Origin of the sequence: Metabacillus litoralis (genome assembly GCF_003667825.1) — a bacterium.
Lineage (GTDB): Bacteria > Bacillota > Bacilli > Bacillales > Bacillaceae > Metabacillus > Metabacillus litoralis_B.
The window spans coordinates 3,926,716-4,042,058 of sequence record NZ_CP033043.1 but is presented as its reverse complement, the minus strand read 5'-3'; the positions used below and the strand labels follow the sequence as shown (position 1 = coordinate 4,042,058).

100 protein-coding genes (2 of these 100 only partly in view) are annotated in these 115,343 nt (G+C 38.0%); 77 read left to right on the top strand and 23 right to left on the bottom strand.

What is annotated here, in order from left to right; translation table 11 throughout:
• Nucleotides 1–110: the 5' end (the start) of a DUF5068 domain-containing protein gene (locus tag D9842_RS19720; RefSeq protein WP_257535927.1), read on the bottom strand. Its footprint begins 1,156 nt before the window's first position; only the first 110 of its 1,266 coding nucleotides appear in the window; it begins with the start codon at nucleotides 108–110; the stop codon falls past the left edge of the window.
• 334 nt (nucleotides 111–444) lie between these two features.
• Here D9842_RS19720 and D9842_RS19715 point away from each other — a divergent pair, with 334 nt between their 5' ends.
• A complete protein-coding gene (locus tag D9842_RS19715; RefSeq protein ID WP_121664000.1) occupies nucleotides 445–1,476 on the top strand; it encodes a HEAT repeat domain-containing protein in 1,032 nt (343 codons plus the stop codon).
• A 62-nt stretch (nucleotides 1,477–1,538) separates the two neighbouring features.
• Here the strand turns inward: D9842_RS19715 and ade are convergent, their stop codons facing one another.
• From ade to D9842_RS19700, 3 genes are all read right to left on the bottom strand, one after another.
• The gene (ade, locus tag D9842_RS19710) at nucleotides 1,539–3,278 is read right to left on the bottom strand and encodes an adenine deaminase (RefSeq protein WP_121663999.1); all 1,740 of its coding nucleotides are present in this window, start codon (nucleotides 3,276–3,278) and stop codon (nucleotides 1,539–1,541) included.
• Nucleotides 3,279–3,449: 171 nt separating this feature from the next.
• Nucleotides 3,450–4,385: a DMT family transporter gene (locus D9842_RS19705; RefSeq protein WP_257535926.1), complete on the bottom strand. Its 936-nt coding sequence runs from the start codon at nucleotides 4,383–4,385 to the stop codon at nucleotides 3,450–3,452.
• Between the two features lie 197 nt (nucleotides 4,386–4,582).
• Nucleotides 4,583–6,571: a metallophosphoesterase family protein gene (locus D9842_RS19700; RefSeq protein ID WP_121663998.1), complete on the bottom strand. Its 1,989-nt coding sequence runs from the start codon at nucleotides 6,569–6,571 to the stop codon at nucleotides 4,583–4,585.
• Nucleotides 6,572–7,116: 545 nt separating this feature from the next.
• Here D9842_RS19700 and D9842_RS19695 point away from each other — a divergent pair.
• From D9842_RS19695 to D9842_RS19680, 4 genes are all read left to right on the top strand, one after another.
• Nucleotides 7,117–7,872 (top strand): threonine/serine exporter family protein, encoded by a 756-nt coding sequence (locus D9842_RS19695; RefSeq protein ID WP_121663997.1) that lies wholly within the window; start codon nucleotides 7,117–7,119, stop codon nucleotides 7,870–7,872.
• A gap of 44 nt (nucleotides 7,873–7,916) precedes the next feature.
• A complete protein-coding gene (locus tag D9842_RS19690; protein WP_121663996.1) occupies nucleotides 7,917–8,369 on the top strand; it encodes a threonine/serine exporter family protein in 453 nt (150 codons plus the stop codon).
• A gap of 82 nt (nucleotides 8,370–8,451) precedes the next feature.
• The gene (gene purU / locus D9842_RS19685; protein WP_121663995.1) at nucleotides 8,452–9,351 is read left to right on the top strand and encodes a formyltetrahydrofolate deformylase; all 900 of its coding nucleotides are present in this window, start codon (nucleotides 8,452–8,454) and stop codon (nucleotides 9,349–9,351) included.
• A 106-nt stretch (nucleotides 9,352–9,457) separates the two neighbouring features.
• Nucleotides 9,458–10,276 carry a uroporphyrinogen-III synthase gene (locus D9842_RS19680; protein ID WP_121663994.1) on the top strand — a complete coding sequence of 273 codons (819 nt, stop codon included), beginning with the start codon at nucleotides 9,458–9,460 and terminating at the stop codon, nucleotides 10,274–10,276.
• Between the two features lie 39 nt (nucleotides 10,277–10,315).
• Here D9842_RS19680 and D9842_RS19675 read toward each other — a convergent pair whose 3' ends face one another.
• Nucleotides 10,316–10,774 carry a DinB family protein gene (locus tag D9842_RS19675; RefSeq protein WP_121663993.1) on the bottom strand — a complete coding sequence of 153 codons (459 nt, stop codon included), beginning with the start codon at nucleotides 10,772–10,774 and terminating at the stop codon, nucleotides 10,316–10,318.
• A gap of 180 nt (nucleotides 10,775–10,954) precedes the next feature.
• Between D9842_RS19675 and D9842_RS19670 the strand changes: the two genes are divergently transcribed.
• Nucleotides 10,955–11,938 carry an aldo/keto reductase gene (locus tag D9842_RS19670; protein ID WP_121663992.1) on the top strand — a complete coding sequence of 328 codons (984 nt, stop codon included), beginning with the start codon at nucleotides 10,955–10,957 and terminating at the stop codon, nucleotides 11,936–11,938.
• Nucleotides 11,939–12,136: 198 nt separating this feature from the next.
• On the opposite strand, the gene D9842_RS19665 is transcribed toward D9842_RS19670, so the two are convergent.
• Nucleotides 12,137–13,345 carry an MFS transporter gene (locus D9842_RS19665; RefSeq protein ID WP_121663991.1) on the bottom strand — a complete coding sequence of 403 codons (1,209 nt, stop codon included), beginning with the start codon at nucleotides 13,343–13,345 and terminating at the stop codon, nucleotides 12,137–12,139.
• Nucleotides 13,346–13,365: 20 nt separating this feature from the next.
• On the bottom strand, nucleotides 13,366–13,728 hold the full coding sequence (locus D9842_RS19660) for a MarR family winged helix-turn-helix transcriptional regulator (protein ID WP_121665143.1): 363 nt from the start codon (nucleotides 13,726–13,728) through the stop codon (nucleotides 13,366–13,368).
• Nucleotides 13,729–14,091: 363 nt separating this feature from the next.
• On the opposite strand from D9842_RS19660, the gene D9842_RS19655 reads away from it, so the two are divergent.
• Nucleotides 14,092–15,339, top strand: coding sequence for an NADP-dependent malic enzyme (locus D9842_RS19655; RefSeq protein ID WP_121663990.1), 1,248 nt, complete (start codon nucleotides 14,092–14,094; stop codon nucleotides 15,337–15,339).
• Nucleotides 15,340–15,415: 76 nt separating this feature from the next.
• Here D9842_RS19655 and D9842_RS19650 read toward each other — a convergent pair whose 3' ends face one another.
• Nucleotides 15,416–16,621: a NarK family nitrate/nitrite MFS transporter gene (locus D9842_RS19650; RefSeq protein WP_121663989.1), complete on the bottom strand. Its 1,206-nt coding sequence runs from the start codon at nucleotides 16,619–16,621 to the stop codon at nucleotides 15,416–15,418.
• A gap of 288 nt (nucleotides 16,622–16,909) precedes the next feature.
• Here D9842_RS19650 and nirB (D9842_RS19645) point away from each other — a divergent pair, with 288 nt between their 5' ends.
• The 7 genes from nirB (D9842_RS19645) to cobA all read left to right on the top strand — a co-directional run bounded on the left by nirB (D9842_RS19645) (nucleotide 16,910) and on the right by cobA (nucleotide 28,044).
• Nucleotides 16,910–19,255: a nitrite reductase large subunit NirB gene (nirB, locus tag D9842_RS19645; protein WP_121663988.1), complete on the top strand. Its 2,346-nt coding sequence runs from the start codon at nucleotides 16,910–16,912 to the stop codon at nucleotides 19,253–19,255.
• Between the two features lie 39 nt (nucleotides 19,256–19,294).
• A complete protein-coding gene (nasC, locus tag D9842_RS19640) occupies nucleotides 19,295–21,430 on the top strand; it encodes an assimilatory nitrate reductase catalytic subunit NasC (protein WP_121663987.1) in 2,136 nt (711 codons plus the stop codon).
• 309 nt (nucleotides 21,431–21,739) lie between these two features.
• Nucleotides 21,740–22,525, top strand: coding sequence for a PAS domain S-box protein (locus D9842_RS19635; protein WP_121663986.1), 786 nt, complete (start codon nucleotides 21,740–21,742; stop codon nucleotides 22,523–22,525).
• Between the two features lie 153 nt (nucleotides 22,526–22,678).
• Nucleotides 22,679–23,152: a hypothetical protein gene (locus D9842_RS19630; RefSeq protein ID WP_257535921.1), complete on the top strand. Its 474-nt coding sequence runs from the start codon at nucleotides 22,679–22,681 to the stop codon at nucleotides 23,150–23,152.
• A gap of 552 nt (nucleotides 23,153–23,704) precedes the next feature.
• The gene (nirB, locus tag D9842_RS19625) at nucleotides 23,705–26,113 is read left to right on the top strand and encodes a nitrite reductase large subunit NirB (protein ID WP_121663985.1); all 2,409 of its coding nucleotides are present in this window, start codon (nucleotides 23,705–23,707) and stop codon (nucleotides 26,111–26,113) included.
• A 39-nt stretch (nucleotides 26,114–26,152) separates the two neighbouring features.
• Entirely contained in the window at nucleotides 26,153–26,476 is a 324-nt protein-coding gene (gene nirD / locus D9842_RS19620) for a nitrite reductase small subunit NirD (RefSeq protein WP_121663984.1), read from the top strand.
• A 137-nt stretch (nucleotides 26,477–26,613) separates the two neighbouring features.
• Nucleotides 26,614–28,044, top strand: coding sequence for a uroporphyrinogen-III C-methyltransferase (gene cobA / locus D9842_RS19615; protein WP_257535920.1), 1,431 nt, complete (start codon nucleotides 26,614–26,616; stop codon nucleotides 28,042–28,044).
• 52 nt (nucleotides 28,045–28,096) lie between these two features.
• Here the strand turns inward: cobA and D9842_RS26060 are convergent, their stop codons facing one another.
• Nucleotides 28,097–28,246: a hypothetical protein gene (locus tag D9842_RS26060; RefSeq protein WP_162987516.1), complete on the bottom strand. Its 150-nt coding sequence runs from the start codon at nucleotides 28,244–28,246 to the stop codon at nucleotides 28,097–28,099.
• A 194-nt stretch (nucleotides 28,247–28,440) separates the two neighbouring features.
• On the opposite strand from D9842_RS26060, the gene D9842_RS19610 reads away from it, so the two are divergent.
• A complete protein-coding gene (locus D9842_RS19610; RefSeq protein ID WP_121663983.1) occupies nucleotides 28,441–29,568 on the top strand; it encodes a Delta(10) desaturase DesB in 1,128 nt (375 codons plus the stop codon).
• Between the two features lie 499 nt (nucleotides 29,569–30,067).
• Here D9842_RS19610 and D9842_RS19605 read toward each other — a convergent pair whose 3' ends face one another.
• Entirely contained in the window at nucleotides 30,068–31,606 is a 1,539-nt protein-coding gene (locus D9842_RS19605; RefSeq protein ID WP_162987515.1) for an FAD-dependent oxidoreductase, read from the bottom strand.
• A gap of 281 nt (nucleotides 31,607–31,887) precedes the next feature.
• Between D9842_RS19605 and D9842_RS19600 the strand changes: the two genes are divergently transcribed.
• The 6 genes from D9842_RS19600 to D9842_RS19575 all read left to right on the top strand — a co-directional run bounded on the left by D9842_RS19600 (nucleotide 31,888) and on the right by D9842_RS19575 (nucleotide 36,366).
• A complete protein-coding gene (locus tag D9842_RS19600; protein WP_121663982.1) occupies nucleotides 31,888–32,238 on the top strand; it encodes a lmo0954 family membrane protein in 351 nt (116 codons plus the stop codon).
• 95 nt (nucleotides 32,239–32,333) lie between these two features.
• Entirely contained in the window at nucleotides 32,334–32,981 is a 648-nt protein-coding gene (locus D9842_RS19595) for a PspA/IM30 family protein (protein WP_121663981.1), read from the top strand.
• Nucleotides 32,982–33,090: 109 nt separating this feature from the next.
• Nucleotides 33,091–33,840, top strand: coding sequence for a cell wall-active antibiotics response protein LiaF (gene liaF, locus D9842_RS19590; RefSeq protein ID WP_121663980.1), 750 nt, complete (start codon nucleotides 33,091–33,093; stop codon nucleotides 33,838–33,840).
• Nucleotides 33,837–34,880, top strand: a complete 1,044-nt coding sequence (locus D9842_RS19585; protein WP_121663979.1) for a sensor histidine kinase — start codon at nucleotides 33,837–33,839, stop codon at nucleotides 34,878–34,880. Before liaF ends, D9842_RS19585 begins: the two co-directional genes overlap by 4 nt.
• Nucleotides 34,873–35,505: a response regulator transcription factor gene (locus D9842_RS19580; RefSeq protein ID WP_121663978.1), complete on the top strand. Its 633-nt coding sequence runs from the start codon at nucleotides 34,873–34,875 to the stop codon at nucleotides 35,503–35,505. The genes D9842_RS19585 and D9842_RS19580 overlap by 8 nt, the downstream gene beginning before the upstream one ends.
• 30 nt (nucleotides 35,506–35,535) lie before the next feature.
• Nucleotides 35,536–36,366, top strand: a complete 831-nt coding sequence (locus tag D9842_RS19575) for an STAS domain-containing protein (protein ID WP_121663977.1) — start codon at nucleotides 35,536–35,538, stop codon at nucleotides 36,364–36,366.
• A 63-nt stretch (nucleotides 36,367–36,429) separates the two neighbouring features.
• Here D9842_RS19575 and D9842_RS19570 read toward each other — a convergent pair whose 3' ends face one another.
• Nucleotides 36,430–36,693 (bottom strand): GlsB/YeaQ/YmgE family stress response membrane protein, encoded by a 264-nt coding sequence (locus D9842_RS19570; protein ID WP_121663976.1) that lies wholly within the window; start codon nucleotides 36,691–36,693, stop codon nucleotides 36,430–36,432.
• Between the two features lie 509 nt (nucleotides 36,694–37,202).
• Nucleotides 37,203–38,753, bottom strand: a complete 1,551-nt coding sequence (locus D9842_RS19565; RefSeq protein WP_121663975.1) for an ABC-F family ATP-binding cassette domain-containing protein — start codon at nucleotides 38,751–38,753, stop codon at nucleotides 37,203–37,205.
• 180 nt (nucleotides 38,754–38,933) lie between these two features.
• Here D9842_RS19565 and D9842_RS19560 point away from each other — a divergent pair, with 180 nt between their 5' ends.
• The 8 genes from D9842_RS19560 to qoxD all read left to right on the top strand — a co-directional run bounded on the left by D9842_RS19560 (nucleotide 38,934) and on the right by qoxD (nucleotide 47,411).
• Complete coding sequence (locus D9842_RS19560) at nucleotides 38,934–41,111, top strand: DNA topoisomerase III (RefSeq protein WP_121663974.1); 2,178 nt, start codon at nucleotides 38,934–38,936, stop codon at nucleotides 41,109–41,111.
• A gap of 5 nt (nucleotides 41,112–41,116) precedes the next feature.
• Nucleotides 41,117–41,512, top strand: a complete 396-nt coding sequence (locus D9842_RS19555; RefSeq protein WP_121663973.1) for a VOC family protein — start codon at nucleotides 41,117–41,119, stop codon at nucleotides 41,510–41,512.
• A 25-nt stretch (nucleotides 41,513–41,537) separates the two neighbouring features.
• A complete protein-coding gene (locus D9842_RS19550) occupies nucleotides 41,538–41,996 on the top strand; it encodes an SRPBCC family protein (RefSeq protein ID WP_098795177.1) in 459 nt (152 codons plus the stop codon).
• Nucleotides 41,997–42,327: 331 nt separating this feature from the next.
• Entirely contained in the window at nucleotides 42,328–43,302 is a 975-nt protein-coding gene (locus D9842_RS19545; RefSeq protein ID WP_121663972.1) for a nuclease-related domain-containing protein, read from the top strand.
• A gap of 296 nt (nucleotides 43,303–43,598) precedes the next feature.
• On the top strand, nucleotides 43,599–44,522 hold the full coding sequence (gene qoxA / locus D9842_RS19540) for a cytochrome aa3 quinol oxidase subunit II (RefSeq protein ID WP_121663971.1): 924 nt from the start codon (nucleotides 43,599–43,601) through the stop codon (nucleotides 44,520–44,522).
• A gap of 58 nt (nucleotides 44,523–44,580) precedes the next feature.
• Nucleotides 44,581–46,524 (top strand): cytochrome aa3 quinol oxidase subunit I, encoded by a 1,944-nt coding sequence (gene qoxB, locus D9842_RS19535; RefSeq protein ID WP_121663970.1) that lies wholly within the window; start codon nucleotides 44,581–44,583, stop codon nucleotides 46,522–46,524.
• 2 nt (nucleotides 46,525–46,526) lie between these two features.
• Entirely contained in the window at nucleotides 46,527–47,123 is a 597-nt protein-coding gene (gene qoxC / locus D9842_RS19530) for a cytochrome aa3 quinol oxidase subunit III (RefSeq protein ID WP_121663969.1), read from the top strand.
• A gap of 3 nt (nucleotides 47,124–47,126) precedes the next feature.
• Nucleotides 47,127–47,411 (top strand): cytochrome aa3 quinol oxidase subunit IV, encoded by a 285-nt coding sequence (gene qoxD / locus D9842_RS19525; RefSeq protein ID WP_121663968.1) that lies wholly within the window; start codon nucleotides 47,127–47,129, stop codon nucleotides 47,409–47,411.
• Between the two features lie 46 nt (nucleotides 47,412–47,457).
• Here qoxD and D9842_RS19520 read toward each other — a convergent pair whose 3' ends face one another.
• Entirely contained in the window at nucleotides 47,458–47,739 is a 282-nt protein-coding gene (locus D9842_RS19520) for a spore morphogenesis/germination protein YwcE (protein ID WP_121663967.1), read from the bottom strand.
• 307 nt (nucleotides 47,740–48,046) lie between these two features.
• Here D9842_RS19520 and D9842_RS19515 point away from each other — a divergent pair, with 307 nt between their 5' ends.
• The 9 genes from D9842_RS19515 to D9842_RS19475 all read left to right on the top strand — a co-directional run bounded on the left by D9842_RS19515 (nucleotide 48,047) and on the right by D9842_RS19475 (nucleotide 58,113).
• A complete protein-coding gene (locus D9842_RS19515) occupies nucleotides 48,047–49,255 on the top strand; it encodes an MFS transporter (protein WP_121663966.1) in 1,209 nt (402 codons plus the stop codon).
• Nucleotides 49,256–49,370: 115 nt separating this feature from the next.
• On the top strand, nucleotides 49,371–50,120 hold the full coding sequence (gene nfsA / locus D9842_RS19510) for an oxygen-insensitive NADPH nitroreductase (protein WP_121665139.1): 750 nt from the start codon (nucleotides 49,371–49,373) through the stop codon (nucleotides 50,118–50,120).
• A 1,098-nt stretch (nucleotides 50,121–51,218) separates the two neighbouring features.
• On the top strand, nucleotides 51,219–52,091 hold the full coding sequence (locus D9842_RS19505) for an ABC transporter permease subunit (protein ID WP_121663965.1): 873 nt from the start codon (nucleotides 51,219–51,221) through the stop codon (nucleotides 52,089–52,091).
• Nucleotides 52,088–53,098, top strand: coding sequence for an ABC transporter permease (locus D9842_RS19500; RefSeq protein ID WP_121663964.1), 1,011 nt, complete (start codon nucleotides 52,088–52,090; stop codon nucleotides 53,096–53,098). Before D9842_RS19505 ends, D9842_RS19500 begins: the two co-directional genes overlap by 4 nt.
• Before the next feature lie 74 nt (nucleotides 53,099–53,172).
• Nucleotides 53,173–54,135, top strand: coding sequence for an ABC transporter permease (locus D9842_RS19495; RefSeq protein WP_121663963.1), 963 nt, complete (start codon nucleotides 53,173–53,175; stop codon nucleotides 54,133–54,135).
• Between the two features lie 69 nt (nucleotides 54,136–54,204).
• The gene (locus tag D9842_RS19490; RefSeq protein ID WP_162987514.1) at nucleotides 54,205–55,500 is read left to right on the top strand and encodes a DUF5050 domain-containing protein; all 1,296 of its coding nucleotides are present in this window, start codon (nucleotides 54,205–54,207) and stop codon (nucleotides 55,498–55,500) included.
• Nucleotides 55,501–55,605: 105 nt separating this feature from the next.
• Nucleotides 55,606–56,511, top strand: coding sequence for an SDR family oxidoreductase (locus D9842_RS19485; protein ID WP_121663961.1), 906 nt, complete (start codon nucleotides 55,606–55,608; stop codon nucleotides 56,509–56,511).
• 364 nt (nucleotides 56,512–56,875) lie between these two features.
• Entirely contained in the window at nucleotides 56,876–57,790 is a 915-nt protein-coding gene (locus D9842_RS19480) for an NAD(P)/FAD-dependent oxidoreductase (RefSeq protein ID WP_121663960.1), read from the top strand.
• Nucleotides 57,791–57,858: 68 nt separating this feature from the next.
• On the top strand, nucleotides 57,859–58,113 hold the full coding sequence (locus tag D9842_RS19475) for a hypothetical protein (RefSeq protein WP_121663959.1): 255 nt from the start codon (nucleotides 57,859–57,861) through the stop codon (nucleotides 58,111–58,113).
• 288 nt (nucleotides 58,114–58,401) lie between these two features.
• Here D9842_RS19475 and D9842_RS19465 read toward each other — a convergent pair whose 3' ends face one another.
• The gene (locus tag D9842_RS19465; RefSeq protein ID WP_121663957.1) at nucleotides 58,402–59,247 is read right to left on the bottom strand and encodes an AraC family transcriptional regulator; all 846 of its coding nucleotides are present in this window, start codon (nucleotides 59,245–59,247) and stop codon (nucleotides 58,402–58,404) included.
• 229 nt (nucleotides 59,248–59,476) lie between these two features.
• On the opposite strand from D9842_RS19465, the gene D9842_RS19460 reads away from it, so the two are divergent.
• The 3 genes from D9842_RS19460 to galT are packed head-to-tail and all read left to right on the top strand — an operon-like array spanning nucleotide 59,477 to nucleotide 63,232.
• The gene (locus D9842_RS19460) at nucleotides 59,477–60,646 is read left to right on the top strand and encodes a galactokinase (protein WP_121663956.1); all 1,170 of its coding nucleotides are present in this window, start codon (nucleotides 59,477–59,479) and stop codon (nucleotides 60,644–60,646) included.
• 21 nt (nucleotides 60,647–60,667) lie between these two features.
• Complete coding sequence (gene galE / locus D9842_RS19455) at nucleotides 60,668–61,657, top strand: UDP-glucose 4-epimerase GalE (protein WP_121663955.1); 990 nt, start codon at nucleotides 60,668–60,670, stop codon at nucleotides 61,655–61,657.
• A gap of 42 nt (nucleotides 61,658–61,699) precedes the next feature.
• Nucleotides 61,700–63,232, top strand: coding sequence for a UDP-glucose--hexose-1-phosphate uridylyltransferase (gene galT / locus D9842_RS19450; RefSeq protein ID WP_121663954.1), 1,533 nt, complete (start codon nucleotides 61,700–61,702; stop codon nucleotides 63,230–63,232).
• A 166-nt stretch (nucleotides 63,233–63,398) separates the two neighbouring features.
• On the opposite strand, the gene D9842_RS19445 is transcribed toward galT, so the two are convergent.
• Nucleotides 63,399–63,713, bottom strand: coding sequence for a YflT domain-containing protein (locus D9842_RS19445; RefSeq protein ID WP_285849131.1), 315 nt, complete (start codon nucleotides 63,711–63,713; stop codon nucleotides 63,399–63,401).
• A gap of 204 nt (nucleotides 63,714–63,917) precedes the next feature.
• On the opposite strand from D9842_RS19445, the gene D9842_RS19440 reads away from it, so the two are divergent.
• The 6 genes from D9842_RS19440 (at nucleotide 63,918) to D9842_RS19415 (ending at nucleotide 66,992) form a co-directional block, all read left to right on the top strand.
• A complete protein-coding gene (locus D9842_RS19440; RefSeq protein ID WP_121663953.1) occupies nucleotides 63,918–64,751 on the top strand; it encodes a glycosyltransferase family 2 protein in 834 nt (277 codons plus the stop codon).
• The gene (locus tag D9842_RS19435) at nucleotides 64,732–65,400 is read left to right on the top strand and encodes a uracil-DNA glycosylase (protein WP_121663952.1); all 669 of its coding nucleotides are present in this window, start codon (nucleotides 64,732–64,734) and stop codon (nucleotides 65,398–65,400) included. The genes D9842_RS19440 and D9842_RS19435 overlap by 20 nt, the downstream gene beginning before the upstream one ends.
• A gap of 109 nt (nucleotides 65,401–65,509) precedes the next feature.
• A complete protein-coding gene (locus D9842_RS19430) occupies nucleotides 65,510–65,689 on the top strand; it encodes a uracil-DNA glycosylase (protein ID WP_121663951.1) in 180 nt (59 codons plus the stop codon).
• Between the two features lie 15 nt (nucleotides 65,690–65,704).
• Nucleotides 65,705–66,007, top strand: coding sequence for a YwdI family protein (locus tag D9842_RS19425; RefSeq protein WP_121663950.1), 303 nt, complete (start codon nucleotides 65,705–65,707; stop codon nucleotides 66,005–66,007).
• A 117-nt stretch (nucleotides 66,008–66,124) separates the two neighbouring features.
• On the top strand, nucleotides 66,125–66,424 hold the full coding sequence (locus D9842_RS19420) for a hypothetical protein (RefSeq protein WP_121663949.1): 300 nt from the start codon (nucleotides 66,125–66,127) through the stop codon (nucleotides 66,422–66,424).
• Between the two features lie 196 nt (nucleotides 66,425–66,620).
• A complete protein-coding gene (locus tag D9842_RS19415; RefSeq protein WP_121663948.1) occupies nucleotides 66,621–66,992 on the top strand; it encodes a DUF423 domain-containing protein in 372 nt (123 codons plus the stop codon).
• 42 nt (nucleotides 66,993–67,034) lie between these two features.
• On the opposite strand, the gene gerQ is transcribed toward D9842_RS19415, so the two are convergent.
• Complete coding sequence (gerQ, locus tag D9842_RS19410; RefSeq protein ID WP_121663947.1) at nucleotides 67,035–67,511, bottom strand: spore coat protein GerQ; 477 nt, start codon at nucleotides 67,509–67,511, stop codon at nucleotides 67,035–67,037.
• Between the two features lie 133 nt (nucleotides 67,512–67,644).
• Between gerQ and D9842_RS19405 the strand changes: the two genes are divergently transcribed.
• Nucleotides 67,645–68,115, top strand: a complete 471-nt coding sequence (locus D9842_RS19405; RefSeq protein WP_257535912.1) for a GNAT family N-acetyltransferase — start codon at nucleotides 67,645–67,647, stop codon at nucleotides 68,113–68,115.
• A 437-nt stretch (nucleotides 68,116–68,552) separates the two neighbouring features.
• Here the strand turns inward: D9842_RS19405 and hemQ are convergent, their stop codons facing one another.
• Nucleotides 68,553–69,302 (bottom strand): hydrogen peroxide-dependent heme synthase, encoded by a 750-nt coding sequence (hemQ, locus tag D9842_RS19400; protein ID WP_121663945.1) that lies wholly within the window; start codon nucleotides 69,300–69,302, stop codon nucleotides 68,553–68,555.
• Between the two features lie 276 nt (nucleotides 69,303–69,578).
• On the opposite strand from hemQ, the gene pta reads away from it, so the two are divergent.
• The 8 genes from pta (at nucleotide 69,579) to D9842_RS19360 (ending at nucleotide 79,642) form a co-directional block, all read left to right on the top strand.
• Nucleotides 69,579–70,547 carry a phosphate acetyltransferase gene (gene pta, locus D9842_RS19395; RefSeq protein WP_121663944.1) on the top strand — a complete coding sequence of 323 codons (969 nt, stop codon included), beginning with the start codon at nucleotides 69,579–69,581 and terminating at the stop codon, nucleotides 70,545–70,547.
• Nucleotides 70,548–71,472: 925 nt separating this feature from the next.
• Entirely contained in the window at nucleotides 71,473–72,930 is a 1,458-nt protein-coding gene (locus D9842_RS19390; RefSeq protein ID WP_373995129.1) for an aldehyde dehydrogenase family protein, read from the top strand.
• Nucleotides 72,931–72,947: 17 nt separating this feature from the next.
• Complete coding sequence (locus D9842_RS19385) at nucleotides 72,948–74,321, top strand: purine-cytosine permease family protein (protein ID WP_121663943.1); 1,374 nt, start codon at nucleotides 72,948–72,950, stop codon at nucleotides 74,319–74,321.
• An 8-nt stretch (nucleotides 74,322–74,329) separates the two neighbouring features.
• Nucleotides 74,330–75,121 carry a carbon-nitrogen hydrolase family protein gene (locus D9842_RS19380; protein WP_121663942.1) on the top strand — a complete coding sequence of 264 codons (792 nt, stop codon included), beginning with the start codon at nucleotides 74,330–74,332 and terminating at the stop codon, nucleotides 75,119–75,121.
• Between the two features lie 3 nt (nucleotides 75,122–75,124).
• A complete protein-coding gene (locus tag D9842_RS19375; protein ID WP_121663941.1) occupies nucleotides 75,125–75,778 on the top strand; it encodes a cyclase family protein in 654 nt (217 codons plus the stop codon).
• 476 nt (nucleotides 75,779–76,254) lie between these two features.
• Complete coding sequence (locus D9842_RS19370; protein WP_121663940.1) at nucleotides 76,255–77,634, top strand: sigma-54 interaction domain-containing protein; 1,380 nt, start codon at nucleotides 76,255–76,257, stop codon at nucleotides 77,632–77,634.
• Between the two features lie 91 nt (nucleotides 77,635–77,725).
• The gene (gene speB / locus D9842_RS19365) at nucleotides 77,726–78,715 is read left to right on the top strand and encodes an agmatinase (RefSeq protein WP_121663939.1); all 990 of its coding nucleotides are present in this window, start codon (nucleotides 77,726–77,728) and stop codon (nucleotides 78,713–78,715) included.
• An 81-nt stretch (nucleotides 78,716–78,796) separates the two neighbouring features.
• Nucleotides 78,797–79,642: an octanoyl-[GcvH]:protein N-octanoyltransferase gene (locus D9842_RS19360; RefSeq protein WP_121663938.1), complete on the top strand. Its 846-nt coding sequence runs from the start codon at nucleotides 78,797–78,799 to the stop codon at nucleotides 79,640–79,642.
• 5 nt (nucleotides 79,643–79,647) lie between these two features.
• Here the strand turns inward: D9842_RS19360 and D9842_RS19355 are convergent, their stop codons facing one another.
• The gene (locus D9842_RS19355) at nucleotides 79,648–80,466 is read right to left on the bottom strand and encodes an EcsC family protein (RefSeq protein ID WP_121663937.1); all 819 of its coding nucleotides are present in this window, start codon (nucleotides 80,464–80,466) and stop codon (nucleotides 79,648–79,650) included.
• Nucleotides 80,467–80,583: 117 nt separating this feature from the next.
• Entirely contained in the window at nucleotides 80,584–81,366 is a 783-nt protein-coding gene (locus D9842_RS19350; protein ID WP_121663936.1) for an RsfA family transcriptional regulator, read from the bottom strand.
• Nucleotides 81,367–81,725: 359 nt separating this feature from the next.
• Between D9842_RS19350 and D9842_RS19345 the strand changes: the two genes are divergently transcribed.
• The 5 genes from D9842_RS19345 to D9842_RS19325 all read left to right on the top strand — a co-directional run bounded on the left by D9842_RS19345 (nucleotide 81,726) and on the right by D9842_RS19325 (nucleotide 85,438).
• The gene (locus D9842_RS19345; protein ID WP_121663935.1) at nucleotides 81,726–81,950 is read left to right on the top strand and encodes a YuzB family protein; all 225 of its coding nucleotides are present in this window, start codon (nucleotides 81,726–81,728) and stop codon (nucleotides 81,948–81,950) included.
• Between the two features lie 196 nt (nucleotides 81,951–82,146).
• Nucleotides 82,147–83,445, top strand: a complete 1,299-nt coding sequence (locus D9842_RS19340; RefSeq protein WP_121663934.1) for an HD domain-containing protein — start codon at nucleotides 82,147–82,149, stop codon at nucleotides 83,443–83,445.
• A gap of 87 nt (nucleotides 83,446–83,532) precedes the next feature.
• Entirely contained in the window at nucleotides 83,533–84,054 is a 522-nt protein-coding gene (locus tag D9842_RS19335) for a YwgA family protein (RefSeq protein ID WP_121665137.1), read from the top strand.
• 172 nt (nucleotides 84,055–84,226) lie between these two features.
• Entirely contained in the window at nucleotides 84,227–84,901 is a 675-nt protein-coding gene (locus D9842_RS19330; protein ID WP_121663933.1) for a site-2 protease family protein, read from the top strand.
• Nucleotides 84,902–84,922: 21 nt separating this feature from the next.
• Nucleotides 84,923–85,438, top strand: coding sequence for a YwhD family protein (locus D9842_RS19325; RefSeq protein ID WP_121663932.1), 516 nt, complete (start codon nucleotides 84,923–84,925; stop codon nucleotides 85,436–85,438).
• Nucleotides 85,439–85,625: 187 nt separating this feature from the next.
• Here the strand turns inward: D9842_RS19325 and D9842_RS19320 are convergent, their stop codons facing one another.
• Nucleotides 85,626–87,698, bottom strand: a complete 2,073-nt coding sequence (locus D9842_RS19320) for a transglycosylase domain-containing protein (protein WP_121663931.1) — start codon at nucleotides 87,696–87,698, stop codon at nucleotides 85,626–85,628.
• A 272-nt stretch (nucleotides 87,699–87,970) separates the two neighbouring features.
• Between D9842_RS19320 and speE the strand changes: the two genes are divergently transcribed.
• The 5 genes from speE (at nucleotide 87,971) to argS (ending at nucleotide 94,084) form a co-directional block, all read left to right on the top strand.
• Complete coding sequence (speE, locus tag D9842_RS19315) at nucleotides 87,971–88,801, top strand: spermidine synthase (protein WP_121663930.1); 831 nt, start codon at nucleotides 87,971–87,973, stop codon at nucleotides 88,799–88,801.
• A 55-nt stretch (nucleotides 88,802–88,856) separates the two neighbouring features.
• Nucleotides 88,857–89,738 carry an agmatinase gene (gene speB / locus D9842_RS19310; RefSeq protein ID WP_121663929.1) on the top strand — a complete coding sequence of 294 codons (882 nt, stop codon included), beginning with the start codon at nucleotides 88,857–88,859 and terminating at the stop codon, nucleotides 89,736–89,738.
• 358 nt (nucleotides 89,739–90,096) lie between these two features.
• Complete coding sequence (locus tag D9842_RS19305; RefSeq protein ID WP_121663928.1) at nucleotides 90,097–90,870, top strand: CAP domain-containing protein; 774 nt, start codon at nucleotides 90,097–90,099, stop codon at nucleotides 90,868–90,870.
• A gap of 1,115 nt (nucleotides 90,871–91,985) precedes the next feature.
• Nucleotides 91,986–92,411, top strand: coding sequence for a YwiB family protein (locus D9842_RS19295; protein WP_121663926.1), 426 nt, complete (start codon nucleotides 91,986–91,988; stop codon nucleotides 92,409–92,411).
• Nucleotides 92,412–92,413: 2 nt separating this feature from the next.
• A complete protein-coding gene (gene argS, locus D9842_RS19290; protein ID WP_121663925.1) occupies nucleotides 92,414–94,084 on the top strand; it encodes an arginine--tRNA ligase in 1,671 nt (556 codons plus the stop codon).
• A 433-nt stretch (nucleotides 94,085–94,517) separates the two neighbouring features.
• On the opposite strand, the gene D9842_RS19285 is transcribed toward argS, so the two are convergent.
• From D9842_RS19285 to cls, 3 genes are all read right to left on the bottom strand, one after another.
• Nucleotides 94,518–96,176: a family 14 glycosylhydrolase gene (locus D9842_RS19285; protein ID WP_121663924.1), complete on the bottom strand. Its 1,659-nt coding sequence runs from the start codon at nucleotides 96,174–96,176 to the stop codon at nucleotides 94,518–94,520.
• A gap of 174 nt (nucleotides 96,177–96,350) precedes the next feature.
• Nucleotides 96,351–97,307 (bottom strand): UV DNA damage repair endonuclease UvsE, encoded by a 957-nt coding sequence (gene uvsE, locus D9842_RS19280; protein ID WP_121663923.1) that lies wholly within the window; start codon nucleotides 97,305–97,307, stop codon nucleotides 96,351–96,353.
• 79 nt (nucleotides 97,308–97,386) lie between these two features.
• Nucleotides 97,387–98,610 carry a cardiolipin synthase gene (gene cls / locus D9842_RS19275; protein WP_121663922.1) on the bottom strand — a complete coding sequence of 408 codons (1,224 nt, stop codon included), beginning with the start codon at nucleotides 98,608–98,610 and terminating at the stop codon, nucleotides 97,387–97,389.
• A gap of 436 nt (nucleotides 98,611–99,046) precedes the next feature.
• Here cls and D9842_RS19270 point away from each other — a divergent pair, with 436 nt between their 5' ends.
• The 11 genes from D9842_RS19270 to D9842_RS19220 all read left to right on the top strand — a co-directional run.
• Nucleotides 99,047–101,155: a (Fe-S)-binding protein gene (locus D9842_RS19270; protein ID WP_121663921.1), complete on the top strand. Its 2,109-nt coding sequence runs from the start codon at nucleotides 99,047–99,049 to the stop codon at nucleotides 101,153–101,155.
• Nucleotides 101,156–101,297: 142 nt separating this feature from the next.
• Nucleotides 101,298–102,476: an acetyl-CoA C-acetyltransferase gene (locus D9842_RS19265; protein ID WP_121663920.1), complete on the top strand. Its 1,179-nt coding sequence runs from the start codon at nucleotides 101,298–101,300 to the stop codon at nucleotides 102,474–102,476.
• Between the two features lie 145 nt (nucleotides 102,477–102,621).
• Nucleotides 102,622–103,473, top strand: coding sequence for a 3-hydroxybutyryl-CoA dehydrogenase (locus D9842_RS19260; protein WP_121663919.1), 852 nt, complete (start codon nucleotides 102,622–102,624; stop codon nucleotides 103,471–103,473).
• 55 nt (nucleotides 103,474–103,528) lie between these two features.
• A complete protein-coding gene (locus D9842_RS19255; protein WP_121663918.1) occupies nucleotides 103,529–104,671 on the top strand; it encodes an acyl-CoA dehydrogenase in 1,143 nt (380 codons plus the stop codon).
• A 22-nt stretch (nucleotides 104,672–104,693) separates the two neighbouring features.
• Nucleotides 104,694–105,833, top strand: coding sequence for an acyl-CoA dehydrogenase (locus tag D9842_RS19250; protein ID WP_121663917.1), 1,140 nt, complete (start codon nucleotides 104,694–104,696; stop codon nucleotides 105,831–105,833).
• Nucleotides 105,834–105,867: 34 nt separating this feature from the next.
• Entirely contained in the window at nucleotides 105,868–106,488 is a 621-nt protein-coding gene (locus D9842_RS19245) for a TetR/AcrR family transcriptional regulator (protein WP_121663916.1), read from the top strand.
• Nucleotides 106,489–106,520: 32 nt separating this feature from the next.
• Entirely contained in the window at nucleotides 106,521–109,781 is a 3,261-nt protein-coding gene (gene icmF, locus D9842_RS19240) for a fused isobutyryl-CoA mutase/GTPase IcmF (protein WP_121663915.1), read from the top strand.
• 557 nt (nucleotides 109,782–110,338) lie between these two features.
• Complete coding sequence (gene rpoE, locus D9842_RS19235) at nucleotides 110,339–110,908, top strand: DNA-directed RNA polymerase subunit delta (protein WP_121663914.1); 570 nt, start codon at nucleotides 110,339–110,341, stop codon at nucleotides 110,906–110,908.
• Between the two features lie 297 nt (nucleotides 110,909–111,205).
• Entirely contained in the window at nucleotides 111,206–112,813 is a 1,608-nt protein-coding gene (locus D9842_RS19230) for a CTP synthase (RefSeq protein WP_121663913.1), read from the top strand.
• Between the two features lie 256 nt (nucleotides 112,814–113,069).
• Nucleotides 113,070–114,371 carry an ABC transporter substrate-binding protein gene (locus tag D9842_RS19225; protein WP_121663912.1) on the top strand — a complete coding sequence of 434 codons (1,302 nt, stop codon included), beginning with the start codon at nucleotides 113,070–113,072 and terminating at the stop codon, nucleotides 114,369–114,371.
• Nucleotides 114,372–114,451: 80 nt separating this feature from the next.
• On the top strand, nucleotides 114,452–115,343 hold the 5' portion of the coding sequence (locus D9842_RS19220; protein ID WP_098795412.1) for a carbohydrate ABC transporter permease. Its footprint extends 53 nt past the window's final position; 892 of the gene's 945 nt are visible here — the first part of the coding sequence; the start codon lies at nucleotides 114,452–114,454; the stop codon falls past the right edge of the window.

Here is a 115,343-nt window from a genome sequence, read left to right as displayed (position 1 = left end):
GCAGGAGCTTCTTCTTGCTTTGTTCCGGAAGCTTCTTCATCGTTTCCGCATGCAGCTAGAAGAAGTGTGCTGAAAAACAATGTAGAAAATAAAAATTTAGATTTTTTCACAATTTCACAACCTTTATCAATTTTTTCCCACAGTTATCTATTATAATAGAATTCTTATAAAAAACCCTTTTATTTACAGAATTTATTAAAAATGGTAGTTAAGGTCTGATGGAGGAATTTGCTATAAGGATAAAGTCATGTTTAATATGTGATGTATGCCCTTTCAACTATCTTTGTTAAAATGTGATCATTTGTTCCTGGTACTTTTGCTATGAGTTCCAGAATGTGTTTATTTATTTCTAGCTGTCTATAATACAATAACAGGTGGGCATTGGTTTTTTTCATTTAACATGTTACAACATAAATAAGAGAATTTGCAGGAAGGACAACTTATATGAATTTTGAACAAACAATTGAACCGTTTATTACAACAGATGACCTTATCCTTCAGGATTTTGTTGCTCATACTCTTCATGATTATCCTACGAACAAATCCCAGAAATGGACAAAGAGATTACTTCTTGAAGCTATAAATAAGCCTAAAAAGGCAAAGTCTATATTATCGTTTCTTAAGGTCGATCCTAATGATGAAGATCTGGTTCATCTTTTAATTGAGGCAAGGATAGATACTACTGATCAAATCCGTTATACCTATGAACGATTATTAATAGAGTTTCATCCTCGTATAATCTTAAAGCATCGAGAAAGATTAACAGATCTTTTTCAACAAGAAGATTGGCGCGTTTATGAAGTGCTGGAGAATGGAACAGAAGAGGATGTATGGGAGGAATATTTTAACGCTTTAACTACTTTGAATGCTGAACAAGACTTGAATTATTTCCTGTATCAAAGATTAAAGAAAATTGCTTATTCCCTTTTTGAAAAGAAATACATAACAGAAGAACAGGTTTTAAGTGTTTTCGCCCAAAATCTTCAGGAGGATTGGTTTGATTATAATGGCTACATTGCTGTTTATTTACTGGGATTAATGAAAATGGATCAGCATGCCGATCTTCTTGCATCTCTATTAACTAGAGACGACGATATGTTAATAGAGGAAACAGCAGAAGCGCTTATCTCGTTTCAAACAGATAAGGTTGTAGAAGCTACTAAGCCATATTTATTACATGAAGATGCCTTAATTTTTGCAGCATCTGTTATTGAAAACATAAAAACAGAAGCTGCAGTAGAAACGTTACGTGATGCTTATCATCAACTAGAAGAAATGGATGTACAAGGAGTCATCTTTGAGGCGCTTGTTCATCAGCTATCAGATAAAGCACAGCGAGAAATTGAAGATTATGTTAGCAAAGCGGAAACAACGATACTAATCGATGAGGATCAACTTGCGTACAGTTATTTTAAAATTGTTGGAATCCAGCATCCTCGGCTTGAGGAGTGGAAAAGTAAGATTGAGGGAAGGTAAAAAGAAAAAAGGGATCGGAATTGCACCGATCCCTTATATTGTATCTCCCTTTTACGGCATTCTTACCTGAGATTTACTACATCCACATGCTTAAAATCCTTCACTTGAAACAACCCCAAGTCTGTTAATTTTAATTCGGGGATTACAGGCAGAGCTAAAAACGACAGAGTTAAAAATGGGTTGAAGTTTCCTGTAAAGCCAATATGCAGTAGAGCCTCATCAATTTCCTTTAGCATCTTATTTACATCTTTAAAAGATGAGGCTGTCATTAAGCCTGAAATTTCTAACGGTAAGGAAGCAATCACCATATTTTCATTCATTACAACCAGGCCACCGCCCATTGCTTTTAATTCATAAATGGCTTTAAGAAGATCTTGATCATTTGTACCTAAAGCAATGATATTATGAGAATCATGTGCAACAGTCGAAGCAATTGCTCCACTTTTAAGGCCAAATCCTTTGACGATTCCTAATCCGATATTTCCAGTTGCTGCATGTCTTTCAACAACGGTCATCTTAAGATGATCCCTGCTAACAGATGGTTGAAAATAACCATTTTGTGAATGAATTTCTTCAACAATATGCTTTGTAATGATTTTATTTGGAATGATCTCAATAATGTTAGCTGTAGTTCCCTGTAAACATGGGATTTGCAGATCATCGATTTCAATATCTTGAATATGAATGGTGTTTGATAAAGTATCCGGGATGGATGGAGTTGTTTCACTAAATTCTGAACAAACAAAACGTCCATTTTCAGCCATAAGCTTCCCTTTTAAGAATACTTTTTCAATCTTTACATCTTCCAAACTATCTAAAAATACAAGATCAGCATCATAGCCTGGAGCAATAGCGCCTTTTGATGTTAAGCCAAAGCATTCTGCTGCGTTGATGGTGGCCATTTGGTAGGCAAGAATTGGGTTTAGTCCCCCTTTAATGGAAAGAAAAATATTGTAATCAATGCTTCCTTCAGCAATTAAATCATCTAAATGTTTATCATCGGTTACAAAGAGACAGCGACGTGAATTCCTTTCGGTAATAACAGGCAATAAAGCTGAAACATCTCTTGCAGCTGATCCTTCTCTAAGCATAACGTACATGCCTCTTTTCAAACGGTCATGTGCTTCCTCAGGTGTGACACACTCATGATCCGTTTTAATTCCCGCAGATGCATAAACATTTATGGCATCTCCAGATAGACCAGCAGCATGGCCGTCTATTTTTTTACCGAGTTTATTGGCTGTTATGAGCTTTTTCATCATCCCCTTCTCTTGATGAAAAACAGAAGGAAAATCCATCACCTCAGCAAGCCCTAAAACACGTTCTTCTTTGTAAAATATCTCTAAATCATCGGCAGTAAGTACGGCACCTGCATTTTCAAACGGGGTAGCTGGAACACAGGAAGGAAGCATAAAATAGGTGTTTAAAGGGATATCCTTTGCTGAATCAATCATAAATTGAATGCCCTTTGAACCACTAACATTGGCTATTTCATGGGGATCAGCAATAACTGTTGTGACACCGTGTGGAATGACGACTTGAGAAAATTGTTGAGGAGTTACCATTGCGGACTCAATGTGAACATGACCATCAATAAAACCTGGTGAAATATATTTTCCCTTGGCATCGATGGTTTGGATTCCTTCATAATGACCAATTCCAACGATAACACCATCTGTAATTGCAATGTCTTCTTCGATGATCTCACCATTAAATACATCTATTATTTTCCCGTTTTTTATAACAACATCAGCTTTTACTTTCTTTGCAGAAGCAGCTAGTTTATGAGTGAAGTATTCCATAGGTGTGATCTCTCCTTTCGTTTATTAAAATAGTTTAGAAAAAAACCGCAAGAAAAAAGCATAACCTTTTCTTTGCGGCGGTAATCTGATACTAGTATTTCTTATTATCAGTGTATGATAAGTTAAAACAAATTTTAAAACATCTAACATTTAATGTCAATAATCTTAACATTAGCAATCGATCACTCTATTTCTCTTTCGTTTTTGATTTCGAAGAATGCCTTCAAAACCACCTGACCCAAGCACAACACCAAAAATGATGAAAATAAAACCGATCATTTGCTGAAGTGTAATAACTTCTCCTAAAAATATGGTTGCACCAACTAATGCAAAAAATGGATTAAGATTAATGAAAACAGCTGACTCAGCTGGCCCAACTTTTCCAACCGCATAATTGTAGATCATATGTCCAACAGATGTTGCTAAAAATGCTGAAGCGAAGAAGAAAATCCATATAGAAAGTGATCCGTTAGTCATGCTCTCGAGACCAGCAGGCTCAACAATAAGACTGATGATAAAGAGTAAAAGTGAGCCAATGAAAAGCATATAACCTGTCATCAGGCGGGGATCTAATGTTGAAGATACCTTCTTAATCATAATAAAACTAACGGCCTGAACAAAAATAGATAGAAATACATGAACATCACCAAGAGAAATACCTTCCAAACTTTCTCCATTTTGAAACACAATGAATGAAATGCCAATAAATCCAAGAATAATTCCACAAAAGCGAAGGATCGTGATTTTGTTTCGTAAAAATAAAAAGGCTAGAATCGTCGTTAAGATTGGTCCAGTTCCTAATATTAGTCCCCCATTAGAAGCTGAGGTCTCTTTTAAACCAATTGACAGAAAGTAATGATGTCCAACAACATTAAATAAGGAACAGATGATAATGTACTGCCATTCCTTTTTGGTAGGTTTTCTTACAAGCTTTAAAGAAAATAAAATGATAAACACGCCAACAGCTGCTGTAAAAATACGAAAAGCTGTCATTGTCACAGGCATAAAGCTTGTAACAAGAAGCTTTGTTGCAATAACATTGAATCCCCAAAAAACCATTACAACAAATAGCGATATATAAATTTGATATTGATGCTTATTAACCAAGCAGTACCCTTCTTTCTTATATGTAGATAATTTCTACAAATCTATTGCTCTAAGCAGCAACATAAACATTATATTTAAAAAAGAAAGAAGTAACTACTAAATTCATCTAACATATTAAGACTTTTTCAAAAAGGGCCAAAAAAACACCCTCCATTAAAGGAGGATGCTATTCGACAAACTTCGGGTGGTGCCTGTCACTACAACAAGTAACTCCGCACTCCCTTGTTGTCACGCAAGAACACCCCGAGATTATTCTTTGTTTCAATCATTGAACCACTTTCTAAGGAGTAGTAAGTAATTTTTTCTTTCCATAATAATGATTCCGATGTTTCGGAGGTATCCTTAAGCTTCTTCACAGTTCCGTTTATCATACCGTACCGTTTTAAGACAGGTTCTTGTCTTCGAATATCGTTCAACCAAATGATGAGCTTCAATAAGCTTCCACCAAGCATTTCAAAACTCTCATTCTTCATTGGACTGCTCGTAAATTGGTAAATAGTAAGATCTTCACCCTTCAGCTCAAGATCAGCTTTTGCTCGAAAAGCATAATGAACGTCTCCTGATAAAATAGCACACTCACCTGGCTTCCACTTTAACAATTGTTCCAGAAAAGAATAAAAGCCATTAAGGTTATATTTCCAAGCTTCAAAATCTAGTTTGTATTGAACAGGTATACCCAATGACCGAAACGGATAGATGTTTTTCTTTAAAAATGACTCTATACTATCAACCCCATAAAGCGGAGTTGCTGAAGTAATTTGTAACGAGTCCCCTTGTTGCCATGAGCTTTCCTTAATTAGCGTATCTAGGAGTTCCCATCCCCTTGAGCCAATTAATTTAGAAGGTTTAGAAAAATTTATATGGTTACTTTGGGTAGACTCGTTTTCCCGTAGAGTTCGAGTATCGAGACAAAGTGTTTTCGGGTTTGTCGGGGCAATAAAATGCCACCCTTCAAAGTCAAGAATTGTGTTTATCCAGCGATTATAAGAAGGCGTATTGACCGAATTTAATTTTAAGTATTGCTCGATATCGTGAATAAAGGAGGAATCAAAGCTATTCGGGTTGTTTCCCCAACCTTGAAAGGCCCAATAAGCCGTTAAACCACTAGCAATCGTATGCTTTCCAAGCGGAGCCTCATAGACTTGTTCTTTCCAACTATCCGTAATATTCCAATCATCTGTTATATCATGATCATCAAATATCATATATGTTGGAACATTTGCTAACACTCTTCTAACCTTTGAAAGCCCTGATTGGAAATAATGAACATCCTCAATATGTTCAAGAAAATGATGTTGAAGATCATCTTTTTCTTTAGGGTAAAAAGAATTCCTTTTATATAAATCTTCAAATGCATTTGCATTTACGCCATGTGACTCTATCAAGACATTCCAAAGCGCAGGGCTCCAGTTTAATAAGTACATTGCTGCATATTCTCCAAAGGTAAGCAAATGGTTTTCAGCATGAGATGATGTGAATTTACAGAGATCCTCTGCGATCGATTGTCGACCGTTAATTTTAGTTAAAAGGTGTTGATAGGGTGCTTTATTTAATTTTGGTTCGACCTCAATTAAATTTTCGTCATCACCAATTAATTCCTGCTTAATTTTTTGAATATACGGTACGAGTGGACCGGCTATATCATCAGCATAGATTTGATCGCCAAGCATGAAAAGTGAACTAGGTCTTAATGTAAAATCTTGATCATGTTCTTTTATTAAATCATCTGCATTGGCTAAAGTGTCTTCCCCTTTACCGTGGGGCTTTCTGCAGGAACCATACAGAATGGTTGAATGTTTGTTAGTGTTAATAAAAAATGCAGGATAGTCAAACCCTTCATATACAAGTGATTCTGGATGATCTGAAGATAAGAGCTGCAGACTGCCTAAATCATATTCCTCTAATCCTTTTTTAAAGAATAAGTTATATCCTAAAAATTGATTAACAGGAAACTCACCTCGTGTTGGCATTAATTTTATGAGATGAATATATAGGTGTTTCCCTAAACGAACGGTCTTTGTTTTAGTTCTTATGGACAAAGGTTGATTTTTTGAACCTTGTGTTTGCTTCTCATACAATCCAGCATTTATTGAATAATCCTTGCTCGTAGCAAGCCAAATAAACACCTGTGAACGTTCCACTCTACGAAGGATAGGACCGGACAGAATAACAGGAAGCTTCATCATTTCCAGTCACCCCTAACTAGGTATTTTTATTACTTTATTCAAGGAAGAGTGCATTTGTGAGGCAGGTGGCGTTGGACAAGCTTCGGGGAGTGGCAGTGGTCAACCTAAACACCAGTGAAACGGTCTTCATAGGAGAGATGAAGACCAAAATGGTGAGAAAAAGCGAGTGAAACGGTCTTCATAGGAGAGATGAAGACCAAAACGATCAGTAAAGGCAAGTGAAACGGTCTTCATAGGAGAGATGAAGACCAAAATGGTGAGAAAAAGCGAGAGAAACGGTCTTCATAGGAGAGATGAAGACCAAAACGGTGAGTAAGAGCGAGTAAAACGATCTTCATAGGAGCAATGAAGACCAGAACGATCAGTAAAGGCAAGTGAAACGGTCTTCATATCGCTAGCTCCCCCTGAATTCCTCGACAAACTTCGGGAAGTGACAGGCACGCCCACCCCACACCAGGCACCACCCCACAATCACCATCCCTTGCCTATTTCCGCCAACTTCTTTAAACTCAAACTAGGTATCTTAAGGATGGGGTGAAGGAAAGGTGAGTGTTGACCAAAACCAAACCTTTGATATTATTGATGTTTGTTTGTTAGCTGGGAAAATTATGCTTCGTAGTGGGGCTGAGACGTATAGGGTAGAAGATACAATGATGAGAATAGCGGCAGCTTATGGGATAAAGGAGACTCATAGCTATGTCACGCCAACAGGAATCATTTTTTCTGTAAGCAGTAAAACCCCAACACAGCTTGTAAGAATAGTTGATCGTTCTACAGATTTGCAAAAGGTTGCAAAAGTAAATGGTGTTTCGAGACAAATAAGCAACGGGGAATTATCGGTTGAAGAGGCATATGCTCATTTAAAGGAAATTGAACTAGATGCTCACGCCTACCCGATTTGGGTACAAATTGGGGCAGCTTCGATCGCAAGTGGTTGCTTTTTAATTATGTTTCAAGGTGGCTGGACGGATTTTCTTCCAGCAGTTATTGCGGGCGGAATCGGATTTTCAAGCTTAATCTATCTTCATCGATTAGTCGAAATAAAGTTCTTTGCTGAATTTTTAGCATCACTTATCATCGGTCTACTATCTGTTTTATTTGTCACGCTTAATATTGGTGCTGAGCTGGATAAAATTATTATCGGTTCTGTTATGCCGTTAGTACCTGGTTTGCTCATTACAAACGCAGTGAGAGACCTTATGGCAGGTCATTTAGTATCCGGAATATCAAAGGGAGCAGAAGCCTTTTTAACCGCATTTGCCATCGGAGCAGGTGTTGCGGTTGTTTTCTCGTTTTATTAACATTTCTGGATAGCAATACAGCTTTCTTATAAGGAGGGCTTCATTTGATTGAACAGCTTATAACAAGCTTTATCGCATCTGCAGCATTCGGAATCATCTTTAATGCACCTGTTCAGGCATTATTTCGATGTGGTTTCGCTGGAATGGTTGGCTGGATGATTTATATCGGGTTGTTTGAGTATTCTAATGACAGTGTTTTTGCTTCTTTAATTGCCTCTTTTGTTATTGCAATTATTAGTCAATACTATGCAAAGAAGCATAAAACGCCTGTGATTATATTTAACGTGTCCGGAATTATTCCGTTAGTGCCGGGAGGACTAGCGTATGATGCGATGAGGCAAGTGGTGGAAAATGACTATAATGCTGCGATACCACTTGCAGCAAAGGCCTTTATGATTTCTGGTGCAATTGCAATAGGATTGGTTTTATCAGAGGTGATGAATCAGATCATTCGAAAGGCAAAGCAGAAGCGAAATCATGAATTTACGAAGTCATAAAATAAAAAAGTGTTTTTAAAACCTTAATAATTTTGACTGACTAATGTATAATGTTTTAATCACTTATAGAGAGGTATATATAATGAATGCATTTATAAAAAATCAAATTGAACATTTTCAGGAAAAAAATCAAAATCGTGGACGTTTATTAGTTAGCTGTCCGGACCAACCTGGTATTGTCTCAGCAATATCAACATTTTTATTTGAGCATAATGCTAATATTATTGAATCAAGTCAGTACTCTACAAATCCTGAGGGCGGTACTTTTTTCATTCGAATTGAATTTGAATGTCCAAACTTAAAAGATAAAGCACAAAAGATGGAGGTCCAGTTTAATCAAATTGCAGAGAAATTTTCAATGGACTGGAACTTCACGCATGTATATAATTTGAAAAAAGTGGCGATTTTCGTCTCAAAAGAATTGCACTGCTTACTTGAGCTTCTATGGGAATGGCAAAGCGGCGACTTAATGGCAGATATCTCGCTTGTCGTTAGTAATCATGAAGAAGCAAGGGAAGTCGTTGAATCACTAAATATTCCCTTCTATCATATTCCTGCCAACAAGGATATTCGTGAGCAAGTAGAAGATCAACAACTTCAGCTTCTAAAAGAGCATGATATTGATTTAATTATTTTGGCGCGTTATATGCAAATTTTAACGCCGAAGTTTGTATCTGCAAATCCAAACAAAATTATCAATATCCACCATTCCTTCTTACCAGCCTTCGTTGGTGCAAGACCATATGAAAGAGCATATGGACGTGGAGTGAAATTAATTGGAGCAACGTCCCATTATGTAACAAATGATCTTGATGAAGGTCCAATTATTGAGCAAGACATTAGCCGTGTGGATCATCGTGATAATGTTGATAGCTTGAAAAAAATTGGTCGTAATGTTGAACGAAGTGTGTTAGCAAGAGCAGTAAAATGGCATCTTGAAGACCGTATTCTTGTTCACGAAAATAAAACAATCGTCTTCTAATATAAGTGGCTCGAGGGAAAGGATATTCCTTGAGTCACTTTTTTGTTGTGCATTCAACAGCTGATGATACAATAATAGCAACTTATCTTTTTAGCGGAGGTATACGATGAAACGATTAACTGGCAAAACGATTGCTCTTGCAGGTCAGCGTAAATCAGAAGAACTTAGTAAGCTAGTAGAAAACCTTGGTGGCGTTGCACTAATTCGACCAGCACAGGGAACAGTTTTTTTAGATGATACAAATGTTGAAAAAGAAATAAAGGCCTTAATAGAAGGGAATTTTAACTGGTTGATTTTCACTACGGGAATTGGAACAGACAAGCTCTATCAAACTGCAGTGAACATGGGGTTAGGTGACCAATTTATTGAGGCATTAAATAGTGCGAAAATTGCGGCAAGAGGCTATAAAACGGTGAATGTTCTTAAAAAGCTTGGAATACAACCAGATGTCAGGGATGATGATGGAAGTACAGCTGGTTTAGTGAGAGAGTTGAGAGCACATTCATTTTCAGGGTTAAGTGTTGCTCTTCAGCTACATGGTGATCCGGCACCGTTATTAATTGACTTTTTAAAGGAGCAGGGTGCAGAATATCGTGAAATTTTACCTTATCAGCATATCCCGCCAAAGCCAGAGGTCATGGAGCAGCTTGTAAGTGAAATACTTGAAGGAAAAATAGATGCTGTTAACTTTACAAGTACTCCTCAAGCAAGATTTTTAATGGCTCATGCCAAGGAAAAAGGTGTAGAAAAGGAAGTTTTACATGCATTTTCTACGAATGTGATAGCAGTATCTGTTGGGAAAGTAACCGCTCAAGCATTGCGTGAGGTTGGCATTACAAGAATGGTTGTTCCTGAGGAAGAAAGAATGGGAAGTGCAATCATTGCACTTGTAAACTATTATAAGCAAGAAGAAGAGAATAAGTAAGAAAGAGCGAATCGTTTGATTCGCTCTTTTTGCGCCCTCTTATGAGCGATTAATAAAGAATGGTAGCTCCTCTACCCCTACTAATCGAGCATATGTAAATAATTGACCTTTGTGGTGAATTTCATGGTCTTTTCCACTTTCAAGCAAAGCGATTCCAGGCATATTCATCCCAGCAAATTCAATGATTTGATCAAGTTGATCATCTGTAAGAGACTCTAAAAGAGACTTTGTTTCCTCAGTTTCCTTCTGGACAGTCTCTTTTAATTCATTCACCGTTTTAACCTCTGGCTGTGCAGCCGGTGGTGTAAAAGCACCGTTCTTTACAGTTTGAGCAAACATGCCCATTGCACTTGTTATATGTAAAACAAGTTCAGAAAGTGCCATAGCCCCTTCCCATGGTTTGTAAGAAATATGTTGATCTTCTAATTTTTCCACGATTTCAAGCAGGACTTTTCGGTGACTCATCCAGCCGCTGATTAATGCACTTTTTTGTGTCATTTGACTCGCTCCTCTTAATGTTAAAATCGTTCATCCGTTGTTTATTATAAAGTATTTTAGGCGAAATGAGGAGTAATTGGATTGCAAGCCATATTTCTTTTGTTAGCGCTTTATCTATACTATAATAAAAATTGTGAAAAATTTTAACTAAACGATAACTTACATAGGATGGTGGAAAGAATGAAATATCGTCAGCTAGGGGATACAGACCTTAAAATTAGTGAATTAAGCTTTGGGACATGGGCTATTGGTGGATCGTGGGGTAAATCAGATGACCAGGAAGCATTAGGAGGTCTAGAGCGTGCAATGGATGCCGGCGTTAACTTCTTTGATACAGCTGATGTATACGGTGATGGACATAGTGAGGAATTACTTGCTAAAGCTACAAAAGGAAAAGAAGATAAAATTCATATTGCGACAAAGTTCTGCCGTGCAGGTGATATTTTTGATCCTGAAACCTATTCTGAAAAAGCTGTTACTGAATATTGTGAGGCAAGCTTAAAGCGTCTTCAACGTGACACAATTGATCTTTATCAAATTCATTGTGCCCCTTTTGAAATCTTAAAAAGTGGACAGGTTTTTGAAGTATTAGATAAGCTTCAACAACAAGGAAAAATCCGTCACTATGGTGTGAGTGTAGAAACAGTGGAGGAAGGATTATTTTGTTTAGATCAAGCAAATGTGAAGGCGCTACAAGTTATTTTTAATATCTTCCGTCAAAAAGCTATCCCTGAATTGCTTCCACAAGCAAAGGAAAAAGGTGTAGGCTTATTAGCTCGTGTACCTTTAGCAAGTGGATTATTAACGGGTAAATTCACAAATCAAGCTAAATTTGAGGAAGACGATCACCGCAATTTCAATAAAGACGGCGAACACTTCAATGTCGGTGAAACCTTTGCCGGTGTAGAGTTCTCAAAAGGTGTTGAGCTAAGTCAACAGCTGGAATGGATTTCAGAAGGCCGTGGCAATATGGCAAGAGCAGCACTTCGCTGGATTCTTGATCATGAAGAAATCACAACTGTTATCCCTGGCTTTAAAACGGTAAAGCAAGTGGAAGATAATTTACAAGCAACAGAAGTGCCTTCATTTAGTGCGGCGGAGCTGAAGAAGCTTTCTGAGTTTTATCAAGATCGCATTCATCCGAATGTTCGTGGGGTTTATTAAAAAGTGAGAAGCTGGAGCCTATGTGTGCTCCAGCTTTTTTGTGGAGATGATGCTCGTATGCAAGAATATCGAAATAGTTGCAAGATAACATTACGAAGTTACAAGAATATTAGCCGAACATGCAAAATAACAAAATAAGTCGCAAAAAAATTAGGCTAACCTGCAAGAACCTCACAATTTAAACAGCTGAAACAATTATTATAAGCTTGATTCCTTCCACTCCAGAGCAGGTGAAGTGGCTTTCTTTCTACTTTGCACGAACTTATACATGATAATAACAAGTATTAAAAACAAGCCGGCAAAAAGATACAATGTTTCATAGCCTAATTGAGCAACCACGATTCCTAAAACGAATGAACCGGTCGCAATTCCGGTATCAAAAAGTGTGAAAAATGTTGCTGTTGCATGGCTGCTGCGATGATGATCTGTTGCTTGAATAGCCAGTGTTTGGAGGCAAGGCACAACAGTTCCGTAACCTAAGCCAATAAATGCTCCGGCAAAAAGCAGCATAAAGGCGCTGTGCGCAATACTTAAAAACAATAAACCGATCATAAATAAAGCCAAAGCAGGGTATATCACAACATTTGGCCCCTTTGAATCATACAAACGACCACTGAATGGTCTTGCAATAATCATAGCTACGGCAAATACAAGGAAAAAGTAACTTGCTGCTTCTATTAAATTTAATTCTTTGGCATACATTGATATAAATGAAAGAACACTAGAATACGTAAATGCAACTAAGCTTCCTACAAGTGCAATTGGAAGGGCCTTTTGATCAATTAAATCGCTGAATTGCAGGCGTTTCTTTTCAACTTGATCTGTTTTCTTAACCTCCGCCATTTTACTAAATGCCGTAAATAACACACCGATTGTAATTAATGAAGCTAGAACAAGAAATAGAATTGAAAAAGATACATATTGTAAAAGAGTAAGTGAAATGAACGGACCACACACAACGGCAAGGTTCATTGACATGGCAAAATATCCAAGTCCTTCACCACGTCTTTTCAGGGGTACAATGTCTGCAGCAATTGCACCCGTTGCTGTAGAGGCAATACTAAACCAAATCCCGTGAAGAAATCGTAAAACTAATAAAAGGGCATAATTCTCAACCCATAGATACATAAAAGAAAAAATGGTAAAAAGAATCATGCTGATCATCAATGTTTTTTTCTTCCCGAAATCCTGAATCAGCTTTCCTGAAAAAGGTCGCACAATAATCGCAGATAACATAAATATTGTAATAATTAAACCTGCATCAACGCTTGAGCGGCCGAGTTCATCAACCACATAGATTGGTAAAGATGTTAGCAGACCATAAAAAGCAACAAATATGAAAAAATTACTTAAAAAGATACTAATAAAGCCTTGTGTCCAAATTGGCTGTTTTTCTTGAGAGTTCATTAGGCTTATTCCTCCTTGCTTTATTCTGTTTTTCCGAGTTTTGTTAATAAGGTAAATAACTGATCTTGCTCCTGATCTGTAAGCTGTAAGGTCATTTCTTTTTCAAATCTTTTTACATCTTCTTCGACAGTAGGCAATGTTTCCAGTGCTTTTTCCGTAAGAGAAACAAGTCGTTCACGTTTGTCATTTCCAGAAGTTCGATTTATCCAGCCACCTTCTTCGAGCTTAACAAGTGTTCTTGTTACAGTAGGTGCTTCAACGTTTAAATATCGCCATATATCACTTTGGGTCATAGGACCGTTTGTTTTAAGGCAGTACAGAATGGACCATTGTGAGCTGTATAGATCATGCTTTTGTAAATATTCATTAACTTCCTTTGTCATATGTCTAGTTTTTTGATACAACAAATGAAAAAGTTTATTTGTATTATCCAATTCTTTTCACCTCAAATTATTTACCTAAGTAAGTATTGTCGTATCTGAGAGATATTTACCTAGGTAAATATCCGCTTATACTAAGATAACAGAAAAACAAATTTTGTAAAGTGGCATGATTTCAAGTATGCGTTTACAACTATCTACTTTTTTTAATTACATAATTACACCAATAGTTTCATAATCTATCAATCTTCTTTCAAGCCAACTAAAATATGGCCATAGAAGGATTTAAACTCAAAGATTTTCTGTATAAAATGCAAACGCTTCCTATATTTAAAAATTTACAAGGTGAAAAAAGGAGAGCATATAATGTCAACTTTACGTGAAGAAGCAATAAAGATGCATAAGGATAATAAAGGTAAGCTAGGTGTGCACTCCAAGGTTCCAGTTCGAAATGCTAAAGATCTAAGCTTAGCTTATTCTCCAGGTGTTGCAGAGCCGTGCTTGGACATTCATGAAGACGAAAGTAAGGCATATGAGTATACAATGAAGGGTAATTTAGTTGCGGTTGTTTCTAATGGTACGGCTGTACTAGGCCTTGGTAATATTGGACCAAAAGCAGCAATGCCTGTTATGGAAGGAAAAGCACTATTATTTAAATCATTTGCTGATGTGGATGCATTTCCTATTTGTTTGGATACAACTGATTCAGATAAAATCGTTGAAACTGTAAAGCTGCTTGAACCAACCTTTGGTGGAGTGAATTTAGAGGATATTGCAGCTCCACATTGCTTTGAGATTGAAGAAAGATTAAAGAAAGCGTGCGATATTCCAATCTTCCATGATGATCAACATGGCACGGCGATTGTGACTGCTGCTGGATTGATTAATGCTTTAAAGCTAGCGGGCAAAAAAATTGAAAACATCTCAGTGGTTGTAAATGGTGCAGGAGCTGCAGGTGTTGCGATTGTAAAGCTGCTTCTTCATATGGGTGTGAAGGATGTTGTTTTATGTGATACAAAAGGAATTATTTATGAAGGTCGCCAGATAGGAATGAATCCATTTAAAGAAGAATTGGCAGCCATCACAAATAAAGATCAAAAGCAAGGTAACTTAGAGGATGCTCTTAAAGGAGCAGACGTATTTGTTGGTGTATCTGTTGCAGGAGCTGTTACGAAGGAAATGGTTGCTTCGATGAACCAAGATCCAATCATTTTTGCAATGGCGAACCCTGTACCGGAGATTATGCCGAATGAAGCGAAAGAAGCAGGTGCACTTGTTGTGGGAACAGGACGTTCTGATTTTCCTAACCAAGTGAACAATGTTCTTGCATTCCCTGGCATTTTCCGTGGTGCACTAGATGTTCAAGCAAAAGAAATTAATGAAGAAATGAAGCTCGCAGCTGTGTATGCAATTGCTGAGTTAATATCAGAACGAGATTTAACGAGCGATTACGTAATACCGGATCCATTTGACCGAAGAGTAGTTGCATACGTTGCATCAGCTGTTGCAAAGGCAGCAATGGATACAAATGTTGCCCGTAAACAAATGAATACAGATGAATTAAAAAATCGCTTATTAACCCTAGTGGAAGAAAAACAAGCTGTGTTATCATAAAAAAATGTAGGCTGTTAAGAAATCATCTTAACAGCCTTTATTACGCTATAGTCAGCCCAAAATAGGAAGCTTCATTTTATATCTTTACAGCACTACTTTTCACATTCCACGTCTTCTTCCAAGAATAACTCGCAAATAATAAAACGGAAAATGCAACTAAGGCAATAATCGAGAAGGTAATAAACCCTGAAGCGTAAGAGCCTGTTAATTCCTTCAATGTCCCTAAAATATTAGGTAAAAAGAAGCCTCCAATTCCTCCGGCAGCTCCAACAATACCTGTGATCATGCCAATTTCTTTTTGAAAGCGTTGTGGAACTAGTTGAAATACAGCGCCATTTCCCATTCCTAAGCACATCATTCCTACAAAAAGTAAGGCAGTGATGGCAAATAAAGGGGGTAATTGACTAACACCAAGCATACAAACAGCAACACCGATGAAAAGGAAGGATAACACCTTTACTCCACCGATTTTATCTGAAATAAGTCCACCAACAGGACGGAAAAAGCTACCTGCGGCAACACATAAAGTAACGAAATCCCCAGCTTGAACGGACGTTAATTTGTATTCATCAACGAAAAACATACTGAGAAAGCTAGATAATCCTACAAACCCACCGAATGTGACGCTGTACAAAATGCAGAAAAACCATGTGTCTTTATGAGCAAATACTTTAAAGTAATTAGCTAAAGGCTGAGGAGCTGGTTGTGAAGGAGCATCCTTCGCTAAAATCATAAAAATGATGAATGTAATGAAAAGCGGAATGAGTGCAAACCCCATCGTCACATGCCAACCGAACTGTTCTGCCAAACGAGGACCAAATAAAGTAGCAAATAATGTACCACTGTTACCTGCTCCTGCAATTCCCATTGCCAACCCTTGCAAATGTGGAGGGTACCATCTACTTGCCATTGGTAAGGCAACGGCAAAGCTGGCCCCTGCTACCCCCAACAATATCCCAATCATAAATAGTTCTGGCATTGTATTTCCGGCAAGTAAACCCCAAAGCAATGGAATAGCTGTAATTGACATTCCTAAAGTAGCAGTCTTCTTCGGACCAAACCGATCTGTTAAAATTCCTAAAACAATTCGAAAAAATGAACCTGCAAGAATTGGAATTGCAACAATCAATCCTTTTTGTGATGGAGAAAGCCCAAAATCCTGTGTAATAAACACCCCAAGTGCGCCAAGCATAACCCAAATCATAAAGCTAACATCAAAATACAGAAACGAGGAAAAAAGTGTTTTCGGGTGACCACTAGTTTTTAAATCCGATAGTTTCATGTTAAATCTCCTTCCAAATGTCCTAGATTTGTTTTTTGTACTTATTCAAATTTTCTGACTTATTTCATGGTGCTATTATATTTGGCAAAAAAGAAGTAGGAAAGATACTTGTAAATAAATATGACATGGAAATATTTATTTAAGATATTTCTTTATTACTCCAAAAATCCATATAGTAGAAACTCAGAATTTGTGTGAGGAAATCTAACGTAAATAGTTAGAATTTAACTAATATATGAAATAATGTTTTTATGTTAAAAGTCAGAGAATATTTGCTGGAGGGTGAACATGAAGCAGAAATTAGTGGTAATCGGTAACGGAATGGCAGGTGTTCGCTGTGTTGAAGAAATTTTAAAGCATAATCCAGAGCTATATACCATCTCCATCATTGGCAGTGAACCCCACCATAATTATAATCGGATTTTATTATCTTCTGTTCTACAAGGAGAAGCAAGGTTTCAAGATATCACGATTAATGATGCTATATGGTATGAGGAGAATGATATTACCCTGTTTTCCGGAGAAACAGCAACAGAAATTGATACGGAAAAGAAGATGGTTATAACGGATAAAAATCATGCCATTTCTTATGACAAACTAATTCTAGCCACTGGATCATCACCTTTTGTACTTCCGATACCAGGGGTTGAAAAAGAGGGAGTTGTGACATTTCGTACGATTGAGGACTGTAAAAATATTTTAGAGGCTGCAAAACACTATAAAAATGCAGTCGTAATTGGTGGAGGAGTATTAGGGCTAGAGGCCGCAAGAGGCTTGGTAAATCTAGGGCTAAATGTAAAGGTTATTCACAATACAGAGTACCTCATGCAGCGTCAGCTTGATTCGGTCTCGTCAAAAATGCTTCAGCATCAGTTAGAGCAACAAGGAATTGAATTTATTTTAGGAAAAGTCACCGAACAGATAATAGGAGATAAACGAGTGAACGAATTAACATTTACCGACGGTACTTCTGTAGAAGCTGATTTAGTTGTGATGTCTGTAGGTGTTATCCCTAATTCTGTTTTAGCGAAGAAAAGTGGAATCACAACAAACCGGGGAATTATTGTGAATGATTTTATGGAAACAAGTGTTAGTGATATTTACGCAGTTGGTGAATGTGTTGAGCATAACGGGATTGTCTATGGTTTAGTAAAACCGCTTTATGAACAGGGGCAAGTTTTAGCAAAACATCTTTGTCAGTTAAACCCTCAAGGATATGAAGGATCTGTTTTATCAACTAGCTTAAAGGTGCCCGGGGTGGATCTTTTTTCTGTTGGGGATTTTACGGAGGATTCCTCAACTAAATCGTTAACTATGTTAAATGAAATACATTCTGTTTATAAAAAAATTGTTCTTCGCGGTGATATTATCGTTGGAGCTGTATTATATGGAGAAACAAAAAATCAGTCAAAGCTCCTCGATCTGATTGTAAAAAGAAGGCATGTAAGTGATGAAGAGAAGAGGCAGCTCCTTCAAGCAGCTGATAAAGATTCTTCTAGCATCAAAGCAATGAAACAAAGTGAAATCATCTGCAACTGCAATGGTGTGACAAAAGGGTCAATTATTGAAGCTGTTCAGCAGAATGAATTAACAACCGTTCAGGAAGTAAAGCAATGTACAAAAGCATCCAGTTCATGTGGTGGCTGTAAACTACTCTTGTCAGATTTGTTAGATTACATTCAAAGTGACGAATGTGATGAATTGTTTGAAAGAAAGTCATTATGTACTTGTACAACACTTACAGAAGATGAAGTAGTTTTACAAATTCAACAAAAAAATCTTTCTTCATTACAAGATGTTTTTACCCAGTTAAACTGGCTTTCTTTAGAAGGATGTGCGGGCTGTGTACCAGCAATTCAATATTATTTAGCCATGATTTACCCAGACTATGCAGAAAAAAATCAATTCTTCTATATGAATGATGATAACTTAAAAGCACAGCACATGAGTGATGGAACTTATTCCATTATCCCACAAACATATGGAGGAAAAGTATCAGCGAAGCTATTACGAAACATTGCAGCTGTTATGGAGAAATATCAACTAACAGACGTTGGTCTAACAACTGAACAACGATTCCAATTAAAAGGAATTAAGCAAGAAGATATCGGAGCTGTATGTACAGACATAGGAATACGTTTACGTCCGGTGAACATTCATACAATCCATCATGTGAACACCTACTACAGTGAAAAAAAATGTCAGTGTCATACAGGAGTATCATTACAACTCTCCATTCAACTAGAAAAGGAAATGGAATTGATCTTAACACCACATGAGATTAAGTTAAGTGTGTCTCCATGTAAGCATCATGACTTGGAAATGAGGACAAATGATATTCACTTAGTTGGGGTTGAAAGAGGCTTTGAAATGTATGTTGGAGGAAGCTGCTTTCCACAACTACAGCAAGGTGAGTTATTTAGCATCGCAAGTGATCATGATGAAGCTAAAAGATTAACCTGTGGGTTTGTCCAATATTATCGGGAAACAGCCAACTATTTAGAAAACATAAGCGAATGGATCAATCGTGTTGGAATCATTCATATAAGAGAAGTGTTATTTGAAGAAACTCTTTGTAATCAGTTAGTAGAGAGACTTGAAGCTGAAATGATGATAAATGTAGAAAAAATTTAACTAGTTTTAAAGATTAATTGAAAAAAGGATGGATGTGCCTTGACCGATTTATTATTAAAGTATTTCAGGACAAAGCAACAAGAGGTCCAAACGGAAAAAGTATATGATACTCAATGTCCATTTTGCAGTATGCAATGTAAAATGCAATTGATTGAGCAGTCGATCGTATCAAGAAAAACGTATAAAACAATAGGGAAAGATAACCCAACCTCACAAGGAAGATTATGTATTAAAGGAATGAATGCCCATCAGCATCCGTTCCATCAGGATCGAATATTGCATCCATTACTGAAAGTGGATGGAGAATTTGTTCGAATTACATGGGACGAAGCCCTTCAACATATTAAAAAGCAGTTTGAGGAAATCCAAGCAGTGGATGGACATGAGGCTTTGTCGATTTATGGGAGTGCATCGATCACAAATGAAGAAGCCTATCTGCTAGGGAAATTTGCAAGGGTAGCACTAAAAACGCCATATATTGATTACAATGGCCGTCTTTGTATGTCAGCAGCAGCTACTGCAGCCAATCAAACATTTGGGTTAGATCGAGGTCTTACCAACTCATTACAAGAGGTACCGTTTACTCGAGTGATAATCTTGGCAGGAACAAATATTGCTGAATGCCAGCCAACGATCATGCCTTATTTTGAAAAAGCAAAAGAAAATGGTGCTTATATTATTGCGATTGACCCAAGAGAAACACCAACAACACAACTTGCTGATTTGCATCTTATGGTCAAACCGGGAATGGATGCGGCACTAGCTAACGGATTATTAAAGGTTATTATTGATGAAGGCTTGGTGGATGAAGAATTTGTTAAAGAACGAGTAACAGGTTTTGAGGAAGTGCGAAGCTACGTGAATACATTATCTCTAGGCGAAATTGCTGAGATGACAGGAGTTCCGGTCGATCAGATGAAGACAGCGGCAATAAAATTTGCTGAAGAAGAATCTGGGATGCTTTTTACAGCTAGAGGAGTAGAACAGCAAATTGATGGAACAGCGGCTGTCCGTAATATATTGAATTTTTTACTTGCAACAGGCAAAATCGGAAAGCCCTACTCTGGATATGGAGCGATTACGGGGCAGGGAAATGGACAGGGGGCGCGTGAGCATGGACAAAAAGCAGATCAGCTTCCTGGATATCGATTAATTGAAAATGAGGAGCACAGGGAACATGTAGCCAAAGTATGGGGGATCGATAAGGATGAACTTCCTGGCAAGGGAGTATCAGCATATGAAATGTTTCAGAAAATCAATCATGGTGATATCACGGGTATGCTACTCGTCTGTTCTAATCCTGTTGTTTCTAATCCAAATGCCAATTTTGTGAAAGCAGCATTAAAGAAGTTAAAGTTTTTGGTAGCTGTTGATATATTTATATCAGAAACTGCTCAGCTTGCGGATTTAATTCTCCCTGCCTCATCCTATCTAGAAGATGAGGGCACGATGACAAATCTTGAAGGACGTGTAACGTTAAGGGAAGCAAGTCGTCCATGTCCAGGTGAAGCAAAGAATGATTGGCAAATTATCTGCGAGATTGCAAAGGTGCTAGGAAAAGAGAAATATTTTCCGTTCCAAAATGCAGAGGATATCTTTAATGAATTAAGAGAAGCAAGCCGCGGAGGAGCAGCAGACTATTACGGGATTACGTATGATAGAATCCGCAAAGAACAAGGCATCCTCTGGCCATGTCCGGATTTAGATCACCGAGGAACCAGCAGACTATTTGAAGAATCCTTTGCTCATGAGGATGGCAAAGCAAGGATGGTTCCTGTGTCTAATATTTCAGAATTACCAAAAGAAAAGCCTAGTGAGGAATTCCCTCTTTATTTAACAACCGGCCGTATCATGTCACACTATTTAACAGGAGTACAAACGAGAAAAAGTGCTGCACTCGCAGCAAGAAACTTTGAATCTTACTTAGAAATCCATCCTGAAACAGCGAAAAAATACAACATTGAGCAAAACACCCTTGTTTCCGTCTCATCTAGAAGGGGGACGATTAAAGTTAGAAGTAAAATCTCTGATACCATCCGACCAGACACCGTATTTGTTCCTTTTCATTGGGCGGAAGATCAAAACGTCAACATGCTAGTCGGCGAAGACCTAGACCCATCCTGTAAAATGCCCGGATTTAAAGTAAGTGCTGTGAATATTGCGCCAGTTAATTAATTGCCAAGGAAATCGACATACAGTCGATTTCTTTTTTTGATTACACCATATTCAATCTTATTAGAGTAAAAAGTTCATTATAAAAGATGTGACATTCCATAGATGCTCTACTTGGCCAAGTTATTCCTCATGAAAAACCTACTTAAACACTTTAGGTGGAAAAAGTGAATATAACCATTTACGAAAATAAATTAATAAAGATAATTACCGATTAAAGAAAATAATTACTTTATTCATGATAAAGTAGGGGCTAGGGGGTTTTTTAAAAGGACTTCCGTATAGTGTAATGAAAAGGAGTGTTACGTACATATGAACGAGGACATCTCAAAAATTAATTATCAAGAAGTTATAGACTATTCACATGATCCCATTATCATCCATTGCAACCATAAAATTATTTATATTAATCAGGCTGCTGCCACTTTTTTTAAATGTAGTCCGGAAGAAGTGATAGGGGCAGATCCATTAGATATCTTTCAGGAATCTTCTAAACAAGCAATTACAAAAAGAATCAGCTCTGCTTATGATAAGCCCGCAGAAGTAATTGAAGAGTTTGTCTATAAAATGGATGGGACAAAGGTTGAAGTCGAATTGTATTGTCACCCTTTAAAAATTGGAGATACAAAAGCTATTCAAAGCGTAATAAAAGATATTACCGAAAAAAGGGAAGTTGAGAAAAGAAATATAGAAACAGTAAGAGAAATAAATGAGTTAGCAACTACCCTTGTTCCTCTATTCAGAGGTGTTGTAGTCCTCCCTTTAGTTGGATCAATTGATGAAGGTAGAGCAACCTATTTAATTAATCATGTCCCAATTAAAGTAAAAGAGAGCAATGTAGAATGTATCATTATTGATTTTTCAGGAATCTATAAGTTAGATCATCTAGTAGCTGATATACTCTTTAAAATCACCAATGTGATGTCCATGTTAGGGGTGAAATGTATCATTTCAGGCATGCGTCCTGAGTTGGCTGTAATTGCTCTTGAATTAGATATCAATATAGCAGGAATCAGCTCATTTTCGACTGTTCAGGAAGCCATATGTTCTCTTGTTAAACCTTTCTATCCTTTTGAAAAATGGTTGTATAAACAGTAAACTTATCTCGATCTATAGCCCTAGTCATTTCATGGAAAGTTACTGTAGAATAACGAATCCTTTTAAATATACCCTTTTCTTAAACACTCATATAATTTCCAGAACCGGGAAGGATATGTCTATCAATTAATGAAAAGGATGTAAAAAACTAAAGTGAAAAAACTAAATTTGTTAATGATCCTTATGACCATTTTGCCTTGGCTGAGTGTCCCCCTACTTCGCGGCTTAACTTTTAAAAGATTTCTACCTGCCGCCTTATTCATGAGCCTTTATCTAGTTGCAGAAGGTCGATTCGCTGAAAAGAAAAAATGGTGGTGGTTTCCTTTCAATGTTCGACCTAATGTAATTGCGGAATTGCCATTAATTTTTGGTCCGTTTTTAGTAGGTTCACTCTGGATATTAAAATATACTTATGGAAAATTTAATCTTTATCTACTCATTAACCTTTTAGTTGATTCAGTTTTTACCTACTTCGGAATAGAGTGGTTTAAGAAAATAGGTTATGTATCTTTAGTGAGACTTACAAAATTTCAATTATCACTTGTATTTTTAATAAAAACCTTTTTGTTATACGGTTTTCAAGTGGTTTATGAAAGGTACTTTCTGCAAAAAGCATCTTCTAACTAATAGTTAGACTTAAAAATATTAGACGAGTTCCCCTTATATATGGAATTACAAATAATATTCAAAAGCTACTTTTACAATTAAATGAATAAGGATATCCATGCTTTAACAGATAACCAAGCCGGTGCTATCCAAGAATTTTCTGCAACCATTCAGGAGATAGCTAGAAACTCACAAGAACTGGCTTTACTTGCAGAGTTTACCTTAAAGTCGGATAATGCTTAAACTTTTTGAAGATAACCAGTATGTATATTGGTTATCTTTTTCTATTTAAAGGATATATTTCACAAATTAACACACTTTTTTAGGGGATTAGGCCACCGTTGGTTAGGTTTTAATCAGTTGAAAGAGATGTGTTTTTTTATTTTTAAAAGTTTCCTTGCTCTAGAATTTTGCAAATCAATGATTAATGATAGGTGACCGAATTTAAAGGGTTCAATAAATACTTTTCAAACTAATTCCAACAAAATCATGTTAGAAAACCTAACATGTATGTTAAATGTATCATTTAGCCGTGATATAGTTGAGGAAACTTTCCAAGGGGAGGAAAATCGAGTGAATAAAAAGAAGCTTGTACTAATAGGAAATGGAATGGCCGGAGTAAGAGCAATTGAGGAAATTCTAAAAATATCCCAAGATTCATTTGACATCACGATTTTTGGAACAGAACCGCACCCAAACTATAATAGAATTTTATTATCAAAGGTTTTACAAGGAGATACAGAAGTAAAAGATATCACGCTTAATGACTGGGCATGGTACGAAGAAAACAACATCACACTCTATACCGGTGAAACAGTAACGAAAATTGACTCAGAAATGAAAGTCATCTACTCAGATAAGAAACGAGTTGTCCCATACGACGAACTTATTATAGCAACAGGATCTGTTCCGTTCATCCTACCTCTTCCTGGTGCGGACAAAGAAGGTGTGACCGCCTTCCGTGATATTAAAGATACAGACATCATGCTTGATGCATCTGAAAAATACAAAAAAGCAGCCGTTATCGGTGGAGGATTATTAGGTTTAGAAGCGGCTCGTGGTTTATTAAATCTTGGAATGGATGTAACTGTCATTCATATTGCTCCAACATTAATGGAACGCCAACTAGATCATACAGCCGGTAAGATGCTTCAGCAAGAGTTAGAAAAGCAGGGAATGAACTTTTTACTAGAAGCATCAACTGCTGAAATCTACGGAGATGAACGTGTAGAAGGCTTAAGGTTTAAAGATGGAAGTGAACTTGAGGCAGATTTAGTTGTTATGGCTGTTGGAATTAAACCAAATATTGCCCTTGGTGGTGAAAGTGGGCTTGAAACAAATAGAGGAATCGTTGTAAATGACTTTTTACAAACCAATCTTCCGAATGTATATGCCGTTGGTGAATGTGCTGAACATAATGGCATTCCATATGGACTTGTTGCCCCTTTATATGAACAAGGAAAAGTGTTGGCAAAACATATTTGTGGTGAACAAACAGATGGATATAAAGGATCTGTCCTATCAACACAGCTAAAGGTTTCCGGAGTGGAAGTGTTCTCGGCTGGCGACTTTATGGAAGGTGATGATAAAAAGTCCTTAAAAGTCTTTGATGAACAAGATGGAATCTACAAAAAAATTGTGCTAAGAGGGAATAAAATCGTTGGTGCTGTCTTATTTGGAGATAGTAAAGAAGGCAGTCGACTGTTCTCGATGATAAAAAAAGGTGCAGATATTTCCGATACAGAAAAAATCAGTATTTTACAACCAATTGGTGAAGAAGCTGGAGAAAGCCTTGTTGCTTCCATGCCGGATGATGAAATCATTTGTGGATGTAATGGAGTTTCAAAGGGTGCAATTGTTCAGGCCATCCAAGAAAAGGGTTGTACAACTGTTGATGCGATTAAAGGCTGTACGAGTGCATCTCGTTCATGTGGAGGATGTAAACCATTGGTCGCGGATGTTTTACAATATACACTTGGCTCTGACTTTGATGCAGCTGCCCAAAAAGAAGCAATCTGTGGCTGTACAACATTATCAAGAGATGAAGTTGTAGAAGAAATTAAAGCAAAAGGCTTAACACATATTAAAGAGGTAATGAATGTCCTTGAATGGAAATCTGAGGGCTGTTCAAAATGTCGCCCGGCGCTTAATTACTATTTAGCAATGGTTAACCCAACCGGCTATGCGGATGAAAGAGAATCACGCTTTGTTAATGAACGCATGCATGCAAATATTCAAAAAGACGGCACTTACTCTGTTGTTCCTAGAATGTACGGCGGTGTGACAAATGCAAGTGAATTGCGTCGGATTGCCGATGTTGTTGAAAAATATGAGATTCCATTAGTAAAAGTAACAGGTGGTCAACGTATTGACTTATTTGGGGTTAAAAAGGATGATCTACCGAAAGTATGGCAAGATCTTGATATGAACTCTGGTTATGCTTACGGAAAATCACTACGTACCGTAAAAACATGTGTTGGAGAAACATTCTGCCGCTTTGGAACACAAGACTCAATGGGCTTAGGCATTCGTTTAGAAAAGAAGTTTGAAGGTTTGCAAACACCTCATAAAGTAAAAATGGCTGTATCTGCTTGCCCAAGAAGCTGTGCAGAATCAGGCTTTAAAGATATCGGCTTTATCGGAATTGATGGAGGCTGGGAAATTTATGTTGGTGGTAACGGTGGTACCCACGTACGTGGTGGAGATTTACTTTACAAAGTGAAAACAGATGATGAAGCAATGGAAATTACAGGTGCTTATCTACAATATTACCGCGAAACAGCAAACTATTTAGAACGTACCTCTGCTTGGATCGAACGCGTTGGCTTAGACCATGTCCAATCTGTTTTAGATGATAAAAAGAAACGTGCTGAGTTAAATGCTCGCATGGATGAAACATTATCTGTTTATAAAGATCCTTGGAAAGAAATTATTGAAGACCAGAAAACAAAGAAAGAGTTATTTGAAACAGTATCTTTATAGGGTGAAAATACAGAATATTTTGTCAGGGAGGACTTGGACATGAAGGAACTAACCAAAACGAAGGTGTATGTAGGAGCATTTCTAGAGTTACCAGAGCGAGTTGGTAAAACGGTCAAATTGGAGGAAGATAAAGAGGTTGCTGTTTTTAAGTTATCAAATGGGAAAATAAAGGCTATAGAAAATAAATGCCCACATAAAGGCGGCGTGTTAAGTGAAGGAATTGTCAGCGGTGAACACGTATTTTGTCCAATGCATGACTGGAAAATTTGCCTTGAAGATGGTGTTGTACAGGAACCAGATTTTGGTTGTGTGAAAACTTATGAAACAATCATTGATGACGGAGAGGTTTTTCTGTTAGTTTAATAAAGACGCTCTAGCTTATTGTGAAAATCTAAAGTATAGTAGTTGGATAAATTAACAATGGAGTTTCGAGAAACAAGTAAGGTTAGGTTGGATAGAGCCCTTACTTTAAAATCATAAAAAAGGTAGGGGGAGTAACGATGGGAATGAGCATTGGAAAGGTGTATCTAGTCGGAGCGGGTCCTGGAGATCAGGAATTAATCACTGTAAAAGGAATGGAAGCGATCAAGAAGGCAGATGTTATTCTTTATGATCGACTTGTAAACCCAAGGCTGCTTGAATACGCACCACCTACCTGTGAGCTAATCTATTGTGGGAAACTGCCTACTCGTCATTTTATGAGACAGCATGAAATCAATGCAACTTTAGCAGAGAAAGCATTAGCTGGCTTTACCGTTGTTAGATTAAAAGGCGGAGACCCAAGTGTTTTTGGTAGAGTAGGTGAGGAGGCCGAGGTTTTGGCAGAGCAAAATGTGCCATATGAAATCGTCCCCGGCATCACATCTGGTATTGCTGCTCCTCTATATGCTGGTATACCAGTAACACATCGAGATTATGCAGGATCATTCGCTGTCGTTACTGCCCATGATAAATCAAAAGAAGGTAAACCAAATATTGACTGGGAAGGCTTAGCAAGAGGCGTTCAAACAATTGCCTTTTATATGGGCATTTCAAACCTGGAGCATATTTGTGAAAATCTTGTGCTTCACGGTAAATCACCTGATACCCCAGTGATCATTATTAGGTGGGGAACATGGAGCAGACAGCAAAGTGTAGTAGGCACTCTTTCTACTATTGTTGAAAAAGTGCGAGAAGAAAAAATTCAAAACCCAGCCATTACATTAGTTGGCGATATTGTGGAAACAAGAGACAAAGTAAAATGGTTTGAAAATCAGCCTTTATTTGGTCAACAAATTTTATATGTTCGAGGAAGTGTCGAAGAAGAAAGCAATGCTCAGAACTTAAGAAATCAGGGTGCAGATGTGATTGAATGTCCTAAATGGACGGTAACAGAGAACGAAGTAGATAGTGAATTATTGGGGAGACTATCCTCATATAAGTCGATTTTATTTTTATCTTCCCAAGCAGTTACTGCCTTTTTCAATCAGTTGAAAAGGCATCGAGTTGATATTCGCCAGATTCGTGCAGAGCTTTGCTGTCAAAATGAAACAGCTTTAAACCAGTTAGAATTATTGGGATTATACCCTAGCTTGGAGATGCCTGGTCAAGAAAATCTTCTTATTGTTGGCCCTGAAATAACAGCTATGAGAAAGCTAAATTTAGATTCTACCTATAAAGAATATGACTATCTAAGTATTTATCAATCCTATATTGATCAAAGATACGATTCAATTATAAAACGATCTATTGAAGATGCTGAACTTACATCGATTGTTTTTACTTCGGGAGATGCTGTGGAAACATGGATAAATGGAAAATTTCATGAAAACATGTTCTCTCAAGAAAATGAACAATCACTAGAAATAATTTGTGAAAATGATGAAGCATTAGACGCAGTTTTAAAGCACGGACTTCCTGCAAAATTAAATATGGAGTTATCTCTAATCTAATATAAGGCTGAATGCATAAAGGAGAACGTTATGCATTCAGCCTTGTTAGTTTTTAATATTCAATTTCTTCGTAATCCTTAGGTTGAGGAAGGGGTTGTTCAGGAAGGTTAATATTATATTCTGAAAAAGCTTCTGATTTTCTTTTGTATACTTTTCCCTTGTATGAATGTTCATTGTTTTTTTCATTGTTTCTTTGATCCATGCTAATCATCTCCTTCATCATCTTGTTATGTTTATCTTAACCATTATGAAGATTAACATGTTAAATGGAGATTTTTTTTATTTGTTAAAAATATACACATTTACAAAGATAAAATTTCCAAATTTCACTCCTAAATCATCAAAAATTGTACAAACTATTTAGTAGATATTAGTGATTTAGGAAGGAGTAGGAAAATGGATAAGCTACATTCTTTTGCATGGTATGCAGCACGTATTGCACCAAAATTACCGAAAAAGGCCTTTAAGCCTGTGCCTGGACGCCTTTGGGGAGGACTAGCATATTTATTAATTGTGATAGCTGGCTTTCTTACAATTGGCTTATTCCAATTACATCCGTTTCTCTATTTGGGAATTGCTTTTGTGCTTGGAGCAAGCTTTGCGGCAATGGGTTTTCTTGGACATGAAATTCTCCATGGAACTGTAGTAAGAAAGCCTTGGCTTCGTGACTTACTGGGGGCGATTGCCTTTTGGCCGCTAAGCACTGGACCAAAACTGTGGAGAAAGTGGCATAACCTAACACACCATGTTCATACTCAACATGAAGAACATGATCCTGATTCTTGGCCAACATTAGAGCGTTTATCGAAAACTAAATTTTTACGTTGGATTTATCGTCTGCCACATGGTGTGCGAGCCTTTGCTAGCTTTGCATCTTTAACAGTTATGTTTTCCCTTCATTCTGCAAAAATGTTCGTTGCCTACATAAAGGAATTCAAACCAAAGCAAAAGCGCTCCGTATGGATGCAGCTTATATTGCCATGGATTTTCTGGTTTTCATTACTTTTTATTATGGGGCCAGTTAAGTGGTTTTTTGCGTTTTTGTTACCGTTGCTAATTGCAAATGCCATTGTAATGGGCTATATCTCAACAAATCACCGTTTAAATCCAATAACAGAAGTAAATGATCCATTAGCAAATAGCTTAACTGTAACTGTCCCTAAATGGGTGGATGTTCTGCATTTTAACTTTTCTTACCATACAGAGCATCATCTTTTTCCCGGCATGAGCTCAAAATATTATCCATTAGTAAAAGAACATATCAAAAGCATGTGGCCTGACCGCTATCATGAAATGCCTTTTGGAAAAGCTTTAGTAGCTCTGTGGAAAACGCCACGAGTTTACTTTGAAGGCAATCAACTAATCGATCCCAAACAAGGCCATGTTTATGCAACACTAGGACATGGACTAGACATCTCAAACATTACCTATCGTAAGCTTAGTCCTAAGGATTCTGTTGTGAGGAGTATGAAGAAAAAGAAAGTGGAATTGGGTAAAGTGATGAAGGGGAATAAGCGGGTTTGACTGAGGAAGTTGTTTATGGCTGTACATGAGGGACAAATATGAACGGTTCTCCGGAGAAATGTCGTTCATAAGGTGGATGAACGACAAAAGTGAGTGGTTTTTTCGGAGGAAAGTCGTTCATAAGGTGAATGAACGACAAAAGTGAGTGGTTTTTTCGGAGGAAAGTCGTTCATAAGGTGAATGAACGACAAAAGTGAGTGGTTTTTTCGGAGGAAAGTCGTTCATAAGGTGAATGAACGACAAAAGTGATCAGTTCCCTCGAAGAAATGTCGTTCATCACTATACATGTTTAATTTTCTAACTCAAATCATTAAATCCAACTTAATGAAAGTTAGTCAATTTGCAAAATCCCGAATATGTTTGCAACCTATTCAAATTAATTTTGCATCTCTAGCCACCAAACTTGCAACTATCACCTATTTCTTGCAAGTACAAAGCATAAAGAAAAGGGCTGCCGACAGCAGCCCTTTTCTTTGTTTTCCTAATCCCTAAATCCCTACTACATATCTACCTTCTTCAACGGCTTCTTCGCCGGTCCTTCAACAACATCACCAGTAACCGAAAATCTTGATCCATGACAAGGGCAATCCCAAGTGCGGTCGCCGCTGTTCCATTCTACTTCACAGCCCATATGCGTACAGGTTGTATCAACAAGATTCACGTTTCCTTCATTATCTTTATAGCAGCCAGCTCGTTTGCCATTCACAACAACAACAGAGCCTTCATCGTTTCTGATATCTTGAATGCTTTTATCGGCAATATCAATTTTTCCTTCAATTAAATGACCTGCAACATCAAGGTTTTGCTTAAGAAACTTTTTAATACTAGGATCAGCGTAAAAACGAGACGGACTATATAGATCTTGATAAGGATTTTCTTTTTCTAAAACAAGATCCGCAAGAATCTTTGATGCGGCAATTCCGTTTGTCATTCCCCATTTTCGGTAGCCAGTTGCTACTAAGATATTTGGTTTGCTGGATGTTATTGATCCAACATAAGGAACTTTATCTAGAGTGTAAAGATCTTGGGCAGACCAGCGATATTTAATCTCTTCAATTCCGAGCACTTCCTCGCTGAATTCCTCGAGTGCTTTATAGTGCTTGTAGGTGGACATGCCTTGCCCCGTTTTATGACCATCCCCACTAACTAATATAAGTTTTTCACCATTCATCGGTGTGTAGCGCAACGATCTTGTTGGAGAATCGGCGCTGTAGTACATTCCACCAGGGAAATCCATTTTCGCGCGAACGCCAAGAATGTAAGAACGCTCTGCATGCAGGCGAGAAAAGTAAAATCCTTTTCCATCAAAAAATGGGAAGTGTGAGCAGGCGATCGCATATTTGCAGGCAACACGGCGACCTTCTCTTGTAATAATTGTTGGCTTGGGTGTTGTTTCGTCGATATCGATGGCAGTTGTTTGCTCGTAGATTTCTCCACCTGATTTCACAATTTCATCAACAAGTACGTTTAAAAATTTCAAAGGATGATATTGTCCCTGAGATTTCATGACAATAGAGCCTTTTATATCAATTGGAAAAGGAATGCTATTAACATACTCACTATGTATACCAAGTCTTTGATAGGCTTCAAGCTCTTTGTTTATTTTCTTTTCATAATGGTCACTTATTGCATAGATATAGGCATCTTCTTCAGTTAAATCACAATCAATCTTAAGTTCATTTGTTGTTTGACGTACAAATTCTAGGGCATCGATGTTGGCTTGGTAATACAGCTTAGCATTTTCTTCGCCCATGTGCTGAATTAATTCGTCATAAATAAGGCCGTGCTGAGCTGTTACTTTCGCCGTAGTATGACCGGTTGTTTCATTTAGAATTTCACTTGCTTCTAATATAGCTACCTTCAATCCTTGCTTTGATAATAGGTAAGCAGTTGTAATCCCGGTAATCCCGCCTCCAACGATTGCTACATCAACTTCTGTATCAATTTTTAAGGGGGGAAACGATTTTAATTGAGTTGATTCTCTCCAAAATGGCTCAGGTTCATAAGGCATCTTTCCTTGTGGAAATTCTTCTGTCATTCAAATACCTCCTATAGGCTAAACATCATTCTTATTAATTTTTTCCAATTATGGTGAAAACATGTATTGCTTATGAAAAATCGACAGTCTTATCGACACTAAGCCTCTAGCCGTAGATGAAAATAAAGCTGAGGCTCGTTTTGAGAACTCTAGAATGTAGGTAAGATAAAGACATAGAAACGAACACAAGTTAAACACAACATAACGAGCCAAACAACTTGTGTTGGTTGGTATAGAGAAAAGTTAACAAGCTTTTCTACTAAAAAAGGAGGAAACAAAAGATGAAAAAGTTTGGGCTTTTACTTTTAGGTGGGGTGGCTGTGGCAATACTGCTATCAAATTTAGCACCGATGATTGCTTTAGGATTAAGTCTTCTCATTCTGTACTACTCGTACAAAGGATTTATCAAGACTGAATCTAAATTTAACAAAGTCGTGTTAGCCATTGTTGGTGTGATCGCCCTATTTGCTTCAGCATCAAATCTTCCAGCAATTTTAGGATTTGTTGCTGCATATGTGATTTACGTTGTTTATAAAAATTGGAACAAATCGTCTAAAAAGACTATAAAAGAAGATTCAGATCCATTTACAAACTTTGAAAAAGAATGGAACGATTTAAAAGGTAACTATTGATAAACGTTTATCCCACCTTGACTGAGGAGTGCTAGAGTAAACTCCTCACAAGGTTTAATAAAAAATGGAAAACACATTAAAAGGAGAGATTTATAATGGCAAATATTTTTACAAGATTAGCGGATACAATTTCAGCAGATTTACACGAGGCCTTAGATCAAAAGGAACAAAAAAATCCAATTTCAGTTTTAAACCACTACTTAAGACAATGTGAGCAAGAAACAGAAAAAGTTCGTAAGTTAGTAGAACGTCAGTATTTGTTAAAAGAAGAGTTTAACCGTGAGTACAATGAAGCAACACATCTAGCAGAAAAGCGTAAGCACCAAGCTGAAATTGCATCAAAGGCGGGAGAAGCTGAGCTTTATGAATTTGCTTTAAAGGAGTATGCTCATTATGAAGAAAGAAGAGAGCGTTTAGATGCATCTCGTAAGCAAACCGCACAGCAGCTTGAAGAGCTTGAGCAAAAGTATGAAGAAATGAAACATAAATTAAAAGATATGCAGATCAAACGTATGGAGTTAATGGGAAGAGAAAATGTTGCCCGTGCTCACCACCGTATAAGCAAAGTATCTGATTCTGGTAGTTTTTCAACAAAAGCATTCACAAGATTTGAAGAAATGGAGAGCTATCTAGATCGTCTCGAGCAGCAAGTAACAAAGGCTTATCACCGCAACACAATTGATGCTCGTATTGCACAGTTAGAAAAACAATTAAAAACTGAACAAACAAATACAATCTCGTAAACCTTCATGGTATTCTAAAAAGGCGTAGGTCAAACTTGCGCCTTCTTTCATATGAAACACGGCTGAAAGTAAAAGTTTGTTACTATATTAATAGGGGGGAGGAAACCGCGTGTTAAGAAATATGAATTCTGATTATGTAAATTGGATTATTCTAATAGGAATTCTCCTCCTTCTTTTAGAAATATTATTTTTTAATGGTGGTTTAATCGTTACATTTTTGTTATCGATTGGATGCATTTTTTTAGGTCGTAGATGGCGACCGCGATTTATAGGCAAGAGCCTCTATTGGATTGGATGGATTTGGCTTGTTGTTACCGTTCTGAACATGATGACATTTCGTTATTTTATCTGTGTGCTGCTCATTTATGCTGTTGTTCAATTTTTCCAAGCACAGAAGGAGCCTAACCGAATAAAACCAAGTGTGAAGGAGCCTGCGGGCGAATCAGAAGAAAATGAACCGGCAGAAGGGGTAGTGATTGTTCAGAAAAAAATCTTTGAAAATAAGTTCTTTACCAATCAAAAATCACCGGATACTGCATATGAATGGAATGATATCAATATTCAGGTGGGTGTTGGGAACACAGTCATTGATTTAAGTGATACGGTCTTGCCAAATGAGGAAGCGGTTATTTCGATACGCAGTTTACTAGGAAATGTTCAAATTCTTGTTCCGTATGAAGTAGAGGTTCATATTAACCATTCTGTTATGATTGGTGATGTGGACGTTTTTCAAGACTTTAAGCAAAAGGTTGTGAATGAAACACTTGTATATGAAACACCGCAGTACAGACAAGGTGAACAAAAGGTAAAATTAATCACTTCAGCTATTTCAGGAAAGCTTGAGGTGAAAAGAATATGAATATCATTCAGCGGCAAGTTTTGTTAGGAGCCTTTTTTTCGCTCATTCTATTCATTCTTCTTTCCCTCATGTTTTTTATGGCCTTTCCACTTCATAATTGGAGTGAACTATGGACACAAAAAATTATGGATTTACCTTTTATTTATATTGTGCCAAGCATAAGCATATTAGCAGGTGTACTTTATGGTTTCTTTTCAGGTCTTTATTGGAAAAAACAACTAGGAACGATTGAACAAACGATCCAAGAGCTTGAAAAGGGTCGAACGATTTCTGCTGAACAGCCTTGTTTACCAGAAGTGCAAGATATTCAAAAAATGGTTGAAAAGATTCAGAAGCAAATTCAGGAACAAACAAAGCTTTCGCAAAAATTGGCTACAGAAAAAGCGGAAGACCAAGAAAAGAGAATACAAGAATTGGTTTCACAAGAAAGAAACCGATTAGCCCGTGAGCTTCATGATTCTGTTAGTCAGCAGCTATTTGCAGCATCCATGATGATGTCTGCTATTACTGAGAGTAGAGAAGAATGGGAGGATGATGAATCGAAGCAGTTAAGGCTTATTGAAGCAACCATCCATCAATCACAGCTCGAAATGAGAGCGCTCCTATTACATTTACGCCCTGCGGCATTAAAAGGTAAATCCCTTCAAGAAGGAATTCAAGAGCTTTTAGTAGAACTAATGCAAAAGGTGACAATGAACATAAAATGGAAAGTAGAGCCGATCCCATTAGACAAAGGTGTAGAGGACCATTTATTTCGTATTCTTCAAGAGTCTGTTTCCAATACACTTCGCCATGCAAAGGCAACAAGTTTGGACGTGTTGCTTATAGAACGCGATTCTTTTGTCATTATGCGTGTGACAGATGATGGCATTGGGTTTGAGCTTGAAGAAGGTAAAACAGGTTCATACGGTTTACAAAACATGCATGAACGAGCTGTTGAAATAGGTGGTTCAATGAAAATTGTCAGTTTAAAAAACAAAGGGACACGGTTAGAGGTAAAAGTTCCTGTCCTAGCAGGAGAGAGTGAGAACAATGATTAAAGTGGTATTTGTTGATGATCATGAAATGGTACGAATCGGTGTTTCATCCTATTTATCTGCCCAGCCGGACATTGAGGTAATCGGTGAAGCGGATAACGGCAAAAAAGGTGTAGAGCTATGTCTTAATCTTCGTCCAGATGTGATTTTAATGGATCTGGTTATGAAGGAGATGGACGGAATTGAGGCAACAAAGCAAATTGTCGATGCCTGGCCTGAGGCGAAAATTATCATTGTGACAAGCTTTCTCGATGATGAAAAGGTATATCCAGCTCTTGAAGCAGGGGCAACAAGCTATTTATTAAAAACATCTAAAGCAAGTGAAATCGCCAATGCAGTTCGTGCCACGTTTCATGGACAATCGATTTTAGAGCCTGAGGTTACAGGTAAAATGATGATGAAGATGAGACAACGAGAAACAACATACCTCCATGATCAACTCACTTCAAGGGAAATGGAAATTTTATTATTAATGGCACAAGGAAAAACCAATCAAGAAATTGCGGATGAATTGTTTATTGCGTTAAAAACCGCCAAAACCCATGTTAGCAACATCCTAAGTAAGCTGGATGTTCAGGATCGAACACAGGCTGTTATTTATGCCTTTAAGCATTCACTTGTCAAATAAATCAGACAACAGATTAGGGAGAGACTACAGATGCATAGAAATGAAGAACTATATCACTACCTAGTTAAGAACTCATGGCAGATGTCAGAAGACTGGTATAATCTAGTTGATGATAATGATCCAAACTCAGTCTATTCAACGGAAGATCCAGCTATTATTCAATCATTAAAAGAGCAAAATCAGGACTATTTTATCCATTTACATAGGCTTTTCATTGAAGAGGAAGGGAAATTTGTAAGTGAGTTTAGAGCATGGTCAGAGGAATTAGCACAAGATCAAAAGCATTTAGAAACACCCGTTCATTATGTTGTGAGGGAATTTTTAAGAACTCAAGATGTTTATCTTAAATATATCAAAAGCTTTTATAAAGAGAATCTTGATACAGTTTCTGTTGATCAATTATTTTCATGGTTAGATGTTGTTAAAAAAGTCATCAATCTTTCCGTTTATATTTACATTGATGCAGCCCATAAGAATACAATGAAACAAATTGCTGCACAAAAGGAAATGATCAATGAGCTTAGTTCACCAGTCATTCTTCTGCAAAATAAAACAGCGCTTCTTCCTCTTATTGGTGATATTGATACAGCTAGAGCAAAACTAATTTTAGAAAACACATTAACACAATGTGCAAATCTTGAAGTAGAACATTTATGTATTGACCTGTCCGGTGTTGCCATCATTGATACAATGGTTGCTCATGAAATTTTTCACTTAATTAAGGCGTTAAAGCTTTTAGGTGTTCGATCAACGTTATCAGGAATTCGCCCAGAAATTGCTCAAACAGCCATACAGCTCGGCCTTGATTTTGAAGAAATCAATACAACCGCCTCTTTAGCAAATGCATTAGGACAAATGTAATTATTTATTTAAAAGCCCTATTTCTTTTGAAATAGGGCTTTTAAACTTACTTACTGCCATTTATTATGAAGCTGTTCGTCCGCTTCGCATTTTTCTCATTACAAAGCTTACAACAAACACAAGGATAATCGAACCAATTAAAGCTGGGATAATATAGAATCCACCCATTTCTGGGCCCCATTGACCAAATAGAAGAGAGCCTAACCAAGCTCCAATAAATCCTGCAATAATGTTGCCAATTACACCTCCTGGCATATCACGTCCTGCAATTAAGCCTGCTAACCAGCCAATAATTCCGCCTACAATTAAAGCCCAAATAAAACCCATTATTCTCTCCTCCTTTAATTTGGTATCCCCCGTCTTGGAAGTTATATTCCCCCTTGTCCAATTAAATAAACACATTAATTTTTTCCATTATAAATATCTAAGTAGTTTGGTTTTGAGTACAGTGGAGATATAGGAGTTTATAGGCGGAGAAATTCCGGTTAAGGTATATAATATGTGCTTAAAAAGCCGATATAAGCGGATATATTCCGGTTAACTTGTCTATATATAACTAAATCTAAAGAATAAGTTCATATAAGCGGAAAAATTCCCCTAATATTATGGGGAATGTTAGTATTTTCTAATTTAAACGGAGTTTTCCCGTTTATCTTTCTATCCTATGAGTGCAAAACAATGTAAAAAATGCTTGGAGACACAATTAATGTTCCAAGCATTTTTTCTAATCAAGTATTCTATTAGTATAAGGTGTAAATGACTGTTCGAATAGTACGGTGATTTCTAATTTTGTACTTCTAAAACCGAACACGTTAAGAAATACCCAATCACTTTCCTTAGCTCTGCTCTGCCCACTCTTCAATGTCCCAAGTCTTGGTTACCCAATCTTCATAAAAATCAGGTTCGTGACAAACAAGAACAACAGTCCCTTTATATGCTTTAATCGCACGCTTTAACTCTTCCTTCGCAACAACATCAAGATGATTTGTAGGCTCGTCAAAAAGTAACCAGTTGCTTTCGTTCATCTGTAATTTACATAAACGAACCTTTGCTTGCTCTCCACCACTAAGCTGGGTTAATGGACGTGAAATATGTTCATTTTTCAAGCCGGCGCGAGCAAGTAAAGCTCTAACTTGGTGTTGATCAAGATGTGGGAAGGCGTTCCACACATCATCAATCGGTGTGATGTTATCTGCTTTCACTTCCTGCTCAAAATAAGAAGGAAATAAGAAGTCACCGCGGTTAACCGAACCACCCAGTGGCTCAATTTTACCTAAAATCGTTTTTAATAATGTCGATTTACCAATACCGTTACAACCAACAATCGCAATTTTTTCGCCACGTTCGATGGTCATTGATAATTTAGGTAATAGCGGCTCATTATAGCCAATTTCAAGATCCTTCGCTTCGAAAACAAAACGGCTGCTTCCTCTTGATTCTTTAAACTCAAACGTTGGTTTAACTGCAGTTTCAGGACGGTCAATACGTTCGATTCGATCAAGCTGCTTTTGACGGCTTTTTGCTCGTCCTGTTGTTGAGTAACGTGCTTTATTCTTTGCAATAAAGTCTTCTTGCTTTTTAATAAATTCCTTTTGCTTTTCATACGCTTGTAAATGCTGATTTTTATTAATCTCAGCAAGCTCCAGGAATTTTTCATATGTTGCTGTATAACGAGTCAACTTTGAGAATTCTAAATGGAAAATGACATTTGATACACCATTCATAAACTCAGTATCATGCGAGATTAAGAGAAATGCATGTGGATAATCTCTTAGATAGCTACTTAACCACTTAATATGCTCCACATCAAGATAGTTAGTTGGCTCATCTAGTAAAAGAACATCAGGCTGCTCAAGTAATAGCTTTGCTAGCAATACTTTCGTACGCTGTCCACCACTTAAAGCTGAAACATCACGATCAAGACCAATCGCATCAAGGCCTAAACCACGTGCTGTTTCTTCTACTTTCATATCCAATGTGTAAAAACCACCTGCATCAAGACGATCCTGAATTTTAGCCATTGTATCTAGCAATTCCTCAAGCTCTTCAGGTGTAGCTGTTGCCATTTTTTCTGTAACAGCATTTAATTCTTTTTCCTGTTCAAATAAAGGTAAAAACGCATCGTTCAAAATATCGCGAATCGTTTTTCCCTTTGTTAACACAGTATGCTGATCAAGGTAGCCATAACGAACTCCTGGTGTCCATTCCACACGCCCATCGTCATGAATAAGCTGCCCTGTAATTATATTCATCATCGTAGATTTCCCTACGCCATTTGCTCCAACAAGACCAACGCGCTCACCAGCTAATAAGCGTAGTGATACGTCCTTAAATAATGTACGGTCACCAAAACTGTGACTGAGATTATCAATAGCTAATAGACTCATCTTCTTTAACCTCCAAGCTTAAAACAGTATCTTGCATCATTCTACTACTGTTTGGTCTAATATGCTACTGGTAAATGGGGACAGGTTCCTCGTCCCACTTGAGTGGGACGAGGAACCTGTCCCTTTGTCCCGAATTCATCTATAATAGAAGCAGAATGTAAGTTGTGAAAGGATGTTTCTATGAGTAAAACAGTCGTTTTAGCTGAAAAGCCTTCTGTTGGAAGAGATTTAGCTAGAGTGTTAAATTGTCATAAAAAAGGTAATGGTTTTCTTGAGGGAGATCAATATATCGTAACGTGGGCATTAGGCCATCTTGTTACATTAGCTGATCCAGAAAGCTATGGTGATCAATATAAATCATGGCGCTTGGAAGATTTACCAATGCTTCCAGCTCCATTAAAGCTAGTTGTAATTAAAAAAACAGGCAAACAATTTCAATCGGTAAAAACACAATTATTACGTAAAGATGTTCGGGACATTGTCATTGCCACTGATGCTGGTCGTGAGGGAGAACTCGTTGCCCGCTGGATTTTAGAAAAAGCGCGCGTAAATAAGCCGATTAAAAGGCTTTGGATTTCATCTGTAACTGATAAAGCAATAAAAGAAGGCTTCCGTAAGCTAAAGAATGGGAAAGAGTATGAAAACTTATATGCTTCTGCAGTTGCTAGAGCAGAGGCTGATTGGATTGTTGGCTTAAACGCAACACGTGCTTTAACAACAAAATACAATGCCCAGCTATCTTCAGGCCGTGTTCAAACACCAACATTAGCAATGATTGCCGGGCGCGAGGAAGAAATTCGCAGCTTCAAGCCTAAAAAATATTATGGAATCAAGGCTGTTGCAGAAAATAGCTTAAGATTTGCTTGGCAGGACGAAAAAACAAAAGATACAAAAACGTTTAATGAAGCAGCAATTGATGGAAAGCTCGCTCAATTAAAAGGAAAAGACGCGAAGGTAGTAAACGTCAAAACAACACCGAAAAAATCATATTCACCAGCTCTTTACGACTTAACTGAGCTTCAACGTGATGCAAATAAACGCTTTGGCTACTCAGCAAAAGAGACTCTTTCAATTATGCAAAAGCTTTATGAGCAACATAAAGTGCTAACGTATCCACGAACAGATTCTCGCTATATAACTAGTGATATCGTTCCAACTTTAAAGGATCGACTAGAAGCTTGCAGAGTGAAGCCATATGCTTCTATCATCGCAAAAATTTTAAATAAACCCATCAAAGCGAATAAATCTTTTGTTGATGATCAAAAGGTATCAGACCACCATGCGATTATCCCAACAGAAGAATCAGTACCACTAAGTGCTTTATCCGATAAAGAACGCAAAATCTATGATTTAGTTATTCAACGATTTTTAGCCGTTTTACTTCCTGCTTATCAATATGAACAAACAGTTGTAACAGCGAAAATAGGTGAAGAGCTTTTTACTGCAAAAGGTAAACGTGTTGTGTCTGCAGGCTGGAAGGAAGTTTATACAGATTTTGTCGATGAAGACAGTGAAGATGACCAAACATTACCGGCTCTATCTGAAGGGGCGACACTAAAGGTTCAGTCAGTATCAAAAACTACTGGCGAAACAAAGCCACCTGCTCGATTTAATGAGGCGACACTTCTTTCGGCTATGGAAAACCCTACGAAGTATATGGCAGGAGAAAGTAAGGATCTTATTCAAACAATCGGTGAAACAGGTGGACTTGGTACTGTTGCAACGAGAGCAGATATTATCGAAAAACTGTACAGCAGCTTTTTAATAGAGAAAAAAGGCAAGGATCTTTTTATTACGTCAAAAGGAAAGCAACTGCTAAACCTTGTTCCTGAAGATCTGAAATCACCTGTGTTAACAGCTGAATGGGAACAAAAGCTGACTAAAATCTCGAAAGGAAGCTTACCGAAACAGGCCTTCTTAGATGAGATGAAGAAATACGCAAAAGAGGTTGTAGCTGAAATTAAAAACAGTAAACAAACCTTTAAGCATGATAATCTAACAGGCAGCAAATGTCCGGACTGCGGCAAGCTCATGTTAGAAGTAAACGGCAAAAAAGGCAAAATGCTTGTTTGTCAGGACCGCGAATGTGGCCACAGAAAAGGCATATCAAAAGTAACGAACGCACGCTGTCCAAACTGTCACAAAAAGCTTGAGCTACGCGGACAGGGAGAAGGACAAATGTTCACTTGCAAATGCGGCCATCGCGAAAAAATGTCCACATTCCAAGAAAGACGGAAAAAGAACCAAAACAGCAAGGTATCAAAACGCGAAGTGGCAAGCTATATGAAAAAGCAAGATGATAACTTTTCAAATAATGCATTGGCAGATGCATTAGCAAAGCTTAATTTAAAGGAGTAGCCAGAATGAGCCGTAAAATTGGACATATCACAATCCTTGTTTCAGATTATGATGAAGCAATTGATTATTATGTAAATAAGCTCGGGTTTGTTTTGCTTACTGACAACTCATTTGGAGAAGGCATGCGCTGGGTAACAGTTGCTCCTTCTCGTGAATGCGGAACGCCAATTGTATTTGTAGAAGCCGATAATGATGAGAAAAAGGCACGCGTAGGTTCACAAGCTGCTGAACATGTATTTCTGGTTATTGAAACAAATGACTGCTTGCGTGAATATCATATAATGAAAGAAAAAGGGGTGCGCTTTTTAGGTGAACCCCAAGAAATGCCATGGGGAACAGAGGTTGTGTTTGAAGATCTCTATGGAAACCGTTTTGACCTGCTGCAGGTGAAAAGTTACTAAGATTTTAAGATAAGGAAGATCGAACGTGCCAATCATAAAGACAGATATGTTTATTTATGCCCCTCGTGACATTTGCTTTGATGTTGCGCGAGATATTGATATTCATACCCAATCCACAAGTCAAACAAATGAACGTGCGATTGGTGGTGTAACAAGTGGCTTAATCGAGTTAAACGAAACGGTCACATGGGAAGCCGTCCACTTTGGAATCAAACAAAACCTAACTGTTCGGATTACGGAATTTGATTTCCCAAACCGATTCGTCGACGAAATGGAAAAAGGAGCCTTCAAACGCTTCTACCACGTCCATGAATTCATCGAAAAACCAAACGGCACACTCATGCTCGACACATTCGACTACACCTCTCCATTTGGATTCATAGGAAAAATCGCGGACCGACTGTTTTTGGAGCAGTATATGAGGGAGTTCTTGATTACTAGGAATCGGTATATAAAAAAAGTTGCTGAAGAGAGAGTGGGGTAGTGGTGGTGCCTGGTGCTGGGTGCCTGTCACTCCCCGAAGTTTGTCGGAATTTGTAATAGAAATACCAGGTAGATGGGCCGCTGTATGCGGCCTTTTTCTATTTAGGAAGAGTCCTGTTGGGGGGCGGAAATTGCTGACTTATGTCGAATGATAGATTTTTTGCCAAAGTTGATAGATTATCCTATAAAGTTGATAGATTTTTACTCGAAGTTGAAAAATTAGGTATGCAGGATGATAGATTTCACAATTTTAAATAAAAATAATAGTAAATTAGAGGATTATTTCACTATGTAGCGAAGGTATAAGCATATTTTTATAAGGAGTTGGAGCTATGATAGTAAAAAAGAGAGAAATACCTCTTATTATTCTTAAATTACAGGCATTATTAGAAAGAATAAGACCAGGCCATATCAAAGTCCCTGAAATAAAGAATGATCTTTCCAAGAGACTAGCTGGATACAAAGGTGAAAAAGCAGTAGATTATCAATTATCATTTCTGCCTGAAGATAACTTTTACATTTTAAATGATATTCGTTTAAAAGAGTCAGGCCGCTATTTCCAAATGGATTCATTATTATTGAACAGATACTACTTGATTAAATTAGAAATTAAAAATATCGCAGGCACAATTTATTTTGATTCTAACTTTCATCAGCTAATAAGGGAGTTGGGCGGAAAGGAAACGGCATTTCAAGACCCTATTGTTCAATCCCTTCAACATGAGAAGCAATTGAAGAGGTGGTTGAAGAAAAATATGTTTTCAAATATTCCAATTCACTCCCTAGTGGTAATTAGTAACTCTAACACCCTCATTCGTACTTCTCCACACGATAACAAAATGTTGAGCAACATGGTCGTAAACGCCAATTATCTCCCAACAAAACTGCAGCAAATCCATAATAAATATAAAAAAGAAATAATAAGTGAAAAAGAAATAAAAAAGATAATAAGACAGTTGAAAAAAGGTCATCAAGAACTCAATCAGCCTATACTCAAGAAATTTAATATAAGAAAAGGTGATATTCTTAACGGTGTAATTTGTCCATCTTGCTCATTCCTGTCAATGGAGAGATTATATGGAACTTGGTTGTGTCCAACATGCCAAAATAAAGATAAGAATGCACACCTTAAAGCCATTAAGGATTATAAACTTTTATATGGTTCAGAAATAACCAATCAACATATGAGAGACTTTCTATGCATTAATTCCAGTGCTTTAGCCACAAGGTTACTAAAGTCCCTTGATGTGTCATCTACTGGATCAACCAGAGACAGAATCTATAACCTGGATATTAAAAACAAATAAATTCCCATCCTCCACCACTACAAGCACACCCTCCCATGTAAGTGGAATTTTTTCCATAAAAGTGAACAATTTATGATCAATATATTACGAAAAAGTGACTAATAGTTGAACGATATATGACACATGATTTTACCAATAAACTTATTTGCGAACGTCTGATATGATGTGATTAACGATCTTGTGTGATCTTTCACACTGATCTTGTGCATGTTTTCACAAAGTGTTGTCGGGGTATCTAACTCTGATGATGTAGGTATAGAATGAAGCTTATGTGAAGGAAAGAAAGGAGTACTTATATGAAATTAAAATGGACGTTGTTCACAGTTATGGTTTCCATTGCCGCATTGTTATCAGGATGTGAGCCGTTACTGGTTTTGGATCCTAAAGGACCACAGGCAGAAAGACTAGCAAGTGACATCTTATTATCTATGGGAATTATGTTATTTATCGTTCTTGTTGTTCTTGGACTATTAGCTTATATGTTAGTGAAATATCGTGCTTCTAACATGCCTGATGATTATGAGCCACCACACATTCATGGAAATGTATGGGTTGAAACGATTTGTGTAGGTGTACCAATTATTATTGTTGCTTACCTTTCTTTTGTGTCAGTGCAAAGTAACTATATTGTTGAAGCACAGCCTGAAGGATATGAAGATAAAGAGCCTTTAGTTGTTTATGCGTCATCTTCTAACTGGAAATGGCATTTTAGTTATCCAGAAGAAAATATTGAAACGGTGAACTATTTATATGTACCAACAGATCGTCCACTTGAGTTTAAGCTTTATTCACATGGACCAATTACAAGTTTCTGGATTCCACAGCTTGGTGGACAAAAGTATGCGATGAATGATCACATTACAACACTTCATCTTGCAGCAGATCACGCTGGTGAATTTTTAGGAAGAAACTCAAACTTTAGTGGTGAAGGATTTGCTGATAATACGTTTAACGTAACAGCTATGTCTCAAACTGAATTTGATGAGTGGGTAGATGAAGTAAAAGAAACGGCTGAACCACTTACTGAAACAGAATTTGAAGAGTTATTAGAGCCGGGTCATCTTGGTCAATTAACTTATACGGGTACTCATTTAGAGTTTGCTCCACCAAATCACGGTCATCACAGTGAAGAAGGTTCAGAGTCTGAACATGAAGGACATGAAGCAGAAACAACTGAAACTGACTCACACGAAGACCATTCAGAACACAGTAATCATTAACTTTTAAAAGATATCGGATCTTTAAAATAAATTTACTTCCGAAAGGAGTCACAAACGTATGGATTTCTTTGATCGTTTTGCCGTACCTCATCCAAGCTTTGCAATCTATGCTTCGATGGTAGCCATTGGTTTAACCACGATCGCTATCATTGCTGGATTAACGTACTTTAAAAAATGGGGTTATTTATGGCGTGAATGGATAACAACAGTTGACCATAAACGTATCGGTATTATGTATTTAATTTCCGCGTTAGTTATGTTATTCCGTGGTGGTGTCGACGGAATTATGCTTCGTGCACAGCTAGCGGTTCCTGATAATACGTTACTCGATTCACAGCATTATAATGAGATTTTTACAACACACGGGGTTGTTATGATTCTATTCATGGCGATGCCATTTATCATGTTCTTCATGAACTTGGTTGTTCCACTGCAAATTGGAGCACGTGATGTTGCGTTCCCACGTCTTAATGCTTTAAGCTTCTGGTTATTCTTTATGGGAGCTATGTTATTTAATATTTCATTCGTTGTTGGTGGATCACCTGACGCAGGGTGGACTTCATATTTCCCTCTAGCAAGTGAAGAGTTTAGTAAATCTGTAGGTACGAACTATTATATGATCGCGATACAGATTGCCGGGATAGGAACCCTGATGACGGGTATTAACTTTATCACGACGATTATGAAAATGAGAGCACCTGGTATGACATTAATGAAAATGCCAATGTTCACATGGTCAGCTCTTATTGCGAACTTAATCATTGTTTTCGCATTCCCTGTGTTAACTGTAGCACTTGCAATGGGAACAATGGATCGTCTATTTGGAACACATTTCTTTACTCTTGATAACGGTGGTATGGATATGCTTTGGGCCAACCTGTTCTGGGTTTGGGGACATCCTGAAGTTTATATCTTGATTTTACCGGCATTCGGACTTTACAGTGAGATTATCTCTACATTCTCAGGACGTAACCTATATGGCTATAAATCAATGGTTTGGTCTATGGTATTAATTTCACTTTTATCTTTCTTAGTATGGGCGCATCACTTCTTCACAATGGGTCAAGGTGCCTTTACAAACAGCATTTTCTCTATTACAACGATGATCATTGCTGTGCCAACTGGTGTTAAAATCTTTAACTGGTTGCTTACGCTTAGAAAAGGTAAAATTCGTATGACAACGCCAATGCTTTATTCAATGCTTTTCATTCCACTATTCACATTAGGTGGAGTAACTGGGGTTATGCTTGCGATGTCTGCAGCTGACTATCAGTATCATAATACAATGTTCTTGGTTGCTCACTTCCACAATGTTATTATTCCAGGTGTAGTTTTTGCTATGCTTGCTGGATTAACTTACTATTGGCCAAAAATGTTTGGTTTTATGTTGAACGAAAGACTTGGGAAATGGACAGCTTGGTTGCTTTCAATCGGATTTGTTCTAGCATTTATCCCAATGTATATTACAGGTTTAGATGGCCAAGTACGTCGTAGCTTCACGTATTCAGAATCTACTGGATTTGGACCACTTAACATGGTTTCATTTGTTGGTGCTGGGATTATGGCAATTGGATTTGTGTTAATCGTTTATAACATTTACTACAGCATTCGTTATGCATCAAGAGATATTAGTGCCGATCCATGGGATGCACGTACACTAGAGTGGGCTACACACACTCCAGTTCCAGAATACAACTTCGCAATTGTTCCAGAAGTTAAATCTAGCGAACCATTCTGGGATGCGAAAAAACATGATCACAAGCTATTTAAAGGTGAAATTGAAAAAATTCATATGCCTAATAACAGTGGAATGCCATTCCTAATGAGCTGTGTGTTCTTTGTATGGGGCTTCTCACTAATCTTTAGCCTATGGATTCCAGCAATTATCACTACAATCGGAATCTTTATCTTTATGACACTACGTTCTTTCGAAGAAGATCATGGTCGTTATATTCCTGTTAAAGAAATTGAAGAAACTGAATCAGAATTGCGAGGTGCTTAATGATGAAAATTGATAACTCGCTACCACTTGAATATGCTACAGAAGAAAATCGTTTAAAGATCTTTGGATTTTGGATTTTCCTAGGTGCGGAAATCATGCTTTTCGCAACACTTTTCGCTACCTATTTCACACTATATAATCGTACAGGATCAGGTCCTGATGGAGCCGAAATCTTCGTTATTACACCTGTTATCCTTGAAACATTCTTACTTTTAACAAGTAGTTTCACAATTGGTTTAGGTATTCATGCGATGCGTCTTGGTAGACAAAAAGCAATGATAAATTTCTTTGCTATTACACTGCTTCTTGGATTAGGATTCCTAGGTATTGAGATCTATGAATTTATCCACTATGCACATGAAGGAGCGGGCATTGGGGCAAGTGCCTTTACGTCGATTTTATTAACGACTCTAGGTACTCACGGAGCCCACGTAACTGTAGGTTTATTCTGGGGATTATTTATCATCATGCAAGTGAAAAAGCGTGGGTTAACTCCAGAAACAGCTAACAAGTCATTTATTTTCAGTTTATACTGGCACTTCCTAGATGTTGTTTGGATCTTTATCTTCAGCTTCATCTATTTGAAAGGAATGATGTAAACAATGAGTGAATTATTCCCGATGAAACAAGTGATGGGTTTTGTCTTTTCACTAGTCCTTACTTTAGTAGCACTGGGTGTTTACTTCTTCGATATGTCATTTACGGTAGGAATGACAGTCCTGTTAGTAACAGCATTTATACAGGCTGGACTTCAGTTAGTGGTATTTATGCACGCAGGTGAAACTGAGGACAAAGCAGCGATCTATGCAAATGTATACTATGGAGTAATTATTGCATTAGTAACAATCTTTGGTACTTTGTTAGCAATGGTTTGGGATATGCATTAAAACGAAAAAGGTATGACTCGAATATGAGTCATACCTTTTTTGCGTATTAGTGTGTATAGCCTTCGTCTGTTCTGCTTTGTAAAAACTCAGGTAATTTAGAAGTATAAAGAACATAAAGAACTGTCAAGTGAGCAGCAAGAATATTAATGACAAAAATTGATCCAAATATTAGATGTCCTGCTCCAAAATCAGAATACATATATAGAATTAACGTAGTCCACATTAAAACAATTAGTGGGATTTGTAAAAGAGCAATTTTTCTATTTTCAAGCCATAAAAATATTGGTGTAGCAGTTCCAATTAATAAATAAGCGAAAAATACATCCATGTTTATACGCTCCTTTTAGTGGCACCGCTTTCATATATCGGTACCATCCTAATTTTGTCTAAAACTGGTCTATATTGTGTCAAAAGTTAAACCGATTTGTGAATTTTTTGTTACATTTAATATAACATATCTTTTACTGTTTGACAAAGATAAAAATGTATGAGAATAAATTAATTTTGGGATGTTAAGCAATATAGATTGACGAGCTGTTTTTATTTAGAGTATAAGTGTTAGTGGAGAGTAGAGGGGAAAGTTGGTACATTTTTATGCTGATACCACTTATGGTTAAAAATGAAAGGTGGTTTACATGGATACAACACAGAATATCTCAAGGAGAAAATTACTTGGTATTGCAGGGTTAGGCTGGATGTTTGATGCAATGGATGTTGGAATTCTTTCATTCATTATTGCAGCTTTACAAAAGGATTGGGATTTAACATCGGAGCAAATGGGTTGGATTGGCAGTGTGAATTCAATCGGTATGGCTGTAGGAGCATTAGTTTTTGGTTTAATGGCAGACAAGGTTGGAAGAAAGCAAGTGTTTATTATTACACTTCTTCTATTCTCAATCGGAAGTGGAATATCTGCATTTGTAACGTCACTAACATTATTTCTTATTTTAAGATTTTTTATTGGAGCTGGTTTAGGAGGAGAACTTCCTGTAGCTTCAACTTTAGTATCAGAAAGTGTACCGGCACATGAGCGAGGCAGGGTTGTTGTTCTGTTGGAAAGCTTCTGGGCAGGTGGTTGGTTAATTGCTGCACTTATTTCATATTTTGTTATTCCTTCTTACGGTTGGCAGGCTGCGCTATTATTAAGTGCATTGCCAGCATTTTATGCCTTATATTTAAGATTAAAACTTCCGGACTCTCCAAGGTTTCAAGCTATTACAGTCTCAAAGCAAAAGGAATCATCTTTTACAAAGATTGCAAAAGTATGGGCAAGACCATATACAAAGCAAACAACCATGCTATGGATTCTATGGTTTTGTGTTGTTTTTTCATATTATGGAATGTTCCTATGGTTACCAAGTGTAATGGTCATGAAGGGTTTCAGTTTAATTAAAAGCTTTCAATACGTTCTAATTATGACACTTGCTCAGCTGCCGGGTTATTTCTTAGCGGCGTATCTGATCGAGAAAGCAGGAAGAAAGTTTGTCCTTGTTACATTCTTAATTGGAACGGCTCTTAGTGCCTATTTCTTCGGAAATGCAGATACACTTCCATTGCTGCTAACTTCAGGTATTTTTCTTTCTTTCTTTAACCTGGGTGCATGGGGTGGGCTTTATGCTTATACACCAGAGCACTACCCAACAGAGGTTCGTGGAACAGGTGCTGGCTTAGCTGCTTCATTTGGAAGAATTGGTGGTATTTTAGGACCATTAACAGTCGGCTATTTAGTTGCTGCGGAATATTCGATTAACTCAATTTTCCTGATCTTTGCCGTTGCAATAGTTGTCGGTGCACTCGCTGTACTTGTACTAGGTGAGGAAACAAAGCAAAAGGAATTAGCATAGAAGGTGTAGGAGATTAGTCTTTGGGGGCTAATCTCTTTTTTACTGAGCATCCTAAATGCATAAAGAAACGAAACAAGGTATCCTTTCAGATAAGAAGGTTATAGGAGGGAAAAACATGAACGAAGTTATTAAAACAATCCAAAACCATCGATCCATTCGTAAATTTGAAGATAAGCTATTATCAGATGAGCAAATTAAAACAATTGTCGAAAGTGCTCAAGCAGCTTCAACATCTAGTTATGTACAGGCCTATTCAATTATTGGGATAAAGGATCCTGACAAAAAGAAAAAGTTAGCTGAACTAGCAGGTGGGCAAGATTATGTTGCAGAAAACGGACATTTCTTCGTGTTTTGTGCAGATTTATACAGACATCAGTTACTATCCGAAAAGCATGAACAAGATACAAGTCAAGTGTTAGAAAGTACAGAGAAATTCATGGTTGCGGCTATTGACGCAACTCTTGCTGCACAAAATGCTGTGCTAGCAGCGGAATCAATGGGGCTTGGTGCTGTTTATATAGGTGGACTTAGAAATAATTTAGATGAAGTTTGTAAGCTTTTAAAAACTCCACCACTAGTTTTACCTCTTTTCGGTGTTGCTGTAGGTTATCCAGCTCAAATGCCAGATCAAAAGCAGAGGTTACCACTTCAACATATCTACCATGAAGATGAGTATGAGCAAAACAAAGAAAACTACATGGAGCAGCTTCAAAAATATGATGAGGACATCTCACACTATTATGAGCAGCGAACAAATGGAAAAAGAAAGGATACATGGACAGGTCAAATGGCAGGCTTATTAGCTAGACCTTCAAGAATGTATATGAAAGAGTTTGTAGAAGGTAAGGGATTTAATAAAAGGTAACCGTTGATTAAAAAAGTCCAGCTTTATAAGCAGGACTTTTTTTGGTTAATTATTTATTTTTGTATTAGAGAAATTGAGGAAAGTGGATACGCAAACAAGAAATGCGAATGCTTTTACGTGTGAGTTGGTACATAAACATACGCAAACCCCATAAAAAGGGAATAGTGACATAAAAGTGAGTGAAAAATGTAAATTTTATACAGTCGCGAATCATTTATAAGGAAAAAAGGAAAGAAAGCATACATAAAAAAGAAATGCGAATGCTTTTACGTGGTGAGTTGGAACAAAACCATACGCAAGCCCCATAAAAAGGGAATAGTGATATAAAAGTGATCAAAAATGTAAATTTTATACAGTCGCGAATCATTTATAAGAAAAAAAGGAGAGAAAGCATACGTAAACAAGAAATGCGAATGCTTTTACGTGGTGAGTTGGAACAAAACCATACGCAAGCCCCATAAAAAGGGAATAGTGATATAAAAGTAAGTAAAAAATGTAAATTTTATACAGTCACGAATCATTTATAAGAAAAAAAGGAAAGAAAGCATACGTAAACAAGAAATGCGAATGCTTTTACGTGGTGAGTTGGAACAAAACCATACGCAAACCCCATAAAAAGGGAACAGTGACATAAAAGTGATCAAAAAATGTAAATTTTATACAGTTACGAATCATTTATAAGGAAAAAAGGAAAGAAAGCATACATAAAAAAGAAATGTGAATGCTTTTACGTGGTGAGTTGGAACAAAACCATACGCAAGCCCCATAAAAAGGGAATAGTGATATAAAAGCAAGCAAAAAATGTAAATTTTATACAGTCACGAATCTTTTATAAGAAAAAAGGAAAGAAACCATACGCAAACAAGAAATGTGAATGCTTTTACAATATGAGGTGGTAAAAATTCATACTCAAACCCCAAAAAAAGGTAGAAAAGCGCCATTTTAAAAGGTGATTTCAATTTGCATGATTAATAACTGCGATACCTAACAGAACCGAAACCAAGTCCTAATTCTATGTAACATATTTTCCTTATATAACGTCTAATAATTACCATTTATAGTATAATTATGGGAAAATAAGCTAAAAGGGGTGGAAGGGTGAAGAAGCTAGGAGCGATTAGTTTGCAGTTTATTGCTGCATGTGTGGGGATTATTATTTTTGGAGCACTGCCTTCCTTGTTTATAGCGCAGGGTACAGGGGGAAGTCATATCGGGATGTTTATAGATACACTTTCTAGTATTATCAACAGCCTTATTCATTTTAACGAGATAACCTTTGAGATAAAAGGGGTGGAGTATCAGGTTTACAAATACATATTTGAAGGTGCCTTTTATTCGTTAACGCTTATTATATGTGCGCTCTTTTTAGCCTATCTTATTGCTATTCTACTAACATTTTTAACGATGCAGTTTCCGAAATGGCTTCGAGAAAAAATAAAGCTGGCTATTCTCTTTTTTGAATCATTACCAGATATATTAGTCATCCTAGTGCTGCAGCTGTTGATCATTACATTCTATAAAAAAACGGATATCTTACTAATGAAGGTTGTCACAGTTGGAGACAGTCAAGCTTATTTGCTTCCAATCATTTGTTTGGCAATTCTTCCAACCATTCAGTTATATCGAATTACTAACCATCTTTATGAAGAGGAGTTATTAAAAGATTATGTTCTTTTAACGAGAGCAAAGGGAATTCGCCATACAATCATTTTGTGGAAGCACATCTTGCGAAATACAATTGTTTCTCTTTTCTTCCATTTGAAGCAAACAATATGGTTTATGCTTTCAACATTAGTCGTTGTTGAACTTTTATTTAATGTGTTTGGAATTACCTATTATTTAACAACGTATATGATACCAGAAGTGTTTACATTTATTCTTCTTTTTTTATTTGTCCCAATTTTTGTTTTCTATCATCTTGTGAAACTCATCATTGAAAAAACAGTAAAGGGAGGAGAAGCATTATCATGAAGCTTTTTAAAGATCCTCTCTTTTTAATTGGTTTTCTTTTTGTCGCAGGACTGTTACTAACTAGCTTTGTTTATACAGCGGCCGTTGATAACGAGGTGTATCAAATTTATCATATTTATGATGAAAATAAGGAATTAGTTGACTCTGCTCCTATTGCACCACGTAAAGAATCATGGCTCGGAACAGATAAGCTTGGTTATGACATGTTAAGTAAGGTGTTAATTGGGGCAAAGTTTACTATTCTAGCCGCTCTTCTTATTGCCTTTTTACGAATGGTGTTATCCATTCCACTTGGATTGATACTTGGAGCCTATCTTTCAAAAGGGCAAAAATATATAAATAGTGTAGTAGATGCTTTTCACTTTATTCCACTCACGATTATAGCTCTCTATTTATTAACTCCTGTTCTTAGACAGCAGCCTGAAGGCTTTGTTTATTCATTTATGGAACGAATGACAATTGAAGTAGTAGTCCTCACCATTCTAACTGTCCCGATTTTAGCTGTTTTAGTAGGAAATGAGACAAGGGAGTTATTTAAATCAGAATATGTAATAAGCTCCAAAACTTTAGGAGGATCAAAGCTTCATATTTTGATAAAGCATATTATCCCAAGCCTGAAGGATCGATTTTTTATCCTGTTTGGACAGCAGCTAGTTCAAACATTAATCGTCATGGCTCATTTAGGAATCTTTAATCTTTACTTTGGTGGGACCATTCTATCGAACGACCAGCTAGCAAGTGACCCTCCTCAGTCATTTACAAATGAATGGTCTGGTTTAATCGGAGGATCGAAACAATTTATTCAATGGGCACCGTGGATTCCGCTAACACCGATTATGTGCTTTGCTTTAACGATCTTAACTGTCACATTTATGGTTGAAGGGTTCTCTAGAGTAACTACTGGTCGACCAGTTTATTTTAAAAGGAAGAAAACAAGACCATTTGTTAGACAAAAACAACAACCTATAAAAAAAGAGCAGCTTGAACTGTTGGATAAATCCATGTAATCGCCTGAATTGGAGGGAGACTTATTAGGAAGCTTCTTAAAAACCCATTATTTTTAACAGGATTTTTGTTTCTCTTGCTATTAGTATGTACGAGTTTTATATACTCGGCTGTGGTTAATCATGAGGTTCGGCAAATCTATCATATTTATGATGAAAATAAGGAGTTAATTGACTCAGCGCCGATTGCTCCTCGCAAGGAAGCTTGGTTAGGAACAGATAAGCTTGGTTATGATATGTTAAGCAAAGTCCTAATAGGAGCCAAATTTACGATATTAGGAGCTCTAACTATTGCTTTTTTACGAATGATGGTTTCAGTACCATTAGGATTGGTATTAGGTACTTATTTTCCGAAGGGACAAAAATATCTTACTAGTTTAGTTGATGTGTTTCATTTTGTTCCGTTATCGGTTGTTGCTTTATATTTGCTGCAGCCGTTTCTGTTTTTAAAAGCAGGACAAGAGCCAGTTTATAGTCTAACAGAGCGGATTGCAATTGAAATCGTTGTTCTGACAATCTTAACAGTTCCTGTTTTATCCGTTTTAATAGGAAATGAAACGAGAGAGCTATTCAAAGAGGAATATGTAAGCAGTGCGAAGACACTTGGAGGCTCAAAATTACACATTATCAAAAAGCATATCTTTCCAGCATTAAGAGAAAGATTTTTTATTTTATTCGGGCAGCAATTTGTTCAAACACTCATTGTTATGGCGCATTTAGGGCTATTTTTCCTCTATTTTGGTGGAACAATCTTTCCTAGTGAAGGGGGAGATCCTCCAAAATCAGTAACAAATGAGTGGTCCGGCTTGATCGGAGGATCAAAGATCTTTCTTCAGTGGGCCCCATGGATTCCTTTAACGCCAATTGTTTGTTTTGCTGTCACAATTTTGGCAGTAATGCTTATGGTAGAGGGTTTTTCTAGGGTAACCTCAGGAAGACCTGTGTATTTTAAAAGAAAAAATACTCAAACACTTTCTGCTGAAAAGAAGAGATTACGTAAAAAAGAAAATTCGTTTGATTTTTTGGATAAGTCTATGTAGTAAACGTGAAATTTCGCATATGATAGTAGTAGAAGTTTAGAACGTAAAAAGAAGAAGGAGCTGATGAAAATGAGACAAAAACGGATTCTGATCGTTTTCACTATCATAAGTTTGCTTCTTTTAGTTGGCTCTATCTTGTTTCAATTTTTAAACGAAGAAGATCCTTATCAGTTTTATACCGGGTTAGGCAAAGATATTGACGTATCACCAGATGACGAGACCATTGCTTTTTCATATTATGTAGATGGAGATGAAGCAATTTATACAGCAAATCTTGATGGATCGGAGCTTACCAAGGTTAGTAGCAAAGAAAATGGTAGATTTCGGAGCCCGAAGTTTTCCCAAGATGGAGAACAGCTATTATTTCTTTCTGAGGAAATAGATGGTGCACAAAGCTTATTGGTGATGAACAAGGATGGAAGTCATCAAAAAAGGGTAACGGACGATTCTTTACATGTAACAGATGCTGTTTTTTCTCCTAATGGTGACATCTTGTATTTTATTGCAAAGCTTTCATCTGAAATTAATAAGATGGAAGGAGAAACAAAGGAAGGGTATGATCTTTACAAAATCAATCGTGATGGAACAAATCTAGAACAATTAACAGATCAGGATCACTTCACAATGAATGACCTTTCGATATCTGAGGATGGAGAAGAACTGTATTATAGCTTATTTCAAGCATACGAAGAGCCTACTGTTTTTTCTCTAAAAGGTAAAACAGAATCACCTGTTGTTTCTGTTAAAAAAGATATCTATTCTTCTGTTTTATCTAAGGATAAGAAATTTCTAGCATACACGGCGGTAACGAAAGCATCATTAAATAGCAGTTTATTTAAATATGAACTATATCTTCAAAATCTACAAACAGCTGAAACAAAACGATTAACCTATTTAGACAACAATATACAATCACCTGTCTTTTTACATCATGAAAACAAGTTGGCATTTCTGGAGTATACAAATTGGCCTAGTGATCCAGAGAACTATCGACTTATGACTGTCTCATTTGAAGGTGGAGATGAACAAGAAGTGAATGTAAATCTCCCTTCATCAGCCAACAGCCATTTAGCGATGAAAACAGTGTATTTCTTGTTAGCAAATGAAGTTGCAATGGCCATTTATTATGTTCTTTTCTTTGGTGGGTTGATTTTATTGTCCCATATAAGATCAGGTAAGGTTTTTCAACCTTCATATATTAGTCTTGGTCTTTCTCTACTCTTTTTTATTGGAAGCTTTGCGATTGGGGCAATCACAAATCCATGGTATGGCATCTGGCTGGCGATGGTGGCTGTTGCTATGTTTATATGTTCACTGGTGCTCGTATTATTCTCTTATGTTGTGAGTAAGATGAGAAAAAAATAATATCAGGACTTGGGATTACTCCTAAGTTCTTTTTTTGTCATCTATCCAAGCTGTAGAAGAATAGGCTTTATCGTAGCGAAGATCACTACAGGGAGGGCTAAACTCATGAAACCGTATCCTGTTTATCCATATTATTCAAAAAAGCAAAAGGTGAAGGAACAGCCAATTGCTTTTCCACCACAGCATCAAGACCGTCATCCTGGATTTGAATATGAAATGAATCCAAATCCGATCTCTGAATGGGAGGGATATAAAGGAAGCGGAAAGTTAAAAAACAAGGTGGCCATTATTACAGGTGGGGATAGTGGTATAGGAAGAGCGGTTGCCTATGCATTTGTAAAAGAAGGGGCAGCTGTTGTGATTCCTTATTTAAATGAACATCGTGATGCCCAAATAACAAAACAAAGAATTGAACAACTTGGTGGGAGATGCCTGCTTTATGCAGGAGATTTAGGTCAGGAACGAACAGCATATGAAGTTGTTAGGCAAACGATCCAGACATTTGGAAGACTAGACATTGTAGTGAATAACCATGGTATCCAAATTGTTCAGGATAGCATTTTAAATATTTCTGCCGAGCAGCTAGAAGCAACGTTCCGAACGAACATTTTTGCTTTCTTCTATATGGTGAAAGCAAGCTTACCATACTTAAACAATGGAAGCTCGATCATTAATACGACGTCAATCACAGCTTATCAAGGACATAAAACACTAATCGATTACTCAGCAACTAAGGGTGCCATTACAACATTTACACGATCTCTTTCATTATCACTTGTGGATAAGGGAATACGGGTAAATGGTGTAGCGCCAGGACCAATTTGGACTCCACTGATTCCTTCGAGCTTTTCGGCAGAAAAGGTTGCAACATTCGGAACTGACACAGAAATGAAGCGGGCAGGTCAACCGTTTGAGCTAGCTCCAACTTACGTTTATCTTGCTTCTGATGATTCAAGGTATGTGACAGGGCAAGTACTGCATGTAAATGGAGGAGATTTTAGAACATCATAAGTCAGCAAAAAGACCTAAAAATGCCCTGTGAATAACTTTTAAACAATGGAAAAAAGTCCTATATATATTGTGGCGAACGCATGTACCCACACAAAATGTGGATAGGAAATGTGGATATGTGTATAACTTTTGTGGATAAGTTGTTGTTAACAGTTTAATAACTTGTTAATATCTAAATTTTTGACGAATATTTGTGTCGATATTGTAAATACGTGTCGTTTAATTCTTTTTATCCACAATTTGAGGAAAAACCTGTGGGAACTGGACAAAAGTTCAGTTCCTTTTTCTGTGTGGATAAAATGTGAATGAACTTTTTCCTTTTAACAAACGCTAATGTGTACGAAATGAAAAAGGACGTGTGGATATGAAAGCAAACTCATATGAATGCATAATTGTTGGAGGTGGAATTGCAGGGCTACAAGCAGCTCTTCAACTTGGACGATATATGCACAATGTGCTTGTTTTAGATAATCAAGATGGCCGGTCTAACTTGTGCCGTGCTTATCATAATATACTAGGCTGGCCTGAAGGGGTAAGTGGGGAAACGCTAAGGAACTTGGGCAGAAAGCAGGCAGAAAGCTATGGAGTAGAATTTAAAAAAGGCTTTGTTCATAAGTCTGAGAAAAACGGGGAAAACATCCTCCTTCACACAGAGGATGGAACAGTGTATGAAGCAAAAACATTATTATTATCCACAGGAATTAAGGATCGAATTCCAAGTATTAAAAACATCGAGCCATGCTTAGGAATCTCAATCTATGTTTGTCCAGATTGTGATGGATATGAAGTGCGAGATCAGCATGTCTTGTTATTAGGTTCAGGAAAAACAGGAGGGAATTTAGCTTTAACACTAACGTATTGGACAGACAAAATAACATTTATCAATCATGACGAGGAACAACTTGAAGCAGCCTTGCTCGATCAGCTTAAGCAAAAAAACATTCGTGTGATAGACGAACAGATTGAAGAAATTATTACTGAAAATGAATCCAAATTTAAAGGGGTAAGGCTGAAAAATGGACAAACAGTAGCGGGAGATAAAGGGTTTATAGGCTTCGGTGGAAATTCAGTTCATTCAGACCTAGCCGCGCAGCTTGGGGTGGAAAGGCTGGAAAATAAACATGTTTTAGTAGATCCGCGAACAAAGGAAACAAATGTCACAAACGTATGGGCAGCAGGAGATGTTGTCGCCCATTCTGAGCAAGTCACAATTGCAATGGCAGACGGCTGTCAGGCTGCCATTTGGATTCATAAGCGATTATTAAAAAATCAATCGTAAATCTCTGTTTACTTAAGCTTCAGTTTTGTATGATAGAAGAAGGAGCAAGAAAAAGGGAGAGGCTGGACATGAAAAAAGAAATCGAGGAACTATATGATGAAGTTTATGAAAAACTAGCTGAGTTTCATCAAACATCATTGAACTATACACAGAAAATGTCAGACATTCCACTCAACCAACGTGAGGAAGAAACAGAAAAGCTAGAACGAATCGAATTTGCCTTACAAGCAGCAAAAGACATCCTAGAAAACATCATGGCCCCAGGCACAAAAATGACAATCATGCACCAAAAAGGAACCATACAAATTGATTTGGATGAATGAATCAAAAAGGGCAATTAGAGATAATGGATGGACATTAATTACTTTTGAATTAAGTTGTTTTTTCACAGAGTTTGTTGCATTATCTAAGTTTTTAAACGATAGTGGAATGAAGTGGAAGACACTTGACTCCTGCGGGAGGCTTGGCTTCCTCCAAGGAAGAATTGCTCTTTGAAAAATCCGGCAGTTGGGATTTTTCATTATTCTTCCCCGGGGAATCTTGTGTCTGCAGCGCAATGGAACGACCAATCTTTTCGTCTGACCATTAAACAACAAAAATATGTGATAAAACTATTCCCCCTGCCTAATCTGCCCAGGAGATTTCCCCATTAACTTACGCGTAATCTTATTCAAATAATTCGCATTCTTATAGCCTACCAATTGAGCAATTTCTTCAACAGAATACTTTGTATGCTGCAATAGCTCAATTGCCTTTTGCAAGCGGATATTCGTTAAATACTGAATCGGGGTCACCCCAGTTTCTTGCTTAAACAATCTTGTAAAATGATATTTTGATAACTTTGAGGCTTCTGCCATTTCTTCAGCACCAATTTCATCCTGATAGTAATTTCTTGCAAATAAAGCGGCACTAACCACACCTTCTGCCCAATCCTCCATTAATTTATCCACATTTGATAAAGCCAAGTATAACTCCATAATAAATTGATAGGAAATGCTTGATCCCTGATAGGCATTGGTGATTTTTCGTTCACGAGCATCATCATACATTTGTTTAACAAGCTTAACCGGAGCAGCTTCAGGATGAAAACGAACCACTTGGTTACCCTTCCTTTTAACATGCTCCCAGCATTTCTTTGCTTCATTTCCATATAAAGTTACATATAAAAACTCCCATTTCTTTGAATGCTCGGGCAAATAGTAATGATAATGCCCTGGACTGCTGACAATAAAGGCATGACCAGCCTTTAGCTGATGAACCTTACCATCTATATTGATTTCTCCTTGTCCTGACAATGTATATTGAAATATATATTTTTCCTGGTCCTTCCGCTCAATGCCACTCCAATTGTAAATCGTAGACTCTTGTTCTTCCCAGCCAACAGACCAAATTTGTGCTACCTGATTCACGTTAGGGTCATTAAAACGAAAAGCAATTGCACCGGTTTTTTTATTCATAGCAAAAAAATCCCCTTTTCTTACCCTTTTTAGATGCTTTTAGCAAAAAAAGACTGATATGTACTGTGTGAACAGTATTATTCATTGTTAATTTCAACAAGTTTAAACAGAAAACCTAAGCAAATAAGTACTATCTCTTCAAATAATTTTACCATTGTTAGCAGGAAAATCGGAACTTACAATGAAAATAGAAAACAAACTAATGACAACAAAGTGAAGGGTGATTTTCATGATCGAGCAAGTAAGAAATGAATTTAACGAGATTTTTCAACAGAATCAGCCTACTAGATCCTTTTTTGCACCAGGGCGTGTGAATTTAATCGGTGAACATACAGATTACAATGGGGGACACGTGTTTCCTTGTGCGTTAACATTTGGTACATACGCGATTGTGGCACTCAGAAATGACCAAAAGATTCGTATGTATTCTAGCAACTTTCCTGAGATCGGGATTGTGACTCTATCAACCGAACAACCATTGAAACTTCAAAAGGAACATGATTGGGCGAACTACCCTAAAGGGGTGATGAAGGAATTTATTGATAAAGGTGTCAAAATAAATAAAGGCTTTGATATCCTATTTTATGGTAATATTCCAAATGGAGCTGGTTTATCTTCTTCTGCATCAATTGAACTCGTAACCGCAGTTACTATTCAGGCGTTGTTTGAGACGAATTTTACTACTGTTGAATTGGTACAAATGAGTCAGCATGCTGAAAATGAATTTATTGGTGTGAGCTGTGGAATTATGGATCAGTTTGCGATTGGAATGGGAAAAGAAGATCATGCGATTTTGCTAAACTGTCAAACTCTTGATTACCAATATAGTCCGGTTGTATTAGAAAATGCCTCTTTAGTTATTGCAAACACGAACAAACGTAGAGCTCTTGCTGATTCAAAGTATAATGAAAGACGCTCTGAATGCGAACGTGCCCTTAGTCAATTGCAAAAGGAGCTATCTATTCAATCGCTGGGAGATCTTACACCAGAACAATTTGAGAGTTACCGTCATTTAATCAAAAATAGTATAGATCAAAAGCGTGCCAAACATGCAGTCTATGAAAATGCTCGAACGATTTCAGCGGTAGAAAAGCTGAAGCAAGGTGATATTTTGAGCTTTGGACAATTAATGTGTGATTCTCATACATCTTTACGAGATGATTACGAAGTAACAGGCTTTGAATTAGACACATTAGTAGAAGCTGCTATGGACCAAGATGGTGTTATAGGGTCAAGAATGACTGGAGCCGGCTTTGGCGGTTGTACAGTTTCAATCGTAGCAAATGATAAAATCGATGAATTTATTAAAGAAGTAGGGAAGAGCTACACAGAAAAAACAGGGTTAATAGCTGATTTTTACGTAGCAAATGTAGGAGACGGAGCAAAGGAAATTTTATAATCCGAAACGGAGGAAAAAATCATGGCAATCTTAGTATGTGGTGGAGCAGGCTATATTGGAAGTCATGCAGTATCAGAGCTTTTAGATCGAAAAGAAGAGGTTGTGGTTGTTGATAACCTGCAAAAGGGACATCTTCCGGCTGTTTTAGAGGGTGCAACGTTTTACAATGGCGATTTAAAAGATGAAGAGTTTTTGAGAAATGTGTTCAAGGAAAATAACATTGAAGCTGTTATTCATTTTGCTGCTGACTCATTAGTAGGTGAAAGTGTTGAAAAGCCTCTTCAATACTATGAAAACAATGTGTATGGGACAATGTGTCTTCTTAAAGTAATGACAGAATATAACGTAAAGAAAATTGTCTTTTCTTCAACAGCTGCAACATACGGCGAAGCAGAGAATATACCGATTGTTGAACATGACCCAACTGTACCAACAAACCCTTATGGAGAAACAAAGCTTGCTGTTGAAAAAATGCTGAAATGGAGTGAGCAGGCTTACGGATTAAAATATGTTGTTCTTCGCTATTTCAACGTAGCGGGAGCTCATATGGAAGGAAAGCTTGGCGAAGATCATGACCCGGAAACACATTTAATTCCGATTATTTTGCAAGTGGCTTTAGGCAACCGTGAGAAAATCATGATCTTTGGGGATGATTATCAAACAGAGGACGGAACATGTATCCGCGACTATATCCACGTAACAGATCTAGCTGATGCCCATATTTTAGCGATTGAAAAGCTGCGTAAGGATAACACAAGTGCAACATATAACCTTGGGAATGGCAATGGATTCTCAGTTAAACAGGTAATCGAGACAGCGAGAACTGTTACAGGTCATCCTATCCCTGCAGAGGTAGCGCCTCGCCGTGCAGGTGATCCAGCTGTTTTAATTGCCTCTTCTGAAAAGGCGGTCAATGAATTAGGCTGGAAGCCGAAATATGCTGACCTTCACACAATCATTGAAAGTGCGTGGAATTGGTTCCAAAACCATCCAAAGGGCTATCAAAAATAAACATATTTATTCGTTACGATCGAAGATGAGAGGATGAAAACAATGTCTATCCACATCGATTTAGAAATAGAAAGATTACTTCAATTCGCTCTTCAAAAGCAATTGATCACAAAATGGGACGTTGATTTATCTCGCAACAAAATGTTGGAGGTGCTTCAGCTTTCTGATATCAAGCCTGTCGAGGTACCAGAAGAACAGCTGAATGCTCCAGTTTCAATTCTTGAAAATATTCTTAATTGGGCTGCTGACCAAGGGCTTCTTGAGGAAAACACAGTCACATATCGGGATCTATTAGATACAAAGATTATGGGCTGCTTAGTCCCGTCTCAAGGTGAAGTGATCCGAAGATTTAATGAACAAGTAGCTCAGGATGGCCCGCAAAAAGCTACAGAGTTTTTTTATCAATTTTCTCAGGATGTTCACTATATCCGTACAGACAGAATTGCTAAGAACGAGAAATGGCTTGTGAACACAGAGTATGGTGATTTGCAAATGACCATCAACTTATCTAAGCCTGAAAAAGATCCGGTTGCGATCGCTGCTGCTCGTCATATGCAAAAAAGCGAATATCCATCATGCTTGCTTTGTAAAGAAAACGTTGGTTATGCAGGAAGACTAGATCACCCAGCACGACAAAATCACCGGATTATTCCTGTCACATTAAGTGATGAGCAATGGTTTATCCAATTCTCGCCATATGTTTATTACAACGAGCATGCAATTGTCTTATCAGGTGAACATAAGCCGATGAAAATTTCCAAGGAAACATTTAAAAAGCTGCTTCACTTTGTTGACCAATATCCACATTATTTCCTTGGCTCAAATGCTGATTTACCGATCGTTGGTGGCTCGATCTTAAGTCATGATCACTTCCAGGGAGGTCATCATACATTCCCGATGGAGGTAGCAGAAAAGCTACATTCATTTACGCTGAGTAAGTTTCCTTCCATTGAGTTAGGAATCGTGAAATGGCCTATGTCTGTTTTAAGATTACAAGGAAGCGATCAAGAAGAGCTAGTAGAAGCGGCAGATGATATTTTACAGCAATGGAAAAGCTACAGTGATGAAACAGTTGATGTTTTAGCGTTTACAGAAGAAACACCACATAACACGATTACACCAATTGCACGAAGAAGAGGCGATCTTTTTGAGCTTGATTTAGTGCTAAGAAACAACAGAACAAATGAAGAGCACCCTTTCGGCATTTTCCATCCGCATCAAGAGGTGCATCATATCAAAAAGGAAAACATCGGTCTTATTGAAGTAATGGGATTAGCTGTTTTACCTGGCAGATTGTTAGATGAGTTAAAAAAGCTTGCTGAATGGTTGCCTGAGGAAGATGGCCTTGCTAAAATTGAGCAAGATGAAGAAATCAATAAACATTATGAGTGGGCTAAAAAGGTAAAAACAAATGTACCAGATATTAGTCAAGACAATGCCTATCAACTTTTACTTGAAGAAGTTGGCCATATTTTTGCAACGATTTTAGAGCATGCAGGTGTATTTAAGCAAGATGAGTCTGGTCAACAAGCGTTTCAGCGATTTGTTCAGCATTTACAAGCCCAATTAACATAATAATTGGATTTACTAGTATAAGAATTCTCAAAAGTGTCAATGATGCTATTAATCCCCCCTAATTTTATATATGTATGTTGCCTCCTTACTTTGTAAGGGGGTTTTTTTTGAGGTTGAAAATAAGAAAGAGTCTAACCACCAATCGGCTAGACTCTTTCTTATTTTATCACTGTGCTACGATGACGACTTTTCCTTCGTCCAACTCTTCTTCTAGTTCCATCGCTTTATGCTGTGAAAGGCCCAAGGAGGTCATGCGGGTGCGAATCTGCTCTCCACGGGATACAAAAATATTTGCCATTTTGTCAAAGATGCCTTCTTCTTTTAATCCAATACCTTTAGTATTTGTATGTTCAGTTAAATGCTTGGAGCGATTTTCATCATGTGCAAATAGATAGATATGCTCCTTGTCATAGCCCTCTGCTTGTAAAGTAAGAATTTTCTCGGAAGCTTGTACACCATTTTCAACGATATATGTTTTCATCATCATCAACTCCTTTGTCATTTACTTGGTAATTACCCCGAATTTTCTTGATCAAACATCCTTAGTTTTTCTTATACTATCATCCATAAAAACTTATACTTTTTGATAGTGTAAAAAATAGCCAATAGGTCATAGAAGGTTTTTTCTATAAAAGGACTAGTAGAGTTTGTTAAAATAAAAGGATAATGAAGAAAAGGTGATCGTATGAAAATATCAATTGTGATTGTGACATATAATCGTTTGGCAGAATTGGCGGAGCTTCTTGAGTCAATAGCTCGACAAACCGTTCTTCCACATGAGGTTATTATTGTAAATGATGCTGGTGAAAGCACAGAACCACTAGTTTCTTTGTATAGTGAATTGCCGATTAAAGCTATCGAATTAACGGAAAATGTTAAGCATGTTCGTGCAAGAAATATTGGAGTTAAACATGTAACGGGTGATGCGATCATGCTTTGTGATGATGATGATTTTATAACGGAGACTCATTTGGAGCAGGCGGTAATAGGGCTCCAACATGCTGATTTTGTTTATTTTGATGCAGAGATTGTTCAATTCGAAAAAAGAGAAAACACCCGTTATCCTTTTAAACGACAGCTTTTTGCTTATCAATATAATCTAGCAGAAATGAAGAAGTTTTCAACATTTGTACCATCAGGAAGTGTTTATAAAAAAGAGCTTCATGATAAAATTGGCTTATTTGATCCAGATGTTCATAATTACTGGGATTGGGATTTTTTCTTAAGAGCTGCAGAGGCTTGCTCAGTGAAAAGAATACCAATGGCTAGTGTTATCTATGCATTTTCTGAAGATGGGACAAATCAGTCCGCAGATTTAGGCTTAAAACGCAAAATGTATTTAGATCGTTTATGTGAGAAGCATCAATTAGGAGATTTGCCAACGAAAAACTTCTTTGTGCTTCTAGAAGAACCAGAAATGAAAGACCGCGAAGCAGAAACAAAACGGGTATGGGACGGAAAACCAGTCTTCACGCGCTATAGTCAACAGGAGGAGAGCAATGAAATTACAAATGGATAAAAGCTGGGACAGCATGTTAGGAGAGCAGTTTCAGTCTGATTATTTTAAGGAGCTGCTAGACTTCTTACGTGAGGAATATGAACAACAAACCATTTTTCCTGAACGTGAAAACATCTTTCGTGCGTTGAACGAAACTCCTTATGATAAGGTGAAAGCTGTGATTCTCGGACAAGACCCATATCATGGGGAAGGACAGGCACAAGGCTTAAGCTTTTCAGTTCAGCCGGGTGTTAAGCTACCCCCTTCTTTACGGAATATCTACATTGAGCTTCAAGATGATATAAATTGTTCATTACCGGAAAACGGTTCATTAGTAAAATGGGCTAAGGAAGGTGTACTCCTTTTAAACACAGTATTAACTGTAAGAAAAGGAGAACCAGCTTCACATGCAAAAAAGGGATGGGAAATGTTCACTGATGAAATTATCAAAAAACTAGACCAAAGAAATCAACCCATTGTCTTTATTCTGTGGGGAAAACATGCTCAACAAAAAATGCAGCTCATCAACTCATCAAAGCACTTCGTCATCGAAAGCGCACATCCTAGTCCGTTTTCTGCCCGAAAAGGCTTTTTTGGAAGTAAACCATTTTCTAAAACAAATGACTATCTACGTAGTCAAAATATAGAAGAAATTGATTGGTCTTTATAGAATGTTGTTTTTAATGATTTTTAAACAGATAGTGGAGCGCAATGGAACGGAACCTATACTTACGCTAATTTGTATTAAAAACAGCATTATAAAAAAGGAGTATTAAAACATGAAGGAAACACCAATAAACTGTATAAAGTGTAAGCATTTTTATGTTACTTGGGATACGCGGTTTCCGAACGGCTGTCGTGCATACGGATTTAAATCAGCAGCCAGACCTGCCATCACGGTTAAAAAATCATCTGGTATGGCGTGTTTAAAATATGAACAAAAAGCAATTAAGGCTTAGTTGGAGGAATAAAAAGTGAACATACCTGTATCAAAACTATTAAGTAAAATGGAAGCTGAGCTAATGAAGGCAAAAAACAGCTCATCTTCTAAAGAAGTACGTGAAAAAGTAGCCGTCATTCAATCACTATGTGAAATCATTCTTGATGAAAAGTCAGAGGTACAAGTTCAAGCATTATCATCACCATCATCAAGTGAAATCAACCACCTAGAGCTTCAAAAAATGATGGGGAATATGTCAACGGTTGTTAAAAATCCTACAAGTGAAAAACCGGTTAAAGAAGAAGATGCTAACGGTGATTCGCTTTTCGACTTTTAAGCTGATCGCGAATTTCCCCCAACTTCCATAAAATGAAGCAATATCTCAAAGGAAATCCATCATATTCTTATCTAATCAGGACACAATGATAGTAACATTGTACAGGAGGTTAGAAACATGGCATATGATGATTTATTTAACATGGGAAGAGGACGCTTTGATATGGGGCTATTAAATGACCCAGCTCCAACAAAGATTGCCCAAGATCGCTATGATGTTTATGTAAACCAAGATTATATCGGTCAAAAATATTTATTAACAGCACAGGAGTCTGTTCAAGATATTGATGATTTTTTAAAAAATGAAGGAGTTAAAAACTTCGAATCCTATCTTGATGGTGACCATTACTATATTAAAGCTGTCGAAAACGAACAGCGAGTATCTGATGTGTTAAAAGTCTATTTGCAAAATCGTTAAGGGAGCCCATTATGTGGCTCTTTTTTACGATTTAGAAAGTATATAAGAAAAACTAAGGCGTTCACATTTAATATGGCGATAATCCCGATTTTTTTAACCTTACATAAGATTGTCATACAATCTCTGTATTTCCCCATTGAATTTAAACCATTCTACGGTAAGATGAAAGAGTAATCAATTGGAGGTGGAGCCTGATATGAAGCTTTTTCTTCTTTTAGGAGCAATTAACGGATTTTTAGCGGTAGCATTAGGTGCCTTTGGTGCACATGGTCTAGAAGGAAAAATTCCGGAGAAATACATAAAAACATGGCAAACTGGTGTGACTTATCAAATGTTCCATGCCGGAGGATTGTTTGTCATTGCTTTTCTAGTGGATAAGTTCGCCAATATTGGTGTATTCACAACAGCAGGATGGTTATTTTTAATTGGGATTATCCTTTTCTCTGGAAGCTTGTATGTATTAAGTGTGACACAAATTAGTATCTTAGGAGCAATCACTCCATTAGGAGGCTTAGCTTTCTTAGCAGGCTGGCTGCTTTTAGGATATGCGGCAATCAGGTATTTATAAAAGATGAAGGCTGACAAACATGTCAGCCTTCTTTTTGTATTATTATCTTGGTTGATATGATGCTAATGCGTATTGTGGATCATATTGAAGCTCTTCATCAAATGTTACATAATCTAAGTAAACCATTAGAAGTAAATAACGCATACCTGTCTGAGGATCACTTAAAATAAGGTGATCACGCCCTGCTGCTTCAATAACACCTTTGAAAATTTTCGCATTCCACTCACGGTTATTTTCAAATGTCATATAAACAGTTGCGATTTTTCCACGATTTAAACGTAAAATATTTTCAACATAAGATTCCTCCAAAGGAAGCATGCCAGGGATATATTGTGCTACACCCGGTTGCTGCTGCTGTGGAAACTGTGGTACTTGCCCAAATTGACCAGGATAGTATGTAGCAGAAGGTGGATAACCTGCTTGCTGCATTTGCATTTGCATCGGCATTTGTTGTGCTGGTTGAACACCAGTTGTGTCATATCCGTAAGGTTGTTGAGGTTGTTGAAATCTTTTAGTCATATAATAACCCTCCTAAAAATTTAATAAGTGATAAAACCAAAGGGATCTTTTCTCAATCTTTGCTCATTCATACGTATGTTGCGAACAAGCAACTTATGCCTTTCTAACAAAAATAATGAAGGAGAAGCTATTGATGACAATGACATTAGAAGAAATAACAAAGGATAAAATGAAAAAGGTGCAAGAAATTGTCCTCTCAAATAAAGCCTACAATGTGTTAGAAAATGGGAGGGAAACTCGATCAATGAAGGAAATAAAAAAAGAGTTTCTGAACCCAGCTACATATAGCTATTTTATAAAAGCTGATCAAGATTACATTGGCTTAATCGATTATTTACCAGAAAACCCGAAGGATCAGTATCCGTGGCTAGGATTGCTTATGATTCATGAACAATGGAAAGGAAAGGGATTTGGAAAAAGGGCTTATCACCTTTTTGAGAAAGGTATTAAGAACTCAGGAAAGCACGCAATTAGACTTGGGGTTTTAAAAAACAATAGGGATGCAAAAGCTTTCTGGGAATCACTAGGATTTAGCTATTACGATACGAAGCCGTTTAAAGCAGGAAGAGAAATAGATTGCTATGAGAAAAAGCTAAAAAACTGACTCGAGGATAGTAACGTAGTTAAATAAGCGGAGTTTTTCCGTTTAAACTGAAGAATGGAACAAGGTTGGCGGATATAAGCGGAATTTTTCCGGTTAAGCAAAGTAAAATGGCCTATTTTCGTCTTTTTGGATAAGATAGGAGGAATCTTTCCGTCTATTTAATCTATTTTTCGTTCTATTTCCTCATTAAGAGGACTTTCTCCGCTTAATTTCTGGAGATTCTTTAAGATTTGAAAATCATTTTTATGGGTGCTTATCTTGGTGGTATAAAAATGCTTGGAGCGTATATGTCTCCAAGCATTTTTATTTTCTGATAAACTTGCCAAAATGCTTTTTAATCCTAGTGCAATTATGATACGAAAAGCAATGTTGATTCGAATTTTGTACTTAAAAAACCGAACCTTTTACAATCACAGAGTCAGATTTTGTATCACTTATTAAACCTGAAAATAGTCATTCAATTTAGAAGTACTTAAGATGTTTCCAACGAAGAAAGAACCAAACTCTCCGTAGCGAGCACTAACTTCATCAAATCTCATTTCATAAACAAGCTTTTTGAATTGAAGTACATCTTCAGCGAAAAGCGTAACTCCCCACTCATAATCATCAAAGCCAACAGAGCCTGTAATGATTTGCTTGACTTTACCAGCGTAAGAACGACCAATTAAACCGTGGCTTTTCATCATATCGCGGCGCTCTTCCATGGAAAGCATATACCAGTTGTCATTGCCTTGACGGCGTTTATCCATAGGATAGAAACAAGCGTATTTTGCTTCTGGTAGTTTTGGATAAAGACGTGCACGAACATGTGGATTTTGATAAGGATCTTCGTTGCTTTCACCAGCTAAGTAATTACTTAGCTCAACAACTGAAACATAAGAATAAGCAGGAATCGTAAATTCAGCAAGCGTCGTTTTATTAAACTCAAGCTCAATTTCAGTTAGCTCTTCCATTGTTGGGCGCAAAATCATCATCATGAAATCTGCTTTTTGACCAGTAATGGAATAAAGAGCATGACTTCCTTGCTCCGCATCTTGCGCAACGCCCCATTTTTCTAGTAAACCTAAAAACTCATTAATGGCAGCCTCGCGCTCATCGCTAGATAACAGCTTCCATGCAGACCAATCAACAGTGCGGAAATCATGTAAACAATACCAGCCATCCAAGGTTTGTGCTGCTTCACTCATATATATTCACTCCTATTTATGAATTCGTTATGTACACATTTACTATATCATATCTTGTCCATTTCACCATGTGAATAAAACTTGAACAACAAAGAGTAAATTCTTAGGATTAGTGGAAAACTCCAAAAGTAGAAGAGGTAAATTTAACAGATTTTTTTGAAATTAAAAAAATTTTGATGTAAGCGTTACAGTGTGACAGAACGGTTTGAAATTAAGAATAAGTGGAGTATCCTAGTTAAGGAAGCATTTCTCTTACATACTCAAGGAGGTTTTTTTGTGTCAGATTTATTTGCGACATTAAAAGAAAAAGTTAAAGGACAAGGAATGAAAATTGTTTTTCCGGAAGGTTTAGATGAAAGAATTTTAACAGCTGTAAATCGCTTAGCTGGTGAAGGAATTCTACAGCCAATCTTAGTTGGTAACGAGCAAGAAGTAACAAACAAAGCAAAAGAATTAAACTTAACTTTAGATGGTGTAGAAATTCATGATCCACATAACTATGCAGAAATGGACGAGCTTGTTGCTGCGTTTGTTGAAAGAAGAAAAGGAAAAGCAACGGAAGAGGATGCGCGCAAAATCCTATTAGATGAAAACTACTTCGGAACAATGCTTGTTCACCTTGGAAAAGCGCACGGACTTGTAAGTGGTGCAGCACACTCAACAGCTGACACTGTCCGTCCAGCTCTTCAAATCATCAAAACTAAAGAAGGCATCAAAAAAACATCTGGTGTATTCATCATGGTACGTGAAGATGAAAAGTACGTTTTTGCAGATTGTGCAATCAATATTGCTCCAGACAGTCAGGATCTTGCAGAAATCGCGATCGCAAGTGCAGAAACAGCTAAAATGTTTAACATTGATCCACGTGTAGCCATGCTAAGCTTCTCAACAAAAGGATCAGCAAAATCACCTGAAACAGAAAAAGTGTCACAAGCTGTTGAAATCGCAAAAGGTCTTGACTCTAGCATCGTACTAGACGGAGAATTCCAATTCGACGCAGCATTTGTACCTTCAGTAGCTGAAAAGAAAGCACCAGACTCAGTGATCAAAGGTGATGCAAATGTATTCGTCTTCCCAAGCCTTGAAGCTGGAAACATTGGCTACAAAATCGCTCAACGCTTAGGAAACTTCGAAGCAGTCGGCCCAATCCTACAAGGATTAAACAAACCAGTAAACGACCTATCACGCGGCTGTAACGCAGAAGATGTTTACAAATTAGCATTAATCACAGCAGCACAAGCTTAAAATATGAATGATGAGACGTGAATTCTATTAAAGAATTTGCGTCTTTTTATTTTTGATAGGGTGATGAACGACAGAACCGGAGCGGATCAGAGATGGAATGTCGTTCATGTGGGTGATGAACGACAAAATGGGAGCGGATCAGAGGCGGAGTGTCGTTCATAGGTGTGATGAACGACAAAATGGGAGCGGATTAGAGATGGAGTGTCGTACATAGGGGTGATGAACGACAAAAAGGGAGCGGATCAGAGAGGGAGTGTCGTACATAGGGGTGATGAACGACAAAAAGGGAGCGGATTAGAGATAGAGTGTCGTACATAGGGGTGATGAACGACAAAACCGATCGAGAACAGCTAGGAAATGTCGTTCATATTTGTAATGAAGACCGAAATAGCAGGTGATTAAATAGAAAACGGTCATCATACCTATGATGAAGACCAAAACCACAAGGAAAAGCCACTCAAACAGTCATCATACCCATGATGAAGACCAAAACCACAAGGAAAAGTCGCTCAAACAGTCATCATACCCATGATGAAGACCAAAACCGCAAGGAAAAGCCGCTCAAACAGTCATCATACCCATGATGAAGACCAATTTCACAAGGAAAAAGCGAGAAAACGTACTTCATACCCATAAAACCACAACCAAATCTTCAAAACTCCATCCACCCCCATTCGTATTCACCGCCACGCCCCATCACCATCCCCAACCTATTCAATTTTGAATAACAACCAAGACTTCTCAAATTGCAACCGCATACACCAAAAACTCCCGTGTCAGAAAATGTAACATCAAACATGCACCCAAAAATCCTTTATTGCAAGATGATACAAGAGACAAATTAGAATTTTCATAAACTCTACCCTCAACTTGGCATGGTATTTGCATTAAAACTAGTAAGCTATCAAAAAAGCAAGGAGTGATTATCATTAAGGACTTATTTATAAATGATCAGTGGTTGGCAGGAGAGGGAACTCAGCGACAGGTTATAAATCCAGCAAAGGGAGAGGTCATCACTACAGTAAAAGAAGCTAGTAGAGACCAAACCATTCATGCCATTTCAGCAGCTAGAAAGGCTTTTGATCAATCTGATTGGGCGACAAATTTAGAAAAGCGTGCAGGAGCATTAACTCATTTAGCCCAACTATTAGAAGAGTCAAAGAATGAGCTTGCTAAAATTGAATCGGAAAATACAGGGAAACCCCTCCGAGAAGCAGAGATCGATGTGGAAGATGGTGTTAACTGTATTCGTTATTACGCCAATTTAATTCGTGAAACGAAGCCTAAAAAAATAGAAATGAGCGATGGAACGGTAAGTGAGGTTATTCAAGAGCCAATTGGTGTTTGTGGATTAATTGTGCCTTGGAATTTTCCGCTTCTGCTAGGATTGTGGAAGCTGGCACCAGCATTGGCAGCAGGAAACACGGTTGTGTTTAAACCTTCTGAAGTAACTCCATTATCTTTTCTGAAGTTTACACAATTAATTGCTGAGACAGACATTCCTAAAGGGGTGTTTAACTTAGTTCTCGGAGATGGTGCCCTAGGAAAGATCATCGTTGAAAGTGAGGACGTTGATAAGATTTCCTTTACAGGCAGCTCAGACACAGGTCGAAAAATTAATGAACAGTGTGCAAGTTCATTCAAAAGAGTATCTTTGGAGCTCGGTGGAAAATCACCTCTTATCATCTTAGCTGATGCTGATCTTGAGAAGGCTGTTGAGTGGGCTGTGTTTGGGGCATTTTTTAATCAAGGAGAAGTATGTGTGGCATCTTCAAGGATTCTTGTTGATGAAAAAATATATGAATACTTTTTACAAAAGTTTGTTGAGTACACATCTAACATTAGAATTGGCGATCCGGAGCAAGAGCAAACTGAACTAGGCTCATTAGTGTCTGCTCAGCATTTAGAAAAAGTTCAGCACTATATATCGACCGGTATGGAAGAAGGGGCAACCATTGCTTATGGAGGAAAAAGAATTGAACGCCCAGGTTATTTTATTGAGCCGACGATTTTCACAAATGTCGATCAGCAGATGAAAATTGTTCAGGAAGAAATATTTGGTCCTGTTGTAACGGTTCAAACCTTTAAAAGCGAAGAAGAAGCCATTCAACTGGCAAATGGAACAAAATTTGGTTTAGCAGGAGGAATTTTATCCGCTAATGCACAAACGGCAAGGGAAATCGCCTCGAAAATTAAGGCGGGTACCATCTGGATTAATAGCTACCATACTCCTTATATTGAAGCGCCATGGGGAGGGTTTAAGCAAAGCGGGATTGGCAGAGAGCTGGGACCACAAGGCTTAGCTTCATTCACAGAAACAAAGCATGTAAATACATCAGAAGAAATTGGGCAGCTTGGTTGGTATAGCTTTAAAAATAACTAATTCAAGGGGATGAGTGCATGGCAAAGGTTTTAGAGGGATTTGGAAGAGACAGTATATTACCAACAAAGAGCAATGAAAGAACGATGGGCTTGTTTAGTACGTTTGCCCTTTGGCTCGCAGCCAATGTGGTCATTACGTCCGTTATGACGGGGATGATGTTTTTACCTGATATTTCGTTTAAAGATGCTGTTATTGCTATTTTACTAGGCTCTGCAATCGGAGCCATTCCTTTGGCAATGACAGGCTTGATTGGAACTCGTACAGGACTTCCTACGATGGTGATTACGAGAGCGTCTTTCGGTCAAAAAGGAGCCGTTCTCCCGGCAATTGTTAATACAATTATCTTAGTTGGCTGGAGCTGGATTCAGGCTTATATGGCGGGACTGAGCTTAAACTATGCTGTTAATTATGCATTTGGTTATAGCAATATTAATCTATTTGTTATTCTTACTGAAATCCTAGTTGTTGCGATTACAATCTATGGCCATAAAGGCGTCGAAAGCATTGAAAAATATGTGTCTATTGCTATGCTGATTTTGTCTGCACTTGTTTTTTATAAATTATTTACAAGCTATGATGCCGGGGCACTTGTTACGATGACATTAAGTGAAAATCCAGCTCTAACAGCTGTTATTGCTTTTGATTTAGTGGTGGCTACGGCCTTTTCTTGGATGTCTTCTGTTTGTGATTTTAACCGTTATTGTAAGGATGGGAAAAAGGGGATGATTGGTACATTTGCTGGTTATGTAGTGGCTTCTTTAATTGCAATGGGGATGGGAGCTGCGGTTAGTGGGTTTAGTATTATAAATGGAATGGAACAAACCTATGACCCAACTGTTTTATTAACACAGTACGGGTTTGGATTAGTGGCTTCGATTGTTGTTTTCTTTTCAGTTTTATCAACAAATGTTATGGCTTTATACAGTGCGACAATGTCATTTATGAATGTTTTCACGAAGTTTGGATTCTGGAAGCCTGGTTTGCTTTTGGGGATTGTCTGTACACTTGGTGCATTAATGAAAGAAGCATTAATGACAAATTTCTTTGATTTTGTTTTGTTAATTGCAACACTATTTATCCCAGTATTTGCAATCGTCATTGTTGACTTCTTCATTTTGAAAAAAGGTCGTTATGACGCGGAGGAGCTCGTGTCAAACACGAAAAAATTATATCATTACCAAAGCGGCATCAACTATGTGGCCTATGTTTCTTACATTGCTGGAGCAATATTTGCGTTTTATTTCACGTACATTAAACCATTAAGTGTAGGATCCACTATTTTAACATTTGTTTTTTCTGGCATAGTTTATGGAGCATTCATGTATGCAACAAAGCAGGTAACAAAGTCGACAGTAACGGATGAAGTAACAACTACGAGATTGGATGTGTAAGCGGCAGGATGAATGTAGCAATTGTGCAATCACAATATACGAATGGAAACAGTAAAAAGAATCTAGAGAAAATGGCTCAGCAAGTAGGATGGTGTAAAAATAAATATCAGAATGTTGAAATAATTCTCTTTCCTGAATTATGTACAACAGGCTACTTTTTAACAAAAGAACTACAAGATGTAGCTGATCATGCGGCCGGAGAACATTTTCAAATCATGTCAGAGGTTGCCAAGAGAGAAAAAATCATCATTGCTTACGGATATGTTGAAAAAGAAGATGCTAACATGATCTATAACTCTTTAATGGTGATTAACTCAAAGGGTGAAAAAATCGCAAACTACCGAAAAATTCATTTAACACCCCTTGAAAAGGAGTTTTTTACAGCAGGATCAGAAATTGTAGTTGTAGAATCTGAAATAGGTAAGATTGGTTTGATGACATGTTGGGACCTGGCTTTTCCTGACTTAGCAAAGGCGCTAGCTCAAAAAGGGGCAGAGGTTATTCTTGCCCCAAGCGCTTGGGAATCTCCACATCATGAACCTTACGAGCTATTTGCCAGAGCAAGAGCCATTGATTATACAGTCTTTATAGCAACCTGTAACCATATTGGTCTTTCTAATAATCTAGACTTTTTTGGAAAATCAGCAATCTATGGGCCAGATGGAAAAGTAATGGTCAAATCGGAGAAAAAGGAAGAAACGCTTTTATTCGCATCACTTGATTTTAATCAAAGAAAAAAGCTTCAAGAGTCATTTTTCACCATGAAAGCAGACTTCCGCGAGGATTTATTCAAAAGGTAGGAGATGAACATGAAAAAGGTCGTTGACCTGTCAATATCGATTACAGAACAAACCCCAATCTACCCGGGGGATCCAGAGCCATCACTGCAGCCTGCTGCCACATTTGAACGAGACGGCTACAATGTTAGTTTATTAAAAATTGGCTCACATACCGGCACACACGTCGATGCACCATATCATTTTCATAACGATGGCCAAAAAATCGATGAGGTGCCGCTTCAGCAGTTTATGGGCAGAGGCATTTTGTTTGATGTAACCGGCAAAAACAAAAAAGAGGCCATTACATTAGAAGATATGATGGAAAAGTTACCTCATTGTCAGGAAGGAGATATTGCTTTATTTCATACGGGCTGGTCAAAGTATCTTGGTCAGCCAGCTTATTTTGAACATCCTTATCTAAAACCTGAGGTCATTGAGGAGCTATTGAGCAGAGGGATAAAAACCTTCTTTATTGATGCTTTAAATATTGACCCTCCAGATGGAAGCTCGTTTGAGGGACATGATTTAATCACAAAGGTAAATGGAATCATCGGGGAAAACTTCACAAACTTTGATCTTATTGATTTTCCAAATCCATTCATTATCGCATTGCCGTTAAAGTTAAAGGGGATTGACGGATCTCCGGTACGAGCGATTGCGATTGAAATGGAAGAATAGATGGTTGGGGACGGTGGTCCCTGACCTTTTTTGTGGATGTTGGAAGGAGTAGCTGGTGTGAGTTGGGAGGGGGAAAGATCAATGATTTGGTCTTCAACCGAATTGAGACAAGAAAAAGAGAAGTGTGCTGGGTTATGTTCCGATACAGGAAGAATCGAGACAAGAAAGAGCCCAAAGCGTCCGAATGAGTCCAGATACTAGGAGAATCGAGACAAGAAAAAAACGAAACATCCGGCCTCCAACCCAATACTAAGAAAATCAGAGTCACCCAGGACCATCCCACACGATCTCCATCATAAAATAGCTCCTGTATATCTATCGAACTAGCAAATCACTTCAGTTTCCACCATAAAATGCACTGCCAAGTTACTCATAGTATGAATTAAGCCAACCATTCCACGAAAAACAAATAGACTGACTATTCAAAAATGAATATACTATACATAGATGAATAATCCAAAAGAGGTGGTGATACGATGAAGGAAGCAGTGGGCACAACTACTGATGCAGAGGAAATTTTGAATTCTCTAAAAGATGATTTGCTCGTCACAACCGAACAAGGTGTTATTCTGCGTGCCACACAAGCTACAGCAGAAATCTACCAAATTCCTTATGAACAGCTAATTGGACGCACAGTTTATGAGCTGGAAAGTGAAGGTGTATTTTCTCCAGCCATCACCCCGATCGTGTTGAAGAAAAAAGAAAAAGTAACAATTGTCCAAAGCACGAATAAAGGGAAAAAGCTCTTGGTTACTGGTATTCCTGTTGTGGACAAAAGTGGTGACATTCACCGTGTTGTTAGCTACTCACATGACGTAACGGAATTATTAACGATGAAAAGCTATTTATCAAAAATGGAAGATGAAATGACGCGTGTGAAAGACGAGATTCAATCGTTAAAGAGGGAACAGCTGTCTGCAGATGGCTTAATTGCTGAAGATAAAAAAATGAAAATGACGCTGCAAATGGCAAAGCAGGTATCAGATGTTGATGTGAATGTTTTATTGTTAGGAGAGTCCGGTGTTGGTAAATCACTAATTGCCAAATACATACATAACTTAAGCCCGCGAAAGAAAAAGCCATTTATTGAGGTGAATTGCGGGGCCATTCCACAATCATTATTTGAAGCGGAGTTCTTTGGCTATGAAGCTGGATCCTTTACGGGTGCAAGTAGAAGCGGAAAAATGGGGCTAGCAGAGCTTGCAGAAGGAGGGACACTTTTTCTAGATGAAGTAGGCGAGCTTTCTCTTGAAAATCAAGTAAAGCTATTAAAATTAATTCAAGAAAAGCAGTTTTACCGTGTTGGTGGCACAAAGTTAAGAAAAGTTGATTTCCGGTTGCTTGCTGCAACAAATCAACATCTCCAAGAGTTGGTCGAGCAAAAGTTATTTCGAGAAGATTTATATTTTCGGTTAAATGTTGTGCCGATTCATGTGCCGTCGTTACAGGAAAGAAGCGGGGATCTTGTTCCGCTGATCTATTATTTTTTAGATTATTTTTCTCAAAAATATCATCGAACAAGAGAATTGGATGATGCCGTCATGGAGCATCTGATCAACCATAAATGGAAGGGCAATGTTCGCGAGTTAATGAATTTATTAGAGCGGCTCGTTGTAACCACTCCAAGTCAGTTAATCTCTGTAGATAATTTGCCAGAATCGTACCGATCAGAAAGCAATTCCGACATTGTTTATCATTTAGAAAGTACCTCGTTAAAGGACATTTTAGAAAAAGTTGAGGGAAAGGTATTTCTACAAGCAAAGGAAAAATTTATCACGACTACAAAAATCGCTGAAAAGCTTGGAATTAGTCAACCAACAGCAGTGAGAAAGCTAAAAAAATATAACATAGATTAATAGGTGGCACGGATTTTGCATGACAGATAATGTCATGCTTTTTTATTTTTGTACTCATTAAAAATTAATGATAAAAAGGAGTCGATTCACAATGTATCAACCAAAAGATTCTTCCCAATCACCGCGTTTTTCTGGTATCCGAACATTTATGAGATTAGAGCATCTTCCAACAACTGATTCTGTTGATTTTGTTGTGGTTGGAGTACCTTTTGATACAGCGGCAACAAACCGCGTGGGAACACGCTACGGCCCGCAGCATATTCGTAATTTTTCTGTTTTACTAAGACCTTATAATCCTGATCAGGATATTAATATCTTTGATTATTGCTCTGGTGTGGATTACGGAGATATCGATATTGTTCCAGGTAATGTGCTAAGAACGTATGACCGAATGCAGCAAGGCTTAAAGCCAATTTTAGATAAAGGAATTGTGCCGATTATTTTAGGAGGAGACCACTCTATTTCATTAGGAAATTTACGTGCTTTTCATGAAAAATATGGCCCGGTTGCATTGGTTCATTTTGATTCACATGGTGATACGTGGGATCATTATTATGGAGAAAAATACACACATGGAACACCATTCCGTCGGGCGGTTGAAGAAGGATTACTTGATGTTGATCATTCTATTCAAATCGGCATGCGAGGTCCTTTATATGGTCCAAGTGATATCCAGGATGCTAAAGATCTGGGCTTTGAGGTAATCACGATGAGTGAAACAAGAAAGCTTGGTCAGGACGAGGTTATTCGTCGTATTCATGAACGAATAGGAAAAGATCGTCCTGTTTTTGTAACATTTGATATTGATTTTGTCGATCCTGCTTATGCGCCTGGAACTGGTACCCCTGAGGTTGCCGGTCCAACGAGTCACGAAGCATTAGAATATGTGAGAGCACTTGATGGTCTTAACTTAGTTGGATTTGATCTTGTGGAAGTGCTTCCTGCCTATGATCATGGCGAAATTACTGCTGCACTGGCATCAGCGGTAGCATTTGAGATGATTAGCTTAGTTGCGTTAAAAAAACGAAGATTGATAGAAGGAGCCTCAGAAGAACAAGTAGAGGTGAATAACGGGATTTAGATTTGGAAACGAAAATGAGGATAGAATGAAGAATAATAGTGGTATAATGAATGAACGAAACTGTTTTAAGGAGTAATTCTCATGACCAATCTATTACCTTCCTCTTTAATCCATCAGCCACAATGGCGGATCATTGATCAATCAAGCCTGGGACCGCAATTTGATGCGAAGCACTCGTTTGCAATTGACGACACATTGTGTGCAAGTGTTGGAAAAAATGAGTCACCAGCAACAGTGAGAACGTGGGTGCATCATCAAACGATTGTGCTGGGAATCCAAGATACCAAGCTTCCATATTTAGAGGAAGGTGTACAATTTCTCAAAAACCAAGGATTTCATGTGATTGTTCGAAATTCCGGGGGCCTTGCGGTTGTATTAGATAAGGATGTATTAAATATATCGCTCATTTTCCCTGATAGTGAAAAAGGAATTGATATTGATCGTGGCTATGATGCGATGCTTGATTTAATCAGGCTGATGCTAAAAAAATATGATACGAAGATTGAAGCACGTGAAATTGTTGGTTCTTATTGTCCTGGTAGCTATGATTTAAGTATAAATGGCAAGAAATTTGCAGGGATTTCACAAAGAAGGCTGCGCGGTGGAGTAGCGGTCCAGATTTACCTTTGTGTAACAGGCAGCGGCGAAGACAGGGCGGACCTAATTCGTCAATTTTATGAGCTCTCTTTAAAAAATGAACAAACGAAGTTCACGTTTCCAGTGATTAAACCGGAAACGATGTCATCACTTAGTGATTTACTTCAAGTAGAGCTAACGGTTGAAAAGATGCTGTTAGAACTGCTTCTTACCTTGAAGGAACATAGTCAGGAGCTGATTTCATCATCTCTTACAGTGGATGAACAGCTGCGTTTCCAACAAAATTTGGTGCGAATGATCGATCGTAATGAAAAAATATTTAAGAGTTAGCTGACTTACTCAGCTAACTCTTTTTCGTATGCATCTAGTTTTTCTAGTATTCTTCTTTTCCGGTACAACATAATCGCTGTTTCTGATAAATCGTGAATCATAGAGCGATTTGTTAGTGCCCCGAATACAATGCCTGCGATTGGCACCATTTGCAGTAGTTTTTTCCACCCAAATTGATCGCGGTAAGTGTAAACAACCTCACGCCAGCCTTGAAGCTGTGAGATCATTTCATTATTTGTGTTTTCATTTCTTTTGTAGAACGATGATAATTCATTTAATATCGCCTGTTTTCCCACAATATCGGCAGAAGAAAACTGAAGGCATTTTACAATGAAAATTCGTTCCTCACGTTTGCTTGGGTCATATCCATATGTGATCGCTATTTCTTGAAGCGTTTTTAATGAAAGACCGAGTAGAACGGGAATATCAATGGCAAGGGTGAAAATTCCGCCGACCCCTGTTGTTGCTCCTTGAATGGTCGCAAGCTTGCTGCGGTTTGATTTTAACTCTTCTCCTACTTCATCCATTGTTGCAAGAGGAAGACTGGAAATGTCGGGAAGTGTTAAAGCTTCGTTACCAGCTTTCTTTCTCAGCTTTCCTAACACGAGTTTTTCCTGTGTTAAATATTGTCCACCAGTTTGGACGAATTGCCCTAATTCATCTAAAAGAACACCAATCTTTTTTTGAATAAAAGCTGGAGTGATTTTATCTAATAGCTTAAAAGGAAGGCGACCAATTCGCTCCCAAAACCAAATGCCTTTTTGATCCTGCTCCCATTTTTCGATGACCTTTAATTCTGATTGCAGCCAATTTTGATTTTCCATGTTAAACCAACCTTTTCACTTAATATGATCACTATATACGAATGAAGATTCAGTAGAGTTTCATGAAAGTTTTTAAAAAATGTAAAAAGACGTGATCATCACGTCTTCTACTAGCATTTATTCAGCCATTTTCTCTAAATTTCCATTGCGATCCATTTTAAATGTAGTTGGCACTGTGCGGTCTTCTTCATCAAATAGAACAAGCTTTCTTGCGCGGTTCATGATTTTCATTAATGTTTCATAGTCTTCTTGAACTGTAACGGTATCTTGTTCTAATCGGTCAACTTTCTTTTGTAGCTCATCATTTTGTGAAGAGAGCTCTTGAACTTCACGCTTTAAACGAAGGTTTTCACTTTTTAGTGCTTCTGATTGAACGTTGTTTGTTTTATAAGACTGCAAGAATGCAATAACTTGATCCATTGTTAATCTATTAGTAGTAGCTTGAGCTTGCTGAGTGGCAACAGGTTGTCTTACTGGCGCTGGTTGTGCTTGTTTTGTAAATGAAGTAGATACATCTTCATCTGCAGGCATTACCTCTGCCATATGGCTTTCTAATGCAGACATCGACATCATTGATTGCTCTTCTTGCTCATCGAAATCTTCTACATCTACTGAAGGAGCATCTGGTGTATAAAGTAATTGCTTTTTAACAGGTTGTCCTTTTCCTAAAGCTCTCATTCTTTGTTTGCGTTGCTTTTTCGCTAGTTGTAATGCTTTTTCATAGTCGTGACGAACAACAGCATTCCAGCGGAACCCACATGCAGCAGAAGTACGATTTAACTTATCTCCAACTTCTTCAAATGCATTTAATTGTGTGCTTCCTTCACGAACATGTCGTAAAACCGTTTCGGCTAGTAATAAATCATTCTCTTCTGACCATGCGTCTTGTCTTTGTTTCATAAATGTCCAACTCCCTATATGAAATAAATATTGTTTACTATTAACTGTTACTAAGCATGGACAAGAATGAGTTGTTTTATACAATTTTCTTAAGAGGATAGTAGATTTTTTCTAAACTAATAAATATTTCCTGTATTTGGCTGTGGAAATTGGTGAATATCTTTCACTTTTATAATCTACTATAACCATTTTTATTCATGTTTAGGAAAAGAAATGGAAAATGAACCCGCTGAAGGAAATGAAATAGTAAAAGGACAAGCTTCAGCTTACTTGCATCACTGGTCGAATCAAGGTAAAATGTCTCTTAGTGAAAAAACGGTAGAAAGTACTGTTCGAATAGAGAAGGGACTGGATCATCGATGGCAAATGAATTTCGAATTTGTGATGATTGTCAAGCAACAAACATTAAAACACTCATACCAAAATTAAAAAAAATAGATTCAGAAGCTACAATAGACATTGCATGTCAATCCTACTGTGGACCAGGCAGAAAAAAAGCATTCGCCTTCGTAAACAACCGGCCACTAGCTGCACCAACAGAAGACGAACTTATCGAAAAGATCGAGAAGAAATTGGGAAAATAACATCACCTTGTACCGGTTTACATGGTGATGTTTTTGTTTGGTGGGCCGGGTTTTTTGGTGCCTGTCACTTCCCGAAGTTTGTCGAACGGATTTCCGAATTATGGGTGGGATTGTCGAATGGAACCCGATATAATAGATGTAGTGATGAGAGAAAGATTAGGTATTAGTGATTAAGTTAGAACGGAAGTGGAAGACAATGAAAAATAGAAAGTTGTCTGAAGAAAAGGTATTTAAGGATCCCGTTCACCGCTATATTCATGTACGTGATAAGCTCATTTGGGATCTGATCGGTACGAAGGAATTTCAGCGTTTAAGAAGAATACGTCAATTAGGGACAACCTATCTAACCTTTCATGGTGCTGAGCATAGTCGATTTAACCATTCATTAGGTGTGTATGAGATTGTGCGCAGAATTGTTGATGATGTTTTTAATGGAAGACCGGAATGGGATGATGAAGAAAGGCTGTTATGCCTTTGTGCGGCCTTATTACATGATTTAGGTCATGGTCCGTTTTCTCACTCATTTGAAAAGGTATTCCATCTTGATCATGAAGATTTTACTCAGGCGATTATACTAGGAGATACTGAGGTGAACTCAGTGTTAAAAGAAGTGGAAGATGATTTTCCTAAAAAGGTCGCAGAGGTTATTGCCAAAACCTATGAAAAGAAACAGGTTGTTAGTTTAATATCTAGCCAGATTGATGCTGACCGTATGGATTATCTGCAACGTGATGCTTACTACACTGGTGTTAGCTATGGCCACTTTGATATGGAGCGGATTTTACGGGTAATGAGACCTCGTGAGGATCAGGTTGTCATTAAAAGCAGTGGTATGCATGCCGTTGAGGACTACATTATGAGCCGATATCAAATGTATTGGCAGGTGTATTTTCACCCGGTTACTCGCAGTGCTGAAGTGATTTTAACCAAAATCCTTCATCGTGCAAAACAACTCCACCAAGAGTTTTATACCTTCAAACATGATCCTATTCATTTTTATTCCTTATTTGAAGAAGAGCTAACTCTTCAGGATTACTTAAAGCTGGATGAATCCATTATTTTGTATTATTTCCAAGCTTGGCAAGATGAAGACGATCATATTTTACGTGATTTATGCTGTCGTTTTATGAACCGTCAGCTCTTTAAATATGTGGAGTTCAATCCAAATGTCCAAATGATGACACTAATGGAGCTCACAACTCTATTTAAAAAGGCTGGAATTGATCCGGAATACTACCTTGTTGTAGATTCCTCCTCAGATCTCCCTTATGATTTTTACCGTCCAGGTGAAGAAGAAGAACGGTTACCTATTCATTTATTAATGTCTAACGGTGATTTGCGAGAATTATCAAGAGAATCAGAGATTGTGGATGCCATTTCTGGAAAAAGAAGAACGGACCATAAATTATATTTTCCATTGGACTTATTGGAGGACTTTTCAACGAAAAAGGCTGCTAAGAAGAAGATTCTTGAGTTATTGAACTTAGATAAATAGAAAGAGGAATGACACGTCCTCATCTTGAGACTAGACATAAATTTTTTTAACGATGAAACAAAGAAAGAGTTAGGAGATGACGGGGCATTGATGAAAGAACATGCAAAGCTGATGAAGGTTATTTCATCTGCTGGGGAAATCATTGGTCGGAAAAAACTGCAAAAGATGATTTATATTGCAAAAAAGATTGATCTGCCTTTTTATGAAAAATACAATTTCCACTTTTACGGACCATATTCAGAAGAGCTTATTTTACGAATTGAAGAGCTTTGCAACCTAGGCTTTTTAGAGGAAGTTCATGAAAAAAAGGGTGGATATTTTCAATACAGATATTCCTTAACAGATACGGGAAGTGAATTTCTTGGACACTATGACCTGGACATGCCACAGTTTAAGGAATGTATGCTAAATTTAAATGAACAAAGTTCCCGCTTTCTAGAATTAGTCTCAACCGTTTTATACTTTGAAGGACTAACAGAAGAAGAAGTGAAGGAAAAAGTATTCACGCTAAAAAGCAAGCAGCGCTATACCGAAGAAGAAATTGCTGATGCATATGACTATATTAAATCAATCAAAAATCTTGTGAAAAATGAGGCCGTCAAAAATTAATATTTTTGGCGGTTTTTTTACGGGCTCCTCTTTTTTCATTTTTGGCTAAATATAGTATACTTTATTCGAACATCTAGCATGTAACATGTTAAGCTAGAAGAATAATGAATGGATAAGATAAAACATATAATAGAGTGATCTCTACATACATTTAAAACCAAAGGGGTTAAAGATGAACGACTTAAGTAGCTTTTTAGCGTTTCCATTAGAGATGTTTCCATATGTGATTATTACACTTATGGTGGCTTTTACTTTTCATGAATTCGCCCATGCCTATGTGGCTTATAAATTCGGTGATCCAACTGCAGAGCGGCAGGGGAGATTAACACTAAATCCATTGGCCCATTTAGATCCATTCGGTACGATCCTTATTTTTATTGCTGGGTTTGGTTGGGCAAGACCTGTCCCGGTAAATCGTTACTTTTTCAAACGTCCACGCTTGGCTGGTGTGTTGGTTTCCATCGCCGGTCCGTTAAGTAACTTAGTGATTGCTTTTATAGGAACAGCCATTTGGTATATATTATTAACAACGAATGCTGTTTCTGCGCTGCCTGACAATGTGGTAACAAGCCTTGAACAGTTTTTTAATATTTTTGTGTCTCTTAATGTGATTTTATTTATTTTTAATTTGCTTCCGTTTCCACCACTAGATGGATACAGAATTATCGAGGATTTAGCACCAACACATATTCGCTCAAAGATGACACAGTATGAGAGCTATGGAATCATTATTTTCTTAATCCTTGTGATTACACCATTAGATGCGTATATTATTCAACCCGTATTTGAAGTAGGAAGAGCAATCGTGATGGACATATTTCACTTTTTACTTAGTCCTTTATTGTAAAAACAAGTTAGGAGGTTCAATATGGAAGAGAAAAAGAAAAAAGGCATTGGCTTTAATATTATAAAAAGTGATCCAACAGATGGTCATGGCGGCTTCGGTGTTGGAGCGCTCAGCCTTGATAATGTTTCACCAGTTTTTGTTGATATCGAAGAAGGAGAAGCCTTTGTTGATATTGGCGCGATGCATGCAAGAAGTGTTGTAGAAAAGGGAATTAAATTTCTGAAAACGAAAGAAGAAGTACCAAATGGTAAGCCATATTGGTTAGTGTGGGTGACGATTGACCGCAAAACAGAAGGTCCTTATTATGCAGGAGTAACAGCTTGTGAAATGACAGTCGACCGAAGCATTAGAAGGGGATACAAATCTCTTCCGGAGCATGTAAATCGTATGGATAAATCGCTCAAACGACATATTATCGTTGATCATATGGATGACCGTTCAAAAGAAATTCTTACAGATTTTCTGAAAAAACATGATCCAAATATGTGGGAGAATTCTGAGCAAAAGTTAAAGGACGATTTGAACACGGCTCAATAAATTTGTCCAAAGTGTGAAAATTACGTGAACAAATAAGTAAATTCTTGTGGTTCACTGGGAAAATTAGTAGACTAGATATACAGTTATAAAACTAGGACATAAAAAACCCCGAGCGACTTGTTTGCTCGGGGGTTTTTATTTGTTTTGATTCCCTCAGTTTCGCTGAAGCTATCTAATTTCTTTTCATCTAATCCCACCACTTAAAGTACTTATCAAACCAGCCTTCTTTTTTCTGTTCCTTAGGCTTCTGTTCTTCTTCCGATCCATCCAACTCATCAATATGTTCTTCGCAATATTGAGTAGGCTCAGTGCCTGCAATAAAGTAGGTTAATCTTCGAACGGGGCAGTCCTCTGTTGCGAGCTTTCCGTTTGCTGGATTAATATACACGCCAACTACTCCATCAGGTGGGCGAAATGCTTTCACAGACTGCTTGTCGAGTGCTTCTTCCATAAAGGTGGACCAAATCGTTTTTGCGTAGCTACGTTCTTGTACAAGGTCGATGGTTTTACCTTTATCATAACCTGTCCACACACCTGCGACGAGTTGTGGAGCCATTCCAATCATCCAGCTGTCTGTTGAGGTTGTACCAGATTTTCCGGCATAATCTCTTGTTAAGGAATCAGCTATGCTGTGACCGGTGACAGATGTGTAATCATTAATGGAAGAATCGAACATGCCTTTCATCATGTGAGTCGTAACGAAAGCAGCTTGCTCATTAAGGACTTGTTCTTTCTCACGGTCCGCTTTGTAAATGACCTCACCTTGTGCATCTTCAATTTTTGTAATAAAGGTTGGTTCAATTTTTTTGCCGCCGTTACCGAGAATTCCATATGCATTTACAATATCTACGAGACGAACAGGTGATGTTCCTAATGCTGCAGATGGATTTTTCTTAATTTTTGTTGAAAGGCCCATTAATTCTCCTGTTTTGATTAGTTCCTCCATGCCGATAAACATATGAGTTTTTACAGCAAAAACATTATCAGACAGGGCAATTGCCTGTAGCATCGTAATAAAGTCATTGGCATAATAGTCGTTGTAATTACTCGGCTTATAGGTTGCTTTTCCATCGTCATAGGAAAAAGAGGTTGGCTCACTTTTCATTTCTGTTGCCGGAGTGAAGCCTTTCATGATCGCTGAGTAATAGAGCAAAGGCTTAATGGTTGAACCGGGCTGCCTTTTTGCTTGAATGGCACGATTAAATGGACTTTCTTCATAATTACGTCCACCGATTAATGCTTTAACATAGCCTGTTTTAGGATCAATCGCAACCATCCCTGTTTGGATGTCAGATTTCTTAGATATGGTTTCTGCTACAATTTCCTCGGCTTTTTTCTGCATGTTCACATCTAATGTTGTATAAATCTTTAAGCCTTGTGTTTGTACGGCCTGAACGTCTAAATCTAGCTTATCTGACAGCTCACTCATGGCCGCATCCTGAAAATAACCTGCAAATCCTTTTTCAATTTTTTCTGTCTTTGTTTTATAAACAAGTTCCGTTGATAAGGCCTCTTGTAATTGCTCCTCGGTAAGATAGCCTTCATTTTGCATCGTATGTAAAATAACATGCTGTCTTTCTTCGGCTTTTTCGCGGTTCACATAAGGAGAGTATAAATTAGGTCCTTTCGGAATACCGGCAAGTAAAGCAGCTTCAGGAAGTGTTAGTTCACTTGCGTCTTTACCAAAATAATAATTTGCTGCCGCCTGAATTCCGTAAACACCATGACCATAATAAATTGTATTTAAATAACCTTCTAATATATGATCCTTACTATAATTTTGCTCCAGCCTAATCGTATAAAGAGCCTCGTTTGCTTTTCGTTGCCATGTTTTTTCATGCTTTAAAAAAAGATTCCGCGCATATTGCTGGGTAATGGTACTTGCTCCCTGGACCTTTGCCATTGCTTTTAAATCAGCTAAAGCTGCACCAGCTATCCGTTTATAGTCAAATCCGTTATGTTCATAAAAGCTTTGGTCCTCAATGGATATGGTCGCGTTTATAACATGTTGGGAAATATCATTAAGATTAACCCAATATCGTTTTTGTCCATTATGTAATTCTCCTATTTTTGATCCGTCATTTGCATAAATAATCGTTGATTGTGGAACGGATAAAGAAGGAGGTCCTTGCCATTTTGCATATAAAACAATACTTAAAATAACTGTTGATAGAAAGACGAGTAATAACAAACTAATAAATGTTATGGCACGTAATGTCTTTAATGTGATTTTAATTCGCTTCGGTGTAATCACATCCATCATGCTCACCTCCTCTACAAGTATTGATTTTTCGAATGAGCATACTGTTAGCCATTATGGGATTTTTTTCGACTTTTTAAACATTTTGATAAAAAGTCATAGATTTTTTCCTCAATATCTGCTATTTTCATCTATAGTTTGAAAGAAAATTTTTCCGGATGTCGATAGACTCCACCGGTTAAGATAAAAGGGACAAGGGGACAGGTTCTGTGTCCCATAAAAATGGGACGTGGAACCTGTCCCCTTGTCCCAATTTGAAAGGATGGGTTTACATGAGTGAATTATGGTACACAGAGAAGCAAACGAAGAATTTTGGGATTACATTAAAAGTGAAGCAAACGTTACATACAGAGCAAACAGATTTTCAATACTTAGAAATGGTTGAAACAGAAGAGTTCGGCAACATGCTTTTCCTTGATGGAATGGTTATGACGTCGCAAAAGGACGAATTTGTCTACCACGAAATGGTGGCGCATGTTCCTTTATTTACGCACCCAAACCCTGAGAACGTACTAGTTGTTGGTGGTGGAGACGGTGGCGTAATTCGCGAAGTTCTTAAGCACCCGCAAGTGAAAAAAGCAACACTTGTTGATATCGATGGAAAAGTAATAGAGTACTCAAAAAAATTCCTTCCTGAAATTGCAGGAAAACTTGATGACCCACGTGTAGAGGTAAAAGTTGGCGACGGCTTTATGCATATTGCTGAAAGCGAAAATGAATACGACGTTATTATGGTTGATTCTACAGAGCCAATGGGACCTGCAGTAAACTTATTTACAAAAGGCTTCTACGCAGGTATTTCAAAAGCACTAAAAGAAGATGGTGTTTTCGTTGCTCAAACGGACAACCCTTGGTTCACACCGGAGCTAATTACAAATGTTCAACGTGATGTAAAAGAAATTTTCCCAATCACACGTTTATATACAGCAAACATTCCAACATATCCAAGTGGATTATGGACATTCACAATTGGTTCGAAAAAATACGATCCACTTGAAGTAAGTGAAGATCGCTTCCATGAGATTGAAACAAAATACTACACAAAAGAACTTCACAAAGCATGCTTTGTATTACCGAAGTTTGTTAGTGACTTAATTAAATAAAAAAGACCAAGTGAGGGTAAAGCCTCACTTTTTTTAAGAACGGAGGAAAAACTCAATGAAATTTGATGAAGCCTATTCAGGTAATGTTTTTATTAAAAGTCATCCAAGCTATGAAGAAAGTGAAGCGGTTATTTACGGGATGCCAATGGACTGGACAGTAAGCTATCGCCCCGGCTCTCGTTTCGGCCCTTCTCGTATTCGTGAAGTATCAATCGGTCTTGAAGAATACAGCCCATATTTAGATAAAGAGCTTGAAGAAGTAAAATATTTCGATGCTGGTGATATTCCACTGCCTTTCGGGAACCCACAAAAGAGCATTGAGATGATTGAGGAATATATCGACAAGTTGCTTGTGGACGGAAAATACCCACTAGGCATGGGTGGAGAGCACTTAGTTTCTTGGCCCGTTATGAAGGCTATGTACAAAAAATATCCAGATCTTGCGATTATTCATTTTGATGCACATACAGATCTTCGTGATGATTATGAAGGTGAGCCTTTATCACATTCAACGCCGATCAAAAAAATCGCAGATCACATCGGACCAACTAATGTTTATTCATTCGGAATTCGTTCTGGGATGAAGGAAGAATTCCGTTGGGCAAAAGAAGTGGGCATGCACATCTCAAAGTTTGAGGTGCTTGAGCCGTTAAAAGAAGTTTTACCAACACTTGCAGGTCGTCCGGTTTACTTAACAATTGATATTGATGTCCTTGACCCTGCACATGCACCGGGGACAGGTACAGTGGATGCTGGTGGCATCACATCAAAAGAACTTTTAGCATCTATTCATGAAATTGCTAATTCAGATGTACGTGTTGTTGGCTCAGATTTAGTTGAGATTGCGCCAATCTATGACCACTCAGAGCAAACAGCAAACACAGCGAGTAAAATTATCAGAGAAATGATTCTTGGTTTAGTACAGAAAAAAGGATAAGAAGAGAAAGACCCGATTCTTTCGGGTCTTTTTTGATGTTGAAATAAACTTAACCTTTGTAACACAGCGGATATAAATGTAATATCCTAACTGTTTTCAAAAACCTGTCAACAGGATTTTAAGGACAAAAATTTGGTGTATAAACCAATTTTTAAATATTTATAGGAAATTATTCATAGTAAAACGAAGATTCTATTTTATCTATGAAACACCTAATAGAGTTTGAAAAATGATATGACCTTTAACCTATTAAAAAAGTATATTATCTATCACTGTTAAATCCTTCCTTAATTATGACAAAAAAACGCATGATACGATATGTTCGTCAGCAAGCAGTTGATAAGGGAGGATGAAACATATGAAAAAGAAAATCATATTGTCAGTCGTAGCAGGTGCAGCATTATTAATGGCAAATCCAATCGTTGATAAAGCTGATGCGGCTTCAAACACAACACAAACAAACGTTTACTATTATCAATCTGGTCATGTTGATATGGAGCGTATTAATGCTCTGCTACAAAAGTATTTTAGCAATGTAAAAATTCAACAACCAACACAACAACCTGAAAAAACGACTAAAGAAGAACCAACCAAAGTAGAGCAGCAGCCAACAGCTGAACAGCCGGAAACTCAAGAGCCGGTCGCTCAACAACCTACAGCTGAACAGCCAGCAACTCAAGAGCCGGCAACTCAACAACCTACTGCACAACAACCAGCTCAAACAGAACAAACGACGGAGCAAGCAAGCTATCAGCTTAGCCAATACGAGCAGCAAGTAGTAGATTTAACGAACCAAGAGCGTGCCAAGCAAGGTCTGCCAGCATTAAAAGTTGATTTAACACTAAGCAAAGTAGCCCGTGAAAAATCATTAGACATGCAAAAAAATAACTATTTTTCACATATAAGCCCAACGTACGGTTCACCATTTGATATGATGAAGAAATTCGGTGTAACATACCGTACAGCAGGTGAAAACATTGCCAAAGGCCAACGCACTCCGCAAGAAGTTGTGAATGCGTGGATGAACAGCTCAGGCCACCGTGCAAACATCTTAAGCTCAAACTTTACTCACATTGGAGTAGGATATGTAGCAGAAGGTAACTATTGGACTCAGCAGTTTATTGGGAAATAGTTAAGAAAGCAGCCAGCATTAGCTGGCTGCTTTTTTAGTTTTCTTTAAATATGGGCAACTCTCGGTCCATATCTCAATATTTGTTCAGATCCTGGGAGTATAGAGACAGCAAAAGAGTGGGATGAGGTTAGATATGTCCCGATACTGGGAGTATCGAGACAACAATTCAGTGGGAAGCCCAAGATATGTCCCGATACTAGGAGTATCGAGACAACAAATGAGTCGGCTGCTCAAGATATGTCCCGATACTAGGAGTATCGAGACAACAATTCAGTGGGAAGCCCAAGATAAGTCCCGATACTGGGAGTATCGAGACAGCAAAAGAGTGGGAAGCCCAAGATATGTCCCGATACTGAGAGTATCGAGACAACAATTTAGTGGGAAGCCCAAGATAAGTCCCGATACTAGGAGTATCGAGACAGCAAATGAGCCGGAAGCCCAAGATAAGTCCCGATACTGGGAGTATCGAGACAACAATTCAGTCGGAAGCCCAAGTTATGTCCCGATACTGAGAGTATCGAGACAACAAAAGAGTGGGAAGCCCAAGATATGTCCCGATACTGGGAGTATCGAGACAACAAAAGAGTGGGAAGCCCAAGATATGTCCCGATACTAGGAGTATCGAGACAACAAAAGAGCGGGAAGCCCAAGATAAGTCCCGATACTGGGAGTATCGAGACAACAAAAGAGTGGGAAGCCCAAGATATGTCCCGATACAGTGAGTATCGAGACAGCAAAAGAGTGGTAAGCCCAAGATATGTCCCGATACTGGGAGTATCGGGACAACAAAAGAGTGGTAAGCCCAAGATATGTCCCCGATTCCAGCAGCAGTAACAGCATCTCGGTCCAAGGCTCATTTTATGTCTCGATCCCAGCAGATCCTAATCGCAGATACGTGTTCAAATCCCCGGAGAAATCCAATGACAGGGTTAAGAGGAACAAATTCAACAAATAAACTCACTAAATAACGGTAAATTCAGGCGTACCACTCACTTTCCGCCTTAATCGACAAACTTCGGGAAGTGACAGGCACGCAATTTTTCTTTCTTGCGTAGTTGCAAAGTGTTCTTTATACTATTAAAGTTAAAGGAGAATGATGGAAAGGGAGTGTCTACATGTCGGAAAGCACGCCTATTAGAATCCATGTGTTGTCGGAAATCCAGAATCAACATGATGATGAGAAAGAAACGATTGAAGTTTCAACAACAGGTGAGTATATTTTAAAGGGAAAAACCATTTATCTCCGTTATGATGAAACTCATGAACTCGGATCGGTCAAAACTACTGTGAAAATTGCTGATCGTGAGGTTGTTGTGATGCGATCTGGTGCGGTTACGATGAAACAGCGTTTTATCGAAGAGGAGCTAACACTAACTGATTATGGTACACCTTTTGGCAAGCTTCAATTAGAAACCTACACTAAATCACTAACAATAGAAAAAACAGAGCTTGAAGATAGGCTCGTTATTTTATATGATTTGCAAATAGATGAAAATGAAAAGCATGTACATAAATTGATGATTACCTACAAGGAGGAGTAACAATGAATATCGTTGAGCAAGTCAAAGAACGGTTAAAAGATGAAATCAAAGCTTCCGTTTTAAAAGCTGGTTTAGCTGAAGAAGCGCAAATTCCAGATGTTTTATTAGAACTTCCAAAGGAAAAAGCCCACGGAGATTATTCTACAAACATGGCGATGCAGCTTGCACGTGTAGCGAAAAAAGCACCACGCGCCATTGCAGAAGCGATTGTTGAAAACTTCGATAAAGAAAAAGGGTCAATCGAAAAAATTGAAATTGCTGGTCCAGGATTCATTAACTTTTACATGAATAACAGCTACCTTACAGACTTAATTCCTAATATCTTAAAAGCTGGCGAAAGCTACGGTGAAATAAACGTAGGAAACAATGAAAAAGTTCAAGTTGAGTTTGTTTCAGCAAATCCAACAGGCGACCTTCACCTAGGTCATGCCCGTGGAGCGGCTGTAGGTGATTCATTATGTAACGTATTAGCAAAAGCTGGGTACGATGTATCTCGTGAATACTACATTAATGATGCTGGAAACCAAATTAACAACTTAGCTCTTTCAGTAGAAGCTCGCTACTTCCAAGCCCTAGGTAAAGATACAGCAATGCCTGAGGATGGCTACCATGGAGAAGACATTATTGGCATCGGGAAAAAGCTTGCTGAAGAGTACGGAGATAAGTTCGTTGATCAATCTAGCGAAGAACGCCTAAGCTTTTTCAGAGAATACGGATTAAAATATGAAATGGCCAAGCTAAAAGCTGACTTAGAGGAATTCCGTGTACCATTTGATGTGTGGTACTCAGAAACGTCTCTTTATCATAACGGAAAAATTGATAATGCCCTTGCTGCATTAAAAGAAAAAGGCCACATCTATGAAGAAGATGGTGCAACATGGTTCCGCTCCACAACATTTGGTGACGACAAGGATCGTGTTTTAATCAAAAATGACGGCTCTTACACATATTTAACACCAGACCTTGCTTATCACAAGGACAAGCTTGACCGAGGCTTTACAAAGCTGATTAACGTATGGGGCGCAGACCACCATGGCTACATTCCTCGTATGAAGGCAGCGATCGAAGCACTTGGCTATGGCAAGGATACTCTTGAAGTTGAAATCATTCAGCTTGTTCATCTTTACAAAAATGGTGAAAAAATGAAGATGAGTAAACGTACAGGTAAAGCTGTTACAATGCGTGATTTAATTGAAGAGGTAGGTCTTGATGCTGTACGTTACTTCTTCGCAATGAGAAGCGCTGATACACATATGGACTTTGACCTTGATCTTGCTGTATCTAAATCAAACGAAAACCCTGTATACTACGCACAATATGCTCATGCACGTATTTGCAGTATGCTGCGCCAAGGTGAAGAACAAGGATTATCATTCGAAGATAACCTAAAATTAGATGAAATTTCATCTGAAAAAGAATTTGACTTACTGAAAAAACTAGGTGAATTCCCACAAGCAGTAGCGGAGGCAGCTCAAAAACGTATCCCGCACCGCATCACAAATTACATTTATGATTTAGCATCAACACTTCACAGCTTCTACAACGCTGAAAAAGTGCTAGATCCTGAAAACACAGAAAAAAGCCGTGCAAGACTAGGCCTAATGAAAGCAACGCAAGTTACATTACAAAATGCATTTACGATCATTGGTGTTTCTGCACCTGAGAAGATGTAAGAAAGAAGAGAAGTTTGCCTCAGATGAAAGTTGTTCATCTGGGGTTTTTTTGTGGGGAAAAGGAATTGTGGGTGGGAATTTGAAAACCGGATGCAACGCTGTAATTCAACTTGATTTTTTATAAGGAAAAGGGCAATCGAAGATAAAATTGCAGGAATCGTAGATAAAGTGCCCAAAATCGAAGATAAAGTGCTCAAAATCGAAGATAAACTCTCCAGAATCGAAGATAAACATCCCAAAATCGAAGATAAAGCCTGATTCCAGTTCCGGCAGCACTGAAAAATACAATGAAAAACCCAAAGTAGCCTAAGTTTCTCCCATTTAAAAGTGCAGTTCATTCATAAAACTCCCCAACACCAGCCTCGCCACCCTCCAAAACAAAAAAACCCCCTCAGTTTGCCTAAACCTAAACCGAGGAGATTCACTCTTCTTCCTACCACTGAATCGTATAATTCGAACTCACATTTGGCGTAGACCAAGTATTGTTACCATTAGGCTCCCATGCTTTTGGACTTCCATTTGAGCCGACGATCACCGCTTTAAATTCATAGTAACGATTCGCTGCGATAGTTGCTGTTCCGCGCCAGTCTTTATTTGTGTTATCCCAAGTAAGTTTGATCATGTCTCCATCTGGGTTATTCCACATGCCCATTTCCCAACGGTTTCCTGTTACATAAACGGTATCACCGTATGCAGTAGGAGCATTTTTAACGATAAATTCAACTTTAATCGGCTGTAGAGCTAAAATATCTCGGAATCGGTCCATTTCAGCTGTTTTTGTGCCATTAGATTGAACGACATTTGCTAAACGAAGCAGAGTGAATCCGCTGAAGCCTTCATTGAATAAATGCTGTGCGGTATTTCGGTAGCGGGACTCACTATAGCTGGCATCAGAGCTAGAGATTGCCAGTGCATTTTCGCCGTTAAGTACGATTCCTCTTTGTGTCGCTAAATTCGCAATTTGAGTAACAAGTGCTTTTGGTGCTGAGTAATATGGACTTGTAAATTCTTGACTGTTGTCCATCTCTAAACATGTAAAAGTAAGATGTAGATTACTAGCTTTAAATTGATCAAGTATGCTTGCATAATTGTAATATCCTGCTGAGTATTCAGATGCATGTGGCATAGAAGGGTCATTCATTTTCCAATGAATTCCGGCAATTTTAGCGCCGACCGGAACACCAAATGTAGCATCAAAATTTTCATGAGCCTTCTGACTAATTAGGTTAAGATGTTTAATTAAAACATTTTGATACCAAGTCATAAAATCTTTTCCATATTGGCTATTATACGCTGCACCTGAAGAGAAGAAGTTATCTCCATCTGAAGGTGGGTTTACCTGAGTCCATGAAGTAAGATTTGTTTTCCAAGCAGTGTTTAAGTTTGTTAAAGTACTATATTTAGCTTGCATATATGTTCGGAAGTCACTTTTCGCTGTTTCTGTATATGCTTGCAGTTTTCCTCTTGAGGGATAAGACCATCCGTCGTTTGATACATAAGATGGAAATCTTAATTCCCCTGCAGGTCCACCACTTAAGTAGATTTTAATAATAATATCTTTATAGTCTGAAAAGTTCTGCGCAAATGATTCATATAACTCATCGTATTGTGTTGAGACGACACCTGATGCCCATGGAGATAATGTCTCTCTGCTCACATAGCCGGTTTCGGATTTATGAGTAAGTGTATCAGTTGAGGCTAAATTCCAAACCCAGCTTGGTATCGGAATATTGCAATCATCACCAACATTGCCGCCACATTGGTGTGTGGAGATGATCGGAACCCATTTAAGTCCAGATTCCCTTACAGTCTGTGCATATTGACGATAATAAGACCAATCAAATTGATTGTTGCCGTTTTTTTCAACATCACCCCACCAAACATCAGTTGTTAAAGCATATACCCCATTGTTTTTTAAAGTAGCTAACTGCTTTGCAAAGTCACTCCAGTTCGTGATTTTTGTAAGTGGTGCCATGACGTATGTTTTATAATCTGACTTGATGTCTGCGCTTGCAGAGGTTGAAAAGAGAGAAGAAACGGTGAGTAGAATAATGAGTAAGCTAATTCCAAACCTTTTGAAAAAATGACACATATAACATCCTCCTTTGTTGTACAACAGTTTAGTTTAAACGCTTACATAATTACTTAGATTGTGCAACCGATTGCACAAAAGTAAATGTAAGTGCACCGCTGTAGAATAAAGAATAACCCAGATCCATCCTATAAATCAAGTGAAAACGTTACCATTTATAATAGGAAAATGGCACTACCATTCTATAGTAGCGCCACCAATCCGCTTAACTCCTCTAATCTTCGCAACATCCTCACAAAGCTTCAATGCTGCTTTATCCTTTTGCTTTGCTTCAATCATCAAATCAACGTCAACATTCAATTCTTTTAACCCCTTTAATAGAGGCATTAAAAACTCAACATCAACATAATCCGCATGACTGCGAAATTCCTTCTCAGATTTTGGGGAGGAAACATGTATTTTTGGGTGTATTCCGACCCAATCCCATGTAGTAAAAATAGTAGGAAGCAGTTCTAAAAAATTTTCATCATCGTCTTTATTAGCCATGTAATGATGATAATCAAATAAAAGGGGAATCTGCTCCTTTTGACAAATGGCCAATGTTTCTGATGTTGTATAGGTTTTATCATCATTTTCTAGAGTCATTCGCTTTTTTATATGTGTTGGCAGTTTCTTAATATTATGATGAAAACGTTCTGTAGCCTTAGTTTTGTCACCGTAAGCCCCGCCAACATGAATGTTAATAATGGCTTCATCAGCAAGTCCCATCGCATCCAATAAATCATAATGATAGGTCATATCACCAACTGCATTTTCTGTAATATGCTTTTTATCGCTTGTAAACAGTGTAAACTGATTTGGATGAAAACTCGTCCGAAGCTTATACTTTTTAACCAAATCTCCAATTTCAGTGAGCAAATCCTTAAATGGTGTTTTATAATCCCATAGCACCTCAGGATGGGTAGCTAGTGGGACAATTGATGATGACATTCGGTATACCATTATTTCATGGGCAATATTATAGTGCATCATCCGTAAAGTATGTTCCAGATTTTGTTTCGTTACATATAAAAGTTGCTCGTGTCGTTCCTGTTCTTCGAGCTTTTTCCATCTCGTGAATGTTAATGTTTTGGCTGGTGAACAATCCCATAGAGAAAGAGCATGTGACACATAGCCGAACCGAATAATCATGATCTCCCTCCCGTTCTAAAGTCATACTATTTCGGAGCCAGAGAGCCTACAAGATTCCACACCCTGTACTCCAATAAGATTACAAAAAATGCGACACTAATGTTGCAAACCTTTCTTTTCCTTTTTCAAAAAGAGATCTCTTCTGATAGGCCTGATAGGTTAACAGCTCTGAACGACCCAAATCACCTTGAACAAATTTTTTTACCTCTTGAATAAATTCACGGTCATATATGAGGCAGTTCATTTCATCGTTTAAATAAAAGCTTCTTTTATCAAAGTTTGCTGTTCCAATGTCACAAAGATGATCGTCAATCATAATCATCTTTGCGTGAAAAAAGCCATGATAATACTGGTGAATTTCACAGCCTGCAAGGAGTAGGGGACCAAAGTATGGGAAAGAAGCTTCTTTTACAAGCGGATGATCCTTTCGCATCGGCACCATAATTCGGACACGTACGCCCCTTGATAGAGCAGCTAAAAGCTCATCCAAAATAACTTTTCCCGGAATGAAATAGGGCGAGCAAATTAAAATGTCTTGCTTAGCATCCCTAATGAACGAAATGAAATGCTTTTCAAGATTTTCTCCATATGTAGAGATGAACATATGCTCACTCTTTCCAAGTGGCTGGTTAGGATAGTACTGGGGATTATCTACATCGTTTTCACCAGTAGAATCATACCAGTCCTTTAAAAATTGCTCCTGTAAATCGGCCGTGCCTTCTCCGGTGATTTTCAGGTGAAAATCTCTCCAGTATCCTAGCTTTGGATCGTTCCCAAGATATTCTTTTCCAATATTAAAGCCACCTAAATAAGAAATTTTACCATCTAAAACGGTTATTTTCCGATGATTCCTTGCTTGCGTTGTATAAAAAAGGTAAGGAAACTTAGGTTTATGAGTAAAAGCAAAACGAACACCATTGTCTTTTAGATGTTGAATCCTTTTTTTCGTCAGCTTTGAGCTGCCTACATAATCAAGTAAAAGGCGCACTTCGACACCTTGCCTTGCTTTCTCACCCAAAATCGTTAAAAACTCATGACTGATTTCATCATTTTTCACAATGAAGAATAGCACATGGATACTTTTTGTACTATTTTTAATGCTCTCAAAAAGATCTTTATATAAAGTATCTCCATCTGTAATAAGGGTAATATCACTTTTACGTTGAGGAAATTGCGTATACTTTGATGTTGCAAGGTGATTTCTTCTACCAAGGTGATAATCAATCGTCCACCAGCAGATAATTGCCACTATGACAAAGCAAATAATGAATACGATGTTCAAACGCCATCCTCCTAGCAGCATATATATTATGGAAAGGGTAAAAAGTTATCAGCAAGTTCTATTTATTTTGAGCGTTTTTACCTGTTTTTATGTAATTAGATACTAGACGTAAAACTTCTTATAGTTAATTGTAGCGAAAGGTGCGAGACCCCGCAGACGCGAGCGTCGAGGCGGCTCACCGCACTCCCCGCGGAAAGCGAACAATCTATAGCGGAAATCTCAACCATTCACTAAAACATCGTATAAACCAAATAAGTTTAAGGATTTTTAAAGCATATTTAAAAAGCTCGGGAATACATTGTACAACCACCATTTATAAATCCACTCAAAAAATTATTGACTGAATGCTCATTCATTTATTATCATAGAGATATAAGTAAATTCAGAAAACGAGAAACAGACTGTTGTGCAAAGGGGAAAAACAGACCGTAACAATTGGGAGATTGGGGGAAACAACATGGGCGCATTACTTTGGGTAAATTTAGTTGCATTTTTAATTGTAACCGCTTACGCAGTCCATCTTTTCATCTACTTAATTCGTACAAGAATGGCTTATATTAAGCTAGGCAAAAAGGTCGAATTTGATGGGAAGGTAAAGGAAAGATTAGAAAAAATATGGGTGAATGTGTTTGGACAGAAAAAGCTCTTAAAGGATAAAAAGAGTGGGATCATTCACGTGATGTTTTTCTATGGCTTTATTCTTGTTCAATTTGGAGCCATTGATTTTATTATTAAAGGCTTAGTACCTGGTGCACATCTGCCGCTTGGACCGCTGTATCCGGCGTTTACGTTTTTCCAAGAAATTATTACTTTTATGATATTGGTTGCTGTAGTTTGGGCGTTTCACCGTCGTTATGTGGAAAAGCTTGTTCGCTTAAAACGAGGCTTTAAATCAGGACTAGTATTACTTTTTATTGGTGGCTTAATGCTATCAGTATTGCTCGGAAATGGAATGGGATTGATCTGGCATGATCATGATTTAACATGGTCTGAGCCACTTGCTTCATCATTTGCTTTTTTACTTAGCTTTGTAGGAGAAACAGGATCAATCGTTATTTTCTATATTGCATGGTGGATCCATTTACTTTTCTTATTAACTTTCTTAGTGTATGTACCACAATCAAAGCATGCGCATTTAATTGCAGGTCCTGCGAATGTGTATTTTAACCGTACATCAAACCCTGGAAAGCTTGAAAAAATTGATTTCGAAGATGAAACACAGGAATCATTTGGGGTTGGCAAAATTGAAGACTTTACACAACCACAGCTAATTGATTTATATGCATGTGTTGAGTGTGGACGCTGTACAAATATGTGTCCGGCAACAGGGACAGGGAAAATTCTTTCTCCGATGGACCTAATTATTAAGCTACGTGACCATTTAACCTTTACAGGAGCAGCTGTTACACAAAAACAACCATGGGTGCCGGCTGTAGCATTCAGTGGCACAAAGGGAAATCAAATTGCGATGATGGCAGCAAGCTCAGGTGCACAAGAAACGGCAGCAACGGGCTATAGTGCTTCATTAATTGGTGATGTTATTACAGAAGAAGAAATTTGGGCATGTACAACTTGCCGTAACTGTGAAGATCAATGTCCAGTTATGAATGAGCATGTTGATAAAATCATTGATATGCGTCGTTATTTAGTGCTAACAGAAGGAAAAATGGATGCAGATGCTCAGCGTGCAATGACAAACATTGAACGCCAAGGAAACCCTTGGGGACTTAACCGTAAAGAGCGTGAAACATGGCGTGAAGCACGCGAGGATGTACACGTTCCAACGGTAAAAGAAATGAGCAAGGCAGGAGAAGAGTTTGAATACCTATTCTGGGTTGGCTCAATGGGCTCTTATGATAATCGCAGTCAGAAAATCGCCTTATCTTTTGCGAAGCTTCTTAACGAAGCTGGCGTTACATTTGCAATTCTGGGTAACAAAGAGAAAAACTCAGGAGATACACCGCGTCGCCTTGGGAATGAATTTTTATTCCAGGAGCTTGCAACGAAAAATATTGATGAGTTTGTGAAAAATGATGTGAAAAAGATCGTCACAATCGACCCACATGCTTATAATATCTTTAAAAATGAATACCCGGATTTCGGGTTAGAAGCAGAGGTTTATCACCATACAGAGTTGCTTGCAGAGCTAGTGGCTTCTGGAAGACTGAAACCAAGCCTTCCTGTTAATGAAACCATTACATTCCACGATTCTTGTTACCTAGGAAGATACAATGAAGTGTATGATGCACCACGAAATATTTTAAAAGCAATTCCTGGTGTGAAGCTCATTGAAATGGAGCGTAATCGTGAAAAAGGAATGTGCTGTGGAGCTGGTGGAGGCTTAATGTGGACAGAAGAAGATACAGGAAGCCGCATTAACGTTGCGAGAACAGAGCAAGCATTAGCTGTGAATCCATCAGTGATTAGCTCAGGCTGTCCGTATTGCTTAACGATGTTAAGTGATGGAACAAAAGCAAAAGAAGTAGAAGAAACGGTTAGCACATATGATGTTGCTGAGCTTCTAGAAAAGTCGATATTTGGCGAACAAAAAGAGCTAGTTTCATAGTCATTTTCAAAGAAAAGTAAGATAAAATGGAAAGAGGGGAAATTCCCCTCTTTATCTCTGAAGAAAAATTGAGCGAGCGTTCAGTCGCTATTTGTAAGCGTTTACTAATCTAAATTACATACATTGCAAAGGGGAGAGGAACATGGCAAAAACCGTTATTTTAAGTGGAGTCAGAACACCTGTGGGGAAGTTTGGTGGAGCTCTTTCAACATTAACAGCGTCAGAGCTTGGGGGAATCGCCATAAAGGAGGCGTTAACAAGAGCAAGTGTTCAGCCTGAAGATGTCCAAGAAGTGATTATCGGAAATGTTCTACAAGGAGGACAAGGGCAAATTCCATCACGTCAAGCGGCCCGTGCGGCAAACCTGCCATGGAATGTAAAAACAGAAACAGTAAATAAGGTTTGTGCATCTGGACTAAGAAGCGTCACAATGGCAGATCAAATCATTCGTGCCGGAGACGAGGAAGTGATTGTAGCCGGAGGCATGGAATCAATGAGCAATGCACCCTATATGATGCCAAAAGCAAGATGGGGACTTCGTATGGGTGATCATGCTGTGAAGGATTTAATGATTCATGATGGATTAACATGTAGCTTTACTGGTGTTCACATGGGCACATACGGTAACAGCACATCAAAAGAGCTTGAAATCACACGACAACAGCAGGATGAGTGGGCATTAAGAAGCCATCAGCGCACGGTTGCTGCTCAGGAAGCGGGAATTTTAGGTGAAGAAATAGTTGCTGTTGAAGTACTACAGCGTAAAGGAGACCCAATTGTGGTCGACAAAGATGAAGCACCACGTAAAGACACATCACTAGAAAGATTAGCAAAGCTAAACCCTGTTTTTGATCATGATGGAACGATCACAGCAGGTAATGCCCCAGGAATTAATGACGGAGCAGCAGCTCTTGTGCTAATGAGTGATGAAAGAGCGAAAAGTGAAGGAAGAGAGCCTCTCGCAACAATTCTCGCTCATACAGCCATTGCTGTTGAAGCTGAAGACTTTCCTAAAACACCGGGACTTGTCATTAATGAGTTATTAAGCAAAACAGGCAAAACGGTTGAAGATATTGATTTATTTGAAATTAATGAAGCATTTGCAACCGTTGCATTAGCCGCAAACCAAATTGCGGGTCTTGATCCAGAAAAGGTAAACGTAAACGGTGGTGCCGTTGCAATCGGCCACCCAATCGGTGCAAGTGGAGCAAGAATTCTCATCACCTTAATTCATGAATTAAAGCGCAGAGGCGGCGGAATCGGCATTGCAGCCATCTGCAGCGGCGGCGGCCAAGGCGATGCCATCATGATTGAGGTCTAACTTTAATAGTGCAATCGGGCACTCCCCGATTGCCTCAAATCTCACCTCTGACCTCTCACCTCAGCGCGCAAAACAGAATTAAAAACTAGATTTCCGTTAGATAAAACGTATAGAAAACAATCCAAATTTAAAGAGGAGGCCCCATATGAGCATTCAAAAAATCATGGTAATCGGTGCCGGACAAATGGGCTCCGGCATTGCCCAAGTGTGTGCCATGGCTGGATTTCAAGTTGTCCTTCATGACATGAAACAGGAAATCATCGAAAAAGGTTTAACTTCCATTCAAAAGCAATTACAAAGACAGGTGGAAAAAGGAAAGCTTTCCGAGCAGGACAAAGATGAAACGCTAAAGCGACTCATCCCTTCCGTTTCCATTGAAGATGCGAAAGAAGTTGATTTCATTATCGAGGCTGTGATTGAAAAAATGGAAGTGAAAACAACACTATTCCAGCAACTCGATACTCTTGCTCCAGAGCAGGTTATTTTGGCAACTAACACCTCATCCTTACCAATTACAGAAATTGCCGCAGCTACTAACAGGCCCGATCGCGTAATCGGCATGCATTTTATGAATCCTGTTCCTGTGATGAAACTCGTTGAAATTATCCGCGGTCTTGCTACATCTGATGAAGTTTATCAGCAAATTGAAGATCTTACGAAAAAATTAAATAAAACACCTGTTGAGGTGAATGATTTCCCTGGCTTCGTTTCCAACCGCATTTTAATGCCGATGATCAATGAAGCAATTTTTACTGTGTATGAAGGAGTGGCAGAGCCGGAAGCAGTTGATGAAGTAATGAAGCTTGGGATGAACCATCCAATGGGTCCGTTAACTTTGGCAGATTTTATCGGATTGGACACATGCTTATACATTATGGAAACACTTCATGAAGGCTTTGGTGATGATAAATATCGCCCATGTCCATTGCTACGTAAATATGTAAAAGCAGGCTGGCTTGGGAAAAAATCTGGTAGAGGGTTTTATCAGTATTCCTAATTTCAGTAGAAACATAGGGTTTTCATTTTGCAATGACCAAAGGGGTGGGCATCAAGTGAATCTACATTTTACAGAAGAGCAAGTAATGATGCAAAAAATGATACGTGAATTTGCAAAAGCAGAAATTGAGCCATTTGTGGAAGAGATGGAAAAAGGGGTATTTCCATCTGCCGTTCTTCAAAAGATGGCGGAACTTGGTTTAATGGGGATTCCAATTCCGACCGAATATGACGGGGCGAACATGGACTACACCTCTTATATTATGGCTATTCATGAAATAGCCAAAGTAAGTGCGACAGTAGCTGTTATTTTATCTGTTCACACATCTGTTGCAACCTATCCAATTTTAATGTTTGGCAATGAAAAGCAAAAAAACAACTATGTAAAAAAACTTGCAACAGGAGAGCGTCTAGGAGCTTTTTGTTTAACAGAACCAAGCTCCGGATCTGACGCGGCAAGCATGAAAACAAAGGCCATTAAAAAGGATGATCACTATTTATTAAATGGATCAAAGGTATTCATTACAAATGGTGGTGAAGCGGACATATATATTGTTTTTGCTCGAACAAGCGAGGACAAAGGAAGCAGCGGCATATCGGCATTCATTGTTGAAAAAGGAACACCGGGCTTTTTTATCGGAAAAGATGAACACAAAATGGGCTTAAACGGATCAAGAACAACGGAGTTAATTTTTGAAAATGCTAGAGTTCCGCTTGAAAACCTTCTAGGGAACGAGGGAGAAGGCTTTAAGCTTGCGATGGCCAATCTTGATGGAGGCCGAATTGGCATTGCTGCTCAAGCACTTGGGATTGCCGAGGCTGCGCTAGAGAAGGCAACAGCCTATGCAGAGGAACGCAAGCAGTTTGGCAAGCCAATCGCTGCACAGCAAGGGATTTCCTTTAAGCTTGCGGATATGGCAACAAATGTGGAAGCTGCAAAGCTATTAGTTTATCAAGCTGCATGGTTAAAGGAACAAGGACTTCCATGTGGCAAGCAGGCTGCGATGGCAAAGCTATTTGCTTCAAAAACAGCCATGGAGGTTACCACAGAGGCGATTCAAATCTTTGGAGGATATGGCTATACAAAGGATTACCCAGTGGAGCGGTATTTCCGGGATGCAAAGGTTTGTGAAATTTACGAAGGTACAAGTGAAATACAACGAATTGTGATAGGCAAGCATTTAGTGAAAGAAAAATAAGCGGTGAAATGGGGAGAAAGAGATGTACTTTAAACTTTCAGAAGAACATGAAATGCTACGTAAAACGGTGAGAGATTTTGCAAAAAAGGAAGTAGAACCAACAGCAGCAGAGTGCGATGAACAAGAGCGTTTTGATATGGACATTTTTAGAAAAATGGCTGACCTAGGTTTAACGGGGATTCCTTGGTCTGAGGAGTATGGCGGGATTGGTAGTGACTATTTGGCTTATGTGATCGCAGTTGAGGAGCTTTCAAGAGTATGCGCATCAACAGGTGTAACGTTATCCGCCCATACGTCGTTAGCAGGGTGGCCCCTATATAAGTTTGGTAATGAAGAACAAAAGCAAAAATATTTAAAGCCGATGGCACTAGGTGAAAAAATCGGTGCATACGGGTTAACTGAGCCAGGCTCTGGATCTGATGCAGGGGGTATGCGCACGAATGCCCGTGAAGACGGAGACTATTATATTTTAAATGGCTCAAAAATTTTCATCACAAATGGAGGAATTGCGGACATCTATATCGTATTTGCAGTAACAGATCCTTCGAGTAAATCTAAAGGAACAACAGCGTTTATCGTTGAAAAGGATTTTGAAGGCTTTTCGGTAGGAAAAAAAGAAAGCAAGATGGGTATCCGTTCATCACCTACTACTGAGATTATGTTTGAAGAATGTAAAGTACCAAAGGAAAATGTATTAGGCGAAATTGGGGATGGCTTTAAAATTGCCATGATGACATTGGATGGCGGGAGAAACGGTATAGCTGCACAAGCGGTTGGAATTGCACAGGGTGCGTTGGATGCGGCCATTGCCTACGCAAAGGAAAGAGAGCAATTCGGCAAACCGATCGCAGCTCAGCAAGGAATTAGCTTTAAGCTGGCAGATATGGCAACAAATATTGAGGCTGCACGTCTATTAACCTATCAAGCAGCATGGCTAGAGTCCGAAGGGTTACCATATGGAAAAGAATCAGCGATGTCTAAGCTTTTTGCTGGTGACACAGCGATGAAGGTTACAACTGAAGCTGTTCAAGTGTTTGGTGGCTATGGCTATACAAAGGACTACCCTGTTGAACGATTTATGAGAGATGCCAAAATCACACAAATCTATGAAGGTACACAGGAAATTCAACGACTTGTCATTTCTAGGATGTTAACGAAATAAAAGAATACTAGTTTCAGTGATAGGTGGGAGGTAGATGGAAAAGCGTGAAGTTGTCGCATCCGTTAAGGATGAGAAGCTAATTGAAAAGCGAAGAGAGCAGATGATTAAAGGTGCGGTCAATCTTTTTAAAGAAAAAGGTTTTCACCGCACGACAACTAGAGAGATTGCAAGGTCTGCCGGCTTTAGTATTGGAACGTTGTATGAATATATCCGCCAAAAAGAGGATGTTCTTTACTTAGTTTGTGACAGCATTTATGACCAGGTTCATGCCCGCTTGGAAGAAGATATTGATACAAAGCAGGGAACAATTGAAAGCTTAAAACGAGCGATCCACAATTATTTTATCGTGATGGATGAAATGCAAGATGAAGTGCTTGTGATGTATCAGGAGGTTAAGTCGTTATCTAAGGATGCCCTTCCATATGTGTTAAAAAAGGAAATGGAAATGGTCGGGATGTTTAAAAAAATCGTCAAAGACTGTGTGCAAAATGGGGAACTAACGTTATCAGAGCCAGAATGTGATTTAATAGCTCACAATATTTTTGTAAAAGGCCAAATGTGGGGCTTTAGACGCTGGGCACTTCAAAAAATGTATACGCTTGAAGATTATATTGAGCTGCAAACAAAGGTTATTTTACAAGGGGTTGGGAAGTAACTTTTGTGGCAATCAAAGGGGTGTTTTTATAAATGACAATAACAGAGGTTTACAAACCAAAGCACGCTGTTCGCTTTGTCACAGCATCAAGCTTGTTTGACGGACATGATGCTTCAATTAATATTATGAGACGAATTCTCCAAGCAAGTGGAGCGGAAGTGATTCATCTTGGACATAATCGTTCAGTCGAAGAAATCGTGGCTGCTGCGATTCAGGAGGACGTTCAAGGGATCGCCATTTCTTCCTATCAAGGTGGACACGTTGAATTTTTTAAATACATGTACGATCTTCTCAAGGAAAAAGGAGCAGGACATATTCGTCTTTATGGCGGAGGCGGAGGGGTCATTATTCCTCGAGAAATAAAAGAGCTCCACGAATATGGAATTGCAAAAATTTTCTCTCCTGATGATGGGCGCGAGCTTGGTCTTCAGGGCATGATCAACCATATGCTAAGAGAGTGTGATTTTTCAACCGTTGAAAAGGGAGAAATCTCTTTGGACGATGTGAAAGCAGGAGAAACAAAAGCGGTTGCTAAACTGATTTCATGTGCAGAAGCGAAAGTGTTTAAACACGAAATCACAGAAGCAGCAGACAACCTAATTAGTGAAGCTAAAATGTTGAAAACGAACACACCTGTGATCGGGATTACGGGAACAGGTGGTGCTGGAAAGAGCTCACTAACTGATGAATTAATTCGACGCTTTTTAAATGAGCTAGCTTCGGTTAAGATCGCCATATTGTCTGTTGATCCAACGAAGCAGAAAACTGGTGGAGCACTGCTTGGAGATCGAATTCGAATGAACGCTATTTTTTCTCCACGAGTGTTTATGAGAAGCTTAGCAACGCGCCAATCAAAGTCTGAGCTATCATTGGCCATTCAAGATGCGATCTCTATTGTAAAGGCAGCGGGCTTTGATCTTGTGATTGTTGAAACAAGCGGTATTGGGCAAGGTGATGCAGAAATCGCCGAGATATGTGACCTATCGATGTACGTGATGACAAGTGAATTCGGGGCACCGTCTCAATTAGAAAAAATTGATATGCTCGATTATGCTGATGTGGTCGTTATCAATAAATTTGAGCGTAAAGGCTCTGAAGATGCAAAGCGCCAAGTGCAAAAGCAGGTGCAGCGCAGTCGAATGCTTTTCGATCAGCCACTAGATGAGATGCCTGTTTACGGCACAATTGCCAGTCAGTTTAACGATTTAGGCACAAATACTCTATTCGCAAAACTACTAGAGTTAATCAATGAAAAAACAAATCTAGACTGGCAAACCTCTCTTCCGGTTGTTAAAGATGTTGAAAAGCAAAACGTGATTATTCCACCTGAACGTCGTTATTACTTAAGAGAAATCAGTGAGACTGTTCGAAACTATCATCGTCACTCAGAGGAGCAAGCAGAGCTTGCCACAAAAAGGTTTCAATTAAAAGGTGCGATTGAAACTCTTATTGAACAGGAAACAAATGAAGAAGTAATTTTATCTTTGAAAAATGTCCTGAATTCTCTTGAGGAAAAGCTAACACCGCAATCAAAGGCATTATTAAATAGCTGGGAAGAAACAAAGGAGAAATATGCTCAAGAGCAGTTTACAACGGTTATTCGCAATAAAGAAATTGTCACAAAGCTTAGAACCACCTCCCTATCAGGATTATCAATAGCAAAAGTATCATTACCAAAATATAAAAATGACGGTGATGTGTTAAATTGGCTTTATAAAGAGAATGTACCAGGTTCTTTTCCATATACAGCTGGTGTGTTTCCGTTTAAACGGGAAGGGGAAGATCCGAAAAGACAGTTCGCTGGTGAAGGAACTCCTGCCCGCACAAATCGCCGTTTTCATTATTTATCAAAAGATGATGACGCAAAACGCTTAAGTACAGCATTTGATTCAGTAACTTTATACGGAGAAGATCCAGCCTACCGCCCTGATATTTACGGGAAAATTGGAGAAAGTGGAGTAAGCATTTGTACATTAGATGATATGAAAAAGCTTTATGATGGCTTTGATTTATGTGCGCCTTCGACTTCCGTTTCAATGACAATTAATGGTCCCGCACCAATTATTTTAGCGATGTTTATGAATACAGCAATTGAGCAGCAGGTAAACAAGAAGGAAGCTGAGCTCGGTCGGTCGTTAACAATGGAAGAATATGATGAAGTAAAAGCCTTTACACTACAAACGGTAAGAGGAACCGTGCAGGCTGATATTTTAAAAGAAGATCAAGGACAAAACACGTGTATTTTTTCAACAGAGTTCGCACTTCGTTTAATGGGAGATATTCAGCAATATTTTATTGATCAAAGGGTGCGAAATTACTACTCTGTTTCCATTTCTGGCTATCATATCGCAGAAGCGGGAGCTAACCCAATTTCACAACTAGCCTTTACTCTTTCAAATGGGTTTACGTATGTTGAGTATTATTTAAGCAGAGGAATGGATATTGATTCTTTCGCGCCAAACTTATCCTTTTTCTTTAGCAATGGACTCGATCCAGAATATACAGTCATTGGTCGCGTAGCAAGAAGAATATGGGCAACCGTTATGCGCGACAAGTATGGCGCTAATGAACGAAGTCAAAAGCTGAAATATCATGTTCAAACATCGGGACGCTCACTGCATGCTCAGGAAATTGACTTTAATGATATTCGCACAACTCTTCAAGCGCTAATGGCCCTGCATGACAATTGTAATTCATTGCACACAAATGCCTATGACGAGGCGATCACAACGCCAACAGAGGAATCTGTTCGCCGTGCAATGGCCATTCAAATGATCATTACGAAAGAACATGGCTTAACGAAAAATGAGAATCCGCTTCAAGGCTCATTCATTATTGAAGAGCTAACAGACTTAGTAGAAGAAGCAGTACTACAGGAGTTTGACCGTATTAATGAACGCGGCGGTGTACTAGGAGCAATGGAAACTCAATACCAACGCGGCAAAATCCAGGACGAATCCATGCACTATGAAATGAAAAAACACACAGGTGAACTGCCAATCATCGGTGTCAACACATACCTAAATCCAAATCCACCATCACAAGACATGATGGACAACATGGAACTTGCCCGTGCATCACAGGAAGAAAAAGAAACACAAATCCAAAACCTAAAAACTTTCCAACAAAAGCACGAGCACAAAGTCGAAGAAGCATTGTTGAACCTTAAAAATACAGCCATCCACAACGGCAACATCTTTGCCGAACTAATGGAAACCGTAAAAGTAGCCAGCCTTGGCCAAATCACGCAGGCTTTGTATGAAGTTGGGGGACAATATAGAAGGAATATGTAAGGTGGGGAAACCGGTGATGCCGGTTTCTGTTTTTATTAGTGGGCTAGGTTATGGCTGTCATTAATGAGGTTATGAAGACCGTTATAGTGGGTGAAGAGTTGCGAGGTGGTCATCATAGGAGAGATGAAGACTGTTTTAGTGGCTGAAGCGGGATGAGGTGGTCTTCATTTGTGTGATGAAGACCTTATTAGTAGTTGAAGAGCAGCGAGATGGTCTTCATACGGTTAATGTAATCTGTTTTCGCCTAGTGATATTCTTCAACCTGCAGAGTAAATCAACCTACCAAATACCTGATCTATAGCAACAAGCGTGCAAAAACAACCTTTCTAATAACAAAAACATCTTTAAATCAATTTTTACATGATAAAGGTGGCATAAACTGCTAGAAATTGTTTATAATGAATGGTATGATTTGATAGGTTTACTATGTACATATTTTAAAGTTTATTCTACTTAATTGGCTTATTCTAGCTGAATTCTGTCTAACATAACAGAACCAACCAGATAAAGCCCTGGATTTACAATAGATCGATGACGTAGAAAGGAAGTGCCAGAACTTGAGTCTAAAACAATTAACAGAAGAACAAATAAAAGAAATGGCAATGGTTGAGGTTGCCTACGAACTTTTCTTAGAAGCAAGAAAACCTTACGTATTTAGTGATTTAGTAAAAGAAGTAGCTGATCTTCTAGGATTAACACAGCAACAAGTAGAAGATAAAATTGCTCAATTTTATACAGATATCAACATCGATGGCCGTTTTATTTGTGTTGGTGAAAACATGTGGGGATTACGCACATGGTATCCTTACGAGCAAATTGAAGAAGAAATCGTTCCTGTTGCAAAACCGAAGAAGAAAAAATCGAAAAAAGCAGACGACGATGAAGATCTGGATGATGTATACGATGAGCTTGACGAGGAAGACCTCGAATATGACGATATCGATGAATACGATGATTCAGATGACGAGGATGAAGATGAAGACTTTGATGATCTAGACGATGCGGACGATCTAGATGAAGATGAAGATGATGATGATTTAATCGATGATGATGAAGATGACTATGATGAAGACCTTGACGATGACGAAGACGACGATTTTGATGATGATTCAGATGATGAAAAATAAACCCAAATCGTCTTGACTTTCTTTTTCTAACTAGGTAGAATCTATTTTGGGCTCTTTAAAAAGAGATTGTTCGTTTAATTAAACAATTACTGCTCCCTTTCAAGTTTGTTTGGAAGGGGGCTTTCTTATTTTATATAAACGTTTAAAGTTCATTTTCTAAAATGATTTTGAATTGTTAGTTAGGACAGGCTTACCCCTGAATATCACAAAATTTTTCACTCTTATTCATTGTTTTTCAAATGATTTTTTCATTTCTTGTACAAAATAAAAAAAGATTAGCTTCTGAGGGGGAAGACCATGACAAAGTATATTTTTGTAACAGGTGGAGTTGTATCATCTTTAGGTAAAGGGATCACAGCTGCATCACTAGGAAGATTATTAAAAAACCGTGGAATCAGTGTAACGATTCAAAAATTCGATCCGTACATAAATGTGGATCCGGGAACAATGAGCCCATATCAGCACGGTGAAGTATTCGTTACAGGAGACGGTGCAGAAACAGACTTAGACTTAGGTCATTATGAGCGTTTTATTGACGAAAACTTAACAAAGTTTAACAACGTGACAACTGGTAGAATTTATTCAACTGTCTTAAAGAAAGAGCGCCGTGGCGACTATCTTGGTGGAACTGTTCAGGTTATTCCACATATCACTAATGAAATCAAAGACAAAGTGTTTCGCGCTGGTAAAGAAACAGGTGCAGATGTTGTTATTACTGAGATTGGTGGAACAGTAGGGGATATTGAATCACTACCATTCCTAGAAGCCATTCGCCAAGTAAAAAGTGATGTTGGCCGTGACAATGTGATGTATATCCACTGTACTCTTGTGCCGTATATAAAGGCTGCAGGTGAAATGAAAACTAAGCCAACTCAGCACAGTGTAAAAGAATTAAGAAGTCTTGGTATTCAACCAAATGTGATCGTTGTTCGTACGGAGATGCCAATTTCTCAAGATATGAAAGATAAAATTGCGCTGTTCTGTGATATTGATAAAAACGCAGTTATCGAGTGCCGTGATGCTGAAACGTTATACAGCATCCCGTTAGATCTTCAAGATCAAAACTTAGATACAATCGTATGTAAGCATTTAAAATTAGATTGCAATGATGCGGATATGACAGAGTGGAAAGAGCTTGTACAACGTGTGACAAACCTTTCAAAAACAACAAAAATTGCTCTTGTTGGGAAGTATGTTGAACTTCAAGATGCATATATTTCTGTTGTTGAAGCACTTCGCCATGCTGGGTATGAATATGATTCTGATATTGAAATCAAATGGGTAAACGCAGAAGAATTAACATCAGAAAACGTAAAAGAACAGCTTGCAGATGTTGATGGTATTTTAGTTCCTGGAGGTTTCGGTGACCGCGGTGTTGAAGGGAAAATCGTTGCGACGAACTATGCACGTGTAAATAAAGTACCATTCTTAGGAATCTGCTTAGGTATGCAAGTTGCTTCAATTGAATATGCTCGTAATGTATTGGGCTTAGCAGGAGCAAATTCTGCAGAAATTGATCCTAATACAGCTTATCCGGTTATTGACTTACTTCCTGAGCAAAAGGATGTTGAAGATTTAGGTGGAACATTACGTCTTGGTTTATCTCCAAGTAAGCTTCAAGAGGGAACTCGTGCATTCGAGGCTTACCAGGATGAAGTGATTTATGAGCGTCATCGCCATCGTTATGAGTTCAACAACGAATATCGTCAAGCAATGGAAGAAGCAGGCTTTGTTTTCTCGGGTACAACTCCGGACGGCCGCTTAGTCGAAATTATTGAAGTAAAAGATCATCCTTGGTTTGTAGCATCACAGTTCCATCCTGAATTTACATCAAGACCTACAAGACCACAGCCACTATTCCGTGACTTTGTTCGCGCGTCATTAACGGCTGCTGAAAAATTATAAATTATTGTAAAGCCATCCTTGTATGAAGGATGGCTTTTTTACTTGCTTAGATAGTATGAAATCACGATTAAGGAAACCGGTTTTCAAAAAGTTTTTATTTTTTTCGAAAAATAGATTGATTTATAGATTCATAGAATATATAATCATAAGTGAAAGCGGTTTCCAGTAACGAAAACCACTTTAATTTTTTCCTGATAAGGAAATCGGTTTCCGTAACAGGTAACGGTTATTAAACAAAAACCAAGGGGGAAATAAAATGAAAAGCAAGAAAAAATGGTTAGCTTCTGGTTTGTCTTTAGCTTTAGCATTTTCGTTAGCTGCATGTAGCGGTGGGGATAAAAATGAAACCGCTTCAGAGGGTGGCGGAGATGGAAATGAAAAAGTAGAACTAAACTTCTGGGCTTTCGGTGCGACAGGCTATGAAGAGCTAGTAAAAGAATATCAAGAACAAAATCCAAACGTAACAATAAAATTTAAATCTTCCGAAACAGCTGAACACCATGATGCATTATTCACAGCTTTATCTGCTGGTAGTGGTGCTCCTGATATCGCAATGTTAGAAGTAGATCAATTTGACCGTTTCAAAGCAGCTCAAGATCGTTTTGAAAACTTATATGATCTTGGTGCAAAAGACGTTCAAGATCAATATCTAGACTGGAAATGGAATGCTGGTGAAAATGAAGGAGGAGACTTCTTATTCGGTCTTCCAACTGATATTGGACCTAAAGCATTATACTATCGTACAGATGTATTCGAGGCAGCTGGTCTTCCAACTGAGCCAGCTGAAGTAGAAGCATTAATTAATTCTCCTGAAGCATTTAAAGAAGCGGGATTACAAGTAACAGAGAAAACTGGTAAACCTTTCGTAGATAGTATTGAAATGGCTTACAGAGCACTTCTTGATCCTGCGGTTGAAACATACTTAAATCCTGATGGTGAGTTAATTTTAGATGAAGAAGGTAGTGCAGTTAAAAAAGCATACGACTATGCTGTTGAGTTAAACGAGGCTGGTGTTGTTGGTAAATTTGATATGTGGACTCCAGAATGGTCAAATGCTGTTAACACTGGTGAGTTCGCTGCTGAATTAGGTGCTGGCTGGTTAAAAGGTTGGATGGAAGGTAATGCTCCAGACGCTTCAGGTAAGTTCAAAGTAGCTACTTTACCAACTGAATTTGCTGCTAACTGGGGTGGATCTTACATCGCAATCCCAAGTGAAACTGAAAATGCACAAGCTGCATATGATTTCGTTGAATGGTTAGTATCACCTGAAAACCAATTAAAATCTTTCCAAAGCAATGGATTATTCCCATCTGCACCATCTGTGTATGAAATGGAAGAATTCACATCTAACCAAGATGAGTTCTTTGGTGGTCAAGTAACATCTGAAGTATTTGCTCAAGCAGCACAAGATATCGAAGGTGCCGTTTACAAAGGTGAAAAATACTTCCCAGTACACCAAGAAGTTCTAAATGCTCTTAAAAACGTTCAAGACGGTGCGGATCCAGAAAAAGAGTGGAAAGCTGCTGTTAAACGTGCGCAAGATTTAGTAAGTCGTTAATTCGAAAAATGAATGAAGCTAAGATATGGTGCGCATCGTTGCACCATATCTAGTTTTTCTGAAAGAAACGGGGAGTGAAAATGGTTTCTGCAAACGAAAAAGCAGTCAAAAAGAAAAGGTTTCTATCTGAAGAAAAGAAAGACATGATTTCTGGCTATCTTTATGTATCACCTTTCTTTATTATCTTTGCTGTTATTGGGTTATATCCAGCACTATTCAGCTTGTACCTCGCTTTTCAAAAATGGAATGGGCTAAGCCCTATGGAGTTTGCTGGGTTAAATAACTTCAAAATTGTATTAGAAGATCCACTATTTTGGAAATCTTTATATAACACAATTGTTATTGGATTAATGGGTACTGCTCCTCAATTAATTTTTGGGATTATCCTTGCATTTCTATTAAATCTATCGTTTCTCCGCTTTAGAAATTTCTTCAGAGTTACGATCTTCATGCCATATATTACGTCAATGGTTGCAGTAGCCCTCATTTTCAGTGTGTTATTTAGTAATCACGAAACTTCTTTAGCCAATTATGTACTAGGCGTGTTTGGATTTGATCCTGTTAACTGGGCAACATCTGAATGGGGTACAAAAATTGCAATCTCCATTATGGTGTTTTGGAGATGGGTTGGTTATAACACAATTATTTATTTAGCAGGTCTTCAAAGTATTTCAAATGATCTGTATGAAGCAGCGACAATTGATGGCGCTAATAAGTTTCAACAAATGCTTTATATCACAATGCCAATGCTAAAACCGTTTATCATTTTAACTGTTTTCTTCTCAACAGTTGGTGCATTGCAATTATTCGCTGAGCCAACCGTATTCTTAGGTACATCAGCCTTTACAAGAGACGAAGCTATGACAGTAGTTATGTATTTATATCGCGATGCCTTTAAATTACAATCATTTGGTACAGCATCTGCAACAGCTGTAATCTTGTTATTTATCATCATCATCTTCTCTGCAATTA

Bases quoted from the DNA above. Each gene is read 5' to 3' on its own strand.
- D9842_RS19715 (WP_121664000.1), top strand. From the start codon at position 445: ATGAATTTTGAACAAACAATTGAACCGTTTATTACAACAGATGACCTT.
- ade (WP_121663999.1), bottom strand. From the start codon at position 3,278: ATGGAATACTTCACTCATAAACTAGCTGCTTCTGCAAAGAAAGTAAAA.
- D9842_RS19700 (WP_121663998.1), bottom strand. From the start codon at position 6,571: ATGATGAAGCTTCCTGTTATTCTGTCCGGTCCTATCCTTCGTAGAGTG.
- purU (WP_121663995.1), top strand. From the start codon at position 8,452: ATGAATGCATTTATAAAAAATCAAATTGAACATTTTCAGGAAAAAAAT.
- D9842_RS19680 (WP_121663994.1), top strand. From the start codon at position 9,458: ATGAAACGATTAACTGGCAAAACGATTGCTCTTGCAGGTCAGCGTAAA.
- D9842_RS19675 (WP_121663993.1), bottom strand. From the start codon at position 10,774: ATGACACAAAAAAGTGCATTAATCAGCGGCTGGATGAGTCACCGAAAA.
- D9842_RS19670 (WP_121663992.1), top strand. From the start codon at position 10,955: ATGAAATATCGTCAGCTAGGGGATACAGACCTTAAAATTAGTGAATTA.
- D9842_RS19665 (WP_121663991.1), bottom strand. From the start codon at position 13,345: ATGAACTCTCAAGAAAAACAGCCAATTTGGACACAAGGCTTTATTAGT.
- D9842_RS19660 (WP_121665143.1), bottom strand. From the start codon at position 13,728: ATGACAAAGGAAGTTAATGAATATTTACAAAAGCATGATCTATACAGC.
- D9842_RS19655 (WP_121663990.1), top strand. From the start codon at position 14,092: ATGTCAACTTTACGTGAAGAAGCAATAAAGATGCATAAGGATAATAAA.
- D9842_RS19650 (WP_121663989.1), bottom strand. From the start codon at position 16,621: ATGAAACTATCGGATTTAAAAACTAGTGGTCACCCGAAAACACTTTTT.
- nirB (WP_121663988.1), top strand. From the start codon at position 16,910: ATGAAGCAGAAATTAGTGGTAATCGGTAACGGAATGGCAGGTGTTCGC.
- D9842_RS19635 (WP_121663986.1), top strand. From the start codon at position 21,740: ATGAACGAGGACATCTCAAAAATTAATTATCAAGAAGTTATAGACTAT.
- nirD (WP_121663984.1), top strand. From the start codon at position 26,153: ATGAAGGAACTAACCAAAACGAAGGTGTATGTAGGAGCATTTCTAGAG.
- cobA (WP_257535920.1), top strand. From the start codon at position 26,614: ATGGGAATGAGCATTGGAAAGGTGTATCTAGTCGGAGCGGGTCCTGGA.
- D9842_RS26060 (WP_162987516.1), bottom strand. From the start codon at position 28,246: ATGGATCAAAGAAACAATGAAAAAAACAATGAACATTCATACAAGGGA.
- D9842_RS19610 (WP_121663983.1), top strand. From the start codon at position 28,441: ATGGATAAGCTACATTCTTTTGCATGGTATGCAGCACGTATTGCACCA.
- D9842_RS19605 (WP_162987515.1), bottom strand. From the start codon at position 31,606: ATGACAGAAGAATTTCCACAAGGAAAGATGCCTTATGAACCTGAGCCA.
- D9842_RS19600 (WP_121663982.1), top strand. From the start codon at position 31,888: ATGAAAAAGTTTGGGCTTTTACTTTTAGGTGGGGTGGCTGTGGCAATA.
- D9842_RS19595 (WP_121663981.1), top strand. From the start codon at position 32,334: ATGGCAAATATTTTTACAAGATTAGCGGATACAATTTCAGCAGATTTA.
- D9842_RS19585 (WP_121663979.1), top strand. From the start codon at position 33,837: ATGAATATCATTCAGCGGCAAGTTTTGTTAGGAGCCTTTTTTTCGCTC.
- D9842_RS19580 (WP_121663978.1), top strand. From the start codon at position 34,873: ATGATTAAAGTGGTATTTGTTGATGATCATGAAATGGTACGAATCGGT.
- D9842_RS19575 (WP_121663977.1), top strand. From the start codon at position 35,536: ATGCATAGAAATGAAGAACTATATCACTACCTAGTTAAGAACTCATGG.
- D9842_RS19570 (WP_121663976.1), bottom strand. From the start codon at position 36,693: ATGGGTTTTATTTGGGCTTTAATTGTAGGCGGAATTATTGGCTGGTTA.
- D9842_RS19565 (WP_121663975.1), bottom strand. From the start codon at position 38,753: ATGAGTCTATTAGCTATTGATAATCTCAGTCACAGTTTTGGTGACCGT.
- D9842_RS19560 (WP_121663974.1), top strand. From the start codon at position 38,934: ATGAGTAAAACAGTCGTTTTAGCTGAAAAGCCTTCTGTTGGAAGAGAT.
- D9842_RS19555 (WP_121663973.1), top strand. From the start codon at position 41,117: ATGAGCCGTAAAATTGGACATATCACAATCCTTGTTTCAGATTATGAT.
- D9842_RS19545 (WP_121663972.1), top strand. From the start codon at position 42,328: ATGATAGTAAAAAAGAGAGAAATACCTCTTATTATTCTTAAATTACAG.
- qoxA (WP_121663971.1), top strand. From the start codon at position 43,599: ATGAAATTAAAATGGACGTTGTTCACAGTTATGGTTTCCATTGCCGCA.
- qoxB (WP_121663970.1), top strand. From the start codon at position 44,581: ATGGATTTCTTTGATCGTTTTGCCGTACCTCATCCAAGCTTTGCAATC.
- qoxC (WP_121663969.1), top strand. From the start codon at position 46,527: ATGAAAATTGATAACTCGCTACCACTTGAATATGCTACAGAAGAAAAT.
- qoxD (WP_121663968.1), top strand. From the start codon at position 47,127: ATGAGTGAATTATTCCCGATGAAACAAGTGATGGGTTTTGTCTTTTCA.
- D9842_RS19520 (WP_121663967.1), bottom strand. From the start codon at position 47,739: ATGGATGTATTTTTCGCTTATTTATTAATTGGAACTGCTACACCAATA.
- D9842_RS19515 (WP_121663966.1), top strand. From the start codon at position 48,047: ATGGATACAACACAGAATATCTCAAGGAGAAAATTACTTGGTATTGCA.
- nfsA (WP_121665139.1), top strand. From the start codon at position 49,371: ATGAACGAAGTTATTAAAACAATCCAAAACCATCGATCCATTCGTAAA.
- D9842_RS19500 (WP_121663964.1), top strand. From the start codon at position 52,088: ATGAAGCTTTTTAAAGATCCTCTCTTTTTAATTGGTTTTCTTTTTGTC.
- D9842_RS19490 (WP_162987514.1), top strand. From the start codon at position 54,205: ATGAGACAAAAACGGATTCTGATCGTTTTCACTATCATAAGTTTGCTT.
- D9842_RS19485 (WP_121663961.1), top strand. From the start codon at position 55,606: ATGAAACCGTATCCTGTTTATCCATATTATTCAAAAAAGCAAAAGGTG.
- D9842_RS19480 (WP_121663960.1), top strand. From the start codon at position 56,876: ATGAAAGCAAACTCATATGAATGCATAATTGTTGGAGGTGGAATTGCA.
- D9842_RS19475 (WP_121663959.1), top strand. From the start codon at position 57,859: ATGAAAAAAGAAATCGAGGAACTATATGATGAAGTTTATGAAAAACTA.
- D9842_RS19465 (WP_121663957.1), bottom strand. From the start codon at position 59,247: ATGAATAAAAAAACCGGTGCAATTGCTTTTCGTTTTAATGACCCTAAC.
- D9842_RS19460 (WP_121663956.1), top strand. From the start codon at position 59,477: ATGATCGAGCAAGTAAGAAATGAATTTAACGAGATTTTTCAACAGAAT.
- galE (WP_121663955.1), top strand. From the start codon at position 60,668: ATGGCAATCTTAGTATGTGGTGGAGCAGGCTATATTGGAAGTCATGCA.
- galT (WP_121663954.1), top strand. From the start codon at position 61,700: ATGTCTATCCACATCGATTTAGAAATAGAAAGATTACTTCAATTCGCT.
- D9842_RS19445 (WP_285849131.1), bottom strand. From the start codon at position 63,713: ATGAAAACATATATCGTTGAAAATGGTGTACAAGCTTCCGAGAAAATT.
- D9842_RS19440 (WP_121663953.1), top strand. From the start codon at position 63,918: ATGAAAATATCAATTGTGATTGTGACATATAATCGTTTGGCAGAATTG.
- D9842_RS19435 (WP_121663952.1), top strand. From the start codon at position 64,732: ATGAAATTACAAATGGATAAAAGCTGGGACAGCATGTTAGGAGAGCAG.
- D9842_RS19430 (WP_121663951.1), top strand. From the start codon at position 65,510: ATGAAGGAAACACCAATAAACTGTATAAAGTGTAAGCATTTTTATGTT.
- D9842_RS19420 (WP_121663949.1), top strand. From the start codon at position 66,125: ATGGCATATGATGATTTATTTAACATGGGAAGAGGACGCTTTGATATG.
- D9842_RS19415 (WP_121663948.1), top strand. From the start codon at position 66,621: ATGAAGCTTTTTCTTCTTTTAGGAGCAATTAACGGATTTTTAGCGGTA.
- gerQ (WP_121663947.1), bottom strand. From the start codon at position 67,511: ATGACTAAAAGATTTCAACAACCTCAACAACCTTACGGATATGACACA.
- D9842_RS19405 (WP_257535912.1), top strand. From the start codon at position 67,645: ATGACAATGACATTAGAAGAAATAACAAAGGATAAAATGAAAAAGGTG.
- hemQ (WP_121663945.1), bottom strand. From the start codon at position 69,302: ATGAGTGAAGCAGCACAAACCTTGGATGGCTGGTATTGTTTACATGAT.
- D9842_RS19385 (WP_121663943.1), top strand. From the start codon at position 72,948: ATGGCAAAGGTTTTAGAGGGATTTGGAAGAGACAGTATATTACCAACA.
- D9842_RS19380 (WP_121663942.1), top strand. From the start codon at position 74,330: ATGAATGTAGCAATTGTGCAATCACAATATACGAATGGAAACAGTAAA.
- D9842_RS19375 (WP_121663941.1), top strand. From the start codon at position 75,125: ATGAACATGAAAAAGGTCGTTGACCTGTCAATATCGATTACAGAACAA.
- D9842_RS19370 (WP_121663940.1), top strand. From the start codon at position 76,255: ATGAAGGAAGCAGTGGGCACAACTACTGATGCAGAGGAAATTTTGAAT.
- speB (WP_121663939.1), top strand. From the start codon at position 77,726: ATGTATCAACCAAAAGATTCTTCCCAATCACCGCGTTTTTCTGGTATC.
- D9842_RS19360 (WP_121663938.1), top strand. From the start codon at position 78,797: ATGACCAATCTATTACCTTCCTCTTTAATCCATCAGCCACAATGGCGG.
- D9842_RS19355 (WP_121663937.1), bottom strand. From the start codon at position 80,466: ATGGAAAATCAAAATTGGCTGCAATCAGAATTAAAGGTCATCGAAAAA.
- D9842_RS19350 (WP_121663936.1), bottom strand. From the start codon at position 81,366: ATGAAACAAAGACAAGACGCATGGTCAGAAGAGAATGATTTATTACTA.
- D9842_RS19345 (WP_121663935.1), top strand. From the start codon at position 81,726: ATGGCAAATGAATTTCGAATTTGTGATGATTGTCAAGCAACAAACATT.
- D9842_RS19340 (WP_121663934.1), top strand. From the start codon at position 82,147: ATGAAAAATAGAAAGTTGTCTGAAGAAAAGGTATTTAAGGATCCCGTT.
- D9842_RS19330 (WP_121663933.1), top strand. From the start codon at position 84,227: ATGAACGACTTAAGTAGCTTTTTAGCGTTTCCATTAGAGATGTTTCCA.
- D9842_RS19325 (WP_121663932.1), top strand. From the start codon at position 84,923: ATGGAAGAGAAAAAGAAAAAAGGCATTGGCTTTAATATTATAAAAAGT.
- D9842_RS19320 (WP_121663931.1), bottom strand. From the start codon at position 87,698: ATGGATGTGATTACACCGAAGCGAATTAAAATCACATTAAAGACATTA.
- speE (WP_121663930.1), top strand. From the start codon at position 87,971: ATGAGTGAATTATGGTACACAGAGAAGCAAACGAAGAATTTTGGGATT.
- speB (WP_121663929.1), top strand. From the start codon at position 88,857: ATGAAATTTGATGAAGCCTATTCAGGTAATGTTTTTATTAAAAGTCAT.
- D9842_RS19305 (WP_121663928.1), top strand. From the start codon at position 90,097: ATGAAAAAGAAAATCATATTGTCAGTCGTAGCAGGTGCAGCATTATTA.
- D9842_RS19295 (WP_121663926.1), top strand. From the start codon at position 91,986: ATGTCGGAAAGCACGCCTATTAGAATCCATGTGTTGTCGGAAATCCAG.
- argS (WP_121663925.1), top strand. From the start codon at position 92,414: ATGAATATCGTTGAGCAAGTCAAAGAACGGTTAAAAGATGAAATCAAA.
- D9842_RS19285 (WP_121663924.1), bottom strand. From the start codon at position 96,176: ATGTGTCATTTTTTCAAAAGGTTTGGAATTAGCTTACTCATTATTCTA.
- uvsE (WP_121663923.1), bottom strand. From the start codon at position 97,307: ATGATTATTCGGTTCGGCTATGTGTCACATGCTCTTTCTCTATGGGAT.
- cls (WP_121663922.1), bottom strand. From the start codon at position 98,610: ATGCTGCTAGGAGGATGGCGTTTGAACATCGTATTCATTATTTGCTTT.
- D9842_RS19270 (WP_121663921.1), top strand. From the start codon at position 99,047: ATGGGCGCATTACTTTGGGTAAATTTAGTTGCATTTTTAATTGTAACC.
- D9842_RS19265 (WP_121663920.1), top strand. From the start codon at position 101,298: ATGGCAAAAACCGTTATTTTAAGTGGAGTCAGAACACCTGTGGGGAAG.
- D9842_RS19260 (WP_121663919.1), top strand. From the start codon at position 102,622: ATGAGCATTCAAAAAATCATGGTAATCGGTGCCGGACAAATGGGCTCC.
- D9842_RS19250 (WP_121663917.1), top strand. From the start codon at position 104,694: ATGTACTTTAAACTTTCAGAAGAACATGAAATGCTACGTAAAACGGTG.
- D9842_RS19245 (WP_121663916.1), top strand. From the start codon at position 105,868: ATGGAAAAGCGTGAAGTTGTCGCATCCGTTAAGGATGAGAAGCTAATT.
- icmF (WP_121663915.1), top strand. From the start codon at position 106,521: ATGACAATAACAGAGGTTTACAAACCAAAGCACGCTGTTCGCTTTGTC.
- D9842_RS19230 (WP_121663913.1), top strand. From the start codon at position 111,206: ATGACAAAGTATATTTTTGTAACAGGTGGAGTTGTATCATCTTTAGGT.
- D9842_RS19225 (WP_121663912.1), top strand. From the start codon at position 113,070: ATGAAAAGCAAGAAAAAATGGTTAGCTTCTGGTTTGTCTTTAGCTTTA.